At 63.0% G+C, this 94,409-nt stretch carries 89 protein-coding genes (1 of these 89 running past the window's edge); 51 read left to right on the top strand and 38 right to left on the bottom strand.

Annotation, left to right across the window (positions count from 1 at the left end; genetic code table 11):
* Window positions 1–214 precede the first annotated feature (214 nt).
* A complete protein-coding gene (aceK, locus tag CAY82_RS20220) occupies window positions 215–1,930 on the top strand; it encodes a bifunctional isocitrate dehydrogenase kinase/phosphatase (RefSeq protein WP_087502776.1) in 1,716 nt (571 codons plus the stop codon).
* A 126-nt stretch (window positions 1,931–2,056) separates the two neighbouring features.
* Here the strand turns inward: aceK and CAY82_RS20215 are convergent, their stop codons facing one another.
* Complete coding sequence (locus CAY82_RS20215; RefSeq protein ID WP_087502775.1) at window positions 2,057–2,917, bottom strand: DUF6279 family lipoprotein; 861 nt, start codon at window positions 2,915–2,917, stop codon at window positions 2,057–2,059.
* Window positions 2,918–3,048: 131 nt separating this feature from the next.
* Here CAY82_RS20215 and CAY82_RS20210 point away from each other — a divergent pair, with 131 nt between their 5' ends.
* The gene (locus CAY82_RS20210) at window positions 3,049–3,885 is read left to right on the top strand and encodes a S1 RNA-binding domain-containing protein (RefSeq protein WP_013973728.1); all 837 of its coding nucleotides are present in this window, start codon (window positions 3,049–3,051) and stop codon (window positions 3,883–3,885) included.
* On the opposite strand, the gene CAY82_RS20205 is transcribed toward CAY82_RS20210, so the two are convergent.
* A complete protein-coding gene (locus CAY82_RS20205) occupies window positions 3,886–4,266 on the bottom strand; it encodes a hypothetical protein (protein WP_013973727.1) in 381 nt (126 codons plus the stop codon).
* Window positions 4,267–4,560: 294 nt separating this feature from the next.
* Here CAY82_RS20205 and CAY82_RS20195 point away from each other — a divergent pair, with 294 nt between their 5' ends.
* Window positions 4,561–5,520 (top strand): YihY/virulence factor BrkB family protein, encoded by a 960-nt coding sequence (locus CAY82_RS20195; RefSeq protein ID WP_087502773.1) that lies wholly within the window; start codon window positions 4,561–4,563, stop codon window positions 5,518–5,520.
* On the top strand, window positions 5,517–6,053 hold the full coding sequence (def, locus tag CAY82_RS20190) for a peptide deformylase (protein WP_087502772.1): 537 nt from the start codon (window positions 5,517–5,519) through the stop codon (window positions 6,051–6,053). Before CAY82_RS20195 ends, def begins: the two co-directional genes overlap by 4 nt.
* On the opposite strand, the gene CAY82_RS20185 is transcribed toward def, so the two are convergent.
* A complete protein-coding gene (locus CAY82_RS20185; RefSeq protein ID WP_087502771.1) occupies window positions 6,008–6,376 on the bottom strand; it encodes a GNAT family N-acetyltransferase in 369 nt (122 codons plus the stop codon). The two genes, def and CAY82_RS20185, sit on opposite strands and share 46 nt — an antisense overlap.
* Before the next feature lie 353 nt (window positions 6,377–6,729).
* Here CAY82_RS20185 and CAY82_RS20180 point away from each other — a divergent pair, with 353 nt between their 5' ends.
* From CAY82_RS20180 to CAY82_RS20155, 6 genes are all read left to right on the top strand, one after another.
* The gene (locus CAY82_RS20180) at window positions 6,730–6,987 is read left to right on the top strand and encodes a DUF2790 domain-containing protein (protein WP_003254632.1); all 258 of its coding nucleotides are present in this window, start codon (window positions 6,730–6,732) and stop codon (window positions 6,985–6,987) included.
* A gap of 229 nt (window positions 6,988–7,216) precedes the next feature.
* Window positions 7,217–7,549, top strand: coding sequence for a type II toxin-antitoxin system HicB family antitoxin (locus CAY82_RS20175; RefSeq protein WP_015271315.1), 333 nt, complete (start codon window positions 7,217–7,219; stop codon window positions 7,547–7,549).
* A 157-nt stretch (window positions 7,550–7,706) separates the two neighbouring features.
* Window positions 7,707–8,132 (top strand): nuclear transport factor 2 family protein, encoded by a 426-nt coding sequence (locus CAY82_RS20170; RefSeq protein ID WP_087502770.1) that lies wholly within the window; start codon window positions 7,707–7,709, stop codon window positions 8,130–8,132.
* Window positions 8,133–8,175: 43 nt separating this feature from the next.
* Window positions 8,176–8,520 (top strand): YciI family protein, encoded by a 345-nt coding sequence (locus CAY82_RS20165; protein WP_087502769.1) that lies wholly within the window; start codon window positions 8,176–8,178, stop codon window positions 8,518–8,520.
* A 21-nt stretch (window positions 8,521–8,541) separates the two neighbouring features.
* On the top strand, window positions 8,542–9,027 hold the full coding sequence (locus tag CAY82_RS20160; RefSeq protein WP_087502768.1) for an SRPBCC family protein: 486 nt from the start codon (window positions 8,542–8,544) through the stop codon (window positions 9,025–9,027).
* The gene (locus CAY82_RS20155; protein WP_087502767.1) at window positions 9,027–10,265 is read left to right on the top strand and encodes an RNA polymerase sigma factor; all 1,239 of its coding nucleotides are present in this window, start codon (window positions 9,027–9,029) and stop codon (window positions 10,263–10,265) included. The genes CAY82_RS20160 and CAY82_RS20155 overlap by 1 nt, the downstream gene beginning before the upstream one ends.
* Window positions 10,266–10,391: 126 nt before the next feature.
* Here the strand turns inward: CAY82_RS20155 and CAY82_RS20150 are convergent, their stop codons facing one another.
* Together CAY82_RS20150 and CAY82_RS20145 are read right to left on the bottom strand one after the other, a co-directional pair.
* Window positions 10,392–10,862 carry a MaoC family dehydratase gene (locus tag CAY82_RS20150; protein WP_087502766.1) on the bottom strand — a complete coding sequence of 157 codons (471 nt, stop codon included), beginning with the start codon at window positions 10,860–10,862 and terminating at the stop codon, window positions 10,392–10,394.
* Between the two features lie 34 nt (window positions 10,863–10,896).
* Window positions 10,897–11,841 carry an alpha/beta hydrolase gene (locus CAY82_RS20145; RefSeq protein ID WP_087502765.1) on the bottom strand — a complete coding sequence of 315 codons (945 nt, stop codon included), beginning with the start codon at window positions 11,839–11,841 and terminating at the stop codon, window positions 10,897–10,899.
* A gap of 220 nt (window positions 11,842–12,061) precedes the next feature.
* Between CAY82_RS20145 and fadD2 the strand changes: the two genes are divergently transcribed.
* On the top strand, window positions 12,062–13,750 hold the full coding sequence (gene fadD2 / locus CAY82_RS20140; protein ID WP_087502764.1) for a long-chain-fatty-acid--CoA ligase FadD2: 1,689 nt from the start codon (window positions 12,062–12,064) through the stop codon (window positions 13,748–13,750).
* A gap of 533 nt (window positions 13,751–14,283) precedes the next feature.
* Window positions 14,284–15,981: a long-chain-fatty-acid--CoA ligase FadD1 gene (gene fadD1 / locus CAY82_RS20135; protein ID WP_087502763.1), complete on the top strand. Its 1,698-nt coding sequence runs from the start codon at window positions 14,284–14,286 to the stop codon at window positions 15,979–15,981.
* 72 nt (window positions 15,982–16,053) lie between these two features.
* Here the strand turns inward: fadD1 and CAY82_RS20130 are convergent, their stop codons facing one another.
* The 3 genes from CAY82_RS20130 to CAY82_RS27250 all read right to left on the bottom strand — a co-directional run bounded on the left by CAY82_RS20130 (window position 16,054) and on the right by CAY82_RS27250 (window position 19,015).
* Window positions 16,054–17,361, bottom strand: coding sequence for an FAD-binding oxidoreductase (locus CAY82_RS20130; protein ID WP_087502762.1), 1,308 nt, complete (start codon window positions 17,359–17,361; stop codon window positions 16,054–16,056).
* A 24-nt stretch (window positions 17,362–17,385) separates the two neighbouring features.
* Window positions 17,386–18,750: a glutamine synthetase family protein gene (locus tag CAY82_RS20125; protein WP_087502780.1), complete on the bottom strand. Its 1,365-nt coding sequence runs from the start codon at window positions 18,748–18,750 to the stop codon at window positions 17,386–17,388.
* 85 nt (window positions 18,751–18,835) lie between these two features.
* Window positions 18,836–19,015, bottom strand: a complete 180-nt coding sequence (locus CAY82_RS27250) for a hypothetical protein (RefSeq protein ID WP_306460815.1) — start codon at window positions 19,013–19,015, stop codon at window positions 18,836–18,838.
* A 270-nt stretch (window positions 19,016–19,285) separates the two neighbouring features.
* Between CAY82_RS27250 and hrpA the strand changes: the two genes are divergently transcribed.
* Both hrpA and CAY82_RS20115 read left to right on the top strand, forming a co-directional pair.
* Window positions 19,286–23,191 carry an ATP-dependent RNA helicase HrpA gene (gene hrpA, locus CAY82_RS20120; protein WP_087502761.1) on the top strand — a complete coding sequence of 1,302 codons (3,906 nt, stop codon included), beginning with the start codon at window positions 19,286–19,288 and terminating at the stop codon, window positions 23,189–23,191.
* Between the two features lie 236 nt (window positions 23,192–23,427).
* A complete protein-coding gene (locus CAY82_RS20115) occupies window positions 23,428–24,549 on the top strand; it encodes a beta-ketoacyl-ACP synthase III (RefSeq protein WP_087502760.1) in 1,122 nt (373 codons plus the stop codon).
* Between the two features lie 198 nt (window positions 24,550–24,747).
* Here CAY82_RS20115 and CAY82_RS20110 read toward each other — a convergent pair whose 3' ends face one another.
* Window positions 24,748–25,992: a putative porin gene (locus CAY82_RS20110; protein ID WP_025340175.1), complete on the bottom strand. Its 1,245-nt coding sequence runs from the start codon at window positions 25,990–25,992 to the stop codon at window positions 24,748–24,750.
* Window positions 25,993–26,255: 263 nt separating this feature from the next.
* Here CAY82_RS20110 and CAY82_RS20105 point away from each other — a divergent pair, with 263 nt between their 5' ends.
* A complete protein-coding gene (locus CAY82_RS20105; protein WP_087502759.1) occupies window positions 26,256–27,383 on the top strand; it encodes a GNAT family N-acetyltransferase in 1,128 nt (375 codons plus the stop codon).
* A 125-nt stretch (window positions 27,384–27,508) separates the two neighbouring features.
* Here CAY82_RS20105 and CAY82_RS20100 read toward each other — a convergent pair whose 3' ends face one another.
* The 4 genes from CAY82_RS20100 to CAY82_RS20085 all read right to left on the bottom strand — a co-directional run bounded on the left by CAY82_RS20100 (window position 27,509) and on the right by CAY82_RS20085 (window position 31,705).
* Window positions 27,509–29,341: an ABC transporter ATP-binding protein gene (locus CAY82_RS20100; protein ID WP_087502758.1), complete on the bottom strand. Its 1,833-nt coding sequence runs from the start codon at window positions 29,339–29,341 to the stop codon at window positions 27,509–27,511.
* Between the two features lie 63 nt (window positions 29,342–29,404).
* Entirely contained in the window at window positions 29,405–29,962 is a 558-nt protein-coding gene (locus CAY82_RS20095; protein WP_087502757.1) for a peptidylprolyl isomerase, read from the bottom strand.
* A complete protein-coding gene (locus tag CAY82_RS20090) occupies window positions 29,956–30,768 on the bottom strand; it encodes an alpha/beta fold hydrolase (protein ID WP_087502756.1) in 813 nt (270 codons plus the stop codon). The genes CAY82_RS20095 and CAY82_RS20090 overlap by 7 nt, the downstream gene beginning before the upstream one ends.
* Window positions 30,769–30,781: 13 nt before the next feature.
* On the bottom strand, window positions 30,782–31,705 hold the full coding sequence (locus CAY82_RS20085; protein WP_012273620.1) for a LysR family transcriptional regulator: 924 nt from the start codon (window positions 31,703–31,705) through the stop codon (window positions 30,782–30,784).
* Between the two features lie 48 nt (window positions 31,706–31,753).
* Between CAY82_RS20085 and CAY82_RS20080 the strand changes: the two genes are divergently transcribed.
* The 4 genes from CAY82_RS20080 (at window position 31,754) to CAY82_RS20065 (ending at window position 35,392) form a co-directional block, all read left to right on the top strand.
* Window positions 31,754–32,068: a hypothetical protein gene (locus CAY82_RS20080; RefSeq protein ID WP_012051530.1), complete on the top strand. Its 315-nt coding sequence runs from the start codon at window positions 31,754–31,756 to the stop codon at window positions 32,066–32,068.
* Between the two features lie 109 nt (window positions 32,069–32,177).
* Window positions 32,178–32,777 (top strand): FMN-dependent NADH-azoreductase, encoded by a 600-nt coding sequence (locus CAY82_RS20075; RefSeq protein ID WP_087502755.1) that lies wholly within the window; start codon window positions 32,178–32,180, stop codon window positions 32,775–32,777.
* A gap of 284 nt (window positions 32,778–33,061) precedes the next feature.
* On the top strand, window positions 33,062–33,943 hold the full coding sequence (locus tag CAY82_RS20070; protein WP_087502754.1) for a carboxylate/amino acid/amine transporter: 882 nt from the start codon (window positions 33,062–33,064) through the stop codon (window positions 33,941–33,943).
* A gap of 72 nt (window positions 33,944–34,015) precedes the next feature.
* A complete protein-coding gene (locus CAY82_RS20065; protein ID WP_087502753.1) occupies window positions 34,016–35,392 on the top strand; it encodes a cytosine permease in 1,377 nt (458 codons plus the stop codon).
* Between the two features lie 338 nt (window positions 35,393–35,730).
* Here CAY82_RS20065 and CAY82_RS20060 read toward each other — a convergent pair whose 3' ends face one another.
* Window positions 35,731–37,032 (bottom strand): mechanosensitive ion channel family protein, encoded by a 1,302-nt coding sequence (locus CAY82_RS20060; RefSeq protein WP_087502752.1) that lies wholly within the window; start codon window positions 37,030–37,032, stop codon window positions 35,731–35,733.
* Between the two features lie 103 nt (window positions 37,033–37,135).
* Between CAY82_RS20060 and CAY82_RS20055 the strand changes: the two genes are divergently transcribed.
* Window positions 37,136–38,497, top strand: coding sequence for a DEAD/DEAH box helicase (locus tag CAY82_RS20055; RefSeq protein ID WP_046614669.1), 1,362 nt, complete (start codon window positions 37,136–37,138; stop codon window positions 38,495–38,497).
* A 63-nt stretch (window positions 38,498–38,560) separates the two neighbouring features.
* Here CAY82_RS20055 and CAY82_RS20050 read toward each other — a convergent pair whose 3' ends face one another.
* Window positions 38,561–38,833: a hypothetical protein gene (locus CAY82_RS20050; RefSeq protein ID WP_025340165.1), complete on the bottom strand. Its 273-nt coding sequence runs from the start codon at window positions 38,831–38,833 to the stop codon at window positions 38,561–38,563.
* A 98-nt stretch (window positions 38,834–38,931) separates the two neighbouring features.
* On the opposite strand from CAY82_RS20050, the gene CAY82_RS20045 reads away from it, so the two are divergent.
* Window positions 38,932–39,186 (top strand): BrnA antitoxin family protein, encoded by a 255-nt coding sequence (locus CAY82_RS20045; protein WP_087502751.1) that lies wholly within the window; start codon window positions 38,932–38,934, stop codon window positions 39,184–39,186.
* Between the two features lie 67 nt (window positions 39,187–39,253).
* On the opposite strand, the gene CAY82_RS20040 is transcribed toward CAY82_RS20045, so the two are convergent.
* The gene (locus CAY82_RS20040; protein WP_087502750.1) at window positions 39,254–39,550 is read right to left on the bottom strand and encodes an addiction module antidote protein; all 297 of its coding nucleotides are present in this window, start codon (window positions 39,548–39,550) and stop codon (window positions 39,254–39,256) included.
* Window positions 39,543–39,845, bottom strand: a complete 303-nt coding sequence (locus CAY82_RS20035; RefSeq protein WP_087502749.1) for a type II toxin-antitoxin system RelE/ParE family toxin — start codon at window positions 39,843–39,845, stop codon at window positions 39,543–39,545. Before CAY82_RS20035 ends, CAY82_RS20040 begins: the two co-directional genes overlap by 8 nt.
* Before the next feature lie 177 nt (window positions 39,846–40,022).
* On the opposite strand from CAY82_RS20035, the gene CAY82_RS20030 reads away from it, so the two are divergent.
* Entirely contained in the window at window positions 40,023–40,418 is a 396-nt protein-coding gene (locus CAY82_RS20030) for a hypothetical protein (RefSeq protein ID WP_013973698.1), read from the top strand.
* 106 nt (window positions 40,419–40,524) lie between these two features.
* Window positions 40,525–41,451 carry a DMT family transporter gene (locus CAY82_RS20025; protein ID WP_087502748.1) on the top strand — a complete coding sequence of 309 codons (927 nt, stop codon included), beginning with the start codon at window positions 40,525–40,527 and terminating at the stop codon, window positions 41,449–41,451.
* Window positions 41,452–41,578: 127 nt separating this feature from the next.
* Here the strand turns inward: CAY82_RS20025 and CAY82_RS20020 are convergent, their stop codons facing one another.
* On the bottom strand, window positions 41,579–42,751 hold the full coding sequence (locus tag CAY82_RS20020) for an MFS transporter (protein ID WP_087502747.1): 1,173 nt from the start codon (window positions 42,749–42,751) through the stop codon (window positions 41,579–41,581).
* Window positions 42,752–42,857: 106 nt separating this feature from the next.
* Here CAY82_RS20020 and CAY82_RS20015 point away from each other — a divergent pair, with 106 nt between their 5' ends.
* A complete protein-coding gene (locus CAY82_RS20015) occupies window positions 42,858–43,751 on the top strand; it encodes a LysR family transcriptional regulator (RefSeq protein ID WP_087502746.1) in 894 nt (297 codons plus the stop codon).
* Window positions 43,752–43,875: 124 nt separating this feature from the next.
* A complete protein-coding gene (locus tag CAY82_RS27125; RefSeq protein WP_256576318.1) occupies window positions 43,876–44,004 on the top strand; it encodes a PA1414 family protein in 129 nt (42 codons plus the stop codon).
* 189 nt (window positions 44,005–44,193) lie between these two features.
* On the opposite strand, the gene CAY82_RS20010 is transcribed toward CAY82_RS27125, so the two are convergent.
* Window positions 44,194–45,573, bottom strand: coding sequence for a sodium:solute symporter (locus CAY82_RS20010; RefSeq protein ID WP_087502745.1), 1,380 nt, complete (start codon window positions 45,571–45,573; stop codon window positions 44,194–44,196).
* Between the two features lie 164 nt (window positions 45,574–45,737).
* On the bottom strand, window positions 45,738–46,688 hold the full coding sequence (speB, locus tag CAY82_RS20005) for an agmatinase (protein WP_087502744.1): 951 nt from the start codon (window positions 46,686–46,688) through the stop codon (window positions 45,738–45,740).
* A gap of 225 nt (window positions 46,689–46,913) precedes the next feature.
* On the opposite strand from speB, the gene CAY82_RS20000 reads away from it, so the two are divergent.
* The 3 genes from CAY82_RS20000 (at window position 46,914) to CAY82_RS19990 (ending at window position 50,263) form a co-directional block, all read left to right on the top strand.
* Window positions 46,914–47,807: a LysR family transcriptional regulator gene (locus tag CAY82_RS20000; RefSeq protein ID WP_013973692.1), complete on the top strand. Its 894-nt coding sequence runs from the start codon at window positions 46,914–46,916 to the stop codon at window positions 47,805–47,807.
* 140 nt (window positions 47,808–47,947) lie between these two features.
* Window positions 47,948–49,513, top strand: a complete 1,566-nt coding sequence (locus CAY82_RS19995; RefSeq protein WP_087502743.1) for a PAS domain-containing methyl-accepting chemotaxis protein — start codon at window positions 47,948–47,950, stop codon at window positions 49,511–49,513.
* Window positions 49,514–49,663: 150 nt separating this feature from the next.
* Window positions 49,664–50,263 carry a tRNA-uridine aminocarboxypropyltransferase gene (locus CAY82_RS19990; protein ID WP_087502742.1) on the top strand — a complete coding sequence of 200 codons (600 nt, stop codon included), beginning with the start codon at window positions 49,664–49,666 and terminating at the stop codon, window positions 50,261–50,263.
* Between the two features lie 131 nt (window positions 50,264–50,394).
* Here the strand turns inward: CAY82_RS19990 and CAY82_RS19985 are convergent, their stop codons facing one another.
* The 3 genes from CAY82_RS19985 to CAY82_RS19975 all read right to left on the bottom strand — a co-directional run bounded on the left by CAY82_RS19985 (window position 50,395) and on the right by CAY82_RS19975 (window position 53,026).
* Entirely contained in the window at window positions 50,395–51,753 is a 1,359-nt protein-coding gene (locus CAY82_RS19985; RefSeq protein WP_087502741.1) for a TolC family outer membrane protein, read from the bottom strand.
* 312 nt (window positions 51,754–52,065) lie between these two features.
* A complete protein-coding gene (locus tag CAY82_RS19980) occupies window positions 52,066–52,431 on the bottom strand; it encodes a YbaN family protein (RefSeq protein WP_025340149.1) in 366 nt (121 codons plus the stop codon).
* A 7-nt stretch (window positions 52,432–52,438) separates the two neighbouring features.
* The gene (locus CAY82_RS19975) at window positions 52,439–53,026 is read right to left on the bottom strand and encodes a YecA family protein (protein ID WP_025340148.1); all 588 of its coding nucleotides are present in this window, start codon (window positions 53,024–53,026) and stop codon (window positions 52,439–52,441) included.
* Window positions 53,027–53,272: 246 nt separating this feature from the next.
* Here CAY82_RS19975 and recQ point away from each other — a divergent pair, with 246 nt between their 5' ends.
* Window positions 53,273–55,420, top strand: a complete 2,148-nt coding sequence (recQ, locus tag CAY82_RS19965) for a DNA helicase RecQ (protein WP_087502740.1) — start codon at window positions 53,273–53,275, stop codon at window positions 55,418–55,420.
* Between the two features lie 150 nt (window positions 55,421–55,570).
* Window positions 55,571–56,008, top strand: a complete 438-nt coding sequence (locus CAY82_RS19960) for a MarR family transcriptional regulator (RefSeq protein ID WP_087502739.1) — start codon at window positions 55,571–55,573, stop codon at window positions 56,006–56,008.
* Window positions 56,009–56,137: 129 nt separating this feature from the next.
* Here the strand turns inward: CAY82_RS19960 and CAY82_RS19955 are convergent, their stop codons facing one another.
* Window positions 56,138–58,324, bottom strand: coding sequence for a patatin-like phospholipase family protein (locus CAY82_RS19955; RefSeq protein ID WP_087502738.1), 2,187 nt, complete (start codon window positions 58,322–58,324; stop codon window positions 56,138–56,140).
* A gap of 68 nt (window positions 58,325–58,392) precedes the next feature.
* On the opposite strand from CAY82_RS19955, the gene CAY82_RS19950 reads away from it, so the two are divergent.
* Window positions 58,393–58,674 (top strand): SelT/SelW/SelH family protein, encoded by a 282-nt coding sequence (locus CAY82_RS19950; protein WP_003259082.1) that lies wholly within the window; start codon window positions 58,393–58,395, stop codon window positions 58,672–58,674.
* A gap of 1 nt (window position 58,675) precedes the next feature.
* Here CAY82_RS19950 and CAY82_RS19945 read toward each other — a convergent pair whose 3' ends face one another.
* Entirely contained in the window at window positions 58,676–59,566 is an 891-nt protein-coding gene (locus CAY82_RS19945) for a DMT family transporter (RefSeq protein WP_087502737.1), read from the bottom strand.
* A 495-nt stretch (window positions 59,567–60,061) separates the two neighbouring features.
* Between CAY82_RS19945 and CAY82_RS19940 the strand changes: the two genes are divergently transcribed.
* Window positions 60,062–60,865 carry a UDP-2,3-diacylglucosamine diphosphatase gene (locus CAY82_RS19940; protein ID WP_087502736.1) on the top strand — a complete coding sequence of 268 codons (804 nt, stop codon included), beginning with the start codon at window positions 60,062–60,064 and terminating at the stop codon, window positions 60,863–60,865.
* Between the two features lie 27 nt (window positions 60,866–60,892).
* Here the strand turns inward: CAY82_RS19940 and CAY82_RS19935 are convergent, their stop codons facing one another.
* Entirely contained in the window at window positions 60,893–61,204 is a 312-nt protein-coding gene (locus CAY82_RS19935) for a DUF962 domain-containing protein (protein ID WP_087502735.1), read from the bottom strand.
* A gap of 153 nt (window positions 61,205–61,357) precedes the next feature.
* Here CAY82_RS19935 and CAY82_RS19930 point away from each other — a divergent pair, with 153 nt between their 5' ends.
* Complete coding sequence (locus tag CAY82_RS19930; protein ID WP_087502734.1) at window positions 61,358–62,419, top strand: AraC family transcriptional regulator; 1,062 nt, start codon at window positions 61,358–61,360, stop codon at window positions 62,417–62,419.
* Here CAY82_RS19930 and CAY82_RS19925 read toward each other — a convergent pair.
* On the bottom strand, window positions 62,376–63,830 hold the full coding sequence (locus CAY82_RS19925) for a TrkH family potassium uptake protein (protein WP_087502733.1): 1,455 nt from the start codon (window positions 63,828–63,830) through the stop codon (window positions 62,376–62,378). The two genes, CAY82_RS19930 and CAY82_RS19925, sit on opposite strands and share 44 nt — an antisense overlap.
* 102 nt (window positions 63,831–63,932) lie before the next feature.
* Here CAY82_RS19925 and CAY82_RS19920 point away from each other — a divergent pair, with 102 nt between their 5' ends.
* Window positions 63,933–64,490 carry an NAD(P)H nitroreductase gene (locus CAY82_RS19920; protein ID WP_087502732.1) on the top strand — a complete coding sequence of 186 codons (558 nt, stop codon included), beginning with the start codon at window positions 63,933–63,935 and terminating at the stop codon, window positions 64,488–64,490.
* A gap of 147 nt (window positions 64,491–64,637) precedes the next feature.
* On the opposite strand, the gene CAY82_RS19915 is transcribed toward CAY82_RS19920, so the two are convergent.
* From CAY82_RS19915 to CAY82_RS19895, 5 genes are all read right to left on the bottom strand, one after another.
* Complete coding sequence (locus CAY82_RS19915; protein ID WP_087502731.1) at window positions 64,638–65,978, bottom strand: HAMP domain-containing sensor histidine kinase; 1,341 nt, start codon at window positions 65,976–65,978, stop codon at window positions 64,638–64,640.
* A 60-nt stretch (window positions 65,979–66,038) separates the two neighbouring features.
* Window positions 66,039–66,455 (bottom strand): Spy/CpxP family protein refolding chaperone, encoded by a 417-nt coding sequence (locus tag CAY82_RS19910; RefSeq protein WP_025340137.1) that lies wholly within the window; start codon window positions 66,453–66,455, stop codon window positions 66,039–66,041.
* A gap of 130 nt (window positions 66,456–66,585) precedes the next feature.
* Window positions 66,586–67,263, bottom strand: coding sequence for a response regulator transcription factor (locus CAY82_RS19905; protein ID WP_087502730.1), 678 nt, complete (start codon window positions 67,261–67,263; stop codon window positions 66,586–66,588).
* 204 nt (window positions 67,264–67,467) lie between these two features.
* Entirely contained in the window at window positions 67,468–67,767 is a 300-nt protein-coding gene (locus CAY82_RS19900; RefSeq protein WP_015271283.1) for a YciI family protein, read from the bottom strand.
* Window position 67,768: 1 nt separating this feature from the next.
* Window positions 67,769–68,362 (bottom strand): septation protein A, encoded by a 594-nt coding sequence (locus tag CAY82_RS19895; protein WP_218190840.1) that lies wholly within the window; start codon window positions 68,360–68,362, stop codon window positions 67,769–67,771.
* A 67-nt stretch (window positions 68,363–68,429) separates the two neighbouring features.
* On the opposite strand from CAY82_RS19895, the gene CAY82_RS19890 reads away from it, so the two are divergent.
* The 6 genes from CAY82_RS19890 to CAY82_RS19865 all read left to right on the top strand — a co-directional run bounded on the left by CAY82_RS19890 (window position 68,430) and on the right by CAY82_RS19865 (window position 75,030).
* The gene (locus CAY82_RS19890; protein WP_087502728.1) at window positions 68,430–69,290 is read left to right on the top strand and encodes a PHP domain-containing protein; all 861 of its coding nucleotides are present in this window, start codon (window positions 68,430–68,432) and stop codon (window positions 69,288–69,290) included.
* Between the two features lie 13 nt (window positions 69,291–69,303).
* Window positions 69,304–69,933 (top strand): L-threonylcarbamoyladenylate synthase, encoded by a 630-nt coding sequence (locus CAY82_RS19885; RefSeq protein ID WP_087502779.1) that lies wholly within the window; start codon window positions 69,304–69,306, stop codon window positions 69,931–69,933.
* A gap of 125 nt (window positions 69,934–70,058) precedes the next feature.
* Window positions 70,059–70,784 carry a ScpA family protein gene (locus CAY82_RS19880; RefSeq protein ID WP_162276787.1) on the top strand — a complete coding sequence of 242 codons (726 nt, stop codon included), beginning with the start codon at window positions 70,059–70,061 and terminating at the stop codon, window positions 70,782–70,784.
* On the top strand, window positions 70,771–71,541 hold the full coding sequence (gene scpB, locus CAY82_RS19875; protein ID WP_087502727.1) for an SMC-Scp complex subunit ScpB: 771 nt from the start codon (window positions 70,771–70,773) through the stop codon (window positions 71,539–71,541). Before CAY82_RS19880 ends, scpB begins: the two co-directional genes overlap by 14 nt.
* A gap of 273 nt (window positions 71,542–71,814) precedes the next feature.
* Entirely contained in the window at window positions 71,815–72,882 is a 1,068-nt protein-coding gene (rluB, locus tag CAY82_RS19870; protein ID WP_087502726.1) for a 23S rRNA pseudouridine(2605) synthase RluB, read from the top strand.
* Between the two features lie 729 nt (window positions 72,883–73,611).
* Complete coding sequence (locus CAY82_RS19865; RefSeq protein WP_170931107.1) at window positions 73,612–75,030, top strand: amino acid permease; 1,419 nt, start codon at window positions 73,612–73,614, stop codon at window positions 75,028–75,030.
* 175 nt (window positions 75,031–75,205) lie between these two features.
* Here the strand turns inward: CAY82_RS19865 and CAY82_RS19860 are convergent, their stop codons facing one another.
* Window positions 75,206–76,090, bottom strand: coding sequence for a LysR substrate-binding domain-containing protein (locus tag CAY82_RS19860; protein ID WP_087502724.1), 885 nt, complete (start codon window positions 76,088–76,090; stop codon window positions 75,206–75,208).
* Window positions 76,091–76,242: 152 nt separating this feature from the next.
* Here CAY82_RS19860 and CAY82_RS19855 point away from each other — a divergent pair, with 152 nt between their 5' ends.
* Complete coding sequence (locus CAY82_RS19855) at window positions 76,243–79,263, top strand: FAD-binding and (Fe-S)-binding domain-containing protein (RefSeq protein WP_087502723.1); 3,021 nt, start codon at window positions 76,243–76,245, stop codon at window positions 79,261–79,263.
* Window positions 79,264–79,411: 148 nt separating this feature from the next.
* On the opposite strand, the gene CAY82_RS19850 is transcribed toward CAY82_RS19855, so the two are convergent.
* From CAY82_RS19850 to phhA, 4 genes are all read right to left on the bottom strand, one after another.
* On the bottom strand, window positions 79,412–79,612 hold the full coding sequence (locus tag CAY82_RS19850; RefSeq protein ID WP_087502722.1) for a hypothetical protein: 201 nt from the start codon (window positions 79,610–79,612) through the stop codon (window positions 79,412–79,414).
* A gap of 91 nt (window positions 79,613–79,703) precedes the next feature.
* Window positions 79,704–79,832, bottom strand: coding sequence for a hypothetical protein (locus tag CAY82_RS27120; protein WP_256202935.1), 129 nt, complete (start codon window positions 79,830–79,832; stop codon window positions 79,704–79,706).
* Window positions 79,833–80,022: 190 nt separating this feature from the next.
* Complete coding sequence (locus tag CAY82_RS19845; protein WP_003254532.1) at window positions 80,023–80,379, bottom strand: 4a-hydroxytetrahydrobiopterin dehydratase; 357 nt, start codon at window positions 80,377–80,379, stop codon at window positions 80,023–80,025.
* 39 nt (window positions 80,380–80,418) lie between these two features.
* A complete protein-coding gene (gene phhA / locus CAY82_RS19840) occupies window positions 80,419–81,207 on the bottom strand; it encodes a phenylalanine 4-monooxygenase (protein ID WP_003260109.1) in 789 nt (262 codons plus the stop codon).
* 256 nt (window positions 81,208–81,463) lie between these two features.
* Between phhA and CAY82_RS19830 the strand changes: the two genes are divergently transcribed.
* Window positions 81,464–83,023, top strand: a complete 1,560-nt coding sequence (locus CAY82_RS19830) for a sigma-54-dependent transcriptional regulator (protein WP_087502721.1) — start codon at window positions 81,464–81,466, stop codon at window positions 83,021–83,023.
* Between the two features lie 155 nt (window positions 83,024–83,178).
* Here the strand turns inward: CAY82_RS19830 and CAY82_RS19825 are convergent, their stop codons facing one another.
* On the bottom strand, window positions 83,179–83,433 hold the full coding sequence (locus tag CAY82_RS19825) for a DUF2790 domain-containing protein (protein ID WP_003260110.1): 255 nt from the start codon (window positions 83,431–83,433) through the stop codon (window positions 83,179–83,181).
* A 398-nt stretch (window positions 83,434–83,831) separates the two neighbouring features.
* Here CAY82_RS19825 and acs point away from each other — a divergent pair, with 398 nt between their 5' ends.
* The 9 genes from acs to astA all read left to right on the top strand — a co-directional run.
* The gene (gene acs, locus CAY82_RS19820; protein ID WP_087502720.1) at window positions 83,832–85,793 is read left to right on the top strand and encodes an acetate--CoA ligase; all 1,962 of its coding nucleotides are present in this window, start codon (window positions 83,832–83,834) and stop codon (window positions 85,791–85,793) included.
* 535 nt (window positions 85,794–86,328) lie between these two features.
* On the top strand, window positions 86,329–87,114 hold the full coding sequence (locus CAY82_RS19815) for an ABC transporter substrate-binding protein (protein WP_075045965.1): 786 nt from the start codon (window positions 86,329–86,331) through the stop codon (window positions 87,112–87,114).
* An 88-nt stretch (window positions 87,115–87,202) separates the two neighbouring features.
* The gene (locus tag CAY82_RS19810; protein ID WP_087502719.1) at window positions 87,203–87,892 is read left to right on the top strand and encodes an ABC transporter permease; all 690 of its coding nucleotides are present in this window, start codon (window positions 87,203–87,205) and stop codon (window positions 87,890–87,892) included.
* Entirely contained in the window at window positions 87,889–88,587 is a 699-nt protein-coding gene (locus CAY82_RS19805; protein ID WP_087502718.1) for an ABC transporter permease, read from the top strand. Before CAY82_RS19810 ends, CAY82_RS19805 begins: the two co-directional genes overlap by 4 nt.
* A gap of 22 nt (window positions 88,588–88,609) precedes the next feature.
* Complete coding sequence (locus CAY82_RS19800; protein WP_025340127.1) at window positions 88,610–89,374, top strand: ABC transporter ATP-binding protein; 765 nt, start codon at window positions 88,610–88,612, stop codon at window positions 89,372–89,374.
* 98 nt (window positions 89,375–89,472) lie between these two features.
* On the top strand, window positions 89,473–90,453 hold the full coding sequence (gene argR / locus CAY82_RS19795; protein ID WP_087502717.1) for a transcriptional regulator ArgR: 981 nt from the start codon (window positions 89,473–89,475) through the stop codon (window positions 90,451–90,453).
* Window positions 90,454–91,063: 610 nt separating this feature from the next.
* Window positions 91,064–92,284, top strand: a complete 1,221-nt coding sequence (locus CAY82_RS19790; protein WP_087502716.1) for an aspartate aminotransferase family protein — start codon at window positions 91,064–91,066, stop codon at window positions 92,282–92,284.
* A gap of 147 nt (window positions 92,285–92,431) precedes the next feature.
* Window positions 92,432–93,451, top strand: a complete 1,020-nt coding sequence (gene aruF, locus CAY82_RS19785; protein WP_087502715.1) for an arginine/ornithine succinyltransferase subunit alpha — start codon at window positions 92,432–92,434, stop codon at window positions 93,449–93,451.
* Window positions 93,452–93,529: 78 nt separating this feature from the next.
* Window positions 93,530–94,409, top strand: the 5' portion of a protein-coding gene (gene astA / locus CAY82_RS19780; protein WP_087502714.1) for an arginine N-succinyltransferase. Its footprint extends 149 nt past the window's final position; the window shows 880 of its 1,029 coding nt (coding positions 1–880); its start codon is at window positions 93,530–93,532; the stop codon falls past the right edge of the window.

Genomic DNA, 94,409 nt, shown 5'->3' with positions numbered 1-94,409 from the left:
TCAAGAACCATGCTGGCAGCACGTTGCTTGAACTCGCGGGTGTAGGTCTTTCGTTCTTGCATGGAACCTCCTGATTGGGCGAATCATATCGCCCTTAAGAGGTGTCCGGGATCATTAGGCCAGTTCAGTTTACCCGCGAAGAGGCCGGTACAGGCGCCGTATTCCGGACAGGCAGACTAAGCTCTGTATCTCACCCTTGCACCGAGGTCTTCGCATGTCCCAGCCCTGGCCCGCTGTCGAAATCGCCCGGATGATCCTCGCCGGCTTCGACGACTACCGCGACCACTTCCAGCGCATCACCCTCGGTGCCCGCAAACGCTTCGAGCAGGCGCGCTGGCAGGACATCCAGCACGCCGCCGCCGCCCGCATCAACCTCTATGAAGAGAAGGTCGCCGAGGTCAACGGCTGGCTGCACCAGGGCTTTGCCGAGGACGTGCTGCTGGATGTGGAACAATGGCCACTGGTGAAGAACGCCTACATCCACCTGATCGACCCACGGCTGGACGACGAACTGTCCGAGACCTGGTACAACTCGCTGTTCTGCAGCCTGTTCAGCCACGACCTGATCAGCGACGGCTGCATGTTCATCCACACCACTCGACCGTCCATGCGCAGCCGTGAGCGCGCCGCGCAAACCCGTACCTATCGGCCTGACGGTGGGCTCAAGGGCCTGCTGCGGGCGGTGTTCACCGATTACCCGTTCGATGTGCCGTACGGCGACCTGGAGGGCGACCTGCTGCGCCTGGAGGATCAACTGCGCGAGTGCCTGCCAGACTGGGTATGCAAGGACCCCACCCTGGCGGTGGAGCTGTTTGTGCCGGTGCTTTACCGCAACAAGGGTGCATACCTGGTCGGCCGGCTGTTCAACAGCGATGAGCAATGGCCGCTGGTAATCCCGCTGCTGCACCGCGAAGGGCATGGTATCGAGGCCGATGCGCTGATCACCGACGAGGCCGAGGTGTCGATCATCTTTTCCTTCACCCGCTCGTACTTCATGGTCGATGTGCCGGTGCCGGCGGAGTTCGTCAACTTCCTCAAACGCATCTTGCCGGGCAAGCACATTGCCGAGCTGTATACCTCCATCGGTTTCTACAAGCATGGCAAGTCGGAGTTCTACCGGGCGCTGATCAACCACCTGGCCAGCAGCGACGACCGCTTCGTCATGGCGCCTGGGGTGCGCGGCATGGTCATGAGTGTGTTCACCCTGCCGGGCTTCAACACCGTGTTCAAGGTCATCAAGGACCGCTTTTCGCCGTCGAAGACGGTCGACCGCGCCACGGTGATCGACAAGTACCGGCTGGTGAAAAGCGTCGACCGCGTCGGGCGCATGGCCGATACCCAGGAGTTCGCCGATTTTCGCTTCCCGCGCAGCAAGTTCGAGCCGGAGTGCCTGGCTGAACTGCTGGAGGTGGCGCCATCGACCGTGGCGCTGGAGGGGGACACGGTGCTGATCCGCCACTGCTGGACCGAGCGGCGCATGACGCCGCTGAACCTGTACCTGGAGCACGCCAGCGAGGGCCAGGTGCTGGAGGCGCTGGAGGATTACGGCCTGGCCATCAAGCAGCTGGCGGCGGCGAATATCTTCCCTGGCGACATGCTGCTGAAGAACTTTGGCGTTACTCGCCATGGCCGGGTGGTGTTTTATGACTATGACGAGATCAGCTTCCTGACCGAGGTGAACTTCCGCCATATTCCGCCGCCGCGTTACCCGGAAGACGAGATGTCGGGCGAGCCTTGGTACTCGATCGGGCCGCATGACGTGTTCCCCGAGGAGTTTCCGCCGTTCCTGTTTGCCGATATCGGCCAGCGGCGATTGTTCAGCCGCTTGCATGGGGAGTTGTATGACGCGGAGTACTGGAAGGGGCTGCAGGCAGCGATCCGTGAGGGGAAGGTGATCGATGTGTTTCCGTATCGGCGCAAGGTGCGGTGATCATGCTTTATCAGGCCCGGCCATTTCGCGGGTAAACCCGCTCCCACAGGGCCCCCACTGGTTTCGAGCCCTGTGCCGTACCTGTGGGGGGGGGACCCGCGAAAAGGCCAGGCCTGCTTTTCACCGTCACCCCTTCAAGCACTTCAATTCACTGAAATCGGTACGCACCTTGCCCAAACGCTCCTGCAGGAACCGCCGTTGCTGCGGGGTACTCTGGTGCACCAGATCCACCAGCAAGCTGCGCGCCTGCTGCTCGGTATTCTGATACGCCGCCCGGTACTCCGGCGTCCACAAACTCTCCTTGCGCTGCAACAACGTCGCCAGGCGCGGTTCGAAGCTGGCGTCGTTGCGCTGGTTCATCGCCAGCAACAACTGCTGCTGCCAGTGCGCGCGGTTGGCGATCCATTCTCGGTTCTGGTCGCCCAGTGCCTGGGACCAGGCCTGTATGCGCTGCTTCTGCACCGGGGTCAGCTCGCCAAACCATGGCGTCAGGCGTTTCTCCATGCGTTCGGTACGGCGGGCGATCTGCCTGGACAACGGCGTGTCTACATACTGCTTTTGCCGCTCGCTGATGTCCTCGCGGAACGCCTCGCGCATCTCCGCCACCTGGCTATCGCTCATGCCACGCAGCAACTCAGTGGCCGAAGGGGTGATTTCCTCAGCCACCCGGCCAATCGCCTCGCGGGCTTCGCGGGTACGCTGCTGCAGGGCCTGGTCGGTCACCTGGTCGTCGGCGACCATGCCGCGTACCCGGTCCAGCCAGTCGAGGTAGCCGGGCAGCTGGGTCTTGCAATGCCAGGCCAGGTGCTCCCGCAGCCGTTCGTCAAGCATGGCCTTCTGCTCACGGTTCATGGCCAGGTAGTCGCCCAGCGACCACGGCACCAGGCGGTCGAGATTGCGGTAGGCCAGGTCGATACGGCTGCAGGCGGCCAGGGCCAGGGCGAAACCGATGGTGATGAGCAGGGCTTTGGACAGGCGTAGCGGCATGTGCTGTTCCTTGCAGGGACCGGCCAGACGGTAGACGCAAGGGGGGGACTGACGGTTCCCCTGCATCAGCGGTCGGGCGGCGCGCTGGCTTCAGGTGTAGAATAGCCGCCTTGTCTTGAGGAACATCGGAAATGGCTCTGCTTGGGCGTTACAACAGTTTGCAAATCGTGAAACACGTGGACTTCGGCCTGTACCTGGACGGCGGCGCCGACGGCGAGATCCTGCTGCCCGGGCGCTACATCCCGAAAAACGCCGAAACCGAAGTGGATGACTGGCTGAACGTGTTCATCTACCTGGACAGCGAAGATCAGCTGATCGCCACCACCGAAAAGCCCAAGGTGCAGGTCGGCGAGTTTGCCAGCCTCAAGGTCAAGGACATCAACGGTGCCGGCATCTTCCTCGACTGGGGCCTGTCCAAGGACCTGCTGATGCCGTACTCGGAAGAGGCGCGGCCGCTGAAGATCGGCGACTACTGCGTGGTGCACGTGTACCTCGACAAGCGCACCCGTCGCATCACTGCCACTTCACGCCTGGACCGCTACCTGGACCGCACCCCGGCAGACTACCAGGTGGGCCAGCCGGTCGAGCTGCTGGTGGCCGGCGAGACGCCGATGGGCTTCAAGGCGATCATCAACAACCGCCACTGGGGCCTGATCCACAAGAACGAGGTGTTCAAGTTCCTGCGCTCGGGCATGCACGAGAAGGGCTTCATCAAGGAAGTGCGTGCGGACGGCAAGATCGCCTTGAGCCTGCAACCGGTGGGCGCTGCCCTGGCCGACAGCCTGCAGGAGCAGATCATGGCGCGCCTGGAGGCCGAAGGCGGGGTGCTGGGGGTGTGCGACAAGAGCGACCCGGCGCTGATCAGCAAGCTGTTCAACGTCAGCAAGGGCAACTTCAAGAAGGCCATTGGCGGGTTGTTCAAGCAGGGGCGCATCGTCATCCATGACGATCGCATCGAGAAGGCCTGATCAGGCCTGCACGAAGGTACGGAAGTCCAGCTGCTCGCCACCTGGGCGGGTGTCGCGCAGCAGCGAGTCGCGGTCGGCGCTGAGGGCCAGGCTGATAGTCGAACGGCGCTTGCCGGGGTTGCGCACTTCCATTTGTTCCTGGTGAGCACGCAGGAAGTTGGTCGGCACCTTCAGGTGCTGCAGCTCGTCGCTTTCCGGGGTGTGCAGCAGCAGGTTGACCCAGTCGGGCTGGCCCTTGCGCAGCAGCGCCACCGGCACCTCGAACCACCACAGGTTGCGCTTGCGGTCGAGGATGGCGAACAGGGTGTTGCTGCTGGTCAGCACCGGGCGGGCCAGTGCTTCGTTGCGCCGGGCGATGGCGGCGGGTTTGTCGAGTTTCATGCAGGTTCCTGCGGGTTGACGCTATGAAGGCCTGCATTGTGAGGGGTGGCGGGTAGCGGGGCAAGGTTTGCCATCTGTTCTGCCTGTAGCGGCCTCTTCGCGGGTAAACCCGCTCCCACAGGTACACCACAGGCCTCAAGGGCAGTGGAAGACCTGTGGGAGCGGGTTTACCCGCGAAGAGGCCAGTACAGGCGTAAGCAAATTCTTGCAGCATGGCCGGGATCAGCACGGCAACGGCATGGTCTATTAGACTTACCCGTGGTACTCACGAATCAAGCGGCGAAAGGAGACGCTATGATTTTCCCCGACCTGCGCGGCCTGCCCCTGCACCGCGTGCTGGTACGCACCGTCAAGGAATTCCTCGACGATGAGATGTCGACCTACGCCTCCGCGCTGGCTTACCAGATGCTGTTTTCGCTGTTCCCGTTCCTGCTGTTCCTTATCGCCCTGATCGGTTTCCTGCACCTGCCGGACTTCTTCTCCTGGCTGCGCATGCAATCGGAACTGGTGCTGCCACCCCAGGCGCTGGAGCAGGTGAACCCGGTGATCGATCAATTGCAGCAGTCCAAGGGCGGGCTGTTGTCGGTGGGTATCGTGATTGCCTTGTGGACCGCATCGGCCGGTGTGCGCCTGATGATGAGCGCGATGAATGCCGCCTACGATGTACCCGAGGGCCGCCCGGTGTGGAAGCGCATTCCGTTGTCGATCATCTACACTGTGGGCATCGCCGGCATGTTGCTGGTGGCTGCGGCGCTGATGGTGCTGGGGCCACAGGTGATGGAGTGGATCGCCGCCCAGGTCGGCATGCAAGAGGTGATCGTCACGGTGTGGACCATCCTGCGCTGGCCGGCGATCATCATCCTGATGATGGTGGCGGTGGCGCTGATCTACTACGTGATGCCCGATGTGAAGCAACAGTTCCGCTTCATCACCCCGGGCTCGGTGTTGGCGGTGGTGGTGTGGATCGTGGCGTCGCTGGGCTTTGCCTACTACGTGAAAACCTTTGCCGACTACAACGCCATGTACGGCAGTATCGGTGCAATCATCGTGCTATTGCTGTATTTCTATATTTCCGCTGCCGTGTTGCTGCTGGGTGCGGAGATGAACGCAGTGATCGAGCACATGTCGAGCGAGGGCAAGAACCCTGGCGAAAAGAACTTCGATGAGCACAAGCCCCGCGAAACCATTACCGTGCTGGGCCACGAACACCCGATATCGAGCGAGCACCAATCTTCCGAGCCGAACCCCAGATGATCCGTGACATTCTCAAGATGGGTGACGAACGCCTGCTGCGCATCGCCACGCCAGTGCCCGAACATTTGCTCGACAGTGCCGAACTGCAGCAACTGATCGATGACATGTTCGAAACCATGCGCCATGCGGGTGGAGTGGGCCTGGCCGCGCCACAGATCGGCATCGACCTGCAACTGGTGATCTTCGGCTTCGAGCGCAGCGAGCGTTACCCGAATGCCGAACCGGTGCCGCAGACTATCCTGCTCAACCCGGTCATCACGCCGATGTCCAGCGAGCTGGAGGACGGATGGGAGGGCTGCCTGTCGGTGCCCGGCCTGCGCGGCGTGGTGCCGCGATTCAAGCACATCTGCTACGAAGGCATCGATCCCCAGGGCAACCCGATCAACCGCTTTGCCGACGGCTTCCATGCGCGGGTGGTGCAACATGAATGCGACCACCTGATCGGTCGGCTGTACCCGTCACGCATCCAGGACTTTTCCCGGTTCGGCTACACCGAGGTGCTGTTCCCCGGGCTCGACGCCAGCGACGATTGACCCCGTTGCAGTGCCACCAGGCGTTTGCTGCGTTGGTAGCGCTGCAGGCGGCCAGCCAGGGCTTGCGGCAGTTGCCGGGCCATGTCGAAGGCCAGGCGCCGGTAGAAGGGCAGAAGGTCCGGGTGGCAGAACAGCCAGGTGGGCCCGCCAGCCTGTGCCAGCGCGGCTTCGACCAACCGCGCGGCTACCCCTTGACTGCGCCGCTGCGGGTCGACGAACAGCCCGGTCAACCAGAAGCCATCGCCCACCGGGCTCAGGCTCAAGCCCGCGATGATGCCCGGGCCCCGCGCTACCCACAACTGAGCGTCGCCCGCTGCACGCATGCGTGAGCCGTGTTGACGGTAGAAGTGGTCCAGCAGACGGCGTTCCGGGGCCGCAAGTTGCGAACAGTACAAATTTTCAGAAATTGCGCGTCCTACCCTGAAAGGCGGCCAGCGGCTCTGGCCCGATGTTTTGCGGTCAACTTGTCGCAGATTGTTGCATATCTGGCAAGGGTGAATGTCCGAGTTCGGGGTTCAACTATTCCAGGCCGGGAGTAGACTTTTACCCATCCCCACTGGAAGTACGAAGCGGGATCGGTACTTCGTGCCATCTTCACCGTAGATGGCAACTTCTCCGCGCCGGCTACGGCAATAGAAGTCAATCGATCAGCTTGAATGCTCAAAAGGCAACTCACATGAAACCATTACTGATTCTTGCATTGGTCGGTATGTCCTCGTTCGCCCTCGCCGATGAGGCCAAGCCCGTCTCCAGCGAGCCCGTAGCCCAGCAGTACGACTACTCCATGAACCTGGACATCAAGCGGGTGATCAACCTGTCGACCATCCCCAACGTCTGCGAAGTGGTCCCTGCGACCATGACCTACGAAGACCATCAAGGCCAGGTGCACACCATCCAGTACCGGGCCATGGGTGAGGGGTGCCAGCAGGGTTGAGCGGGCGCTTGCCCGGTGTTGATGGCCCTTTCGCCGGCCTGCTGGTGACGGGGCCATCAACCGTCTTGCAGTTCGAGCCACAGAAAAATCCTGAATGAATATCGAGGAAAAAGTGCTATCTTAATTTGATAGCATTTTTCGATGAACACTCGATACCGCAAAATCCTCGACGCAATTTTCCGAACGCTGAAGAAGCCCGTGAATTCCTCTTGCGGGCAGGAGTCAGGATATGAGTTGCATGCGCTACAAAGGCTACGCCGCCCGTATCGAGTACGACGCGCGTGACGATATCTTCGTCGGCCGTGTGCTTGGTATGCGTGACATCATCAGTTTTCACGCAAGCTCGGTGCCCGAGCTGCATGAGGCGTTTCGCGATGCGCTGGAAGATTACCTGGCCGACTGTGCAGAGCAGGGCATTGCGCCGGAAAAGCCTGCCTCGGGCAAAGTAATGCTGCGTATCCGGCCCGAAGTTCATGCAGCCGCGAGTGTTGCTGCCCGTGCTGCCGGCAAAAGCCTCAACCAGTGGGCCGACGAGGTCTTCGAACAAGCCGCAATGGCCTGAACAAGCCTGCTTTCGTTGTTTCTCGCGGGTATTCTGCAATTACTCATGCAGAATAGTTTCCGTTGCCTGTCGATTCCTCCGGTTCCCGTTCGACCAATAGGTGAGAGCACGTTGCACCCCGTGCCCAATCACCCATGACCTGTCGGAGGAACCCCCGATGAGCACCGCAGCCGAAACCGAGATCCGCCAGTTGATCGAGCGCTGGATGCAGGCCGTGCGCGACCGCGACATCCCCAACATCATCGCTCCCTATGCCGACGACATCGTCGCCTTCGATGCCATCCAGGCCCTGCAATTCAAAGGTAAGGCAACCTACCAGGCGCACTGGGAAATGTGCATGGGCATGTGCCCCGGCCCGATGGTTTTCGAATTCGCCGAACTTACCGTGCATGCCGCTGGCGACCTGGCCCTGGCCCACTGGCTGAACCGCTGTGGCCCGGCGGACAACGAAAGCCAGTGCGGCTTCATGCGCGCCACCGTGGGCTATCGTCGTCAAGGCGGCCAGTGGCAGGTAATCCACGAACACTGGTCGGCGCCGTTCGACATGCAAACCCAAAAAGCCCTGTTCGATCTCAAGCCCTGAAGCGTTATCGCCAAATGCACTTTGCCAATGCCTGGAGGTGACCATGAAATACCTGTGCCTGGTCTATTGTGACGAGGGGCTGCTACACAGCCTGCCTGACAGCCCGGAAGACGCCGAATGCATGGCGTACGCCGAATCCATCCAAAGCTCTGGGCGAATGCTGGCGGCCGAGGCGCTGAAGCCGGTGCAGACCGCTACCACAGTGCGCGTGCGCAACGGGCACATGAGCCTGACCGACGGCCCGTTCGCCGAGACCAAGGAGCAACTGGCGGGCTTCTACCTGGTGGAGGCCCGCGACCTGAACGAGGCGCTGAACATCGCCAAGGGCATCCCCGCCGCGCGGGTCGGCAGTGTCGAGGTGCGGCCGGTGCGCGAACTGCAACCCTGACAGCAATGGAGACCTACCAGCATGAGCCTTGCACACTCAGCGCAAGTGCAACACGAGTTGTCCATCAGCCGCCTGATCGACGCGCCACCGGCAAAGGTATTCCGCGCCTGGACCGACCCCCAGTGGCTGATGCAGTGGTGGGGGCCGCACGGCATGACCACCCCGGAGTGCGAGATGCAGTTGTGGACTGGCGGCCTGTTCCGCACCCTGATGCGGGCGCCGGATGGCAGCGAGTACCCGAACCAGGGCGTTTTCCTGGAGATCGCCGCGCCGCGGCGGCTGGTGTTCACCGATGCCTTCGGCCCAGGCTGGGTACCTTCGGACAAGGCCTTCATGACTGCCGTGATCAGTTTTGACGAGGAGCAGGGCAAAACCCGCTACACCGCTCGCGCCTGGCACTGGAATGCCGCGGACTGTCGCGCTCATGAGGAAATGGGCTTCCACCAGGGCTGGGGGGAAAGCCTGGACCGCCTGGTGGAGGTGGTGACCCAGCGGATGCCTGACTGATGATGGCGCTGGCGCAGGTACGTGCCGAGGTCGAGGCAGTCTACCGGCGCGAGTCGCGGCGCATCCTGGCGACGCTGATCCGCCTGCTGGGTGATTTCGACCTGGCCGAGGAGGCCATGCACGATGCCTTCTTCATCGCCGTCGAGCGCTGGCAGCGTGACGGTATTCCCGATAACCCGCGGGCGTGGCTGGTCTCCACCGGCCGCTTCAAGGCGATCGATGCGCTGCGCCGACGTGCCCGTTTCGAGCATTCTCGGGCGGACCTGAGCATGCTGCTCGACGGGCAGGTGCAGGACCCCAGCGAAGAAGAGTTGCTGGCGGATGACCGCCTGCGGCTGATCTTCACCTGCTGCCATCCGGCCTTGTCCGCCGATGCCCAGGTGCCGCTGACCCTGCGCGAAGTCTGCGACCTGACCACCGAGCAGATCGCCCGCGCGTTCCTGCAAAGCCCGGCCACCATCGCCCAGCGCATCGTGCGCGCCAAGGCCAAGATCCGCGATGCCGGCATCCCTTACCAGGTGCCGGAGCTGAACGAGCTGCCCGAGCGCCTGGAGAGCGTGTTACGGGTGATCTACCTGGTGTTCAACGAAGGTTATTCGGCATCCTCAGGCGAGGCGCTGTTGCGGCAGGAGCTGAGCGATGAAGCCATTCGCCTGGCGCGGCTGCTGGTACAGTTGCTGCCAGACCCGGAGGCAGTCGGCCTGCTGGCCTTGATGTTGCTGCAGGCGTCCCGACAGCGGGCGCGTACCGATGGCCAAGGCAACCTGGTCCTGCTGGAGCAGCAGGACCGTAGTCTGTGGGACCGGCAACGCATTGCCGAAGGCTGCGAACTGGTGCGCCAGGCCCTGCAAAGCCGGGCGTTCGGTGCCTATACCGTGCAGGCGGCGATTGCGGCGGTGCATGCCGAAGCGGCGACCGCCGAGGAGACTGACTGGGTCGAGATCGTCGGGCTGTATGACGTGCTGCAGCGGCATTGGCCGTCAGCAGTGGTAGAACTGAACAGGGCCGTGGCGCTGGCGAAGCGGGATGGGCCGGAGGTTGGCCTGCGGGAGGTCGAAGGGATTCTGGCGCGGGGGGAGTTGCTGGACTATCACCTGGCCCATGCGGCGCGGGCCGAGCTGTATTACCAGCTGGGGCGCGTGCAGGAGGCCCGTGCGGCCTGGCGTCAGGCGCTGGCGCTGACCCGGCAGGAGCCGGAGCGCAGGCATATCGAGCGGCGGTTGCAGGCTATCGATTGATGTTTGCAGCACCGGCCTCTTCGCGGGTAAACCCGCTCCCACAGGATTGCGTCACGGCTTGATGCTGTGGGGTCCATGTGGGAGCGGGTTTACCCGCGAAAGAGCCGGTACTGCCTGCATCAATCTTCAGCTAGCCACAAAATTCGGCGGCGACACCAGCTCGACGGTCTGCTGCTTGCGCGGTGCCAGGATTTCGGCCTCACCGGCGACCACCAGCTCTTCGTTCTGGTTGTATACATTGGTGGCGATGCGCACCTTGAACTTGGGCAGCTTCTCCAGGATTTCCAGGCGCACGGTCAGGGTATCGCCAATTTTCACCGGCTTCTGGAAGCTCATTTGCTGGCCCAGGTAGATGGTCCCAGGGCCAGGCAGGGTGCAGGCCACTGCAGCACTGATCAGCGCGCCGCTGAACATGCCGTGGGCAATGCGCTCGCGGAACATGCTCTTGGCAGCGAACTCGGCGTCCAGGTGCACCGGGTTGTGGTCACCGGACATTGCGGCGAATAGCTGGATGTCGCGTTCTTCGACAGATTTCTTGTACTCGGCCTTATCGCCGACTTCGAGGGCTTCATAAGGCGTGTTGGTGACCTGGGACATCGGGGCTTCCTTAAGCGGTGGGCGAGGTTGGCTATCATTCACTGCGCACCGGTCGGCCTAGGGCCAGTGCCTGTTCGAGCCAGCCGAGGATATCGGCGGTGACCTCGTCACGGTTGGTTTCGTTGAGTACTTCATGCCGCGCTTCAGGATAGACGCGCAGTTGCACATGTCGATTGCCGGTCGCGCGCAGGGCGTTGGCCAGGTGAGTGAGACGCTTGCCGGCACTGACCGGATCACATTCTCCACCTATCACCAGCAGCGGCAGGTTCGGATCGATCTGCGCGAGGTTACTCGGCTGGCTGATCTGCGCCAAGCCTTGCAACAGGTCAAGCCACAACTGGTTGCTGCAGCGAAAGCCGCACAGCGGGTCGTTGACGTACAGGTCGACCTGCGTAGGGTCGCGGCTGAGCCAGTCGAACGCCGTGCGGTTGGGCTTGAAGGCCTTGTTGAACGAGCCGAACGACAACCACTCGATCAGTGCGCTCTTGCCCAGCGGCCCCTGGCGCCAGGCCTCCAGCCGGGCAATCAGCCGCGCCACGCGGTACAGCGCTGCCGGCTGGTAGTTGGAGCCGCTGAGGATCGCCCCATGCAGGCTGCCACTGTGGTGCAGCAGGTAAGCCTGGGCGATGTAGCTGCCCATGCTGTGGCCGAACAGGAACAGCGGTGTGCACGGGTACTGCTGGCCGATGTGCTGGGCCAGCAGTCCGAGGTCGTTGACCACGGCATTCCAGCCATTATGGCGGGCGAACAGGCCTAGGCTACCCAGTTCGGCGGTGCGTCCATGGCCGCGCTGGTCGGCGGCGAACAGGGCAAAGCCGGCCTCGCTCAGGGCATGGCCCAGGTGCTGGTAGCGCCCGGCATGCTCGGCCATGCCGTGGGCCAGCAGCACCACGGCTTTGATCGGCGTGGCCGGTAGCCATTGGTGCACGTACAGGCTGCAGTGCTCGCTGGCGGGCAGCCAGAAGGCGTCGTGAGGCATGGCGGGTCCTTGTGCTCACAGGTACCCGAACAGTGTATGCACAACCGGCCGGATTGCAGGAAGGGCACAAATAAGATTCACAATGTTAATGGCGGCACTTGGCGTATATGCCACCTTGGGCTTACCTGCTAACGTCGGATCAACGCCTTTTCGCTTTCGGGCGAGCAGGTAAAAGGACTACAGGACACACAGCAGGTCCAGGCAGAGGAACAACAATAAAATGCAAGCCGACTTCTGGAATGACAAGCGCCCGGCGGGCGTGCCTTCCACCATCGACATCAATGCCTACACCTCGGTTGTCGAGGTGTTCGAGCGCTCCTGCAAGCGCTTTGCCGACCGCCCGGCCTTCAGCAACCTGGGCGTGACCCTGACCTATGCGGAACTTGAACGCCATTCGGCGGCCTTCGCCGCCTGGTTGCAGCAGCATACCGACCTCAAGCCGGGTGACCGCATCGCGGTGCAGATGCCCAACGTGCTGCAATACCCCATCGCCGTGTTCGGTGCCCTGCGCGCAGGTCTGATCGTGGTCAACACCAACCCGCTGTACACCGAGCGCGAGATGCGCCATCAGTTCAAGGACAGCGGTGCGCGTGCGCTGGTGTACCTGAACATGTTCGGCAAGCGCGTGCAGGAGGTACTGCCCGATACCGGCATCGAGTACCTGATCGAGGCCAGGATGGGCGACCTGCTGCCCACCGCCAAGGGCTGGCTGGTCAATACCGTGGTCGACAAGCTGAAGAAAATGGTGCCGGCCTATCAGCTGCCCCAGGCGGTGTCGTTCAAGCAGGTGCTGCGCCAGGGCCGCGAGCTGTCGCACAAGCCGGTGCCGCTCGGCCTGGATGACATTGCCGTGCTGCAGTACACCGGCGGTACCACCGGCCTGGCCAAGGGCGCCATGCTCACCCACGGTAACCTGGTGGCCAACATGCTGCAGGTGCTGGCCTGCTTCTCGCAGCACGGGCCGGACGGGCAGAAGCTGATCAAGGACGGCCAGGAGGTGATGATCGCGCCGCTGCCGCTGTACCATATCTATGCCTTTACCGCGAACTGCATGTGCATGATGGTCACCGGCAACCATAACGTGCTGATCACCAACCCGCGGGATATCCCCGGCTTCATCAAGGAGCTAGGCAAATGGCGTTTCTCCGCCTTGCTGGGCCTGAACACACTGTTCGTCGCGCTGATGGACCACCCGGGCTTTCGTCAGCTCGATTTTTCGGCGCTGAAGGTCACCAACTCCGGCGGCACCGCGCTGGTCAAGGCCACGGCCGAGCGCTGGGAGGCACTTACCGGTTGCCGCATCGTCGAAGGCTACGGCCTGACCGAAACCTCGCCGGTGGCCAGCACCAACCCCTATGGCCAGCTGGCGCGCCTGGGCACGGTGGGTATCCCGGTGGCGGGTACCGCTTTCAAGGTGATCGACGATGACGGCAACGAGCTGCCGCTGGGCGAGCGGGGCGAGTTGTGCATCAAGGGCCCGCAGGTGATGAAGGGCTACTGGCAGCAGCCCGAGGCCACGGCCCAGGCCCTGGATGCGGAAGGCTGGTTCAAGACCGGCGACATCGCGGTGATCGACCCGGACGGCTTCACCCGCATCGTCGACCGCAAGAAGGACATGATCATCGTCTCGGGTTTCAACGTGTACCCCAACGAGATCGAGGACGTGGTGATGGGCCACCCCAAGGTTGCCAACTGCGCGGCCATCGGCGTGCCGGACGAGCGCTCCGGCGAGGCGGTGAAGCTGTTCGTGGTACCGCGAGAGGGCGGGCTGAGCGTGGATGAGCTGAAGGCCTACTGCAAGGCCAACTTCACCGGTTACAAGGTGCCCAAGCACATCGTGCTGCGCGAGTCGTTGCCGATGACGCCGGTGGGCAAGATCCTGCGGCGGGAGCTGCGGGACATCGCTTGAAGGGTACGGCTTTGGTTTTGAGGTGATTTCGAGATCGCGCGCCGCCCGCGCGGCGCTTCGCGGGGCAAGCCCGCTCCCACATTTGTTGCAACGTGGCCATGCCTGTTGGAGGGGCGTTCTCAGCCTTGGTGCAAGGCTTGAGACGGGTGGGGCGGCAGCAGCGTTGACCCAGAAATCCGGCCAGCCTCACAAAGCTGGCAACCATGGCCTGTCAGGTTCGGCACGTTGCAACAAATGTGGGAGCGGGCTTGCCCCGCGAAGCGCCGCGCGGGCGGCGCCCGATTTCGGCTACCCCACCTAAATCAAGGCATTCGCGACATTTTGGATAATTACTCTAAAAATGACCTGTATTGTTCATTGAGTCATTTTTGTGACCGTGAGGCCGGTTCTGGCCTCTAGGCGACCCCAGGCAAAGCTGTTACTCTCGGCGCGCTTTCAGATGATCCGGTTTGCAACGAGCCGTCATCTCATATCAATAATAAGCGCATCGACGCGTGAATCGAACTTCGCTGTTGCTGAAGGAGTGGGCTTCCATGATCGAACATTTTTGGAAGGATAAGTACCCAGCCGGGATTACGGCGGAAATCAATCCTGACGAATTCCCCAATATCCAGGCGGTACTCAAGCAATCCTGCCAACGCTTTGCCGACAAACCGGCCTTTAGCAACCTGGGCAAGACTATCACTTATGGCGAGCTGTATGCGCTGTCGGGGGCGTTTGCCGCCTGGCTGCAGCAGCATACCGACCTCAAACCGGGTGATCGCATTGCCGTGCAACTGCCTAACGTACTGCAATACCCGGTGGCGGTATTCGGTGCCATGCGTGCCGGGCTGATCGTGGTCAACACCAACCCGCTGTACACCGCGCGGGAAATGGAACACCAGTTCAACGATTCTGGTGCCAAGGCCCTGGTGTGCCTGGCCAACATGGCCCACCTGGCCGAGAAGGTGGTGCCCAAGACCCAGGTCAGGCACGTCATTGTCACCGAAGTGGCCGACCTGCTGCCGCCGCTCAAGCGCCTGCTGATCAACAGCGTGATAAAGTACGTGAAGAAGATGGTGCCGGCCTACAACCTGCCGCGTGCCGTGCGCTTCAACGACGCACTGGCGCTGGGCACGGGCCAGCCGGTAACCGAGGCCAACCCGCAGGCCAACGACGTGGCGGTGCTGCAGTACACCGGTGGTACCACCGGCGTGGCCAAGGGCGCGATGCTGACCCACCGCAACCTGGTGGCCAACATGCTGCAGTGTCGGGCACTGATGGGCGCCAACCTGCACGAAGGCTGCGAAATCCTCATCACCCCGCTGCCGCTGTATCACATCTACGCCTTTACCTTCCATTGCATGGCCATGATGCTGATCGGCAACCACAACGTGCTGATCAGCAACCCGCGTGACCTGCCGGCCATGGTCAAGGAGCTGGGCAAGTGGAAGTTCAGCGGATTCGTCGGCCTCAATACCCTGTTCGTTGCCTTGTGCAACAACGAAGCCTTCCGCGCCCTGGACTTCTCCGCGCTGAAGATCACCCTGTCTGGCGGCATGGCCCTGCAACTGAGCGTGGCCGAGCGCTGGAAGGCCGTGACCGGCTGCGCCATCTGCGAAGGCTATGGCATGACCGAGACCAGCCCGGTGGCCGCGGTGAACCCGGCGGAGGCCAACCAGGTCGGCACCATCGGCATTCCGGTGCCGTCCACCCTGTGCAAGGTCATCGACGACAACGGCAACGAGCTGCCGCTGGGCGAGGTGGGCGAGTTGTGCGTCAAGGGCCCGCAGGTGATGAAGGGCTACTGGCAGCGCGAGGACGCCACTGCTGAGATCCTCGACAGCAATGGCTGGCTGAAGACCGGTGACATCGCCGTGATCCAGCCGGACGGCTACATGCGCATTGTCGACCGCAAGAAGGACATGATCCTGGTCTCGGGCTTCAACGTGTATCCCAACGAGCTGGAAGATGTGCTGGCGGCCCTGCCGGGCGTGCTGCAGTGCGCGGCCATCGGCGTGCCGGACGAGAAGTCCGGTGAAGTGATCAAGGTGTTCATCGTGGTCAAGCCGGGCATGACCGTGACCAAGGAACAGGTGATGGAGCACATGCGCGCCAATGTCACCGGCTACAAGGTTCCGCGCCAGATCGAGTTCCGCGATGCGCTGCCGACCACCAACGTGGGCAAGATCCTGCGCCGCGAACTGCGTGATGAAGAGCTGAAGAAGCAGGGCTTGAAGAAGATCGCCTGATCAGAGCCCTGCACGCTCAATGTGGGAGCGGCCTTGTGTCGCGAAAGGGCCGCTCCCACAGTTACCGCGTAATCAGCGCAGTTTCTCCAGCATCTGGTAGTACCACATCCCCGCCGCCAACAGCGGATTGCCCAGCAAATCCCCCATCGGCACCCGCACATGCTTGCACTGGGCAAAGGTGTCGAACTTCTCCAGCGTCCCGGTCAGCGCCTCGGCCATGATCTCGCCCATGATGTGGCTGGTGGCAATCCCGTGCCCCGAATAGCCCTGGCAATACCACACGTTGTCCGACAGCTTGCCCAGCTGCGGGATGCGGTTGACCACGATGCCCATGGCGCAGCTCCACTGGAACTCGATCGGCACGCCTTTCAATGCCGGGAAGGTGCGCTCGATGCACGGGCGCAGTTCACCTTCGATATCCCGTGAGTCACGGCCGGAATAGTTGGCGCCACCGCCGAACAGCAGGCGCTTGTCGGCGGTCAGGCGGTAGTAGTCGAGCACGAAGCGGCAGTCGTACACCGCCAGGTCCTGCGGGTTGATCTGCTCGGCCAGTTCCCCCAGCGGTGCGGTGGTGACGATGCCGCCCATGGCCGGGAAGATCTTGCCCTTGAGCTGGCGCTTTTCCAGCTTGTGGTACACATCGCCAGCCAGCATCACCTGGCGCGCCTCGACCCGGCCGTGGGCGGTGACCACCGCCGGGCGTGGGCCGTGGACGATGTCCAGCACTTCGGAGTTTTCGAAAATCAGCGCCCCCAGGCCATGGGCAGCACGGGCCTCGCCCAGGCACAGGTTGAGCGGGTGCAGGTGCAGGTTGCGCAGGTTCTTCAGCGCGCCCAGGTACAGCGGGCTTTGCAGGTGCTCAGCCACGCCATTGCGGTCCAGCAGTTGCACCTGCTCGCCCATGCCGCGCCGCCGGGCCTCGGCTTCGAATGCGCGCAGCTCGTCCATGTGCGAGGGTTTCATCGCCGCATGCAGGTGGCCGCGCTTGAGGTCGCAGTCAATGCCGTAACGCGCCACGCGCTGCTCGATCACCTGGTGGCCGCGCCAGCGCAGGTGCCAGATGAAGTCATCGACCTCGGCACCCAAGCGGTTGCGCATCTGCGAGCGCATGGCTTCGTCGCCCGACAGGCTGCCGGTGACCTGGCCGCCGTTGCGCCCGCTGGCACCCCAGCCGATGCGGTTGGTTTCGACGATGGCCACCTTAAGGCCACGCTCGACCAGTTCCACTGCGGTGGCCACGCCGGTGAAGCCGCCACCGATAATCGCCACATCCACTTGTACCGTGCCCTTGAGCTGCGGGTACTCGGTGTGGTCGTTGAGGGTGGCGCTGTAGTAGGACGGCGCGCGCTGCGCCGGGCCCTTGTTCAATGCTGCGTTCATGGGTGTTCCTTGTTATCTGGGGGCTCAGGCCTGGTGCAGGTACCAGCGCCAGTCCTGCTCGCTGACTTCGGCCATGAACTGGCGGTACTCGGCGCGCTTGACCTTCAGGTATACGCCCAGGAAGTCCTCGCCCAGTGCTTCGCGAGCCCAGCTGGAATGCTGCAGGGCGTCGAGGGCGGTCAGCCAGTCGGTGGGCAGGTGTTCGGTGGCCTGGGCATAGCCGTTGCCTTCCACTGGTGCTCCGGGGTCCAGCTGTTCGCGGATGCCCCGGTGGCTGGCGGCAAGGATCGCCGCAGCGGCCAGGTAGGGGTTGGCGTCGGCGCCGCAGATGCGGTGTTCCACATGCCGGCTGTTGGCCGGGCCGCCCGGTATGCGCAGGCTCACGGTGCGGTTGTCCACGCCCCAGGTTGGCGCCAGTGGCGCATAGCTGTTGGCCTGGAAGCGGCGGAACGAGTTGGCGTTGGGGCAGAACAGCAGCAGCGAGTCGCGCAGGTGGCGCAGCATGCCGGCCACGGCCTGACGCAGCAGCGGGGTGCCGGCCTTGTCCTCGCTGGCGAACAGGTTGTTGCCGGCACTGTCGGCCAGGCTCAGGTGCATGTGCATGCCGGTGCCGGCCAGTTGCGCGAACGGCTTGGCCATGAAGCAGGCCTGCATGCCGTGGGCATGGGCTACGCCTTTGACCAGGCGCTTGTAGCGTACGGCCTGGTCCATCGCTTGCAGGGCGTCGCCGTGTTCGAGGGTGATTTCCACCTGGCCAGGGGCGTATTCCGAAATCGCCGTGCGGGCCGGGATGCCCTGGGCCTTGCAGGCTGCGTAGAGGTCAGCGAGGAAGGGCTCGATTTGCTCCAGTTCGCGCAAGCCATACACCTGGGTGGTGCGTGGGCGACCGCCGTCGTTGTCCAGCGCCGGTTGCGGTCGGCCCTGGGCATCACGTTGCTGGTCGAGCAGGTAGAACTCCAGCTCGCAGGCCATCACCGGATGGTAACCGTCGGCCTTCAACGCTTCGATGGTTCGCAGCAGCACATGGCGCGGGTCGGCGATGCTGGCCGGCAGCCCCTCGCTCGGGTGCATGCTTACCTGTACTGCGGCGGTCGGCACCCGGCGCCAGGGCAGGCGTACCAGGCTGCCTTCAAGCGGGTAGGCGCGGCAGTCGATATCGCCTACATCCCACACCAGGCCGGAGTTTTCCACATCGTCGCCGTTCAGGGTCAGGCCGAGGATGGTGCTGGGAAGCGGCCGGCCAGTCTGGTACACGGCCAGCAGTTCCTCGCGGTGCAGCAGCTTGCCGCGCGGTACGCCGTTGGCGTCGAGGATGAACAGTTCGAACAGCTCGATATCGGGGTTGTCGGCCAGGAACTGGCTGGCGTGCTCTATGGGTGCAAAGTGCATGATGGATTCGCTCATGGGCGCACCGGGCCACCGCGCAGGCAGGCGGCCCAGCTGGGTCAAACGGCCAGATGACGGCCGGGTTTGGTCACAAAGGCGCGAGCGAGAAATCCGGTGGGCGTGCGTGACGGCAGTGCCACAGGGCCCAAAAGGCGAGGATGATGTGGACCAGCGGATTTTCACCGGCAAGGCGCCGGGCCTTCGCTAGCGAAGGGCGGGACGACGGTGGGGCGATGGGCTGGACGGGAGTCATGCCTTTGATACTCACATGCGGCGTAAGGTTGATTAAAGCAGTGAATGGCAACCTTTACATCGCACTTGGCTAAACATTTGTGCCGTTGCACCTGGCCTCTTCGCGGGTAAACCCGCTCCTACAGGATTGCATCAAGGCTGGGTGTTGTGCGGTCCCTGTGGGAGCGGGTTTACCCGCGAAGAGGCCGGCACAGGCAGCAGAGAACCTGCAAATCTGCGACAATCGCCCAACTTTCCGAATGCCGATCATGAAAAAGCAGGCCCACCTGCATCACTAAAAAGCCCCATGACTGACCACGCCATCGACAAACTGCTGCAAAACCTCGACCACGCCATGATCGCCGACCGCCATCGCCTGCGCCGGCAATTGCACGAACTGCGCAAGCGCCCCGACGAGGCGAAGCTGGCGCAGTGGGTAGAAAAGGTCCAGGCCTCCTGCGCCCAGGTCACTGCGCGCCAGCAGAGCGTGCCGACCGTGCGCTACGACGACAGCCTGCCAATCGCTGCCAAGCGTGACGAAATCAAGAAGGCCCTGGCCGAAAACCAGGTGCTGGTGATCGCTGGCGAAACCGGCTCGGGCAAGACCACCCAGTTACCGAAGATCTGCCTGGAGCTAGGCCGTGGCAGCCATGGCCTGATTGCCCACACCCAGCCACGCCGGATCGCTGCCCGCAGCGTTGCTGCGCGGGTTGCCGAAGAACTGGGCACGCCGCTGGGCGGGTTGGTCGGCTACCAGGTACGTTTCGAGGACCAGAGCGACGCCAACACCTTGGTCAAGCTGATGACCGACGGCATCCTGCTGGCCGAAACCCAGCACGATCGCTTCCTCGAGCGCTACGACACGATCATCGTCGACGAAGCCCACGAACGCAGCCTGAACATCGACTTCCTGCTCGGCTACCTGAAGACCCTGCTGCACCGCCGCCCGGACCTGAAGCTGATCATCACCTCGGCGACCATCGATCTGGAACGCTTCTCCAAACACTTCGACGGCGCGCCGATCATCGAGGTGTCGGGGCGTACCTTCCCGGTGGAAACCTGGTACCGCCCGCTGACCAGCGAGCAGGACGAGGAGGGTAACCAGATCGAGGATGACCTCACTGTCGACCAGGCCATCCTCGCCACGCTGGATGAGCTGGCGCACCATGAGCGGAGTGAGGGCAAGGGGCCCGGCGATGTGCTGATCTTCCTGCCGGGCGAGCGGGAGATCCGCGATGCTGCCGAGATTTTGCGCAAGGCGCAGCTGCGCCATACCGAGATCCTGCCGCTGTATGCGCGCCTTTCGCCGGCCGAGCAGCAGCGCATCTTCCAGCCGCACACCGGGCGCCGTGTGGTGCTGGCCACCAACGTCGCGGAAACCTCGCTGACCGTGCCTGGCATCCGCTATGTGATCGACACTGGTACCGCGCGCATCAGCCGCTACAGCTACCGCGCCAAGGTCCAGCGCCTGCCCATCGAGGCCGTGTCGCAGGCCAGTGCCAACCAGCGCAAGGGCCGCTGTGGCCGGGTCGAGCCGGGCATCTGCGTGCGCCTGTACAGTGAAGAGGATTTCAACAGCCGGCCAGCGTTCACCGACCCGGAGATCCTGCGCACCAACCTGGCGGCGGTGATCCTGCAGATGCTGCACCTGCGCCTGGGCGCGATCGATGCCTTCCCGTTCATCGAGCCGCCGGATGGCAAGGCCATCAGCGACGGCTTCAACCTGCTGCAGGAGCTGTCGGCGGTCAATCGCGATAACCAGCTGACGCCGATCGGCCGCCAGCTGGCGCGCCTGCCAATCGACCCGCGGTTGGGCCGCATGCTGCTCGAAGGCGCACGCCTGGGCAGCCTGCAGGAAGTGCTGATCGTCACCAGTGCACTGTCGGTGCAAGACCCGCGCGAACGCCCGCCGGAGCGCCAGCAGGCCGCCGACCAGGCGCACGCGCAATGGAAGGACGTGGACTCCGACTTCGCCGCGCTGGTCAACCTGTGGCGTGGTTTCGAAGAGCAGCGCCAGGCGCTGACCGCCAACCCGCTGCGCAACTGGTGCCGCAAGAACTTCCTGAATTACCTGCGCCTGCGCGAATGGCGCGATGCCCATCGCCAGCTGGCACTGATCTGCCGTGATTTGCAGCTGACAGTGAACAAGGACCCGTCCGACTACCCGAAAATGCACAAGGCCATTCTCAGCGGCCTGCTTAGCCAGATCGGCCAGAAGACCGAGGAGGGTGACTATCAGGGCGCCCGCCAACGGCGCTTCTGGGTGCACCCGTCGTCGGGCCTGGGGCGCAAGCGCCCGCAGTGGGTGATGGCTGCCGAACTGGTCGAAACCACCAAGCTGTATGCACGCATGGTGGCCAGGATCGAGCCGGACTGGATCGAGCCGCTGGCCGGCCACCTGGTCAAGAAGAACCACTTCGAACCGCACTGGGAGAAGAAGCGCGGGCAGGTGGTGGCCTACGAGCAGATCACCCTGTACGGCCTGATCCTGGTCGGCCGTCGGCCGGTACATTTTGGCCCGATCGACCCGGTCACCTCGCGCGAGCTGTTCATCCGCGAAGGCCTGGTGAGGGGCGAAATCCAGTCGCGGGCCAAGTGCCTGGCGGCCAACAAGCGTCTGCTGGAAGAACTCGATGAGCTGGAGGCCAAGGCCCGCCGCCGTGACATCCTGGCCGACGAAGAGACACTGTACGCCTTCTACGAAGCGCGCCTGCCGGCGGAAATCCACCAGACTGCGACCTTCGACAGCTGGTACCGCATGGGCAGCCAGAAGGACGCCAACCTGCTGATCATGCGCGAGGAAGACGTGCTGGCCCGCGAAGCCAGCGAAGTCACCGCCGCGCAATACCCCGACAGCATGCAGGTGGGCGAGCTGCGCCTGCCGCTGAGTTACCACTTCGAGCCCGGCCACCCCCGCGATGGCGTGACCGTGCGGGTACCGGCACCGTTGCTGCCGAACCTGCCGGGCGAGCGCCTGGAATGGCTGGTGCCGGGCTTGCTGGAAGCCAAGTGCGTGGCGCTGGTGCGCAACCTGCCCAAGGCCCTGCGCAAGAACTTCGTGCCGGTGCCGGACTTCGTCAAGGCCTCGCTGGCGCGCATGACCTTCGGCCAGGGCGCATTGCCCCAGGCCCTGGGCCAGGAGCTGCTGCGCATGACCGGCGCCCGTGTGCCTGACGAAGCCTGGGACGAGTCGGTCAACCTGGTTGAAGGCCACCTGCGCATGAACATCGAGGTAGTCGATGGCCAAGGCAAGTTCCTGGGTGAAGGCCGCGATCTGGCCGAGCTGACCGCGCGCTTTGCCGCCGCCAGCCAGGCAGCGCTGGCCGTGCCGCGTGACGCCAAGAGCGAACAGCCGGTGCAGGCCAAGGCCTTCAGCGAAGTGAAGCAGACCGCCCAGCAGAAGATCGCCGGCCTGTCGATGACCGTGTATCCGGCGCTGGTGGAAGATAACGGCACCGTGCGCGAAGGGCGTTTCTCGACCCAGGCCGAAGCCGAGTTCCAGCACCGCCGCGCCTTGCAGCGCCTGTTGCTGCAGCAGCTGGCCGAGCCGGCCAAGTACCTGCGCGGCAAGCTGCCGGGGCTGACCGAGCTGGGCCTGCTGTACCGTGAAATGGGCCGGGTCGAGGCGCTGGTGGAAGACATCCTGCTGGCCAGCCTGGACAGCTGCATCCTCGAAGGCGAACAGCCGATGCCACGCGATGGTGCGGCGTTGGCCGGGCTGGCTGAACGCAAGCGCGGCAGCTGGGCCGAGCATGCCGAGCGCCTGGCACGTCAGACCCTGGAGGTGCTGAAGCTGTGGCATGGGCTGCAGAAGCGCTTCAAGGGCAAGATCGACCTGAGCCAGGCGGTGGCGCTGAACGATATCAAGCAACAGCTGGGCAATCTGGTTTACCCGGGTTTCGTGCGCGAAACGCCTGGGGCGTGGTTCAAGGAACTGCCGCGTTACCTCAAGGCTGTGGAGCTGCGCCTGGAGAAGCTGGGTTCGCAGGTGCAGAAGGACCGGGTGTGGAGCGGTGAGCTGGCCAACCTGTGGGCGCAGTACAAGGCCCGTGCCGACAAGCATGCCCAGGAAGGCAAGCGCGATGAGCAGTTGACCCTGTACCGCTGGTGGCTGGAGGAATATCGGGTGTCGCTGTTTGCCCAGCAGTTGGGGACCAAGGTGCCGATTTCCGACAAGCGATTGAGCAAGCAATGGAGCCAGGTGGAGGGCTAAACTTCCGCAGATGTGGCAATATTGATGCAATTTGGGGCCGCCTGGCGGCCCCTTCGCGGGTAAACCCGCTCCCACAGGTGCAGCAGTGTCCTCGGGAGCGGCGCAATCCCTGTGGGAGCGGGTTTACCCGCGAACGAGGGCGCAGCCCTCGCCTATAAATTGGCACTAAAGTGCCATTAACCTGCCATGTTTCCAGCCAGCGCCCCGTGGCGATGGCCTTGACCAGAGGAACGACCGTGCATAACGTCGTGATCAGCGGCACCGGCCTGTACACCCCGGCCCAGAGCATTTCCAACGAAGAACTGGTGGCCTCCTTCAATGCCTGGTCGCAGCAGTTCAACCAGGACAACGCCGCCGCCATCGAGCGCGGTGAAATCGAGGCAGCGCCGCTGTCCGATGCGGCCTTCATTGAAAAGGCCTCGGGTATCAAGAGCCGCTTCGTCATGGACAAGGCCGGCATCCTCGACCCGCAGCGCATGAAACCGCGCCTGCCCGAGCGCTCCAACGACGAACCGTCGGTGCTCTGCGAAATGGCCGTGGCCGCTGCCCGCCAGGCCCTGGAGCGCGCCGGTCGCACGGCAGCCGATGTCGACGGGGTGATCGTCGCCTGCTCCAACCTGCAGCGCCCGTACCCGGCCATCGCCATCGAAGTGCAGCAGGCGCTGGGCATCCAGGGCTTTGCCTTCGACATGAACGTGGCCTGCTCGTCGGCCACTTTCGGCATCCAGACCGCCGCCAACAGCGTGGCCCTGGGGCAGGCGCGCGCGGTGCTGATGGTCAACCCGGAGGTGTGCACCGGCCACCTGAACTTCCGTGACCGCGACAGCCACTTCATCTTTGGTGATGCTGCCACTGCGGTGCTGCTCGAGCGTGCCGACAAGGCCACCTCGGCGCACCAGTTCGACATCGTCAGCAGCAAGCTGTGGACTGAGTTCTCCAACAACATCCGCAACAACTTCGGCTTCCTCAACCGTGCGGCGGAAGAGGGCGAGGGCGCGGCGGACAAGCTGTTCATCCAGGAAGGCCGCAAGGTGTTCCGCGAAGTGTGCCCGAAGGTGGCCGAGCTGATCGGTGAGCACCTGCAGGAAAACGGGCTGCAGCCAAGCGATGTGAAACGCTTCTGGCTGCACCAGGCCAACCTCAGCATGAACCACCTGATCGTCAAGAAACTGCTGGGGCGTGAAGTGGCCGAGGAAGATGCACCGGTGATTCTCGACCGTTATGCCAATACCAGTTCGGCGGGGTCGGTGATTGCTTTCCACCTGTACCAGGACGACCTGGCCAAGGGCTCGCTGGGGGTGTTGAGCTCGTTTGGTGCGGGGTATTCGATTGGTAGCGTGATCCTGCGCAAGCGCTGATTGAGCGCAAGCCAGTACCGGCCTCTTCGCGGGTGAACCCGCTCCCACAGGGACACCACAGCATTCGATACTGTGATATCCCTGTGGGAGCGGGTTTACCCGCGAAGAGGCCGGTGCATTTTTCACCGGCAACAAAAACGGGAAACGCCGGATGGGGTCGGCATTTCCCGCTTCAGGTGAAGCAGTGCAGGGTGTCGCTTAGAACTTGGCTTCCAGGTCTACCTGCAGCGTGTCTACGTCAGCATCGCTGTTAGGCAGGTTGGAGAAGTCGGTCTTGGCCATCATGTAGGCCGCACCGAGGGCGAAGTTCTTGTCGATTTCGTAACCCACCTTGAACTTGTGGCCACGTGAACCGGTGAAGCCGTTACCGAAGTCGGAGTCTGTGAACAGGCTGACTACACCGTTACGCTGCACGTCGCGGTAGTTGTAGTCCAGGCTCCAGGCACCGATCTTGCTCTTCAGGCCAGCCAGCCAGGCCTTGTCCTTGCCATCGGTGCTTTCGGTGTTCTTGACGAACTGGCCGTACGCCGACAGCGGGATGGCGAAGCCGGTGAAGTCGACCTGGCCGAAACCTTCCACCAGTTGGAACTCGTTGGTGGTGTTGCCCAGCGAACGCAGGGCAGCAGATTCCTTGTCGTTGTCGTAGCCGTAGATACTGCCACCGACGGTGACCTTGACGGTGTCAGCCGCGTTGAACTTGGTACCCAGCTGGGCCGCGTACAGCTGTGCATCGTGCTTGAACTGCACGCCGTCGCCGTCGACATTGTCCTTCAGGTTGTAGTGGCCGATGCTGCCGAACACTTCGGCCGGGCCGAGGTTGGTCTTGTAGGTAGCGGCCAGGCCTTCCGGGTTGATGTCGCTGTCCCAGATGATGTCGCCCATGCTCACCCACGGCTGCAACATCTTGCCGCCGATCAGGTGCAGGTTCGGGACGGCAGTCGGGTGCCAGTCGAGGTAGGCCAGGTCGACCCACAGCGATTTCTTCTCGAAGTAGTTGTCCAGGCTCTGGTTGGTCGAGCGGGCATCGGCGCTGCTGCCGGTGGCTACGCGCACGCCGGCGTCGACCTGCGGGTTGATTTCGCTGTAGAAGCCGACACGGGCACGTACACGTTCACGGTCCTGGTTGCCGCTGCGGGCGATCGGGTCGTCGACGTTGACGTCTTCGTAACGCAGGCGCACATCACCCTTGATCTGGGTCTTCGCGGCCCATGCCACTTTCTGTTCAAAGGAGCTCATCCGTTCGGACTGAGCTTTCTGAGCGGCCTTTTCCTTGGTTTCTTGAGCCAGGTCCGCCTGCAGTTCGTTGTACTGCGCCTGGTTGATCGAGCCATTGGCGCGGAGCATTTCGAGCAGCTTGGCGTCGACAGCTGCACTGGCCGGAGTACTCAGAGCCAGCATCATGCCGGTGAGGCTCACTCCGGTAAGTGTAGAAACAAGACGCATAAGGTTCTCCCTGTTGAATAAGATGGGGGAGGCTCAAGCGCCCGCCCCTGCGTTGGCATGTCTTCGGAAAGGGCCTGAATAGACAGGTTCTGGGGTTCCGGAAAACAGGCGCAAGTATTGCGGGGGCGAATGACAGATTAATGTCGAATTAGTGGCACTGCTGTTAAGTAATTGAGAATAAAAGGATCTGGCCTGGCGCTCATGATTTGAGTGGCGGGCCGTCCTTGGGGATACTGGGTACCTTGAGACAGCGAGCCGAAACCGTGACCAGCCTGTATAGCCTTGCTCATTTGCGTGATCTTCCGGCGGCCACCTGGGATGCCCTGGTGCCGGCCGGCCAACCGTTTCTGCGTCATGCGTTTCTCAGTGCCATGGAGGACAGCGGCAGCGTCGCGCGCAACACCGGCTGGGCTGCCGAGCACCTGGTGCTGGAGCGTGACGGGCAGGTGCGGGCGCTGCTGCCGGCTTACCGCAAATGGCACTCGTTTGGTGAGTACGTGTTCGACCATGGTTGGGCCGATGCCTGTGAACGGGCCGGCATTGCCTACTACCCCAAGCTGCTCGGCGCCGTGCCGTTCAGCCCGGTCAGCGGCCCGCGCCTGCTCGCCGCCGACCCAGCCGATGGCTTGCTGGTGCTGCAGGCGTTGCCGGAGTACCTGGGCAAGGGTGGGCTGTCTGGCGCGCACATCAATTTCACTGAGCCGGCGCTGGACGAACAGCTTGCCAGCCAGCCGGGCTGGATGGAGCGCCTGGGTTGCCAGTTCCATTGGCGCAACCACGGCTACCGTGACTTCCAGGATTTTCTCGACAGCCTGAGTTCGCGCAAGCGCAAGCAGATGCGCAAGGAGCGTGAACAGGTGGCCGGGCACGGTATTGAATTCCGCTGGTGCCGTGGGGGTGAGCTGGATGAGGTGCAGTGGGATTTCGTCTACCGCTGCTACGCCAATACCTACGCGGTGCGCCGCCGTGCGCCTTACCTGACGCGCGAGTTCTTCAGCCTGTTGGCCGAACGCATGCCCGAGGCGTTGCGCGTGGTGATGGCGCGGCAGGGTGGTCGTGACGTGGCCATGGCCCTGAGCCTGGTGGGGGGCGACAGCCTGTTTGGCCGCTACTGGGGGTGCCTGGATGAATTTGACCGGCTGCATTTCGAAACGTGTTTCTATCAGGGCATGGACTTTGCCATTGCCGAAGGGCTGCAGCGTTTCGATGCCGGGGCGCAGGGAGAGCACAAGCTGATTCGCGGGTTCGAGCCGGTGCTGACGCGGTCGTGGCACTACCTGCTGCACCCGGGGTTGCGACGGGCGGTGGAGGATTTTCTGGTGCAGGAGCGGGAAGGGGTGCGGGCCTATGCCGAGGAGGCCCGGGGGATGTTGCCCTATCGCCGGGACTGATCCATTTATATTGGCTGTGCCGGCCCTTTCGCGGGTGAACCCGCTCCCACAGGTACTGCACAGACCGTGAAATTTGTGCGGTCCCTGTGGGAGCGGGTTCACCCGCGAAGAGGCCAGTACAGGAATCAGTCGACCCCGACAAACCCCCCCGTCTGGTGATGCCACAACCGGGCATACAACCCTTGCTGCTCCAGCAACTCACTGTGGCTGCCACTCTCGACAATCCGCCCCTTGTCCAGCACCACCAGCCGGTCCATCCGCGCAATGGTGGACAGCCGGTGGGCAATGGCGATCACTGTCTTGCCCTGCATCAGCGTCTCCAGGCTTTCCTGGATCGCTGCCTCCACCTCCGAGTCCAGCGCCGAGGTGGCCTCGTCCATGATCAGGATCGGCGCATTCTTCAACAGCACCCGGGCAATGGCGATGCGTTGGCGCTGGCCGCCCGACAGCTTGACCCCGCGCTCGCCCACATGGGCATCGAAACCGGTGCGCCCCTGGGCGTCCGACAGCTGCGGGATGAACTCGTCGGCGCGGGCGCGGCGCACCGCTTCATGCAGCGCCGCCTCGCTGGCACCGGGACGGCCATACAGCAGGTTGTCGCGGATCGAGCGGTGCAGCAGCGAGGTGTCCTGGGTGATCATGCCGATCTGTGCGCGCAGGCTGGCCTGGCTCACCTCGGCAATGTCCTGGCCGTCGATGAGAATGCGCCCACCCTGCACGTCGTACAGCCGTAGCAGCAGGTTGACCAGCGTCGACTTGCCCGCCCCTGAAGGGCCGATCAGGCCGATCTTCTCGCCCGGGCGGATGTCCAGGTTGAGCCCTTCGATCACGTTGGCAGCCTTGCCATAGTGGAAGTCCACGTCATCGAAGCGCACCGCGCCGCGGCTGACCTTGAGCGCCGGTGCGTTGGGCCGGTCGGTGACGGTGACCGGCTGGGCGATGGTCTGCAGGCCGTCCTGGACCATGCCGATGTTCTCGAAGATGCCGTTGACCACCCACATGATCCAGCCCGACATGTTGACGATGCGGATCACCAGGCCGGTGGCCAGGGCGATGGCGCCGACGGTGATCAGCGACTGGCTCCACAGCCACAGTGCCAGGCCGGTGGTGGCGACCACCAGCAGGCCATTGAGGCTGGTGATGACCACGTCCATGCTGGTGACCACGCGCGCGGCCAGCTGGGTTTTTTCTGTCTGTTCGCGGATTGCTTCGCGGGCGTACTGCTGCTCGAAGTCGGTGTGGGCGAACAGCTTGAGGGTTGCGATGTTGGTGTAGCCATCGACGATGCGCCCCATCAGCTTGGAGCGGGCGTCGGAGGAAATCACCGAACGCTCCTTTACCCGGGGGACGAAGTAGAACAGCGCGGCAATGTAGCCAGCGATCCACAGCAACAGCGGTAGCATCAGGCGCCAGTCGGCTTCGGCGAACAGCACCAGCGAGGTGATGGCGTAGATCAGCACATGCCATAGCGCATCCACCGCCTGCACGGCGGAGTCGCGCAGAGAGTTGCCGGTCTGCATGATGCGCTGGGCGATGCGCCCGGCGAAGTCGCTCTGGAAGAAATTCAGGCTCTGCTTGAGCACATAGGTGTGGTTCTGCCAGCGGATCAGGCTGGTCATGCCGGGGTTGATGGTCTGGTGCACGAGCAAGTCGTGCAGGCCGAAGAATACCGGCCGTAGCAGCAGGATCACCACCAGCATCCAGATCAGCTCGCCGCTGTGCTCACTGAAGAAACTGGCATTGGGCGTGCCCTGGGCCAGGTCGATGATGCGGCTGAGGTAGCTGAACATGGCCACCTCGATCAACGAGGCGACCAGGCCGACTACCAGCAGGGCCAGAAAGCTCGGCCACACCTGACGCAGGTAATACAGGTAGAACGGCCACACCTGGCTGGGTGGCGATTCGCTGGGGGCTTCGCGAAAGATGTCGATCAGTTGCTCGAAACGGCGGTACAGCATGGGTAAAGACACTCCTGTTCCAGCCGACCCTCAGGTGGTTTCACGTCCCTGTGAAGCCTGCGGTCAGTCGATGCGTTTGGCCGACTTGATGTAGACCGGGTCGGCCGGTACATCGCGCATGCCTTTCTTGATGGTGGTCGGTGAATTGACGATCTGGTCGACCACCTCCATGCCCTTGGTCACCTTGCCGAACACGGCATAGCCACGGTCACGCCCCGGGTTGAGGAAGTCGTTGTCGGCCACGTTGATGAAGAACTGGCTGGTGGCCGAGTTCGGGTCCTGGGTACGGGCCATGGACAGCGTGCCACGGGTGTTCTGCAGGCCGTTGCCGGCTTCGTTGGTGATCGGGGCGCGGGTGTTCTTTTGCACCATCTGGTCGGTGAAGCCGCCGCCCTGGACCATGAAGCCCGGAATTACCCGGTGGAAGATGGTGTTGTTGTAGAAGCCGCTGTCGACGTAATCGAGGAAGTTCTTGGTACTGATCGGCGCCTTCTCGGCATTCAGTTCGATTTCGACCTGGCCGAAGCTGGTGTCCAGCAATACGTGCGGGGTCTTGTCGGAGGCCATGACGCTGGTGGCGAAGGCGACCGAGCAGGCGGTGAGCAGGAGTTTTTTCAGCATGGGCTCAAAGATCCTTGAGAGGTGGAAGCGGCTGCAAGGAACTGCAGCAGGGTCTGGTTGAAGACCTCGGGTTGGTCGAGGGGTGTAGCGTGCCGGGAATCGTCGATGACCACCAGCCTGGCGTGGGGCATCAGGGCGACGTAGCGTTGTTTGAGTTGTATCGGGGTGTAATCGTGGTCGGCGGCGATCACCAGGGTAGGGCAATGGATCTGCCCGATGCGTTCCTGTACGCCCCAGTCGACGATTGCGTCGAAGCTCTTGAGATAGGCGCGCTTGTCGTTGCGTGCCCAGCGCTGGGCCATCTTCTGTCGCAGTTCGGCCTGCTGCGGTTTGGGAAACAGGCGCTCGGCCAGGCCCTTGCCGACGGTTTCGACGCTGAGCAGGCGTGCCAGGCCCCAGCGCTTGAGCCACCATACCCAGTCACTGCGGGTGCGGCGCTTGACTTCGGGAGCGCTGTTGACGATGCACAGGCTGCGCAGCCACTGCGGGTGGTCGACGGCGAACTGGAAGCCGACCATGCCACCCATGGACAGGCCGACAACGTGCACGGGGCCGGTGTGCAGGTGTTCGAGCAACGCCAGCAGGTCGGCACTAAAGGTGGCGATCTGGTAACCGTCGCGTGGCTTGTCGGAGCGACCGTGGCCGCGGATGTCCATCAGGATTACCCGGTAGTGACGGCTGAGCACCGGCACCTGCAGCTCCCAGTCCTGGCAGCTGGAGCCCAGGCCATGCAGTAATACCAGGGGGGCGCCCTGGCCATATTCCTCGTAATGCAGTGCGCATCCTTCGTGTTCGAAATAGGCCATGGGCGCGGTCCTCTCAGGCTTGTGGGGGGGCTGCGAAGGGCACGTCCAGTGGCGCGGTGTCGAAATTGCGCAGCAGGTCGATGAGAATCTGCGTAGCCGGGCCCAAGGTCTTCTCTTTGCTCGAATAAAGGTAGAACAGTGGGTGACGGCTGCCACCCTGATCCAGCGGCAACGGCTTGAGCACGCCTTCGCGCAGCTCGCGCTCGATCATGTGCCGGGGCAACCAGGCAAAGCCCAGGCCACTGCTGACGAAGGTAGCAGCGGTACCCAGGCTGCCGACGGTCCAGCGTTGCTCGGCGCCCAGCCAGCCGACATCGCGCGGCTGGGCGCGGCCGGAATCGCGGATTACCACCTGCAACTGGCTTTCCAGGTCCTGGAAGGTCAGTTCGCGGCCCAGGCGGTGCAGGCTGTGTTCGGGGTGGGCGACGGCGACGAATTCCACCGCGCTCAGTTCGGCGCCCAGGTAGCCGCCGATGCTGTAGCTGCTGATGGCCAGGTCGGCGATGCCTTCGTGCATCACTTCCTCGACGCCAGACAGCACTTCTTCACGCAGGCGCACCCGGCAGCCGCGGCTCTGCGGCATGAACGCGGCCAGGGCGCGCACCAGGCGGGCACTGGGGTAGGCCGCATCGACCACGAGGCGTACCTCGGCCTCCCAGCCCTGTTCCATGTGGTGGGCGAGGTCTTCGAGCTGGCTGGCCTGTTTGACCAGGTGACGCGAGCGGCGCAGCAGGACATTGCCGGCTTCGGTGAGCACCGCCTTGCGGCCGTCGATGCGCAGCAGCGGCACGCCCAGTTGCTCCTGCATGCGGGCCACGGTGTAGCTTACCGATGACTGCGAGCGGTGCAGTGCCTCGGCGGCCTGGGCAAACCCGCCGTGATCGACCACTGCTTGCAGGGTTCGCCACTGGTCAAGGGTTACGCGCGGCGCTTTCATCTTTCGCTCCTGTTGTCCTAAGCTGCCCTCTTTCAAGGAGAGCGGCCCATGAAGAAATGTTGTGCGGCAATACTGATGTGCCTGCCCCTCGGGGCCATGGCTTATCCCATCGATGTGGAGAAGGAGCTGACCGGGGTCAAGCTCGATTACACCGCCTATGACACGGCCTACGATATTGGTGCCATCACCCTCAACAACTATGGGCAGGTGCCGGCGGCGTGCAAGGTGACCTTCCGCAACGGCCCGGAGGCACCACGGGTGCGCCGGGTGAACGTACCGGCCGGTAAAAGCGTCGATGTCACCGCCAAGTTCAACCGGCAGATCATCAAACTACGGATCGCCTTGAACTGCAGTGCAGAATAAACTGATAAATCGATAGATTGAACCCACTTTTTACGCTTTTTTATCGATAGGTCAAGCCGTAATCTCACCTCCATCGAATCGCAACCCTTTTTGCCGATGGAGGCCCCCCATGTCCCGCGTACTGATCATTGAAAGCAGCGCCCGCCAGCAGGATTCCGTTTCCCGTCAGCTGACCCGTGATTTCATCCAGCAGTGGCAGGCCGCCCATCCGGCCGATCAGATCAGTGTGCGCGACCTGGCCGTGAACCCGGTGCCGCACCTGGACGCCAACCTGCTGGGTGGCTGGATGAAGCCCGAAGAACAGCGCAGTGCTGCCGAACTGGACGCCTTGGCCCGCTCCAACGAACTGACCGATGAACTGCTCGTCGCCGACGTGCTGGTGATGGCTGCGCCGATGTACAACTTCACCATCCCCAGCACCCTCAAGGCCTGGCTGGACCATGTGCTGCGTGCCGGCATCACCTTCAAGTACACCCCCACCGGCCCGCAGGGCTTGCTGACTGGCAAGCGCGCCATCGTCCTGACTGCCCGTGGCGGCATCCATGCCGGTGCCACCAGCGACCACCAGGAACCGTACCTGCGCCAGGTAATGGCCTTCATCGGCATTCACGATGTCGACTTCATCCATGCCGAAGGCCTGAACATGAGCGGCGAGTTCCACGAGAAGGGCGTCAACCAGGCCAAGGCCAAGCTGGCGGCGGTGGCCTGAGGCTTAGCGAATTCCCAACCCTGACACCTGTTGTTGCTCCTTTGGGTGTACCTGCCCGGCCTGCATGGCCGGGCTTTTTTATGCCTGTGAATTTTGTGGGGGGCTGTGCCGGCCTCTTCGCGGGTAAACCCGCTCCCACAGGACACCACAGGCCTCAGGTGCCGTGATATTCCTGTGGGAGCGGGTTTACCCGCGAAGAGGCCGGCACAGCCCCACATTCCTCATGGTTGAACTCATTCATCGCAACCCGCTAAGGTCGCGGCCTTGATCCACGAGAGGCAACCATGGGCTACCTGATAATCGTCGCGCTGATCCAGGCGTTTTCCTTCAGCCTGATCGGCGAGTACCTGGCCGGGCACGTCGACAGCTACTTTGCCGTGCTCGCGCGCGTGGTGCTGGCTGGCCTGGTGTTCCTGCCGCTGACCCGCTGGCGCCAGGTCGAGCCGCGCTTCATGCGCTCGATGCTGCTGATCGGCGCGCTGCAGTACGGTATCACCTACGTCTGCCTGTACCTGAGCTTTCGCGTGCTCACCGTGCCGGAGGTGCTGCTGTTCACCATCCTGACGCCGCTGCACGTGACGCTGATCGAAGATGCCATGAACCGGCGCTTCAACCCGTGGGCCCTGGTGGCAGCGCTGGTGGCGGTGGCCGGTGCTGCGGTGATCCGCTTCGACACCATCAGCGGCGAGTTCTTCATCGGCTTCCTGCTGCTGCAACTGGCCAACTTCACCTACGCCGCCGGCCAGGTGCTGTACCGCCACCTGGTCGCACGCCACCCCAGCGACCTGCCGCACTACAAGCGCTTTGGCTACTTCTACCTGGGCGCGTTGATCGTGGTGTTGCCGGCCTTCCTGCTGTTTGGCAACGCCCAGCACCTGCCGACCACCAACGTGCAGTGGCTGGTGTTGCTGTTCCTGGGCCTGTGCCCGACGGCGCTGGGGCTGTACTGGTGGAACAAGGGCGCCTGCCTGGTTTCGGGCGGGACGCTGGCGGTGATGAACAACCTGCATGTACCGGTAGGGCTGCTGCTCAATCTTCTGATCTGGAACCAGGACGAGCCATTGGGCAGGCTGTTCATCGGCGGGGCGGTGATCCTGGCGTCGGTGTGGATGAGCCGCCTGGGTACACTGACGTTATCAAGCAAGCCATGGCGCAGTCAGCTATGACGCGTTCGTTACTGAACTCAAGTCCCGCCAATACCTACCCGATAATCATGAAAATAAAATCGGGAGACCGGCGTGAAGCTAGAAACGCGAAGTATCGAATTTGTCCCACACGCTGAGCGTTATGGCACGCCTAAACGATTGTTCACCATCTGGTTCAGCTCCAACTTCCAGATAACCGCCCTGATGGTCGGCACCCTGGGCGTGGCCTCGGGGCTGAGCCTGGGCTGGACCTTGCTGGGTCTGTTGGTCGGCAACCTGATCGGCACCGTGTTCATGGCCGCGCACTCTGCCCAGGGGCCTCACCTGGGCGTACCACAGATGATCCAGAGCCGGGCCCAGTTCGGAGTCCATGGTGCCGCGCTCCCTCTGCTGGTGATGGTCACGGCCGCAGTCCTGTTCCTCGCCGCCAGCGGCGTGCTGATGCGCAATGCCGTGCAGGCCCTGGTGCCCATGAGCGATGACCAGGCCATCGTGGTGGTCGGCTTGCTGACCTTTGTCATCGGCTTTGTCGGCTACGAACTCATCCACCGCCTGGGCGCGTGGATGAGCCTGTTGTCCACGCTGGTTTTTGCTGGCGCCCTGGTGCTGATTCTGCTGCACCCCGGCGACATGGCAACCACAACGGCGGTGAGTACCGGCTTTTCGTTCACCGCGTTCAACCTGATCGTTGCCCAGTCGGCCTCGTGGACGCTGGGGTATGGCCCCTATGTGGCCGATTACTCGCGCTACCTCCCGGCCAACGTCAACCCGCGCGCGACGTTCTGGGCCACCTATTGCGGTTGTGCGCTGGGCTCCTTCGCCATGATGGCGTTGGGCGCGTTGGTGGCAGTGGAACTGCCCTCGGCACTGGGGCATGACCCGGCGACAGCCATTGCTGCGTTGTTTGGCCCGTGGGCGCCGTTGGCGCTGGCAGTGATTGCGCTGGGGGTGATCCAGTACAACGTCCTGTGCCTGTACAGCGCCTACATGTCGTCGGTCACGATCTTTGGCGCCTTCAAGACCATCCGGCGCGTGACCGCCACTGCCAAGGCCTTGGTAATGGCTGGCCTGACCGCAGCGGCAACGGTGATCGCCATCGCCACCCAGTACAATTTCGATACGTTCTTTGCCGACATCCTGATCGGCCAGCTGTACCTGTTGATCCCATGGAGCGCGATCAACCTGGTGGATTACTACTGGGTATGCCGCGGCCACTATGACGTGGGGGCGCTGTATGACGCCAAGGGGCGTTACGGCTGCTTCAATCGTCGAAGCCTGGCGGTGTACGCCGTGTCGATCATCGGTACCATCCCGTTCATGAAGCTGTCGTTCTATACGGGCTTCGTGGCCGAGTGGCTGGGGGCGGACATCAGTTGGGCGATGGGGTTGATCCTGGCTGGCGCGCTGTATTGCATGGTCCATGGGCGCGAGAGCAACCGCCTTTCGACAACCATGAATGTGCACCCCTGACTCGGCCCTGACACGGAAAGGGGCCGCTTTGCGGCCCATCGCCGGCAAGCCAGCTTCCACGGGTGCAGCGTTGATTTCGAGGCTGTCGCTGTACCTGTGGGAGCGGCCTTGTGTCGCGAAAGGGCCGCAACGCGGCCCCAGGATTGATGCGCGATAGTTGAAATTGCTGGGGCTGCTTTGCAGCCCTTTCGCGACACGAGGCCGCTCCCACAGGGGATCGCGCCAACTTTTAGAATTTGAGCAAGACAGTTGCTCCCAGAGGTACAACGAAGATCTCACGATCTGCGTGACCTCTGTGTGGATTGCTGGCGATAGGCTGCGAAGCAGCCCCGGCAATCTCAAGCCTCGCTCATTTCTTCCAGCCGACGCGGCACAGGCTCTTGCGATACACGCCCGCTCAACCCCACCCGCATGTCATTGCCACTCGGCTGCTGATACAGGCTCAAGCCAAACTCCGGCAACACCGCCAGCAGATAATCGAAGATATCCCCCTGAATCCGCTCGTAATCCGCCCACACCGTGGTGGTGGTAAAGCAGTAGATCTCCAGCGGCACGCCCTCGGCGGCGGTCTGCATCTGCCGCACCATGCAGGTCATGTTCGGGTGCACGTTGGGGTGGTTCTTCAGGTAGGCCAGGGCAAACGCGCGGAAGGTGCCGATGTTGGTGAGCTTGCGGCGGTTGGCCGACAGGTCGGCCACCGGCCCCAAGGCCTCGTTCCAGCGCTGCAACTCCTGGCGCTTGCCGGCCAGGTAGTCGGCAAGCAGGTGCACCTGGCTCAGGCGGTGTTCCTCTTCGCGGGTGAGAAAGCGCACCCCGGCCGCGTCGATGAACAGGCTGCGTTTGATCCGCCGGCCACCGGACTGCTGCATGCCGCGGTAGTTGCGGAACGATTCGCTCATCAGGCGCCAGGTGGGGATGGAGACGATGGTCTTGTCGAAGTTCTGCACCTTTACGGTGTGCAGGGTGATGTCCACCACGTCGCCATCGGCGCCCACCTGGGGCATTTCGATCCAGTCGCCCACGTGCAGCATGTCGTTGCTGGTCAGCTGCACGCTGGCGACGAACGACAGCAGGGTGTCCTTGTACACCAACAGCAGCACCGCCGACATGGCACCCAGGCCCGACAGCAGCAACAGCGGTGAGCGATCGATCAGGGTGGCGACGATGACGATGGAGGCGAAGATCCACAGCATCATCTTGGCCAGCTGCACATAGCCCTTGATCGAGCGGGTGCGGGCGTGTTCGGTGCGGGCATAGATGTCGAGCAGGGCATCCAGCAGGCACGACAGCGCCATGGTCATGAACAGCAGGGTAAAGGCCAGGGCGACATTGCCGAGGAAGTGCTGGGCGGTGTCGGACAGCTCGGGCACCAGTTTCAGGCCGAACTGCAGCACCAGTGACGGTGTGGTCTGCGCCAGGCGGTGGAACACCTTGTTGTTGCGCAGGTCGTCCAGCCACTTCAGCGCTGGCTGGCGGGCCAGCAGGCGGGCGCCATGCAGCACCAGGAAGCGCGCCAGGCGGCCGATGACCAGCGAAACCAGCAGCAGCACCGCCAGGCCGATGGCCGCGTGCAGCATCGGATGTTGGTCAAGGGTGCCCCACAGGTCGAGGGAGTCACGCCAGATTCGTTGGATATCCATGGGCTTGCGTACGGTCTTGTTGCCAAACGAAGCGCCATTAGAACGCGGATGGCGACAAAGTTGCCAAAAGAAATTCGGCTAAGGCGGCAGAAAACGTTACCCTATGCAACTGAATTTTCCGCACTTGCCTGAGGTTACCTCCGTGTTCTCCCAATTCGCCCTGCACGAACGCCTGCTTAAAGCCGTGGCCGAGCTTAACTTTGTCGAGCCAACCCCGGTGCAGGCCGCGGCCATCCCCCTGGCCCTGCAAGGGCGTGACCTGCGCGTGACCGCGCAGACCGGCAGCGGCAAGACCGCGGCCTTCGTGCTGCCGCTGCTCAACCGCCTGGTCGACCTGCGCGAGCGCCGCGTGGAGATCCGTGCGCTGATCCTGCTGCCGACCCGTGAACTGGCCCAGCAGACCCTCAAGCAGGTGCAGCTGTTCTCGCAGTTCACCTACATCAAGTCGGGCCTGGTCACCGGTGGTGAAGACTTCAAGGAACAGGCCGCCATGCTGCGCAAGGTGCCGGACGTGCTGATCGGTACACCGGGCCGCCTGCTGGAGCAACTGAACGCCGGCAACCTCGACCTGTCCCACGTGCAGGTGCTGATCCTCGACGAAGCCGACCGCATGCTCGACATGGGCTTCGCCGAAGACATGGAGCGCCTGTGCAAGGAGTGCGAGAACCGCCAGCAGACCCTGCTGTTCTCCGCCACCACCGGTGGTGCGGCCCTGCGCGACATCATCGGCAAGGTGCTGAAAGACCCTGAGCACCTGATGCTCAACAGCGTCTCGCAGCTGGCCGAAGGCACCCGCCAGCAGATCATCACCGCTGACCACGACCAGCACAAAGAGCAGATCGTGCAGTGGCTGCTGGCCAACGAAACCTTCGACAAGGCGATCATCTTCACCAATACCCGCGCCCTGGCCGACCGCATCTACGGCCACCTGGTGGCCAAGGACGTGAAGGCCTTCGTGCTGCATGGCGAGAAGGACCAGAAGGACCGCAAGCTGGCCCTGGACCGCTTCAAGCAAGGTAGTTCCAAGGTGCTGGTGGCTACCGACGTGGCGGCCCGTGGCCTGGACATCGACGGCCTGGACCTGGTGATCAACTTCGACATGCCGCGCAGCGGTGACGAGTACGTGCACCGCGTAGGCCGTACCGGCCGTGCCGGTGGCGAAGGCCTGGCGATCTCGCTGATCACCCACAACGACTGGAACCTGATGTCGAGCATCGAGCGCTACCTCAAGCAGCAGTTCGAGCGCCGGGTGATCAAGGAAGTGAAGGGCACCTACAGCGGGCCGAAGAAGGTCAAGGCCTCGGGCAAGGCGGCAGGTAGCAAGAAGAAAAAGGTCGAGAAGAAGACCGGTGACAAGAAGGCGGCCGCCAAGCGCAAGCCAACCGCAAAGCCGAAGGCCAACGCACCGCTGGCCAGCGCTGACGGCCTGGCGCCGCTGAAGAAGCGCAAGCCTGCGGCTGAGTAACGCTCGGTAACGGTGTTAGCCTCTTCGCGGGTTTACCCGCGAAGAGGCCAGCACAGGCGACAACTATTCAGCCTTTTTCTCCGCCTCTTTCAACTCCTTGATCCGCTTGTCGATCAACTGGCACTTGTCGGGCAAATCCTTGCTCGCCGTGCCCAGCTCCATCCCTTGAAGCTCGTCATTGATCTCCTTGGCCTTCTGCGGGTTCTGCTCGGTCAACTGGGTGACCAACCCGGCCAGCTCTTCGCGTTTCTGCGTCGCTTCTTCCGGTGTGCAGGCCCAGGCGGGCAGGGCGCAGAACAGGGCAGTGGCGCAGGCAATGGGCAGCAGCAGTTTCATCCTTCCTACCTCCGGCGGTGGTGATGCGCGGTGGAGGCATGCGCCTGGCCGTTAGTTCAGCGCCTTCGACTGGTGGCACTTCTTGGAAGGCCAAAATTATGACCAAAGCATCGAAAACTGACTGGAGTCGCCTGGCTCGACAGGACGACCAGGCTATTGATACCTCGGATATTCCTGAACTGGATGAAAATTTCTTCCGCAAGGCCGAGCTGCGAGTTCCAGCCAAGCAGACGGTGACCATTCGCCTGGATTCCGATGTGCTCGCCTGGTTCAAAGAGCAGGGTAGCGGCTACCAGACCCGGATCAATCAGTTTCTGCGCCAGTACATGCAAGCTCGGCAGAGACAGCGCTGACATCTTCAGATGGGCTGCACAGCAGCCCCAGTGGCGCCAATTGAAGGCATCGAACGGGCTTGCCCGTTTATCCGCCAGCGAGGTGAGGGCGCGCCGTCATGTCTATTCCCAGCGCCTTCATCACGGTCAGGAACGACTTCAGAGTCGGGTTGCCATGCTCACTGAAAGACCGATAGAGCTGCTCGCGCGATAGACCGGTTTCTTTAGCCAGCTCGCTCATGCCTTTTGCGCGCGCCACCACGCCTACAGCCTTGGCGACATAGCCGGCATCCCCGGTTTCGAGTGCGTCGGTCATGAACTGCGCGATCGCTTCAGGGGTTGTGAGGTACTGGGCGGGGTCGAATTCAGAGAAGGTTTCAGTCATTTTGCATCCTCCACGAACGCAGAATCTGGTGGGCAGCCTTGATGTCGCGCTGTTGGGTGCCTTTGTCGCCGCCGCAAAGCAGAATGACAAATGTGCTTCCAGCCTGATGGAAGTACACCCGGTAGCCAGGCCCATAGTGAACCCTGAGCTCACTGACGCCGTGGCCAACCGGTGATACGTCGCCAGGCAGGCCCTCCATCAACCGGTTGATCCGAGAAATGATTCGGGCTCTGGCACTAACGTCTCGGAGACCGGTCACCCAATGTCTGAAACTGCTGGATTCGATTTTTTTCATCGAGTGAATGTAGTTTATAAACTACAGGTAGCTAGACAGCAAATGGTTTCTGCCTGTTGCCGTCCCAGCGGCTTCAGAGCGTGGCATATCACCGTGCCAAGATCTTTCGGAACACCACGGCTAACCGACAGGTCCCAACCTGTGTACCCCTTCCGTCCACAGCAGGAGCCCGTAGCCATGAGCATCGCCTACGACTGGGACCTGATCGAGCGTTTGCTGCACGAGGTGCAGAACGGCGCCGGTCACAGCTTTACGCCACGCCCCTATGCCGAGCAGCACGCTGCGGCACTGGCTGCCAAGGGGGAGCCGGTGGGCGACCTGGACCACCTGAAAACCCGTGCCTGCGAGTACGAAAGGCTGCTGTTCGAGCGTGGTTTCATTGAAACCCGGCCCGAAGAAGATGGCGGCAATGGCGAGAATTTCGTGCTGACCGAACGTGGCTCGCGGTTGATGAGCCTGATCGACAGCAGCATCCCCGGCTTCGAACACCCGCGCCAGGTGCTGGACGAGCAGGAGGATGCGCTGGATGAAACCACCTTCGAGCAGGTGTCGGCGAAGGCACAGATCGCCTGAGGTCGTTTTGAGGCTGGCAAGGGCGGCCATGGACACCCGATAATCGGTAGTTCCTGAACACTGCCGAGCCCTTGCCCATGCCAATGACCACCGCAGAGGCCCGCTCATGAGCGCGGTCCGCAAGAACCCTGATGCCTTTGCCTTCCAGGTAATGCTAGGGCTGTGCCTGATCTGGGGCTGCCAGCAGGTCTTGATCAAGACAGCCGCCATCGATATCGCGCCGGTGATGCAGGCAGCCTTGCGCAATGGCATCGCCGCCGTGCTGGTGGGCCTGATGCTGTGCTGGCGCGGGGGCTGGGAGCAGGTCGGCAGCACCTGGCGTGCCGGGGTGGTGGCGGGCGGGTTGTTCGGCCTGGAGTTCCTGTTCATTGCCGAGGGGCTGAAGCTGACCTCGGCAGCGCACATGTCGGTGTTCCTCTATACCGCGCCGGTGTTCACCGCGTTGGGCCTGCATTTCAGGTTGCCTAGCGAACGCCTGCGGCTGCTGCAATGGCTGGGGATTCTGCTGGCCTTCGGCGGCATTGCCATGGCATTTGCCGGCGGCATGTCGTTCGAGCACATGGATGGCCGCACCTTGTTGGGGGATGCCTTTGGCGTGATCGCCGGGCTGGCCTGGGGCGCGACCACAGTGGTGGTACGTTGCTCGCGGCTGTCGGAAGCACCCGCGACCTTGACCCTGTTCTATCAACTGGCGGTGGGCTTTGCCGGGTTGCTGCTGATTGCCTTGCTCAGCGGGCAGATCGGTGCGGTGTCGTTTACATCGTTGGCGATGGGTAGCGTGCTGTTCCAGGGGATTGTGGTGTCGTTCATCAGCTACCTGACCTGGTTCTGGTTGTTGCGCAAATACCTGGCATCGAACCTGGCAGTGTTCTCGTTCATCACCCCGCTGTTCGGGGTGACCTTTGGCGTTTTGTTGCTGGATGAGCCGCTGAGCCTGAACTTTGTGGTTGGCGCGTTGATGGTGCTGCTGGGGGTGATCCTGGTGAGTGCCGAGCCTTGGGTGAAGCAGCAGTTGCGTAAAGTTGTAGGGTAATGTGTAGCCTGTGCCGGCCTCTTCGCGGGTAAACCCGCTCCCACAGGGGCCGCACAGACTTCAAGACCTGTGTAATACCTGTGGGAGCGGGTTTACCCGCGAAGAGGCCGGCACAGGCAACCACAATTCAGGATGTGGCTTTGGCCTGGCAGGCGCTACCCTGCTGTACCGTGCCGGCAATCAGCACCAACCCCCCAGCCACCACCAACCCTCCCGCCGCCACCATCAGCGCCGGCTGCAGCCCGCCGCTGTAATGGCTGCTGAGCGCCGCCAGCAACGGCCCGCTCAACTGCCCCAGGGCAAAGCACGCCGTCAGCAGCCCGGCATTGCGCTGCGTGGCATGCGGCGCCAGCTCCCGCGAGCGCTGCATCACCAGCTGCATGCAAGCCAGGAACGGCCCGCCACACAGCACCACGCCCAACGCCAGCCCGATACCCCCGCCCATCAGGCAGGCCAGCACGCCCAGCCCCTGCAACCACAGGGTGGCGGTCAACCAGGTCGAGGTGCGGCCACCACGCCGCAGGCTCACCAGCAGTACCCCCAGCGCCGACGCCAGGCCGAACGCCGGCCAGAACAGGTCGGCCAGCCACTGCCCGCGGAATTGTTGGTTGGCCATCTGCGACAGGAAGGTGGCCGGCAGGATGTAACCCACGCCATACAGCGCATAAACCAGCCCCAGGCGGCCGATGCCGACACTGCGCGTCGGGCCCTGGCCTGCAGCCGACGGCACCGGCGCGGCTTGCAGCGCCCTGGGCAGCCAAGGCCGCACCGCCAGCAGCATCACCAGCGCGGCCACGGCATAGATCAGCCACAGTGCTGCCGAGCCCAGTCCCCACAAATGCGCCACCAGTGCCAGCAAACCGGTCAGCGCAATGCCCAGGCCGGGCCCCGCGAACACCAGGGCACCCAGGCGCTGGCGGTTGTTGGCATTGGCTACCTGTTGGCTGAGGCTGGTGATCATCACCAGCACCCAGGCGCTGGCCACGCCGGTGCCGAAGCGCAGCAACAGGTGGCTCCAGAACCCGTCGGCGGCCCATGAGGCCAGGGTCAGCAGCACGCACAGCCACAGCCCGCCATGCAGGCGCAGGCGCACCTGGCCCGGTGCACGGGCGAACATGGCGTCGACCGCGCCGATGAAGTAACCCAGGTAGTTGGCCGCCGCCACCAGCCCGGCGACCGTCAGGTCGAACTGGCCTTCGGCGATCAATTGCGGCAGCTGCGGGGTCAGGGCGAAACGGCCGATGCCCATGGCCATCATCAGCGCCACGGCGCTGGCCAGCAGTTGAATGAGTGGCGACATGAGAAGTCTCCTGCACGGATGTAAGCGATGGCTGGCAGGTTAGGACGGTTTTCTTTTCAATAAAATTGAATAATGATGATCAAGTTGTTCTGTTTTGGAGAATGCCGTGGAATTCAGCCAACTGCGTATCTTCCAGGCCGTGGCCGAGGAGGGTTCGGTCACCCGCGCCGCAGAGCGCCTGCATCGGGTGCCGTCGAACCTGTCGACGCGCTTGCGCCAGCTCGAAGAGCAGCTGGGTGTCGAGCTGTTCCTGCGCGAGCGCCAGCGCCTGCAGCTGTCGCCGGCGGGCAAGGTGCTGCTGGACTACGCCAACCGCATGTCAGCCTTGCGCGACGAGGCGCTGGCCGCCGTGCGCGGCGGCCAGCCGGCCGGGGACTTCGTGCTGGGGACCATGTACAGCACGGCGGCGACCCATTTGCCGGGGTTGCTGGCGCGTTATCACCAGGCCTACCCGGCGGTAAACCTGCAGGTGCGCGCAGCGCCCAGTGGCGAACTGCTGGAAGGCCTGCTCAACCACAGCCTGGACGCGGCCCTGGTGGACGGGCCGCCGAGCCTGGCCGGGCTGGATGGCGTGCCGTTGTGCGATGAGCAGCTGGTGCTGATCACCAGCCCCGAGCACCCTGCGGTGCACACTGCCAAGGATGTGGCGGGCAAGGCGGTGTTCACCTTCCGCCAGGGCTGCTCGTACCGCATGCGCCTGGAGGCCTGGTATGCCCATGCCCATACGCCCATGGGCCGGGTGATGGAGATCGAGTCGTACCAGAGCATGCTGGCCTGCGTGATCGCTGGCGCGGGCGTGGCGATGATGGCCAGGTCGATGCTCGACAGCCTGCCCGGGCGCGACCGGGTGCGGGTGCACCAGATGCAGGCGCCGTTCGATCAGGCGGTCACCTGGTTGATGTGGCGCCAGGGCATGCGCGGGGCGAATTTGCAGGCCTGGATCGACCTGCAACAAAGCGAAACGATTAACCAGTCGTCGGAATGCACCGCTACGGCTTGATCCGTATCAAAATGGCCCGTATCTGTAGGTGTAGATGCATGCGTAATACAGGACATAGGGCTATGATCTGTATGAAACATCGCAGGATTGAATTGCCGTGAGGCTGACCCGTCAAGGGGGCATTATGAATAGACCACTGTCCAACTGGCTCCACGACCTGGCTGTCGCCTTGGGGCTGATTCCACCACCCTTGCAGCCGGTGCCGATCCCGACTGATGAAGAGCAGCGCAAACGCCAATCGCGTCGTCGCTGATACAGACAAAGGCCGCTGCACCTGGGTGGGTGCAGCGGCCTTTTTGTGTCTGTCAGTTGTGTGTTGCCTGTACCGGCCTCTTCGCGGGTAAACCCGCTCCCACAGGAATATCACAGGCCTCAAGTGCTGTGGGGTACCTGTGGGAGCGGGTTTACCCGCGAAAGGGCCAGTACAGGCAGCCGGGATCTATCAGGCCAGCTTCACCGCCGCCACCGATTTACGCGACATCAGGCTAACGACCACAAAACTCACCAGGCCAACCGCCAGGCTGTAATAGATCGGCGTATTGGCCTCCAGCCCATCCTTGAACATGAACAGCAGCGCCGTAGCAAAGCCCAGCGACATGCTGGCGATCGCCCCGGAAGTGGTTGCACGCTTCCAGAAGATGGCGCCAATCAGCGGAATCAGCATGCCGCCGACCAGCAGGTTGTAGGCCAAAGTCAGGGCGTTGATCACATCGTTCACCATCAGGGCGATGCCCAGCACCACCAGCCCGGTGAGCAGGGTGAACAGGCGGCTGACGCCCAGGCTCGATTGCTTGCCGCCACGCAGCTTGGGCAGCAGGTCTTCGGTCAGGGTGGTCGACGCAGCCAGCAGACCGGCGCTGGCGGTAGACATCATGGCAGCCAGCGCCGCCGCCATCAGCAAGCCACGGATGCCATCGGGCAGGGTGGTCTTGATCATCTCGGCAAAGGCATTGTTCGGGTTGGCCAGGTCGGGCATCAGCACGTGCGCAGCCATGCCGATCGTGGCGCAGGCCAGGCCGTACAGTACGCAGTAAACACCGGCAGTGGTGCCGGCACGCTGGCAGACCTTCTCGTCACGGGCAGTGAACACCCGCTGCCAGATGTCCTGGCCGATGAGGATGCCGAAGAAGTAAATCAGGAAGTAGGTGATGATGGTGTCCCAGCCAATGGTGGTCAGCTGGAAGCTGGCTGCCGGCAGCTTGGCTACCAGAGTGTCCCAGCCACCGGCCTTGTACAGGCACACGGGCAGCAGGATGAACATCAGGCCGACGGTCTTGATCACGAACTGTACGATGTCGGTCAGGGTCAGCGACCACATGCCGCCGATGGTGGAGTACAGCACCACCACACCGCCGCCGAGCAGTAGCGAGGCCCAGAACGGCAGGTCCAGCAGCACCTGCAATACGGTGGCCATGGCCAAGGTCGAGGTCACGCCGATCATCAGCGCATAAGCCAGCATGATCACCGCGCTGGCCTGGCGTGCGGTGGGGTTGTAGCGCTGTTCCAGCACCTGGGTCACGGTGAAGATGCGCAGGCGCAGCAGGGGTTTGGCCAGGAACAGGTTCAGCGCGATGATGCCCAGGCCCAGGGCTGCACACAGCCAGAAGCCGGAGATGCCGTGGACGTAGCCCAGGCGCACGGTGCCAACGGTGGAAGCGCCACCGAGCACGGTGGTGGCCATGGTGCCCATGTACAGGACCGGGCCGAGGTTGCGCCCGGCTACCAGGTAGTCTTCATGGGTTTTCGCACGCCGCATGCCATACCAGCCAAGCCCGAGCATGCCGACGGTGTAGATCATTACAACAATGATGTCCAAGGCCATTGGGGGTCTCCCGATTATCTTTATTATGGCGAGATCGACCACGCGGGCGGGGTTCACGGCGCCCGGCGGTCTTGTCGTGTTGTTGGCGGGCCTCTGTGGCCCTCCCTCATGGCTCCTGCCGGGGTGTAGCAAGTACTGCGGCCGCTCCTACAAAGGGCCGTCGTTTACCGACGCACTACGCCCGGTAGCACGCAAAGCATCTCGAACAGCAGGTTGGCACCGAGCAGCGAGGTGTTGCCGGTGGTGTCGTAAGGCGGGGAGACTTCGACGAGGTCACAGCCGATCAGGTCCAGGCCGTGGCAGCCGCGAATGATCTCCATCGCCTGGATGGTGGTCAAGCCGCCGATTTCCGGGGTACCAGTACCAGGCGCCCAGGCTGGGTCGATGCCGTCGATGTCGAACGACAGGTACACCGGGCCGCCGCCGACCTTTTCCCGTACTTCGGCCATCAACGGTTCCAGCGACTTGTGCCAGCACTCTTCGGCCTGGACCACGCGGAAGCCCTGGCGGCGGCTCCAGTTGAAGTCATCGGCGGTATAGCCTTGGGCACGCAGGCCGATCTGCACCACGCGCTCGCAATCGAGCAGGCCTTCTTCAACGGCGCGGCGGAAGGTGGTGCCGTGGGCGATCTTCTCGCCGAACATGTGGTCGTTGACGTCGGCATGGGCATCGATGTGCACCAGGCCGATCTTGCCGTGCTTCTTGTGCAGGGCGCGCAGGATGGGCAGGGTAATGGTGTGGTCGCCACCCAGGGTCAGCGGGATGATGTTGTGCTCGAGGATCTCGTCATACGCTTCTTCGATGATGCGCACGGCGTCCAGCAGGTTGAAAGTGTTGATCGCCACGTCACCGATATCGGCCACCGACAGCGAGTCGAACGGTGCAGCTCCGGTGGCCATGTTGTACGGGCGGATCATCACCGATTCGGCGCGGATCTGCCGTGGGCCAAAGCGGGTGCCGGAGCGCAGCGAGGTGCCGATGTCCAGTGGCACGCCGATGAAGGCGGCGTCCAGGCCCTCGGCACTTTGCAGGTGGGGGAGGCGGAGCATGGTGGCGATGCCGCCGAAACGCGGCATTTCGTTGCCGCCCAGTGGTTGGTGGAGGATCTTGTCCACGGTGGGCCTCATCAGTCGGTCGATTGTTCTGTTTGTTCGAACCTGTGCCGCCGCGCGCCTTTCAGGTGTGGTCTTGCCGGCGGGCAGGGACATTTCGGCCAAGTCTGCTGAAGGTAGCGCCGGGGAAGAATCGCTACCGGCAAATACTTAGTTCAGGAATTTCTGAACTAAAGGCCGGCAGAGCGGTTAGACTGCGGGCAAATACCCTTGCGGAACCGTTGCACCATGGCCTCGACCCTGCCCGACCTGAAACTGCTGCGCATCTTCGTCAGCGTGGTGCGCCACCAGGGCTTCGCCAACGCCCAGCGTGAGCTGAACCTGTCGACCTCGGCTATCAGTACCTACATGAGCCAACTGGAAGGCGCCTTGGGGATCGTGCTGTGCCACCGCGGCCGTGGCGGTTTCAGCCTGACCAGCAAGGGCGAGCTGTTTCACCAGGAAACCCTGCGTCTGCTGGCCGAGCTGGACGGTTTCGAACAATACGCGGCTGCCCTCAAGGGCGAGTTGCGCGGTACCCTCAACCTCGGCGTGATCGACTCTACGGTCGGCGACCGGGCCTTGCCGCTGGCTGAAGCCATCGGCGCCTATAGCCAGGAACACCCGGCGGTACACCTGCACCTGTCGGTGTCCAGCCCTTACGAGCTGCAACTGGGCGTGCAGGACAACCGCCTGGACCTGGCCATTGGGGCGTTTTCCTCGCGCATGAGCGGGCTGCTCTACCAGCCGCTGTACCGTGAGCAGCATTGGCTGTACTGCAGCAGCCGCCACCCGTTGTATGCCGAACGGCGCATCCCCGAGCAAGTGGTGACCCAGCAGCGCATGGTCGGGCGTGGCTACTGGAGCCAGGCCGAGCTGGCCCGGCATGGCTTCAAGCACAGCGCGGCGACAGTGGAGAGCATGGAGGCGCAGTTGATCCTGATTCTCTCCGGGGCCTACATCGGCTACCTGCCCGAGCACTATGCCCAGGCCTGGGTCGACAAGGGCGACTTGCGCGTGCTGTCGCCGTCGACCTTCGGTTACCAGGCGCCGTTTTCGCTGATCATTCGCCGCGGGCGCAGTCGTGAGCCGTTGATCCAGACCTTTCGCGACTTGCTCAAAAGCCAGCTCAACGTGGGCTGAGGTATAGCGCAGACCTGTATTTCGTCGGCGTGCGCTAAATTATTGGCGCTGTTGACCGACAACATAATGGCGTACTGCTATATATCACATCAGTGTGTGCTGATGACTATCTCCCTTTAATCCTGCAAGGATTGCCCAAGATGCGCATGAATTTGCCCGTCACTGAGCGCGAAAGAACCTTTCCCAACGATCAACGCCTGATTTCCACCACTGACCTCAACAGCCGCATCACCTACTGCAACGACGCGTTCGTGGCGATCAGCGGGTTCACCTACGACGAGCTGGTCGGCCAGCCTCACAACCTGGTGCGCCATCCGGACATGCCGCCGGCGGTGTTCGGCCACATGTGGGAAACCATCAAACAGGGCAAACCGTGGATGGGTGTGGTCAAGAACCGGGCGAAGAACGGTGACTACTACTGGGTCAGTGCCTATGTCACGGCCATCTACGAGCAGGGCCGCATCAGTGGCTACGAGTCTGTGCGCTCGGTGCCCACGCGCGAGCAGATCCGCCGCGCCGAGGCGTTGTACACGCGTTTGCGGGCCGGCCGCGCGCCGGTGCCGTGGGCGGCCCGCCTGGGGCGTGGCTTGGGCCACGGCTGGCCATTGATCGGCGCAGGCCTGCTGTCGGCTGTGGGCTATCTGTGGCTGCCGCCTTACGCGGCGCTCGGGGTATTGATGGCCAGCCTGCTGCTGGCCTGGTACCTGGTCGAGCACCGGCAGAACCAGGCTGTCCGGCGCACCCTTGCAGAGCACCCCAAGGCCTTCACCAGCCCGCTGGTGGCGCTGACCTACAGCGACAACCCGGGCCTGCAAGGCCAGCTCGACCTGGCCATCATCAGTGAGGAAGCACGCCTGCAAACGGCCTTGACCCGCCTGGTGGATGCCGGGGTCGGCGTGAAGTCACGGGCGGCGCAGTCGTCCGAGTTGTCCGATGCCCAGGCACAGATGCTCGACCGCCAGCGCAACGAGACCGATCAGTCCGCTACCGCCATTGCGCAGATGGCGGCGACCATCCAGGAGGTTACCCACAACGTGCAGAGCACGGCGCACGCAGCGGGCGATGCCGACCAGCTGGCGCAGCAGGGCAGCGAGCTGGCCCTGCAGAGCCTGAAAGCCATGGGTAGCATGAGCGATGCAGTCAATGACATTGGCCAGGCGGTGAACGCGTTGGCCGAGCAGACCCAGTCGATCGGCAGCGTGGTCGATGTGATCACCTCGATCGCCGAGCAGACCAACCTGCTGGCGCTTAATGCCGCCATTGAAGCGGCACGCGCCGGCGAACAGGGGCGCGGGTTTGCCGTGGTGGCGGATGAAGTGCGTTCGTTGGCCCAGCGCACTCGCGCCTCTACCGACGAAATCCATCACATCATCGCCTCGTTGCGCGCCGGGGCAGAGCGTGCGGTCAGTACGGCGAACCGTGGTGAGCAGATCTCGCGGGACAGCGTGCACAGTGTCGAGGCGGTGCAGGCGGCGTTGAGCGGGATTGCCCAGGCGGTCAGCCGCATCACCGGCATGAGCCAGCAGATGGCGACGGCGTCGGAGCAGCAGAGCCATGTGGCCGAGGACATCAACCAGCAGATCGTGAGGATTGCCCATCTGTGCGATCAGAGTGCCGGGCAGGCCAGGCAGGGCGCGGAAATCAGCCAGGACCTGGAGCGCATGGCCGAGTACCTGCATAGCCTGGCGGAGCGGTTCAACCGTTGAGATTGCCGGGGCCGCCTTGCGCCCCTTTCGCAGCGCAAGGCTGCTCCTGCAAAGGCAACCCGATCCCGTGTAGGAGCAGCCTTGTGCTGCGAATGGCCCGCAAAGCGGGCCCCGGTTCTGTGGCAAACTGTTCCCGCCAAGGAGAACCCCATGCCCAGACCCCGCTGCGCGCGCTGCCAGCGCCCGCTCGACCATTGCCTATGCTCACTGATCCCCGCGCTCGACAGCCGCACCCGCGTCATCCTGCTGCAGCACCCCAGTGAAACCGCCCATGCCCTGAACACCGCCCGCCTGGCCGCTCTTGGCCTGAATAATGCCGAGTTGCGGGTAGGCGAGGTATTCGATGACCTGAACGAATTGCTGGCCATCCCCGGCTACCGTCCGGCGCTGCTGTTTCCGGGCGACGATGCCCAGGTGTTGGCGGCTTATGACGAGGCTGAAGACAAACCCTTGTTGCTGATCGTGCCTGACGGCACCTGGCGCAAGGCGCGCAAGCTGCTGTACCTGAACCCGTTGCTGGAGACGTTGCCGCGGGTGACGCTGGGGGCTGTCGCGCCTTCACGCTACCGGTTACGCAAGGCGCCGGAGGCGGGGGCGTTATCGACTATCGAGGCGGTGGTGGGAGCGCTTAATGCGCTTGAGCAACCGGCCTGCTTCGATGCGTTGCTGGCGCCGTTCGAGGCGTTGATCGAAGGGCAGATCAGGGCCATGGGCGTGGAGACGTTTCAGCGTAATCATGGTAGCGAGTGAGGGCAGGGGGCTGCTTTGCAGCCCATTCGCAGCACAAGGCTGCTCCTACAGTTTGAACTGCGCGCTTACCTGTGGGAGCGGCCTTGTGTCGCGAAAGGGCCGCAAAGCGGCCCCGGCTACCTCGAACCCGATCAACGCATCTCAGGCAAACGCGCCTCGGTGCGTACTTCGGTGGTCGCCAGCGCTTCCGGCGGCAGCGAAATACGTTGCTTGCTCAGCAGCTCGCCCATGGTCGCCAGCACGCGGTAACGCGAGAACTCCTCGGTGTAACGCACTTCGGTGTAGCGGCGGTCGGCGTTGTACAGCTCGTTCTCACTGTCCAGCACGTCCAGCAGGGTACGCTGGCCCAGGCCGAACTGGTCCTGGTAGGCGGCACGCACGCGCTTGGTGGTCTCGGCGTATTCACGCGCAGTTGGCAGCTGCTTGCTGGCGTTGTTCATGGCGTTCCACGCCAGGCTCAGGTTTTCGGTCAGTTCACGCAGGGCATTGTTGCGGATGTCCAGGGCCTGGTTGATCTTGTGCGCGTCGGACTGCAGGCGAGCCTTGTCGCTGCCGCCGCGGAACAGGTTGTAGTTCATCTCCACGCCGGCTTGCCAGTCGTTGTTGTTGTGGCCTTTCTCGCCGCCGGTGTTGTTGTTGGCACCTGTGGCCAGAATGGCGTCGAAGCGTGGGTAGAAGGTCGATTTGGCCACTTCGTACTGCTGCTCGGCAGCATTCACGTCAGCCTGGGCAGACTTGATGTACGGGTTGTTCTGGCGCATGCCGTCACGGGCCTCATCTAGGGTGCCAGGCACCTCGCCCTTGATGGTCTGCGGGCTTTCCAGCTCGTCCGGCATACGGCCGACGACGCTGAAGAAGTTGGCCTCGGCATCGGCCAGGTCGACTTCGGCGGTGTCCAGGTTGTTTTCCGCCAGGGCGCGACGTGCGCGGGACTGGTCAAGGTCGGCGGTGCTGCCGACGCCGCGCTCGTTGCGCAGGCCGATCTGGTCGTTGACCCGCAGGTGGGCTTGCAGGTTGTTCCTGGCCAGGGTCACCAGTTCACGGCGCTTGAGCACTTCCAGATACACCTCGACTGCACGCAGGGCGACATCCTGGGCAACGGCCTGGGTGTAGTAGGCGCGGGAAGTGGAGACCGCTTCGGTGCGGCCCACTTCATTCGAGGTGTTGAAACCGTCGAAGATCATCTGCCGCAGGCGCAGCTCGGACTGGGTGTAATTGAGGGTTTCCTTGTTATGGTTGCCCTCGGCACGAGTAGTGGTGTTGTCCGAACGCTGGCGGCCATAGCCAGCGACCAAATCCACGGAAGGGTAGTAGCCACCACGCGCAAACTTCACATCTTCATCGGCCGACAGCTTGCTGTTGCGGTTGGAGCTGACTTGCGGATGGTAGTCCACGGCGCTCTGGACCGCCTCGGTGATCGACATCGCCTGTACGTTGGCACTCGCCAGGGCCAACAGTAATGCACTGGTGATGGGGTTCAAAACGCGCATGGTACATCTCCCTGATCCTGGAATTGATCCTGCTGCTCGCCAAAAAAATGACGATAAAGTTATCGCGTATAGTGTTGCAGGTTTTTAACAACACAGCTAAGTACATTCAACGCGATAGATAAGAAGATTTCTTCATATCAAATTGCCATATAAGACATAAAATGTCTAATGTGACAGCGGAAAAAGCATGGAAAAGAGCACCTCGAAAAGCCTTTAAAGCTAATGAATACAAGGCTTACGAACGGTTCCAGAATTATTTCGGCTAAGGGAGATGTCAGTTAGGCGAAATTGATATCTGGCGACAAAATATTGTCACTTTGGCTTGTGCAGGGTTTTCTGACTGAGAATGTACAGGCTCACCAGTACGGCGCTGGTCAACATGAAGGTGCGTGCCCAGAACAGGGGCACCAGATAGCACGACAGGCCGATGCTGGCCCACATCAGGCCGATGGCGTAGACCTTGCCTTTGAGGGGGATGCCTTCACCACTGAGGTAGTCACGGATCCATGGCCCGAGCTTGGGGTGATGGACCAGCCAGTGGTGAAAGCGCGGCGAGCTGCGGGCAAAGCAAGCTGCCGCCAATAGCAGGAACGGGGTGGTGGGCAATACCGGCAGGAAAATCCCCAACACCCCCAACGCGACGCTGAGCCAGCCGGTGGCCAGCAGCAGGTAGCGCACAGGCGACTTAGTGGTGGCGTGGCTTTAGCAGCGCCGGCTTTTCGTCAGGGGCGTGCAGCAGCAGGAACAGCGCAGTCAGCGCTTCGGGGATCTGTACGATCATGTCGTCCTGCAGGTTGGCATTGCTGGCGATGTCGGCGAACTCTGGCTGCTCGTCGAACAGGCCCGAGCCGACCATGATCGGCAACAGCATCTCGCTGACTTCTTCCTCGGCGTTCTCGAACCAGGCCTCTTCACGCAGGAATACGCCTTCCATGAAGCCGATGCACCAGCCGCGCAAGTCGGAATCGTCCGGCTCGTCGGTCAGGTCGAGATCGCATGGCAGCTCGAACTCGTCGTCGCTGGCCAGCTGGCGTGCGATGTGCGCCTTGAGCGCCACCAGGGTGGCCTCGATCTCGGTGCGCTGAGCGTCGCTGGCGTAGTGCGGCTCTTCGGCGAACAGGGCGTCGATCCACTCGCGTTCGGGCACTTCCTCGGCATTGATCGACAGAGCGGTGAGGTAGCCGTGGGCGGCGACATAGTCCAGCGCTTCTTCGTGCAGCTCGTCGGCGTCGAGGAAGGCTTGCAGGCGGGTCAGTTGCTCGGCGAAGGACATTACAGGGCTACCTTGGGGAATAAACGATAACGAATTCTAGCACCTTGCGACGGCAGCGGGGCAAAGGGAACGTCTATCGCTGTGGTGCCCTGCGCTGGGCGGTGCTGCGGTATACTCCGCGATTTTTCATCCAGGGGCAGGTTTTGCCGGCTGCCTGGCAAAAACCGCTTACGCATTTGGCGTGTGCGGGGCGGGTTTTTCGTCCAGCCTGTATCCAGGATGGTACGGCGATTTGTGGAGTTGCACATGCTCGAACAGGCTCAGCGCGTTCTCAAGGACGTCTTCGGCTACGACAGTTTCCGCGGGCGCCAGGCAGCGATCATCGACTGCGTGGCCAATGGCGGCGATGCCCTGGTGCTGATGCCCACCGGCGGCGGCAAGTCGTTGTGTTTCCAGGTGCCGGGGCTGTTGCGCCCGGGCCTGACGGTGGTGGTCTCGCCACTGATCGCGCTGATGGACGACCAGGTCGCCACGCTCGACGAACTGGGCGTGCCGGCCGCCGCGCTGAACTCCACGCTGACGCCGGAGCAGCAGCGTGACCTGGCCGGGCGCCTGCGCCGTGGCGAAGTGAAGATGCTGTACCTGGCGCCGGAGCGCCTGGTGCAGCCGCGCATGCTCGACTTCCTGCGCGATCTGGATATCTCGCTGTTCGCCATCGACGAGGCCCATTGCGTGTCGCAATGGGGCCACGATTTCCGTCCCGAATACCTGCAACTGGGCCAGCTGGCCGAGCTGTTCCCGCATGTGCCGCGCATCGCGCTGACCGCCACCGCCGACATGCGCACCCGCGAAGAGATCGTCCAGCGTCTGCACCTGCAAGGCGCCGAGCGCTTCCTGTCGAGCTTCGACCGGCCCAACATCTTCTATCGCATCGTGCCCAAGGAGGCGCCGCGCAAGCAGCTGATGGCCTTCCTCGGCGAGCGCCGCGGCAACGCCGGCATCGTCTATTGCCTGTCACGCAAGAAGGTCGACGAAACCGCCGCCTTCCTCTGTGACCAGGGCTTCCCGGCGCTGCCGTATCACGCTGGCCTGGCTGCCGAGACGCGCGCGGCCAACCAGCACCGCTTCCTCAATGAGGAAGGGCTGATCATGGTCGCCACCATCGCCTTCGGCATGGGAATCGACAAGCCCAACGTACGCTTTGTCGCCCACCTCGACCTGCCCAAGTCGCTCGAGGCGTACTACCAGGAGACCGGCCGTGCCGGCCGTGACGGCCTGCCGTCCGATGCCTGGATGGCCTACGGCCTGCAGGATATGGTGATGCTCAAGCAGATGCTGCAGAACTCCGAAGGTGACGAGCGCCACAAGCGCATCGAGCAGCACAAGCTCGACGCCATGCTGGCCCTGTGCGAAGAAACCCGCTGCCGCCGCCAGTCGCTGCTGGCCTATTTCGACGAAATCCTCGAGCAGCCATGCGGGCACTGCGACAACTGTGTCGACCAGGTGCAGACCTGGGACGCCACCGAGCCGGCCCGTCAGGCGCTTTCGGCGGTGTTTCGCACCGGCCAGCGCTACGGCGTCGGTCACCTGGTCGACGTGCTGCTGGGCAAGGACACCGAGAAGGTGCGCAATTTCGGCCACGAGAAGCTCTCGGTGTTTGGCGTCGGCAAGGGCCTGACCGAGGTCGAGTGGCGTTCGCTGTTCCGCCAGCTGGTGGCGCGCGGCCTGGTCGACATCGACCTGGAGGGTTACGGCGGCCTGCGCCTGTCCGACAGCTGCCGGCCGCTGCTGCGTGGCGAGGTGACCTTGCAGCTGCGCCGTGACCTCAAGCCACAGACCACCGCCAAGGCCTCGTCGTCCGGTGGTGGCAGCCCGGCCAGCCAACTGGTGCGTGCCGAAGAGCGCGAGCTGTGGGAAGCACTGCGAACCCTGCGACGCAAGTTGGCCGAGGAGCACAGTGTGCCGCCCTACGTCATCTTCCCCGACTCGACGCTGCTGGAGATGCTGCGCAGCCAGCCAGTCAGCCTCAGCGACATGGCCCAGGTCAGTGGCGTGGGCGCGCGCAAGCTGGAGCGTTATGGCCAGGCCTTCCTCGAAGTGCTGAACAATAGCGGCGGCACCGACGAGGCGCCGAAAGTGGTGCTCGACCTGCGCCACGAACTGGTCAGCCTGGCTCGCGCCGGCATGACCCCGGCGCAGATCGCCGGGCAACTTAACTGCAGCGAGAAAAACGTTTACAGCCTGCTGGCCGAGGCGCTGGGGCGCCAGGAACTGAGCCTGGAGCAGGCCTTGGACCTTCCGGAAGACCTTTTGATGGAAGTGCAGGATGCCTTCCTCGATGGCGAGGGCGAGCTGCCACCGGTGTCGGCGATTGCGCCGCTGTTCGGGGGCCGGGTGCCAGAGGGCGTGCTGTATTGCGTGCGTGCGGCGCTGGCGGCCGAGTTTGAACTGTGAGTGGCGACAGGATCGAAGGCAGAACTGCCATCTGCTGACCTTCGTCATGTTTTTTGACGATTATCGAGCATTCCAGAGGGCCCGAGCCTTGCCTAGCGGGACGGGGCATGGTTAGCTGCCTAATAATTAGATCTGTTCAATGAGTTGCTTATGCCCCTGACCGACAACCAACACCGCTTCGGCATGCAGCTGGCCCAGATGTCCCGGGGGTGGCGTGCTGAGCTGGACCGCCGCCTGGCCGGGCTCAATCTGTCCCAGGCGCGCTGGCTGGTGTTGCTGCACCTGGCCCGCTTCGAAGATGCCCCGACCCAGCGTGAACTGGCCCAGAGCGTGGGCGTCGAAGGCCCGACCCTGGCACGTCTGCTCGACAGCCTCGAAGCGCAGGGGCTGGTACGCCGGCAGGCGGTGCTGGAGGACCGGCGGGCGAAGAAGATAGTGCTGTGCCCACCGGCCAAGCCGCTGATCGACCAGATCGAGACCATTGCCAATCAACTGCGGGTGGAGCTGTTCACCGGGGTGGACGAGGCGGACCTGCAGGTGTGCATGCGGGTGCATGCCAGGATCCTGGCCAACCTGGAGAAATCCTGATCAACCTGCACCCGCGATCGTTGTAGGAGCAGCCTTGTGCTGCGAAGAGGTCATTCCAGGCACAGAACATCTTCTGTCAAACCAGCCTCTTCGCAGCACAAGGCTGCTCCTACAGGTTCAGTGCAGGCCCTAGAAGGTATGCCCCAGGTTCAGGTACACCGCCTGCTCATGCGCACTGTTGGCCCCGTAACTCAGGTTCAATGGCCCCAGCGGCGTCTCCAGCCCCAGGAAGATGCTCGCCGCATTGATGTACCCGCTGTCGAACTCGTTGTCGTTGTTCCACGCCCGCCCACGCTCCAGCGACCCGCCGATGTACAGCGGGAAGTCCAGCGGCACGTAGGCCCGTGGCGTCAGGCGGCGGTAGTAGACCATGCGCATCAGGCTCACGTTCTGCCCAGAAACCGAGTCCTGGCGGAAGCCTGACAGCTCCCGAGCCCCGCCCAGCACGAAGCTCGAGGTCACCACTTCGGTTTCATCCAGCGTGCGCCCGTAGCGCCCGCCCAGCACGAAGGTGTTCGGCCCACTGCTGATGGCCTTGTCCAGGTTGAACATCCACTGCCGGTAATCCTGGTCCGAATCCAGCGACTGGTCATATTTGCGCAAGGTCAGGCCGATATCCTCGCCGCGGTGCGGGAAGTACACATTGTCGAGGGTGTCGAACGAGTACTTCAGCTCGTAGAACCCTTCGTTGAAACTGACCTTGGGCAGGTCCTGATCGCCGATGCGCACCTCGGCCTCGCCCCAGGCCTTGCCCACGCCCAGGCGCACTTCACCGTTGGTACCGATCTGCCGCCCCACGTTAAGGCCAAAGCCGTAACGCTCCAGGCGGTACTCGGCCACCGGGTCGTTGTCCAGGGTGGCTTCGATGTTCTGCGAGCCGAAGTCCAGGTACGGCGCGATGAAATAGCGCGAGCCCACGTCCAGCGGCTGGTAGAACTCGCTGTACAACTCCTGCTGGTCGCCGATCTGGCCACGGGTCAGCCATTCGGCGCCGAGGCTGTTGATGCCGTTGACCCGGTAGCTGGCGCCCAGGTTGAAGGCGCTGTCGCCGCGCAGGTCGTCCGACAGGTTCAGGCCCAGGCGCAGGTAGTCGGTGCCCCCGCGTCGGCCACGGGCATTGATCACCAGGGTGTTGTCGTCGCCCTTGTGCACCACTCGGTACTGCACCCGGTCGAAATAGTCCAGGCCATACAGCGTGCCCATGTCGGTCTGCAGGCGGCCCAGTTCCAGCGGCGCATCGATTGGCTGGCGGATGTACGAGCGGATGACCTCGTCGCTGACCTTGGAGTCGTTCTCGATCCTGATCGCGGTGATCGTCGGCGTGCGCTGGCGCGGCGAGCGGGCCACGGCCAGGCTGCTGTCGCCTTCGGGCCGGCGCAGGGCGGCCAGGCGCGGGTCGAGCAGGCGGGTGGCGCGGTAGCCGGCCTCGATCATTTCCCGGGCGCGGCCAAAGTCGGTGACGCCGAAGGCGGTCAGCGGCGGCTGGATGAGGATGTCGTCGCGGTGCAGGCTGGCCAGTTGTTCTTCCGAGTTGCGCCGGGTCATCAGGGTGATCGACTGGTTGAGCACGTCGACCACCGTGGCCAGCTGTTTGCGGTCACGCAACGGGGTGCCGATGTCGACCACGATAGCCAGGTCCACACCCATTTCGCGGGCGACGTCCACCGGGATGTTGTCGACCATGCCGCCATCCACCAGCAGCCGGCCGTCCAGCTCGACCGGGGCGAACACCGCCGGGATCGACATGCTGGCGCGGATCACCTGGGGCAGGTGGCCACGGCGGAACACCACTTTTTCGCCACTGGCAATGTCGGTGGCTACTGCTCGAAATGGGATGGGCAGCTTGTCGAAGTCACGGGTGTCGGCGGTGTGCGCCAGCTTGCTTTCCAGCAGCAGCGCCAGGTTCTGACCCTGGATCACCCCCAGTGGCAGGCCCAGGCTGCCGTCATCGCGAAAGCTGAGCTTCTGCTTGACCAGGAAGTCGCGGTCATCCTGCTTGCGCCGGAACGGCACGTCCTTGCGCGGCGGGGCATCGGACAGTGCCTGTTGCCAGTCGAGGGTGGTGGCGAGCTTTTCCAGCTCTTCGACACTGTAGCCCGAGGCGTACAGGCCGCCGACCACCGCGCCCATGCTGGTGCCGGCGATGGCGTCGATGCGCACGCCCTGTTCCTCCAGGGCCTTGAGCACACCGATGTGGGCCAGGCCACGGGCCGCGCCACCCGACAGCACCAGGCCAACCTTGGGCCTGGCCGGTTCGGCGGCGAATACCGTGAGGGAGGTGAGGGTGAGCAGGAAACAGAACAGCAAACGGCGCATCGTGAGTCTCAAACCGTGGGCTAAAGACCGCTAGTATAAGCGGCCCCCCACCCTGGAGATGCCTCACCATGGCCGACAGCAAACCGGAAATCGTCATCACATATTGCACCCAGTGCCAATGGCTGCTGCGTGCCGCCTGGCTGGCCCAGGAACTGCTCAGCACCTTTGCCGACGACCTTGGCCGAGTGGCCCTGGAGCCGGGTACCGGCGGTATCTTCCGCATTACCTGCAATGGCGTGCAGATCTGGGAGCGCAAGGCCGACGGTGGCTTCCCCGAGGCCAAGGTGCTGAAGCAGCGGGTGCGTGACCAGATCGACCCGCAGCGTGACCTGGGCCACAACGACCGCTGAATCAGGCGCCCTCGGCCAGCGGCCGCTGCCTGGGCGGTTGCTCGGTGGCCAGGCGGCTGGACAGCACGATGGCGAAGATGATCAGTGCGCCGCCCAGCAGCATGCGCAGGGTTGGGGTTTCGGCGAATACCACCCAGGCCACGGCAATGCCGTAGACCGGTTCCATGCCGAATACCACGGCGGCAGTGCGCGCCTTGATCACCGACAGGCTGGCGACGAACAGGCTGTGCGCCACGCCGGTGCAGAAGATGCCGAGCAGGGCGATCCACAACCAGTCTATTGTGGCTACCCCTGGCAGCTCCGGCGCCGCGAACGGCAGCAGGCACAGGCCTACCACCAGGTTCTGCCACAGTGCCGACTGTACCGCCGGCAGGCGGCCGGAGCCGGCGCGATTGGTGAGTGACAGCAGGGAGAACAGCAGCCCCGACAGCAATGACCAGAGCAGGCCGCCGGTGGCTTCGCTGGCCAGGTCGAATGCCGGGGTGACCAGCACAAGGCCAATGCTGACCAGCACTACCAGCACAGCCTCTTTGCGGCGGATGCGCTCGCGGAACAGCAGGCCCTCGAGGATTACGGTAAAGGCCGGGAAGCTGGCGAAGCCGAGGGTGGCGATGGCCACACCGGCCACCTTTACCGCGATGAAGAAGCTGACCCAGTGGCCGGCCAGCAGCACGCCGCCGAGCAGCAGGCGGCGGGCGTCCTGACCGCTCAGGCGTTGCCAGCCCGGCCCGGTCAGGCTGGCGAACAGGGCCAGGGCGAGCACGGCGAAGGCCGCGCGGCCGAAGACGATGATCGCCGGGCTGGCGCTGGCGGCCAGTTTGCCGAAGACGCCGGTGAGGCCGAAGAACAGCGCGCCGATGTGCAAGGCGCCGAGGGCGGTGCGGTGGTTCATGGGGGGCCTTTTGGACGAGGGGCGCAGTTTGCTGCGGTGGCTGGTTGAAAGGTTGGAAAGGTACATGCCTGGGGATTGTATAGGGGGCTACTGGGTGTTTGCCTTGGAAATTGTCGGACCTTCGAGATCGAGCGCCGCCCGCGCGGCGCTTCGCGGGACAAGCCCGCTCCCACATCTGTTTCGGGCCAATTGCTCCTGTGCCAGGTGGGTTGCAGCCTTGGTGCATGGCTAAAGATTGATGAAGAGCAGTCGCGCCTCCCCCTCGATATCGAATGGAACAAACAAGGCGGACACAGGTGCCCTCACAGGAGTGACTGGCCCGAAACAGATGTGGGAGCGGGCTTGTCCCGCGAAGCGCCGCGCGGGCGGTGCGCGATCTCAAGAGCGCTAGAAATCTATTGTCGTACACCTGGCAGCTCATCATCCGTAACCTACCTGCCACTGCGCTGTCATCCGCGCCTGCCAGTCTCCAGCAAACTGCGCCGGAGCCTGCCCATGACCCATGCCGAATTGTCCCGTCCCTCGCGCAAGCAACGCGTGCGTACCCTGTGGGTTTCCGATGTGCATCTGGGCACCCGCGACTGTCAGGCCGAACACCTGTCGCAGTTCCTCAAGGGCTACCAGGCCGACCGCATCTACCTGGTGGGCGATATCATCGATGGCTGGAAGCTGCGCGGCGGAATCTACTGGCCTCAAGCCCACACCAACGTGATCCGCCGCCTGCTGACCATGAGCAAGCGGGGCACCGAGGTGATCTACGTCACCGGCAACCATGACGAATTCCTGCGTCGTTACTCCAGGCTGATCCTCGGCAACATCCAGCTGGTGGACGAGGCCGAGCACCTGACCGCCGATGGCCGCCGCCTGCTGGTGATCCATGGCGACCAGTTCGACGTGATTACCCGTTACCACCGCTGGCTGGCGTTCCTCGGTGACCGTGCCTACGAGTTCACTCTGGTGCTCAACCGCTGGCTCAACCACTGGCGTGCTCGCTATGGATACGGCTATTGGTCACTGTCGGCGTACCTGAAGCACAAGGTCAAAGGCGCGGTTAACTTCATCAGCGACTTCGAGGATGCCATTGCCCACGAGTGCACCCGCCGTGGTTTTCATGGTGTGGTGTGTGGGCACATCCACCATGCCGAGATTCGCCAGGTGGGAGAGGTGGAGTACCTCAACTGCGGGGATTGGGTGGAGTCGTGCACGGCGCTGATCGAGCATTGGGATGGCACGATCGAGCTGTACCGGTTGGCCGAGGCGCAGGCGCAGGCAGCGGCGGCGATGCGCGAACCGGCGTAGGGCTTGAGGGCCCAGGGGCGGCAAAGTCTAAAGGCTGATCCTGCCCACCAGGATATCCCGAAACATTACGAAATCTCCCAGCAGGCTGTACAGCGGATGGGTAAAGGTCGCTGGCCGGTTCTTTTCGAAAAAGAAATGCCCGACCCAGGCAAAGCCGTAGCCGAACAGGGGCGTGGCCAGCAGTAGCACCCATTTGCCACTGCCGATGGTATAGGCCAGCAGGGCAATCACCAGGCTGGTGCCGACAAAGTGCAGGCGGCGACAGGTGGGGTTGCTGTGCTCCCCCAGGTAGTAAGGATAGAACTCGGCAAAACTACGAAACTGCGCTGTGCGGTTCATGGCAGTGCTCCGGGATTAATACTTCTGGACAAGATGCACGGCATGGAGCCTGATTCGAGTCTAGAGTGATTGGCGGCGCCTACCACTGACAATAGGCGCCAATTGAATATCCTTGGGGTTCACCGCAGGAGCGGTCAGCATAAGAAGCCTGTCATGAGCGAAAGAACCACGTCAGCCAGCTGGGCATCAGGGATCGTGAAGGCACTTGAACTGGAAGGGCTGGACTGCCGAGCCATGTTCAAGCAGCTGGGGCTGGATTTCGCTGCCCTCGATGATCCCGACGCGCGCTTCCCCCAGGACTCCATGACCCGGCTGTGGCAACTGGCGGTAGAACTGTCGGGCAACGAGGCCATAGGCCTGAACATGGCGAGGGTGGTGCGGCCGGCGTCGTTCCATGTGGTGGGTTATGCGTTGATGTCCAGCCGTACTCTGGCCGAAGGCTTCGAGCGCCTGGTGCGTTACCAGCGCATCATCGCCGAAAGCTCCGACCTCAGCTTCGTCCTCGGCCCCGAGGGTTATTCGCTGATCCTGACCGTGCACGGCGACCATCTGCCGCCGACCCGGCACAGTGCCGAAGCGTCGCTGGCCTGCGCGCTGGCACTGTGCAGCTGGCTCAGCGGTAGGCCGGTGCTACCGCGTCGGGTGCTGGTGCAAGGGCCGCAGCCAAAGAATATCGAGCCGTACAAGGCAGCGTTCCATTCGCCGCTGGTGTTCGGCGCTCCGCACGATGCGCTGGTGTTCGAGCGCGCCGACATGGAGGCACCGCTGCCCACCGCCAACGAAGCCATGGCCATCCTCCATGATCGCTTTGCCGGCGAATACCTGGCGCGTTTTTCGGAAACCCGGGTCACACACCGCGTGCGTCAGGTGCTGTGCCGTATCCTGCCACAGGGCGAGCCCAAGCGTGAAACCCTGGCCCAGGCCCTGCACCTGTCGCAGCGCACCTTGCAGCGGCGGCTGCAGGAGGAAGGCACCAGCTTCCAGACCCTGCTTGATGACACCCGACGCGAACTGGCCGAACAGTATCTGGCGCAGCCAGGCATGACCCTGCTGGAAACCGCCTACCTGCTGGGTTTTGCCGACCCCAGCAACTTCTACCGGGCGTTCCGCCGCTGGTTCGATGCCACGCCCGGTGAATACCGCGCCCGCCTGGGCACGGAGCCCGAGGCGGTCAGTGACGCCAGAACGCTGGCATGCACAACACTAGCACGGTGATGATTTCCAGGCGGCCGAGCAGCATGCCGCTGGCGAGAATCCACTTGGCAGCGTCCGGCAGCGTGGCGTAGTTACCCGACGGACCGATCACTTCACCCAGCCCCGGGCCTACACCCGAGACCGTGCCTGCAGCGCCGGTCAGGGCGGTCATCCAGTCCACGCCAAGCAACGACAGCAGCAGCGCCATGACACAGATGGTGATGGCGAAGAAGAACGAGAAGGTCAGGATCGAGCGCACGATTTCTTCGTCGAGACGGTGGCCGTTGTACTTCTGCTTGATCACCGCGCGCGGGTGAATCAGCTGGTTGAGGCTGGCCTTGAGCAGGATGTAGGCGACCTGGAAGCGAAAGATCTTGATGCCACCGGCAGTCGAGCCGGAGCAGCCGCCGACGAAGCCCAGGTAGAAGAACAGCATCAGTGAGAAGTTACCCCACAGGCTGTAGTCACCCAGGGCGAAGCCGGTGGTGGTGACAACCGAGGTCACGTTCAGTGCCACGTGGCGCAGGGCGTCGAGCCAGTGCAGGTTGGTGGTGGCCCAGTACCAGGTGCCAAGCACCAGCCAGGTGGCTACCAGCATGCCGAGCAGGCCCTGCACCTGCTGGTCGCGGATCAGTGCCTTGCGGTTGCCACGCAGGGTCGCCACGTAAAGCGTGAACGGCAGGCTGCCCATGATCATCACCACCACCGCGACCCAGTGCACGGCCGGGATATCCCACTTGGCCAGCGACTGGTCGGAGGTGGAAAACCCGCCGGTGGAAATCGCCGACATGGCGTGGTTGATTGCATCGAACGGGCTCATGCCGGCCCACCAGAAACCCAGCGCGCCCAGGATCGAGAAGCCGACGTATACCCCCACGATCGACTTGGCGACCATGTGCGAGCGCGGCATGACCTTCTCCGAGCGGTCGGACGACTCGGTCTGGAACAGGCGCATGCCACCGATGCGCAGCAGCGGCAGGATCGCCACGGCCATGCCGATGAAGCCGATGCCGCCGAGCCAGTGCAGCATCGAACGCCACATCAGGATGCCAGGGGACATGTTGTCGAGCCCGCTGAGCACGGTGGCGCCGGTGGCGGTGATGCCTGACATGCTTTCGAAGAAAGCGTCGGTGTAGCTGATGTGCTGGGTCAGCAGGAACGGCAGCGCGGCGAACACGCACACCACCAGCCAGCTGCTGACGGTCAGCAGGTACATGTCGCGCGGGCGCAGGTGCACATGTTCGGGGCGGCCCTGGAGCACCAGGGCCAGGCCGGCGATGAAAGTGATCAGGCTCGACCAGAGGAACGACGGCATGTCACGGGTGCGTTCGAAAATCACCAGGGTCGCCATGGGCACGGCCATGCTGACGGCGAGGGTAATCAGGAAGATGCCGATGATGAAACCAATGATCCTTAAGGTCGGCAACGCCATGTGATCTGCTCTGACTCGAAACGGAAGGGCGCCATTCTACCTATGGGTCTGGTGATGTAAACGCTAGAATGGCGGCACATTCACCTGCCAGGAGGGTAGCCGATGGAGGCTCTCGACGCATTGCTCAACCGTGTTTCCGTGCCACGCCTGACCGACCCGGCACCCAATGCCGCCCAGCGCGAGGCCCTGTTCCAGGCTGCCCTGCGCGCCCCGGACCACGGCCAGCTGCGGCCGTGGCGGTTCCTCACCATCGAAGGCCAGGGGCGCGAGAAACTGGGTGAGCTGTTCGCCGAGGCGCTGCAACGCAAGGGGGATGCCAGCCAGGCTGCCCTGGACAAGGCCCGCGCCATGCCACTGCGGGCACCGTTGCTGATCGTGGTGATCGCCAAACTGCAGGACCACTTCAAGGTGCCCAAGTCCGAGCAGCGGCTGGCGGCGGGCTGTGCCGCGCACGGTATCCTGATTGCGGCGCATGCGCAGGGGATCGGAGCGGTGTGGCGCACCGGCGACATGGCCGTCGATGCCCATGTGCACAAGGGCCTGGGGCTGGCCGAGCACGAGGAACTGATCGGGTATCTGTATGTGGGTACGCCGCTGACCGAGCCGCGCACCGCGCCGATTCTGGAAACCGCTGATTTCGTCAGTGCCTGGGGCGAGTAACGCAGCCTTGGGCTGATTGCAGTATCAAGGCATCTGGCCCTTTCGCGGGTAAACCCGCTCCCACAGGTGTGGCGCAAATTTCAGGCCTCGCACAGTACCTGTGGGAGCGGGTTTACCCGCGAAGAGGCCGGGAGCATTTACATCAAATCAACTGCCTGTCGATTCAGTCACAGGCAACTCCAGCCGCGCCACAAAGCCTCCCTGTGGATGGTTCTCCAGCACCAGGCTGCCACCATGCCGCTCTGCCGCCTTGCGTGCAATTGCCAGCCCCAGCCCATGCCCCGGCGTATCCTGCCCCGGCGCACGGAAGAACGGTTCCCCCAGCTGCGCCAGGTGTTCCGCCGCCGCCCCTGGCCCATGGTCACGCACGCTGATCAGGATACGGTTCTGCTCGCGCACGGCGCTGACTTCGATCGGCTGACCCTGCGGGTTGAAGCGCAGGGCGTTGCGCAGCAGGTTGTCCACGGCTCGCTCGATCAGCGTGGGCCAGCCTTGCAAGGTCAACCCCGGCTGCGCCTCCAGGCGCACGTCCTGCTCCGGTGCGCTGAGCTGGGCGTCCTTGCGTACGCTGCCAAGCAGGGCATTGAGGTCGACCGGCTCGGCATGGGCCTGTTCGGCATCGACCCGCGCCAGGGCGAGGATTTCGCTGATCAGGTCTTCCAGGCGGTCGCATTCGCGGGTCAGGCGTGGCCACAGGGCCTCGCGCTGCTCAGGCTCGGCGCGCTCGGCCAGGGCCAGGGCAATGCGCAGCCTGGCCAGCGGTGAGCGCAACTCATGGGACACATCGCGCAGCAACTGGCGCTGGCTGCCGATGGTGCTTTGCAGGCGCGCGCCCATCTTGTTGAAGTCCTTGGCCAGCACGCCGAACTCGTCACGCCGCGCAGCCAGCTGCGCCAAGCTGTTCTGCTGGTAGGTGGTCTGGCCCAGGTCATGCACGGCGCTGCGCAGGCGGCTGAGCGGGCGGGTGATGGACAGGGTCACCAACAGGCTGAACAGGGTCAGCACCACGAGGGCAATGCCTAGCGCACTGAGCGGCCACAACAGGCTTTCGCGGTGCCAGGCATCTAGCGCCGGGTGGGGGATGCGGTAGATCAGCAGGTACGTCTCGCCGGTGTCGGGGCTGGTGTATTCCTCGGTCAACCGGCGCCACGGCAGGCGCCGCTGGTCATTGTGCTGGCGTGCCTCGAAGGCCGCTGCACGGCGCGGGAAGGTGCCGGGCACAACGGCTTCGCCACTGTCGTCGAGCACTTGCACGTCGATCTTGTAGCGGTCTTTGCGCCGTTCCAGGAAGTGCTGTGCCGAAGCCAGGCCTTCCTGTTCGTAATGCTTGGCCCACTTGCTGGCCAAGGTATTGAGGCCCGGGTGGCGGCTGAGGATCCAGGCGTCCTGGTTGAGCATATGGCCCAGCAGGATCGACAGGCCCGCAACCAGGGTGATGGCCAACCAGAAACTGGCCAGGATGCGCCAGAACAGTGAACGCAAGTGCACCTCCTGCAAACGAGAAAAGCCCGGCTCGCACTGAGGCGGGCCGGGCATCGGGCAGACAGCTTACTGGGCCTTGTTGCCTTTTTCAGCTTTCCAGGCCTGGAACTCCTGCCACTCGGCTTTCTGTGCGGCGCGTTCCTTTTGCAGTTCGTCGAACTTCTTCTGCTGCTCAGGCTTGAGCAGGGCACGGACCGCGCTGTCGGTCTTGTCGCGGTTGGCCTGCAGCTCGTCTTTCATGGCCTTCTGGTCGGCGGCCGGCAGCTTGGACAGGTAGCGCTCGGTGATATCGCGGCGCTGTTTCATCTGTTCGCCCATCAGCTTGCCGATTTGCTGGCGCTGGTCACGGCTCAGGTCCAGTTGGTGGAAAGGCGCGTCACCGCGATGATGCGGGCCGTCGTGGCGCGGGCCGCCTTCAGGCATGGCCATGGCCACGGTCGGCAGTGCGGCGGCGAACATCAGGGCGATAAGGGTCTTGCGCATGGTGTCTCTCCTTTCATAGGCCGGTGGTTACCGGATGAACACAGTCTAGGGAGATCACCGTCAAGCGCCGTCAGCGGATGGTAAAGGCTCGGTAAAGATGCATGAGGGGCGCTTCGTGCCCCCCGCGTTCTTACAGGCAGTAGTAATAGCCACGGCTGCGCAGGGCCACGATGCGTGGCCGGCCATCGGCGTGCGGGCCGATCTTCTTGCGCAGGTTGCTGACGTGCATGTCCAGGCTGCGGTCGTACAGGGTCAGCTTGCGGCCCAGGCCGATCTGCGCCAGCTCCTGCTTGTCCAGCGGCTCGCCGGGCTGGCGCAGCAGGGCTTCGAGAATGCGGCTTTCGGACAGGGTCAGGGTCATTTCGCGGCCATCGATGCTGGCCACGCCACGAGCAGGGCTATAGACCAGGTCGCCCAGCTCCACCTGGCTGGTGGTAGCGGCGGGGTGGCTGCGGCGCAACACGGCACGCAGGCGAGCGGTGAGTTCACGTGGGTCGCAGGGTTTGGCCAGGTAGTCGTCGGCGCCCAGTTCCAGGCCGAGGATACGGTCCAGTGGCTCGCCGCGGGCCGAGAGCATCAGCACCGGCAGTTCGGCATGCTCGCTGCGCAACTGCTTGAGCAGTTCCAGGCCACTGCCGTCGGGCAGCATCACATCCAGCACCACGGCCGCCGGGGCGTGCTCGGCCAGTGCCTGGCGTGCGCTATGGCCATCATGGCAGGCACGCACGGTAAACCCTTCCTGGGTCAGCCAGCTGCCGAGCAGCTCGCACAGTTCCTGGTCATCATCAATCAGTAACAGCTCGCTCATGACTCACTCAATTCAACCATTGACGGCGGCTATTCGGCCCGCCAGTGGCAAAGATACCGCAGACTGATGGCAACAGTATAACTGCTGGTACTGCGTGGGCTTCTTCGCGGGTAAACCCGCTCCCACAGGGAAAGTGCAAGCTTGAAGCCTGCGCCGTCCCTGTGGGAGCGGGTTTACCCGCGAAGAAGCCCACGCAGTCTCAGATCAAGGCAGTACTTGCTTGAACGGCTTGACCACCACCTTGTCGTACACACCGGCCGCAATGTAAGGGTCGGCATCGGCCCAGGCCTGCGCTGCGGCCAGGGAGTCGAACTCGGCGACGATCAGGCTGCCGCTGAAACCCGCCTCACCCGGGTCGTTGCTGTCGATAGCCGGGTGCGGACCGGCCAGTACCACGCGGCCCTCGGCCTTCAGCTGCTGCAGGCGTTCGATGTGCGCAGGGCGGGCGGCCAGGCGCTTTTCCAGGGAGTTTGCGACGTCGCTGGCGATGATGGCGTAGAGCATGTCAATCCTTGGGTTTGGAGGTGGATGGGTCGTCGTGCAGGTGGCGCGACAGGTATACGCCCTGCGCCACCAGGAACATCACGGTCATGCCCAGGCTACCGAACACCTTGAAGTCGACCCAGAAGTCCTGGAAGGTGAAGGCGACGAACAGGTTGGCCGCGCCGCAGAACAGGAAGAAGCCGATCCAGGCCAGGTTCAGGCGGGTCCAGATGGCATCGGGCAGGCTCAGGGCGTGGCCCATGATGCGCTTGATCAGTACCCGGTCGCCGACGAAGTGGCTACCGGCGAAGCCCAGGGCGAACAGCCAGTTCACTACCGGCGCCTTCCACTTGAGGAAGGTTTCGCTGTGGAAGGTCAGGGTCAGGCCGCCGAACACCAGGCAGGCCACCAGGGTCAGCCACTGGCCCTTTTCCAGTTTGCGCTGGCGCAGGAACAGCGCGCCGTAGACCACCAGCGAGCTGATGATCAGCATGGCTGTGGCGCTGTAGATACCACCGAAATCGAAGCTGTGGCCCGCGACTTCCATCGGGCGCGGGTCGAGCTTGTAGACGATGAAGAACAGCAGCAGCGGGATGAAATCGATGAATTGTTTCACAATGGCAGCCAGAATCGGGATGTGACGGCATAATAACAAACATCGATTCCAGCGAAAGCGCTCCTCCATGAATGTTGATCTGCACTGTCACAGCACGGCCTCCGACGGCGCTCTGTCGCCCTCTACATTGGTCGCCCGGGCCCATGAGCACGGGGTGCAAACGCTGGCACTGACCGACCATGACACCATCGAAGGCTTGCCCGAGGCGCGCCAGGCGTGCCGCGAAAAGGGCATGCACTGGGTCAGCGGGGTGGAGCTGTCGTGCACCTGGGGTGGTGCGACCATCCATGTGCTGGGCTATGACTTCCCGCTCGACGCACCGCCCCTGCTGGCGGCGATCGACGCACTGCACCGTGGCCGCTGGCTGCGCGCCGAAGAAATCGACAAACGGCTGGCGGCCAAGGGCATGCCCGGAGCCCTCGAGGGTGCCCGCGCCGTGCAGCATGAGCTGGGCGATAGCGGCAACGCCCCGGCGCGCCCGCATTTTGCCGAGTACCTGGTGCGAGCCGGGCACGTCAAGGACCGCGGCGAGGCGTTTCGCAAATGGCTGGGCGCCGGCAAGCTGGGCGACGTCAAGCAGCACTGGCCGACCCTCGATGAAACCGTCGCCACCCTGCGCCAGTCCAATGCCTGGGTGAGCCTGGCGCATCCCATGCACTACGATCTGACCCGCAGCAAGCGCAGAAGGCTGATTGCCGACTATATTCAGGCAGGCGGGCAGGCACTTGAAGTGGTCAACGGGATGATGCCGGCCGAGCAGGTGGGCACGATGTCCATCCTCACCCGTGAGTTCGGCCTGCTGGCAAGCGCTGGCAGTGATTTCCACGGCCCCGGCACCTGGGGCGAGATCGGTGCCTACCGGCCTTTGCCCGAGGACTTGCCACCTCTGTGGCGCCGATTCAGCCATGAACAGCCTTTGGCGGTATGAACAGGACGACTACGTGAGCCAATTTTTCCAGATTCATGCGGAGAATCCGCAGGTGCGCCTGATCAAACAGGCCGTCGAGATCATCCGCAAGGGCGGCGTTGTTGTGTATCCAACCGACTCGGCTTACGCACTCGGCTGCCAGATCGGCGATAAGGGCGCCATCGAGAGAGTCCGGCGCTTGCGCCAGTTGGACAAGCAGCACAACTTCACCTTGCTATGCTGCGACCTTTCGCAAATGGGGTTGTTCGCCAAGATCGATACGTCCACCTTCCGCCTGCTCAAAGCGCATATTCCCGGGCCTTATACGTTCATCCTCAATGCCACCCGTGAAGTGCCACGGCTTTTGATGCACGAAAAGCGCCGCACTATCGGATTGCGCGTACCGTCCAACCCCATTGTTCTTGCACTACTGGAGGAGCTGGGCGAGCCGCTGATGAGTGTGAGCCTGATCTTGCCGCCCGAAGAAGAGCCGATGACCGACCCCTATGAGATACGTCAGCGTCTAGAACACCAGGTCGACCTGATCATCGATGGCGGCTACGGCGACCTCAAGGCTTCGACCATCATCGATCTGACTGGCGATGAGCCTGCGTTGGTCCGTGAAGGCTGCGGCGATCCCACGCCGTTTCTGGTCAACGCGTGAGCCAGGTGGAAACGCCCGAGGCACCGGCCGAGCAGGCCGAGGCGCCTCGGCAGCTGCAACTGGCCCTGGTCTATGGCGAAGCCCTGACCGAGCTGCCGCTGGACTTGTACATCCCGCCGGACGCCCTGGAAGTCATCCTCGAAGCCTTCGAAGGCCCGCTGGACCTGTTGCTGTACCTGATCCGCAAGCAGAACATCGACATCCTCGATATCCCGGTGGCGGAAATCACCCGCCAGTACATGGGCTACGTGGAGTTGATGAAGAGCGTGCGCCTGGAGCTGGCCGCCGAATACCTGGTGATGGCTGCCATGCTGGCCGAGATCAAGTCGCGCATGTTGCTGCCGCGCTCGGCCGACGTCGAGGAGGAGGAGGGTGACCCGCGCGCCGAACTGATCCGCCGCCTGCAGGAATATGAGCGCTTCAAGGCCGCCGCCGAAGGCATCGATGAGTTGCCACGGGTAGGCCGCGAGGTGGTGGTGCCGCGCCTGGAGGCGCCGCAGGCCAAGGTGCGCAAGCTGTTGCCCCAGGTCAGCCTGGAGGAGCTACTGGTGTCGATGGCCGAGGTGATGCGCCGCAACGACCTGTTCGAAAGCCACCAGATCACCCGTGAGACCTTGTCCACCCGCGAGCGCATGAGCCAGGTGCTGGAACGTCTGAAAGGTGGCGGTTTCGTGCCGTTCGTCGAGCTGTTTGCCGCCGAGGAGGGCAAGCTGGGCGTGGTCGTGACCTTCATGGCGATTCTCGAGCTGGTGAAGGAATCGCTGATCGAACTGGTGCAGAATGAACCCTTCGCCGCCATCCACGTGCGGCTTCGCCCGGCGCTTGTTGAAGAACCTGATGAACCTGAATGAACCCCGCGACCTGGCGTCGCTGATCGAAGCCTTCTTGCTGGCTTCGGGCAAGCCGCAATCCCTGGAGCGCCTGTACGAACTGTTCGAGGAAGCCGAGCGACCGGAGCCCAAGGTCTTCAAGCAGGCTCTGGAACTGCTGGGCAAGTCGTGTAATGGCCGCGCTTTCGAGTTGAAGGAGGTGGCCAGCGGCTACCGCCTGCAGATTCGCGAGGACTATGCCCCTTGGGTCGGGCGCCTGTGGGAAGAGCGGCCGCAACGTTATTCACGTGCGCTGCTCGAGACTCTGGCCCTGATCGCCTATCGCCAGCCCATCACCCGGGGCGAAATCGAGGATGTGCGTGGCGTGGCGGTGAACAGCAACATCATCAAGACCCTGATGGAGCGCGAGTGGATCCGTGTGGTCGGCTACCGCGAAGTGCCAGGGCGGCCGGCGATGTTTGCCACCACCAAGGCGTTTCTTGACCACTTCAACCTCAAGAGCCTGGATGAGCTGCCGGCCTTGGCCGAGCTGCGCGAAATGGAACCTGAGCCGCTGCTCGACCCGGACGATGCACCGGTGCCGGCCCACCTGCAGGCTTTGGCCGATGCGAGCCTTGGGGAGGAGGAAGAGGTTGTTGAGCCGAAGGAGGAAACCAGCTTCCGAAGCTTGCTGGTGGAGCTGGATGCCATGGAAGAAGGGCTGAAGACCGATTTTGATGATTTGCGTGAGGAAGAGCCTGAGGCCTCGGTGGAAGAAGAGGGCAAATTGCAGCCCTGATCTGCTGTTGCCTGTACCGGCCTCTTCGCGGGTGAACCCGCTCCCACAGGGATATCACAGGCCCTGAGAGTGATGCGGTACTTGTGGGAGCGGGTTTACCCGCGAAGAGGCCGGTACTGCCAATACATAACCATTAGGCAGAAACCCCTCGCAAAGCCCACAAAACCCTCTACCCTCCAGTGCGTTCCCCCGCCGAACCGCGTATGATGCGCGGCCTTTTGGCGCGTTCGTCGCCAGAACCCTTATTTCATTCCTACACCGGGAGGTGCCCAGATGAGTGAGCAAGACCTGCAAGATACCGAAATCACCCCGCCATCCGGCGAAAAGCTGCAGAAAGTGCTGGCGCGCATTGGCGTTGGCTCGCGCCGTGACGTCGAGGCCTGGATCAGCCAGGGCCGCATCAAGGTCAACGGCGTCGAGGCCACCCTCGGCCAGCGCGTCGACCTGCACGATGCCATTGCCGTGGATGGCAAGCTGATCAAGCGCGAAGAGGCCGCCGAGGCCACTCGCCGGGTGATCATGTACAACAAGCCCGATGGCGAAATTTGCACCCGTGACGACCCGGAAGGCCGCCCGACCGTGTTCGACCGCCTGCCACGGCCGAAAGAAGGCCGCTGGATCAACATCGGCCGTCTCGACATCAACACTACCGGCCTGCTGCTCTTCACCACCGATGGTGAACTGGCCAACCGCCTGATGCACCCGTCCTACGAGATGGACCGTGAGTACGCGGTACGTGTGCGGGGTGAGGTCGACGACGAGATGATCGAGCGCCTGAAGGCAGGCGTGATGCTGGAAGACGGCCCGGCCAAGTTCACCGATATTCAGAAGGCGCCAGGTGGCGAAGGCTTCAACCACTGGTACCACTGCGTGGTGATGGAAGGCCGTAACCGTGAAGTGCGTCGCTTGTGGGAGTCCCAGGGGATGGTGGTCAGCCGTCTGAAGCGCGTGCGTTTCGGCCCGGTGTTCCTCAACTCCGACCTGCCGATGGGCCGCTGGCGTGAAATGACCCAGGGCGAAATCGACATCCTCGCCGCTGAAGTGGGCCTGCAACCGGTGGCGCTGCCAGCCATGAAGCTCAAGGCCAAGGACAAGATGGAGCGCCTGCAGCGCAAATCGACCCGCCCGCTGGGCCGTGGCGAGCGTGTGCGCAGCCTGCGCCCGGCTCAAGAAGGTACTGCTGCCGATGCACGCCCGGCGCGCCAGCTGCGTGAAGAGGCCCCGCGCAAGACCAGCCGCGGCAGCACCGTGGCCGAGCGCCCGAGCGAGATGCGCAAGCGTCCGGGCAAGCCTGAAGGTGACAAGCCGGCAGGCCGTGGCCGCGGCAAGCCGCGTGGCTGATTGGCCTGTGCAGCAATGAGAAACCAGCCTTCGGGCTGGTTTTTTTATGCCTGTGAGAATTTGGGGGCTGCTGCGCAGCCCATCGCGACACAAGGCCGCTCCCACAATGAAACGCGTCACATGTGGGAGCGGCCTTGTGTCGCGAAAGGGCCGCAAAGCGGCCCCAAGATATTGAACAAAAAGAATTTTTCGGACGACTGGCAAGTTTTCGAACCGGTCTGTAAAGAAATTTATACAGATATGGCCGTATTCAGCACTGATTTCAGATTAAGCCCGGCTGTGTAAACAAACCTTGCCGCCGCCAATGCGCACAAGCCGCCGCCCGGTCTCCGCCCACCCTTGCCCAAACCCCCGCCCCACGGTGTTATAGCCACCATTGCCGTGTGCAAAAAGCCTGTCCTCAGAGCCAGGCTGACAAAACAACAAATGGAGGCGCCATGTACGCCGATCACTCCGCCTTTCAAGGCCCACACCACAGGATCGCTGCGTTTTTTCCCAAGGAAACGATGCAACGCGTTGACGCCTGCGCGTTTGCAGGGGTATACAATGCGCCGCGTTTTACCTGTGACTCCTTTGCGTACCGCGCACTCTTGATCACGCCTGGTTGACCCGCCGCGGCGGCACCTGAGGTCAAGAAACCCAAGGTAACCACCTTGCCCATTCCGCTGCGCCACGAGCGCGGTGGGTCCGATTCCGTCACAGATAAAAACAATGCAGGTGACTTCGTTCATGAGTGGACAAAACATGCATTCAGGCGAGCTCAAGCGGGGCCTGAAGAACCGCCATATCCAGTTGATCGCCCTCGGCGGTGCGATTGGTACCGGCCTGTTCCTCGGCTCGGCAGGCGTGATGAAATCCGCTGGCCCGTCGATGATCCTTGGCTACGCCATCTGCGGCTTCATCGCCTTCATGATCATGCGCCAGCTCGGCGAAATGATCGTCGAAGAGCCGGTGGCCGGCTCGTTCAGCCATTTCGCCCACACCTACTGGGGTGGCTTCGCCGGCTTCCTGTCAGGGTGGAACTGCTGGGTGCTGTACATCCTGGTGGGCATGTCGGAGCTTTCGGCGGTCGGTAAGTATGTTCACTACTGGTGGCCGGAGATCCCCACCTGGGTTACGGCGGCAGCGTTCTTCGTGCTGATCAACGCTATCAACCTCATGAACGTGAAGTTCTTCGGTGAGGCCGAATTCTGGTTTGCCATCATCAAGGTGGTGGCTATCGTCAGCATGATCGGCCTGGGTGCCTACCTGCTGACCAGCGGCAGCGGCGGCCCTGAAGCCACCGTGGCCAACCTGTGGTCGCACGGCGGCTTCTTCCCGAACGGTGTCAGCGGGCTGGTGATGGCCCTGGCCTTCATCATGTTCTCCTTCGGTGGCCTGGAAATGCTCGGCTTCACCGCTGCCGAGGCCGACAAGCCGAAGACCGTGATCCCCAAGGCGATCAACCAGGTCATCTACCGTATCCTGATCTTCTATGTCGGTGCCCTGGTGGTGCTGCTGTCGCTGACCCCGTGGGACAACCTGGTCGCCAGCATCGACGCATCCGGTGGCAGCTATGGCAGCAGCCCGTTCGTGCAGGTGTTCTCGCTGCTGGGCAGTGACGTGGCTGCGCACCTGTTGAACTTCGTGGTCCTGACTGCGGCACTGTCGGTGTACAACAGCGGTACCTACTGCAACGCCCGCATGCTGCTGGGCATGGCCGAACAAGGTGACGCCCCGGCGGCGCTGGCCAAGGTTGACAGTCGCGGTGTACCGGTGCGCTCGATCCTGGTGTCGGCAGCCGTGACCCTGATCGCGGTGCTGCTCAACTACCTGATGCCGTCCAACGCGCTGGAGCTGCTGATGTCGCTGGTGGTGGCCACCCTGGTGATCAACTGGGCGATGATCAGCTACTCGCACCTGAAGTTCCGTCAGCACCTGGATCGCACCGGCCAGAAGCCGCTGTTCAAGGCACTGTGGTACCCCTATGGCAACTACATCTGCCTGGCGTTCGTGGTGCTGATCCTCGGCATCATGCTGATGATCCCGGGTATCCAGGTGTCCGTGTATGCGATCCCGGTTTGGCTGCTCGCCATGTTCGTGGCCTACATGATCAAGCCGCGTCGCAAGGCGCAGGCCGTTGGGGCTGCTAGTAGTATGGCCAGATAAGGCGCTACAGGTGGTAGAAAAACCCGATGTCAGGTGACTGGCTTCGGGTTTTTTGTTGCCTGCTCGGGCCCTTTCGCGGGTGAACCCGCTCCCACAGGTATAGCGCTGCCCTCAGGTCCAGTGATATTCCTGTGGGAGCGGGTTCACCCGCGAAGAGGCCGGCACAGGCAACAGATCAGATCTGCTCCAGCAACCAGCTGCGAAATGCCCGCAGCGACGGCAGCGCCTCGTTCCTCGGCGGGTAGATAAGGTAATAACTGCGCTGGCTGGCAAATGCCCCTCCGGGGCTGTACAGCTCACCCTTGGCCAGTTCTTCCTCCACCAGTATGCGAGGCACCAGGCCGATGCCAATCCCGGCTCGTACCGCCTGGATCAGGTGCGAGGTCAGCTCGAAGCTCGGCCCCAGGCGCATCGCCCGATGCGCCAGGCCATGGTGCGAGAACCACTCGCCCCAGGCATGCGGGTTGTTGGCCACATTCAGCAGCACCTCTTCACTGATGCGTGCCGGGCTCCAGCCCTGGCTGTGCGCACCAGCCTCCGGCGGCAAGATCACCACCAGCTCCTCGGCATGCAGCCGGTGGCAGATCAGCCCTGGCAGGTCGTGGCTGGCCACGCCGATGGCGGCGTCGATTTCGCTGGTGTCGAAGTTGATGGCTTCGATGCGTGAATGTATGTGCACCAGCATGCCCGGGTGAGCGTTATAGAACGCATGCAGCCGTGGTAGTAGCCATTTCGAGCCGAATGTGGGCAGGGTCGCCAGGCGCAAGGTGCCTACCCCAGACTGGTAGGCCAGAGCTTGCAGGGTGGCGCTGCGGATGCGCCCCAGGGCCTCGCTGAGCTCGCGCTGGTACAGGCGACCGACATCGGTCAGTTGCACCTGGCGGCCTTCGCGGCGGAACAAGGTCAGGCCCAGTTGCTGTTCCAGTGCCTGCACCTGGCGGCTGACCGCACTCTGGGTCAGCGACAGTTCGGCGGCGGCGCGGGTGTAGCTTTCATGTCGGGCGGCGGCTTCGAATGCCAGCAGCAGCGACATGGACGGGGTCAGGTGGCGGTAATTCATTCATGGAAGTCATTGATAGCGGCAGGATTATCCGTTTGCCCCTGAGGCGAAACTACAGGAACATTGGCCTATACGTCATCCCCGCATGTGTTGATCCATGCCGGAACGACAGGAATCCCGTGAATTAGCCAATATCAAGAGGCCATCCTTCGATGATCGCCCAGCTGCCGACCGTTGCCCCGAGCGCCAACTACCCCGAATTCCTCGAAGCCCTGCGCAATAGCGGCTTCCGTGGCCAGATCAGTGCCGACTACGGTACCCGCACGGTGCTGGCCACCGACAACTCGATCTACCAGCGCTTGCCGCAGGCGGCGGTATTCCCGCTGGACGCCGACGATGTGGCGCGGGTCGCCACGCTGATGGCCGAGCAACGCTTCCAGCAGGTCAAGCTGACCCCGCGCGGCGGTGGTACCGGCACCAACGGCCAGTCGCTGACCGACGGTATCGTCGTCGACCTGTCGCGGCACATGAACAAGATCCTCGAAATCAACGTCGAGGAACGCTGGGTACGGGTGCAGGCCGGTACGGTCAAGGATCAGCTCAATGCCGCGCTCAAGCCGCACGGGCTGTTCTTTGCGCCCGAGCTGTCCACCTCCAACCGCGCCACTGTCGGCGGCATGATCAACACTGACGCCAGCGGCCAGGGTAGCTGCACCTATGGCAAGACCCGCGACCACGTACTGGAACTGCATAGCGTGCTGCTCGGTGGCGAACGTCTGCACAGCCTGCCGATCGACGATGCTGCGCTGGAACAGGCCTGTGCCTTGCCCGGCCGGGTCGGCGAGGTGTATCGCATGGCGCGGGAGATCCAGGAAACCCAGGCTGATCTCATTGAAACCACCTTCCCCAAGCTCAACCGTTGCCTGACCGGCTACGACCTGGCGCACCTGCGCGACGAGCAGGGCCGCTTCAACCTCAACAGCGTGCTGTGCGGTGCCGAGGGCTCGCTGGGCTATGTGGTCGAAGCCAAGCTCAATGTGCTGCCGATTCCCAAGTACGCCGTGCTGGTCAACGTGCGCTACACCAGCTTCATGGATGCCCTGCGGGACGCCAACGCATTGATGGCGCACAAGCCGCTGTCGATCGAGACCGTCGACTCCAAGGTGCTGATGCTGGCGATGAAGGACATCGTCTGGCACAGCGTCGCCGAATACTTCCCGGCCGACCCCGAGCGCCCGACCCTGGGCATCAACCTGGTGGAGTTCTGCGGCGACGAGCCGACCGAGGTCAATGCCAAGGTGCAGGCGTTCATCCAGCACCTGCAGAGCGACACCAGCGTCGAGCGCCTGGGCCACACCCTGGCCGAGGGCGCCGAGGCGGTGACCCGCGTCTATACCATGCGCAAGCGTTCGGTAGGCCTGCTGGGCAACGTCGAGGGCGAAGTGCGCCCGCAGCCGTTCGTGGAAGACACCGCGGTACCGCCGGAGCAACTGGCCGACTACATTGCCGACTTCCGTGCACTGCTCGATGGCTACGGCCTGGCCTATGGCATGTTCGGCCACGTCGATGCCGGCGTGCTGCACGTGCGCCCGGCGCTGGACATGAAGGACCCGGCCCAGGCCGCACTGGTCAAGCCGATTTCCGACGCCGTGGCGGCACTGACCAAAAGCTATGGCGGCCTGCTGTGGGGCGAGCATGGCAAGGGCCTGCGTTCGGAATACGTACCGGAGTACTTCGGCGAGCTGTACCCGGCGCTGCAGCGCCTGAAGGGCGCTTTCGACCCGCACAACCAGCTCAACCCGGGCAAGATCTGCACCCCGCCAGACAGCGCCGAGGGCCTGACCAGGGTCGATGGCGTGACCCTGCGCGGCGACCTCGACCGCACCATCGATGAGCGCGTTTGGCAGGACTTCGGCAGCGCCGTGCACTGCAACGGCAACGGCGCCTGCTACAACTACGACCCCAACGATGCCATGTGCCCGTCGTGGAAGGCCACCCGCGAGCGCCAGCATTCGCCCAAGGGCCGCGCCTCGCTGATGCGCGAGTGGCTGCGCCTGCAGGGCGAGGCCAACATTGATGTGCTGGCTGCAGCGCGCAACAAGGTATCGTGGCTCAAGGGCCTGCCGGAGCGCCTGCGCAACAACCGTGCGCGCAACCAGGGTCAGGAAGACTTCTCCCATGAGGTGTACGACGCCATGGCGGGCTGCCTGGCGTGCAAGTCGTGCGCCGGGCAGTGCCCGATCAAGGTCAATGTGCCGGACTTCCGCTCGCGTTTCCTGGAGCTGTACCACGGCCGCTACCAGCGCCCGCTGCGTGACTACCTGATCGGTTCGCTGGAATTCACCATCCCCTATCTGGCCCATGCGCCCGGGCTGTACAACGCGGTGATGGGTTCGAAATGGGTGAGCAAGCTGCTGGCCGACAAGGTCGGCATGGTCGACAGCCCGCTGATCAGCCGCTTCAACTTCCAGGCCACCCTGACCCGCTGCCGTGTCGGCGTGGCCAGCGTACCGGCCCTGCGTGAACTGACCCCGGCCCAGCGCGAGCGCAGCATCGTGCTGGTGCAGGATGCCTTTACCCGTTACTTCGAGACACCGCTGCTGTCGGCCTTTATCGACCTGGCGCACCGACTGGGCCACCGGGTGTTCCTGGCGCCGTACAGTGCCAACGGCAAGCCCCTGCACGTTCAGGGCTTCCTCGGTGCGTTCGCCAAGGCGGCGATCCGCAATGCCACCCAGCTCAAGGCGCTGGCTGACTGCGGCGTACCGCTGGTGGGCCTGGACCCGGCGATGACCCTGGTGTATCGCCAGGAGTACCAGAAAGTACCGGGCCTGGATGGTTGCCCGCAGGTGCTGTTGCCGCAGGAGTGGTTGATGGATGTGCTGCCGGAGCAGGCACCGACCGCGCCGGGCAATTTCCGCCTGATGGCGCACTGCACCGAGAAGACCAACGTGCCGGCCAGCACCAGGCAGTGGGAGCAGGTGTTCGCTCGCCTGGGCCTGAAGCTGGTAACCGAGGCGACTGGCTGCTGCGGTATGTCCGGTACTTATGGGCACGAGGCGCGCAACCAGGACACCTCGCGGACCATCTTCGAGCAATCGTGGGCGACCAAGCTGGACAAGGAGGGTGAGCCGCTGGCGACGGGCTACTCGTGCCGCAGCCAGGTCAAGCGCATGACCGAGCGACAGATGCGCCACCCGCTGGAAGTGGTGCTCCAGTACACCCGGCGCTGACCTTAAGGGCCCCGGGGGGGGGGGGGCTGCCTTGCAGCCCTCCTGGCTTACGCCGTCCCTGTAGGAGCAGCCTTGCGCTGCGAAGAGGCCGGTAGAGCCAATAGGTTTTCTTCGGCAGTAATGGCCTCTTCGCAGCACAAGGCTGCTCCTACAAGTCCCGTGCATGCTTTGAAGATGATGCCTGCCGATACAGATACAGGCCCAACACCAGCCAAAGCGCTTCCACCGACAGGCAGGCGATCGCCACCCGGAACCCGCCAAGCCGGTTGATCAGGTTGCCGATGAAGGTGAAGAGGACGATGGAGACGACTTGCAGGGTGACCGCGAGGGGGCGCGGTGAGTCGGGCATGAGGGCCTACGTGGGTTCTGGACGGTGTGAAAACGTGATGACGGGGGTGGCCCGCAGGTCAGCCGTTTTCACACAGCCGGGGGATGCGCGGTTATTCCTGGTCAGCGCTGGATTGATCGTCACCATCCTGCTCGACGGCAGTTGCCGGTTCGGCGTGAACGGTCACGGTTGGCTCTTCTGGGTTCAGGCTTGGGAAGGGAAGATTCGGGATTTCATGCATCTCGTCGTTCCTCGCAAGTGTGAGTGAAAAGTCTGCGCCAGGCGCGTTTGAAGCTTCGCTAAGCAGGGGCAGGATACACAAGTCTGGATGACAGTTTGGTTTTTTTGCCGATCGTTTGTCGGTTTTGCGGGCGAACAGCGGACATTTTTCCCATAAAAAATGGGGCCACCGGGCCCCATTTTCTCAGTGCTTACTTGCGGCCTTCAGCCGTCTCCGCCACCTTGTCGGTGCGCGCGCACATGATGAAGTCATTGCGGTGCAGGCCTTTGATCGAGTGGCTCCACCAGGTCACGGTGACCTTGCCCCACTCGGTCAGCAGGCCCGGGTGGTGGCCTTCGGCCTCGGCGATCTCGCCCACGGCATTGGTGAACGCCAGGGCGTGCTTGAAGTTCTTGAACAGAAACACGCGTTCCAGCTCCATGTGGCCGTCACGTACTTCGATGTTCCAGTCCGGGATTTCGCGAATCAGCTCGGCCAGCTCTTCGTCGGTGACCTTTGGTGCGTCGGCGCGGCAGGCTTCGCAATGGGCTTGGTTCAAGGCATTCATGTGGTGTTTTCCGGTTCGAGTTGTTATCGGCAAGGTCGCTCAGGCAGCGACCTTGGGTGGAAACTTCGGTGCGTGCAGGCCCAGCTGCATGGCTTTGTGAACCATGCCCATGATGTCTTCGTGGGCCAGGTCGAACAGGCGCTTCATGTTCGGCAGCACGAAATACAGCGGCTGCAGGATGTCGATGCGGTACGGTGTACGCATGGCCTCGATCGGGTCGAAGGCCTGGTGCTCAGGCTCGCCAGACAGGCTGTACACGGTCTCTTTTGGCGACGAGAGGATGCCACCGCCATAGATCTTGCGGCCTTGCGCTGTTTCCATCAGGCCGAACTCGATGGTCATCCAGTAAAGGCGCGCCAGGTACACGCGTTGTTCCTTGGTCGCGGCCAGGCCGAGCTTGCCGTAGGTATGGGTGAATTCGGCGAACCAGGGATTGGTCAGCAGCGGGCAGTGGCCGAAGATCTCGTGGAAGATATCGGGTTCTTGCAGGTAGTCCAGTTCTTCCGGGGTACGGATGAAGGTGGCCACCGGGAAGCGCTTGCTGGCCAGCAGTTCGAAGAAGGTCTGGAAAGGGATCAGTGCCGGTACCCGGGCAACCTGCCAACCGGTGGTGGCGCCTAGCACCTTGTTGATCTCGCCCAGTTGCGGAATACGGTCATGGGGCAGCTTGAGCTGGTCGATGCCGTCCAGGTATTCCTGGCATGCGCGGCCTTCGATCACTTTCAACTGGCGAGTGATCAAGGTGTTCCATACCGCGTGCTCTTGCTGCGGGTAGTCGATAAAACCATGCGCATCGGGCTCGCGTGCCACGTATTGCGTCTGTTTCATGTGGCTCTCCTGGTGAGGGCTTTTCTTGTTATGTGCAGGACATGCCTAAGGAATATCCCTTCGCTGGCCGCTTTGCACGAGGGTGGGCCAGTGGCGGGGCCGCCTTTTCGTGGTGTTTTTGTAACGATAATTTTACAAAAAGGCGCAAGTGTCGGAAAATCCGAGGCATCTGGCTGATGCCTCGGCTGTTTTTGTCAGCTTATCTTTACGACTTTTCCGCGCGATGTTGAAAAACATTGGCGCTTCGAGAGCCCTCATGCGTATCAAAGTGCATTGCCAGAACCGTATTGGCATCCTGCGCGACATCCTCAACCTGCTGGTGGAGTACGGCATCAACGTGCTGCGCGGCGAGGTGGGTGGTGACCATGGCAACGCCATCTACCTGCATTGCCCGAACCTGATCAATTTGCAGTTCCAGGCGCTGCGGCCGAAGTTCGAGGCGATTGCCGGGGTGTTCGGTGTCAAGCGCGTGGGGCTGATGCCTAGCGAGCGCCGGCACATGGAGCTGAATGCGCTGCTCGGGGCGCTGGACTTCCCGGTGCTGTCGATCGACATGGGGGGCAGCATCGTCGCCGCCAACCGTGCCGCTGCACAGTTGCTGGGAGTGCGGGTGGACGAGGTGCCAGGCATGCCCCTGGCTCGCTATGTGGAGGACTTTGACCTGCCTGAGCTGGTGCGGGCCAACAAGTCGCGCATCAACGGCCTGCGCATCAAGGTCAAGGGCGATGTGTTCCTGGCCGATATCGCGCCGCTGCAGTCCGAGCACGACGACAGCGAGGCGCTGGCCGGGGCGGTACTGACCCTGCACCGCGCCGACCGTATCGGTGAGCGCATCTACAACGTGCGCAAGCAGGAGTTGCGTGGTTTCGACAGTATCTTCCAGAGCTCGCGGGTGATGGCTGCGGTGGTACGCGAGGCGCGGCGCATGGCGCCGCTGGATGCGCCATTGCTGATCGAGGGCGAGACCGGCACCGGCAAGGAGTTGCTGGCGCGTGCCTGCCACTTGGCCAGCCCGCGCGGCCAGTCGCCGCTGATGGCGCTCAACTGCGCCGGGTTGCCCGAGTCGATGGCCGAGACCGAGCTGTTCGGTTACGGCCCCGGGGCATTCGAAGGGGCGCGGGCCGAGGGCAAGCTGGGGCTGCTGGAACTGACCGCCGGTGGCACGCTGTTCCTCGACGGTGTAGGGGAGATGAGCCCGCGCCTGCAAGTAAAGCTGCTGCGTTTTCTGCAGGATGGCTGCTTCCGTCGCGTAGGTAGTGATGAGGAGGTGTACCTGGATGTGCGGGTGATCTGCGCGACCCAGGTGGATTTGTCCGAATTGTGTGCCCGTGGCGAGTTTCGCCAGGACCTGTATCACCGGCTCAATGTGTTGTCGCTGCACATTCCGCCATTGCGCGAATGCATGGATGGCCTGGAAGGGCTGGTGCAGCACTTTCTTGACCAGGCCAGCCGGCAGATCGGCTGCGCCATGCCGCGCCTGGCGCCGGCAGCGATGGACAAACTCAGCCAGTACCATTGGCCGGGTAATGTAAGGCAGTTGGAAAACGTGTTGTTCCAGGCGGTTTCGTTATGCGAAGGCGGCGTCGTCAAAAGTGAACATATACGTTTGCCGGATTATGGCGTGCGTCAACCGCTGGGTGAGTTTTCGCTGGACGGGGATCTTTCGCAGATTGTCGGGCGCTTTGAAAAAGCGGTGCTGGAAAGTTTGATGGCGGAATTCCCGAGTAGTCGGGCTTTAGGGAAAAGACTGGGTGTTTCGCATACCACGATTGCCAACAAGTTGAGAGATTATTCGTTGGGCAAGTCAGCGGATTAAGTAGTCGTTAGTTAATAATCTGTTAATCAGGCGGTGGTTGCTTCGCGGGTAAACCCGCCCCCACAGGTATAGCGCTGGATTCAAGGCAGGTACTGTACTTGTGGGAGCGGGTTCACCCGCGAATGGGGCCCGCAGGGCCCCCAATTCACAAGGTATCAGCCGTTCGAGCAGCCGTTCCCCATCACGCGGTATTCGAGAATGTGCTTCTGGCCCTTGGAGTCCTCGTAGGTCATGCGGGCTGGCACGACTTCGCACACATTGGGCACTTCGCTCATGGAAATGACGCGGGCAATGTCCAGGTGCTGCGAGTAACTGTACTGTTCAACCGGAATCTGCTCGGCGTCTTTGGCTTCGCCGGCCATCGCCGCGCCGCAAAGACTGCCAAGTACCAATACCAGTAAAGCTTTCATTTTCTATTTACCTGTCTAAGGTCGTGAGGGGGCGCGCGGCGCTTGTGGCGCCGCGAGTATTGCTAGTTTGAACTATCGGGTTTGAATGGGGATTAACGTTTGCCTTCGTGGGGGCTGTTACCAGTTGTTAATCGCCTTGCCGTTGCTGGCGAGGTGAATTTTATGGCTGGGACCAGAGCCGAAACAGTGGCTCTTTTGATAAAGTGTTTTGACAGAATCTGTAATAATCCTCTGGCAGGCGGCCCCATTTTTTCTTCGTCAGAGCTGTAAGGTGCGTGCCAGAGCGCTTTGTCAGAACGGGCGTACCAAATTACTACCAACGTCGAATGGCTTTTGTTGCTCTGGTACAGTTACAAACGGTTCCATACAAAAACAACTATTACACCGAGGTAACACAGATGAGTGCGGCTCCACTGTATCCCGTTCGTCCCGAGGTTGCGGCCACCACCCTGACCGACGAGGCCACCTACAAGGCCATGTACCAGCAATCGGTGATCAACCCGGACGGCTTCTGGCGCGAACAGGCCCAGCGCATCGACTGGATCAAGCCGTTCACCAAGGTCAAGCAGACCTCCTTCGACGACCACCACGTCGATATCAAATGGTTCGCCGACGGCACTCTGAACGTTTCCTCCAACTGCCTGGACCGCCACCTCGAAGAGCGCGGCGACCAGCTGGCCATCATCTGGGAAGGCGACGACCCTTCCGAGCACCGCAACATCACCTACCGCGAACTGCACGAGCAGGTCTGCAAGTTCGCCAATGCCCTGCGTGGCCAGGATGTGCACCGGGGTGACGTGGTAACCATCTATATGCCGATGATCCCCGAGGCCGTGGTCGCCATGCTGGCCTGCGCCCGTATCGGTGCGATCCATTCGGTGGTATTCGGCGGCTTCTCGCCCGAGGCACTGGCCGGCCGTATCATCGACTGCAAGTCCAAGGTCGTGATTACCGCCGACGAAGGCGTGCGCGGCGGCCGACGTACCCCGCTCAAGGCCAACGTCGATCTGGCGCTGACCAACCCTGAAACCAACAGCGTGCAGAAGATCATCGTGTGCAAGCGCACCGGTGGCGACATTGCCTGGCACCAGCACCGCGACATCTGGTACGAAGACCTGATGAAAGTGGCTTCCAGCCACTGCGCACCGAAAGAGATGGGTGCCGAGGAAGCGCTGTTCATCCTTTATACCTCCGGTTCTACCGGCAAGCCGAAGGGTGTGTTGCACACCACTGGTGGCTACCTGGTATATGCCGCGCTGACCCATGAACGTGTGTTCGACTATCGCCCGGGTGAGGTGTACTGGTGCACCGCCGACGTGGGTTGGGTCACCGGCCATAGCTACATCGTCTATGGCCCGTTGGCCAACGGCGCCACCACCCTGCTGTTCGAGGGCGTGCCAAACTACCCGGACATCACCCGTGTGTCGAAGATCATCGACAAGCACAAGGTCAACATCCTGTACACCGCGCCAACCGCTATCCGCGCGATGATGGCCGAAGGCGAGGCCGCGGTTGCCGGTGCCGATGGCTCCAGCCTGCGTCTGCTTGGCTCGGTGGGTGAGCCGATCAACCCCGAAGCCTGGAACTGGTACTACAAGGCTGTGGGCAAGGAGCGTTGCCCGATCGTCGACACCTGGTGGCAGACCGAAACTGGCGGCATCCTGATCAGCCCGCTGCCGGGTGCTACCGGCCTCAAGCCAGGCTCGGCAACCCGTCCGTTCTTCGGCGTGGTGCCGGCGTTGGTGGACAACCTGGGCAACCTGATCGAAGGCGCCGCCGAGGGCAACCTGGTAATCCTCGATTCCTGGCCGGGGCAGTCGCGTTCGCTGTACGGCGACCACGACCGTTTCGTCGACACCTACTTCAAGACCTTCCGTGGCATGTACTTCACCGGCGACGGCGCTCGCCGCGACGAGGATGGCTACTACTGGATCACCGGTCGCGTGGATGACGTGCTGAACGTGTCCGGTCACCGCATGGGTACTGCCGAGATCGAAAGCGCCATGGTGGCGCATGCGAAAGTGGCCGAGGCGGCAGTGGTGGGTGTGCCGCACGACATCAAGGGGCAGGGCATCTATGTGTATGTCACCCTCAATGCCGGCATCGAGACCAGCGAACAGCTTCGCCTGGAGCTGAAGAACTGGGTGCGCAAGGAAATCGGCCCGATCGCGTCACCGGACGTGATCCAGTGGGCCCCGGGGCTGCCGAAGACCCGTTCGGGCAAGATCATGCGCCGCATCCTGCGCAAGATTGCCACCGGTGAGTACGATGCGCTGGGCGATATCTCGACCCTGGCCGACCCAAGTGTGGTGCAGCACCTGATCGATACCCACAAGGCCATGAGCCTGGCTTCGGCCTGATAGCGAAGCTGGCCGCACGCTGAAGGCTTTGTGCGCTCCCTCAGGGGTGTACCTGTGAGATCAGCCAATAAAAACCCCGCCCGGGCAACCGGCGGGGTTTTTGCTTTACTGTTACCCGACATTCATCGGTAACTGTTCTGTCACCGGTCTCGCACAATAGCGGGGCGTCAGGAAACAATTCCGGCCTGTTTCGGTGCATTTCTCTGGCCAATTTTTCCAACACAGCACGCTGCACTTGCCGTACTACAAGGCTTTGCCAATAATAGGCCCGGGAATTGCTAGGTCTATAGGTTCTATTTCTTGCGCTTTTGCATATTTTGCAATGGCTGTCAACATTGCCCGCTGCGGTTTCAAGCGCTTCTGTAAGTAGTTGTCGCTTTGAAGAAATATCGACTACCGGGCTGTCGTTAAAATGCCACTCACTCGCTCGTGGTCTGCGGCCTTGGTCGAACCCTGCGCGGCTCGCGTTGTACCCATTCGCATATCGGGCAGCCGTTACCTGCCTTGTATTGCCCCGTACCGATGGAGTTACCTGATGAAGAAGCTCGCACTGCTTGGCGCCCTGGCGCTGTCCGTGTTTTCCCTGGTGTCGCAGGCCGATGAAAAACCGCTGAAAATCGGCATCGAAGCCGCCTACCCACCGTTCGCTTTCAAGCAGCCCGACGGCAGCATTGCCGGTTTCGATTACGACATCGGCAACGCCCTGTGTGAGGAAATGAAAGCCAAGTGCACCTGGGTCGAGCAGGAGTTCGACGGTCTGATCCCGGCGCTGAAAGTGCGTAAGATCGACGCCATCCTGTCGTCCATGTCGATCACCGAAGACCGCAAGAAATCGGTCGACTTCACCAAGCGCTACTACCTGACCCCGGCGCGTCTGGTGATGAAGGAAGGCACCGCCGTCAGCGACAGCCTGGATGAACTCAAGGGCAAGAAGATTGGTGTGCAGCGCGGCTCGATCCACGACCGCTTCGCCAAGGAAGTGCTGGGCGCCAAAGGTGCCACCGTGGTTCCTTACGGCACCCAGAACGAAATCTACCTGGACGTGGCCGCCGGCCGCCTCGATGGTACCGTGGCTGACGCCACCCTGCTGGAAGACGGCTTCCTCAAGACCGACGCCGGCAAGGGCTTCGCCTTCGTAGGGCCGTCCTTCACCGACGCCAAGTACTTCGGTGACGGCATCGGCATTGCCGTGCGCAAGGGTGACAAGGCCAACGTCGACCGCATCAACGCGGCCATCGATGCCATCCGTGCCAACGGCAAGTACAAAGAAATCGAGAAGAAGTACTTCAACTTCGATATTTACGGTCCAGACTCGAACTAATACGTCGAGTTTCACCTGTGCAATGGTGCAAACAGCAGAGGCTCTGAGGTTTGCACCATTTTTCATTCTCTAGGTCGAGGACCTCATCATGTTGAAAGGCTACGGGGCAGTCATCCTCGACGGGGCGTGGCTGACGCTTCAGCTCGCCCTGTCGTCGATGGCCCTGGCCATCGTGCTCGGCCTGATCGGTGTGGCGCTGCGCTTGTCGCCGGTGCGCTGGCTGGCCTGGCTGGGCGATCTGTACTCCACGGTGATCCGTGGCATTCCGGACCTGGTCCTGATCCTGCTGATCTTTTACGGCGGGCAGGACATCATCAACCGGGTGGCGCCGCTGCTCGGCTATGAAGACTACATCGACCTGAATCCGCTGATCGCGGGTATCGGTACCCTGGGCTTCATTTTTGGCGCTTACCTGTCGGAAACCTTCCGCGGTGCCTTCCTTGGTATTCCGAAAGGCCAGGCCGAAGCGGGCGTGGCGTATGGCATGAGCAACCTCCAGGTATTCTTCCGCATCCAGGTGCCGCAAATGATTCGCCTGGCGATCCCGGGCTTCACCAACAACTGGCTGGTGCTGACCAAGGCCACTGCGCTGATTTCGGTGGTGGGCCTGCAGGACATGATGTTCAAGGCCAAGCAGGCGGCCGACGCCACCCGCGAGCCTTTCACCTTCTTCCTGGCGGTGGCGGCACTGTACCTGGTGCTGACCAGTATCTCGCTGCTGGCCCTGAAGTATCTCGAGCGCCGCTACTCGGTGGGCGTCAAGGTGGCTGAACTATGATCTTCGACTACAACGTCGTCTGGGAGGCATTGCCGATGTACTTCGGCGGCCTGCTGACCACCCTCAAGCTGCTGGCGATTTCGCTGTTCTTCGGGCTGCTGGCGGCCATTCCGCTGGGCCTGATGCGGGTGTCCAGGCAGCCTGCGGTCAATTTCGTGGCGTGGCTGTACACCTACGTGATCCGCGGCACGCCGATGCTGGTGCAGCTGTTCCTGATCTACTACGGCCTGGCGCAGTTCGAGACGGTGCGCGAAAGCTTCCTCTGGCCGCTGCTGTCCAGTGCTACCTTCTGCGCCTGCCTGGCGTTCGGCATCAATACCAGTGCCTACACTGCCGAAATCATTGCCGGCAGCCTCAAGGCCACGCCCCATGGCGAGATCGAGGCGGCCAAGGCGATGGGTATGTCGCGCATGAAGATGTACCGGCGCATCCTGCTGCCGTCGGCGCTGCGCCGCGCGCTGCCGCAGTACAGCAACGAAGTGATCATGATGCTGCAGACCACCAGCCTGGCGTCGATCGTCACCCTGATCGACATCACTGGTGCTGCGCGCACGGTCAATGCCCAGTACTACCTGCCTTTCGAGGCCTACATCACGGCGGGCGTGTTCTACCTGTGCCTGACCTTCATCCTGGTGCGCCTGTTCAAAATGGCCGAACGCCGCTGGCTCGGCTACCTGGCGCCGCGCAAGCACTGACCGCTTTGTGAGAATCGACAGCATGTACAAACTCGAAGTCCAAGACCTGCACAAGCGCTACGGCAGCCATGAAGTGCTCAAGGGCGTGTCCCTGTCGGCCAAGGCAGGCGATGTCATCAGCATCATCGGCTCCAGTGGTTCGGGCAAGTCGACCTTCCTGCGCTGCATCAACCTGCTGGAGCAGCCGCACGCCGGCAAGATCCTGCTCAACAACGAAGAGTTGAAGCTGGTACCGGGCAAGGATGGCGCACTCAAGGCTGCTGACCCGCGTCAGTTGCAGCGCATGCGCTCGCGCCTGTCGATGGTTTTCCAGCACTTCAACCTGTGGTCGCATATGACTGCGCTGGAGAACATCATCGAAGCGCCGGTACACGTGCTGGGCGTGAACCGCAAGGAGGCCCTGGAAAAGGCCGAGCACTACCTGGCCAAGGTCGGTGTCGCCCATCGTAAGGACGCCTTCCCGGGGCACATGTCCGGCGGCGAGCAACAGCGTGTGGCAATTGCCCGTGCATTGGCCATGGAGCCGGAGGTCATGCTGTTCGACGAGCCGACTTCGGCGCTGGACCCGGAACTGGTGGGTGATGTGCTCAAGGTGATGCAGGCGCTGGCCCAGGAAGGCCGCACCATGGTGGTAGTGACCCACGAAATGGGCTTTGCCCGTGAGGTGTCCAACCAGTTGGTGTTCCTGCACAAGGGCCTGGTGGAAGAAACCGGCTGCCCGCGCGAAGTGCTGGCCAACCCGCAGTCGGAGCGCCTGAAGCAGTTTCTCTCCGGCAGCCTGAAGTAAAAACTGCATATTTGCACCAGAATAGGGCATGCTGCGCGGCGAGCGCAGCCTGACCCGGCGCACAGACTCGAACGACCTCAGGTTTCGGACCGCACCCTATGACCACCCAGCGAATCGGTTTTCTCATCTGGCCCAGCACCAGGCCCTTGACCCTGGCGCTGGCCGAGGAAGTATTGCAGGTGGCGCAGCGGGTGCACCCGGAGGTGGTCTACGAGCTGGTCTTCTTGCAGGCGGAGCCGGCGCAAGAGGGGAGCTGGCGCCTGCCGGGCGAGCCGTGGAGCGGCCGCCTGGAGGGGTGTCAAAAGCTGTTCCTGGTGGCTGACGAGCAGCCGTCGGCGGTAGGTGCGGGGTTGTCGGCGGCGCTCAAGCAACTGGCGCGCAGTGGTTGCATGGTCGGCGGCCTGTCGGCCGGGGTTTACCCTCTGGCGATGCTGGGCCTGCTCGATGGTTACCGGGCTGCGGTGCATTGGCGCTGGCAGGATGATTTCGCCGAGCGCTTCCCCAAGGTCATCGCCACCAGTCACCTGTTCGACTGGGATCGAGATCGCCTGACTGCCTGTGGCGGCATGGCCGTGACCGACCTGCTGCTGGCGGTGCTGGCTCGTGACCACGGGGCGGAGCTGGCCGGGGCGGTGTCGGAAGAGCTGGTGGTCGAGCGCATCCGCGAGGGTGGCGAGCGCCAGCGCATTCCGCTGCAGAACCGCCTGGGCTCGAGCCATCCCAAGCTGACCCAGGCGGTGCTGCTGATGGAGGCCAACATCGAAGAGCCGCTGACCACCGACGAAATTGCCCAGCACGTGTGCGTGTCGCGCCGGCAACTGGAGCGCATCTTCAAGCAGTACCTGAACCGCGTGCCGAGCCAGTATTACCTGGAGCTGCGGCTGAACAAGGCGCGGCAGATGCTGATGCAGACCAGCAAGTCGATCATCCAGATCGGGTTGTCCTGCGGCTTCTCGTCGGGGCCGCATTTTTCCAGTGCGTATCGCAACTTCTTTGGTGCGACGCCGCGGGAGGATCGCAACCAGCGGCGCAGCAGCAGCCCGTTCGAGCTGAGTTCGGCGCCTGCCGAAAAAGGCTGATATTTCGGGTGGGTTCGGGGTGTATGCCTCGGGTTTGATGGTGCGGCGGAAATCGAGCGCCGCCCGCGCGGCGCTTCGCGGGACAAGCCCGCTCCCACATTTGTTGCAACGTACCGAACCTGCCAGGTCATGGTTGTCAGCCTTGTTGCCTTGACGCGATTTCCCGGCTGGCGCTACCGCCGCCTCGCCAGTCTCAAACTCTCCACCAAAGCGGGCAACGCCTCTCCCACAGGCATGGCCACGTTGCAACAAATGTGGGAGCGGGCTTGTCCCGCGAAGCGCCGCGCGGGCGGCGCTCGGTCTCACAGGCGCAGAAAGTGTCAAGACTAATACCCGCGAAGCGCCGCTCGGTCTCCCAGGCGCCGCCCCCGTTTCGCCGAACATCCCAGGCCCCTCACAAACCTTCGTGTACACCCGTTCACCCAGCCCCCTGTCTCCCGTACACTGCGCGATTGCGACAGTGTTTGTCGCATTGCCGAAAACCTTGTCAAAACTGGGTTTTGCGCTGTAACAAGTTGTCGCTTGGCCGCAAGGACAGGCGCGGATCAGTCCTTACAATCCCCCCATCGCTCGCCACTTCCAGGCCAGCGTTCCTCTTCAGGAGACTCAGATGTCCGTTGAGCAAGCCCCGGTGCAACGTGCCGATTTCGACCAGGTCATGGTTCCCAACTATTCTCCGGCGGCCTTCATTCCTGTGCGAGGCGAGGGTTCCCGCGTCTGGGACCAGTCGGGTCGCGAGCTGATCGACTTTGCCGGTGGCATCGCGGTCAACGCCCTGGGCCACTGCCATCCGGCACTGGTCAAGGCCCTGACCGAGCAGGCCAACACCCTCTGGCACGTATCCAACGTATTCACCAACGAGCCGGCCCTGCGCCTGGCCCACAAGCTGGTGGACGCTACCTTTGCCGACCGTGCGTTCTTCTGCAACTCCGGCGCCGAGTCCAACGAGGCCGCCTTCAAGCTGGCCCGTCGCGTTGCCCATGACCGCTTCGGCCCGGAAAAGCACGAAATCATCGCCACCGTGAACAGCTTCCACGGCCGTACCTTGTTCACCGTCAGCGTCGGTGGCCAGCCGAAGTACTCCGACGGCTTTGGCCCGAAGATCACTGGCATCAGCCATGTTCCGTACAACGACCTGGAAGCGCTGAAGGCACAGATTTCCGAAAAGACCTGCGCCGTGGTGATCGAGCCGATCCAGGGCGAGAGCGGCGTGGTGCCGGCCGACAAGGCCTACCTGGAAGGCGCGCGCAAACTGTGTGACGAACACAACGCCCTGCTGATCTTCGACGAAGTGCAGACTGGCGTGGGCCGTACCGGTTCGCTGTATGCCTACCAGCACTACGGCGTGACCCCGGACATCCTGACCAGCGCCAAGAGCCTGGGCGGCGGTTTCCCGATCGGTGCCATGCTGACCACCACCGAGCTGGCCAAGCACCTGGCCGTCGGCACCCACGGCACCACCTACGGCGGCAACCCGCTGGGCTGCGCCGTTGCCTGCGCTGTGCTGGATGTGGTCAACACCCCGGAAACCCTGGCCGGCATCAAGACCAAGCACACGCGCTTCAAGACCCGCCTGGAACAGATTGGCCAGAAGTACAACCTGTTTACCCAAGTGCGTGGCGTTGGCCTGCTGCTGGGCGGCGTGCTGGCCGAGGCCTGGAAAGGCAAGGCCAAGGACGTGCTCAACGCTGCCGAGAAAGAAGGCGTGATGGTGCTCCAGGCCGGCCCGGACGTGGTCCGCTTCGCGCCAAGCCTGGTGGTTGAAGACGCCGACATCGACGAAGGCCTCGACCGCTTCGAGCGCGCCGTGGCCACTTTGACCCAGGGCTGATCCGCCTGCGGTCCCTTCGCCGGCCCCGGCACAGGCTCAGCCCGAGTCTGGACCGGGCCGGCGATACCCGATTCCAGTGCAGGTGCCCGTGCACCTGCCGTTTTTTCGTGCCGCCGTGAGCGGCCGGTATTCCAAAGGAGTGACACCATGCTGGTGATGCGCCCCGCGCAAATGGCTGATCTGAACGAAGTGCAGCGCATGGCTGCAGACAGCCCCATTGGTGTCACCTCGCTGCCGGACGACGCTGCTCGCCTGGGCGACAAGATCGCCGCTTCCGAGACTTCCTTCGCCGCCGAGGTCAGCTTCAACGGTGAAGAAAGCTACTTCTTCGTCCTCGAGGACAGCGAAACCGGCAAGCTGGCCGGCTGCTCGGCCATTGTCGCTTCGGCCGGCTACTCCGAGCCGTTCTACAGCTTTCGTAACGAGACCTTCGTGCACGCCTCGCGCGAGCTGAAGATCCACAACAAGATCCACGTGCTGTCGCTGTGCCACGACCTGACCGGCAATAGCCTGCTGACCAGCTTCTATGTATTGCCGGAACTGGTGAACAGTGGTTGGGCCGAGCTCAATTCGCGTGGCCGTTTGTTGTTCATGGCTGCGCACCCGGAGCGTTTCGCCGACTCGGTGGTGACCGAGATCGTTGGTTACAGCGACGAGCAAGGTGAATCGCCGTTCTGGGATGCCATCGGGCGCAACTTCTTCGACCTCAACTACGCCGAAGCCGAGCGCCTGTGTGGCCTGAAGAGCCGCACCTTCCTTGCCGAGCTGATGCCGCATTATCCGATATACGTGCCGCTGCTGCCTGACCTGGCGCAGGAGGCCATGGGCCAGGTGCACCCGCGTGCGCAGATTACCTTCGACATCCTCATGCGCGAAGGCTTCGAGACCGAGCACTACATCGACATCTTCGACGGTGGCCCGACCCTGCATGCGCGTACCTCGGGTATCCGCTCGATCGCCCAGAGCCGGGTGGTGCCGGTGAAGATCGAGGACGCGCCGGTCAAGGGCGGGCGCCCGTACCTGGTGTGCAACGGCCAGTTGCAGGACTACCGCGCAGTGCTGCTGGACCTGGACTGGGTGCCTGGCAAGCCGGTCAGCCTGAACCTGGCTGCCGCCGAGGCGCTGGGGGTGGGCGAGGGTGCCAGCGTGCGCCTGGTCGCGGTCTGAGGTCTGGCAACAGACGTTTGCGGATTGATGCGTTAGAAGAGTTTCGCGCCGGCCGCCGCCGCCGCACAAGGAGATAGCATGATCGTTCGTCCTGTACGCAGCAGCGATTTGCCTGCGTTGATCGAATTGGCACGCAGCACCGGTACCACCGGGCTGACCACGCTGCCCGCCAACGAAGAGCGCCTGCGGCATCGCGTTGGCTGGGCGGAAAAAAGCTTCCGTGGCGAAGCCGAGCGTGGCGACACCGACTACCTGTTCGTGCTGGAAAACGACGAAGGCATGGTGGTGGGCATCAGTGCCATCGCCGGTGCCGTCGGCCTGCGCGAGCCTTGGTACAACTACCGGGTCGGCCTGACGGTCAGCGCCTCGCAGGAGCTGAACATCTACCGCGAAATCCCCACCCTGTTCCTGGCCAATGACCTGACCGGCAACTCCGAGCTGTGCTCACTGTTCCTGCGCAGCGACTACCGCTCCGGCCTCAACGGTCGCCTGCTGTCGCGGGCGCGCATGTTGTTCATCGCCGAGTTCCCCGAGTTGTTCGGCAAGAAGATCATCGCCGAAATGCGCGGCATGTCCGACGAGCAGGGCCGCTCACCGTTCTGGGAAAGCCTGGGCCGGCACTTCTTCAAGATGGAGTTCAGCCAGGCCGACTACCTCACCGGCGTGGGCAACAAGTCGTTCATTGCCGAGCTGATGCCGAAGTTCCCGCTGTACACCTGCTTCCTGTCCGAGGCGGCGCGCAACGTGATCGGCCGCGTGCACAAAGACACCGAGCCGGCGCTGGCCATGCTCAAGCAGGAAGGTTTCAACTATCAGGGCTACGTCGACATCTTCGATGCCGGCCCTGCCATCGAGTGCGACACCTCCAAGATCCGCGCCGTGCGCGAGAGCCAGACCCTGGTGCTGGCGGTGGGTACGCCGGGCGATGACGCCACGCCTTACATCATCCACAACCGCA

It is taken from the genome of Pseudomonas sp. SID14000, from assembly GCF_002165135.1.
GTDB lineage: Bacteria > Pseudomonadota > Gammaproteobacteria > Pseudomonadales > Pseudomonadaceae > Aquipseudomonas.
The sequence above is the reverse complement of the archived record's forward strand: the minus strand, read 5'-3'. Positions and strand labels throughout refer to the sequence as shown.

Bases quoted from the DNA above. Each gene is read 5' to 3' on its own strand.
- aceK (WP_087502776.1), top strand. From the start codon at position 215: ATGTCCCAGCCCTGGCCCGCTGTCGAAATCGCCCGGATGATCCTCGCC.
- CAY82_RS20215 (WP_087502775.1), bottom strand. From the start codon at position 2,917: ATGCCGCTACGCCTGTCCAAAGCCCTGCTCATCACCATCGGTTTCGCC.
- CAY82_RS20210 (WP_013973728.1), top strand. From the start codon at position 3,049: ATGGCTCTGCTTGGGCGTTACAACAGTTTGCAAATCGTGAAACACGTG.
- CAY82_RS20205 (WP_013973727.1), bottom strand. From the start codon at position 4,266: ATGAAACTCGACAAACCCGCCGCCATCGCCCGGCGCAACGAAGCACTG.
- CAY82_RS20195 (WP_087502773.1), top strand. From the start codon at position 4,561: ATGATTTTCCCCGACCTGCGCGGCCTGCCCCTGCACCGCGTGCTGGTA.
- def (WP_087502772.1), top strand. From the start codon at position 5,517: ATGATCCGTGACATTCTCAAGATGGGTGACGAACGCCTGCTGCGCATC.
- CAY82_RS20185 (WP_087502771.1), bottom strand. From the start codon at position 6,376: ATGCGTGCAGCGGGCGACGCTCAGTTGTGGGTAGCGCGGGGCCCGGGC.
- CAY82_RS20180 (WP_003254632.1), top strand. From the start codon at position 6,730: ATGAAACCATTACTGATTCTTGCATTGGTCGGTATGTCCTCGTTCGCC.
- CAY82_RS20175 (WP_015271315.1), top strand. From the start codon at position 7,217: ATGAGTTGCATGCGCTACAAAGGCTACGCCGCCCGTATCGAGTACGAC.
- CAY82_RS20170 (WP_087502770.1), top strand. From the start codon at position 7,707: ATGAGCACCGCAGCCGAAACCGAGATCCGCCAGTTGATCGAGCGCTGG.
- CAY82_RS20165 (WP_087502769.1), top strand. From the start codon at position 8,176: ATGAAATACCTGTGCCTGGTCTATTGTGACGAGGGGCTGCTACACAGC.
- CAY82_RS20160 (WP_087502768.1), top strand. From the start codon at position 8,542: ATGAGCCTTGCACACTCAGCGCAAGTGCAACACGAGTTGTCCATCAGC.
- CAY82_RS20155 (WP_087502767.1), top strand. From the start codon at position 9,027: ATGATGGCGCTGGCGCAGGTACGTGCCGAGGTCGAGGCAGTCTACCGG.
- CAY82_RS20150 (WP_087502766.1), bottom strand. From the start codon at position 10,862: ATGTCCCAGGTCACCAACACGCCTTATGAAGCCCTCGAAGTCGGCGAT.
- CAY82_RS20145 (WP_087502765.1), bottom strand. From the start codon at position 11,841: ATGCCTCACGACGCCTTCTGGCTGCCCGCCAGCGAGCACTGCAGCCTG.
- fadD2 (WP_087502764.1), top strand. From the start codon at position 12,062: ATGCAAGCCGACTTCTGGAATGACAAGCGCCCGGCGGGCGTGCCTTCC.
- fadD1 (WP_087502763.1), top strand. From the start codon at position 14,284: ATGATCGAACATTTTTGGAAGGATAAGTACCCAGCCGGGATTACGGCG.
- CAY82_RS20130 (WP_087502762.1), bottom strand. From the start codon at position 17,361: ATGAACGCAGCATTGAACAAGGGCCCGGCGCAGCGCGCGCCGTCCTAC.
- CAY82_RS20125 (WP_087502780.1), bottom strand. From the start codon at position 18,750: ATGCACTTTGCACCCATAGAGCACGCCAGCCAGTTCCTGGCCGACAAC.
- hrpA (WP_087502761.1), top strand. From the start codon at position 19,286: ATGACTGACCACGCCATCGACAAACTGCTGCAAAACCTCGACCACGCC.
- CAY82_RS20110 (WP_025340175.1), bottom strand. From the start codon at position 25,992: ATGCGTCTTGTTTCTACACTTACCGGAGTGAGCCTCACCGGCATGATG.
- CAY82_RS20100 (WP_087502758.1), bottom strand. From the start codon at position 29,341: ATGCTGTACCGCCGTTTCGAGCAACTGATCGACATCTTTCGCGAAGCC.
- CAY82_RS20095 (WP_087502757.1), bottom strand. From the start codon at position 29,962: ATGCTGAAAAAACTCCTGCTCACCGCCTGCTCGGTCGCCTTCGCCACC.
- CAY82_RS20090 (WP_087502756.1), bottom strand. From the start codon at position 30,768: ATGGCCTATTTCGAACACGAAGGATGCGCACTGCATTACGAGGAATAT.
- CAY82_RS20085 (WP_012273620.1), bottom strand. From the start codon at position 31,705: ATGAAAGCGCCGCGCGTAACCCTTGACCAGTGGCGAACCCTGCAAGCA.
- CAY82_RS20080 (WP_012051530.1), top strand. From the start codon at position 31,754: ATGAAGAAATGTTGTGCGGCAATACTGATGTGCCTGCCCCTCGGGGCC.
- CAY82_RS20075 (WP_087502755.1), top strand. From the start codon at position 32,178: ATGTCCCGCGTACTGATCATTGAAAGCAGCGCCCGCCAGCAGGATTCC.
- CAY82_RS20070 (WP_087502754.1), top strand. From the start codon at position 33,062: ATGGGCTACCTGATAATCGTCGCGCTGATCCAGGCGTTTTCCTTCAGC.
- CAY82_RS20060 (WP_087502752.1), bottom strand. From the start codon at position 37,032: ATGGATATCCAACGAATCTGGCGTGACTCCCTCGACCTGTGGGGCACC.
- CAY82_RS20055 (WP_046614669.1), top strand. From the start codon at position 37,136: ATGCAACTGAATTTTCCGCACTTGCCTGAGGTTACCTCCGTGTTCTCC.
- CAY82_RS20050 (WP_025340165.1), bottom strand. From the start codon at position 38,833: ATGAAACTGCTGCTGCCCATTGCCTGCGCCACTGCCCTGTTCTGCGCC.
- CAY82_RS20045 (WP_087502751.1), top strand. From the start codon at position 38,932: ATGACCAAAGCATCGAAAACTGACTGGAGTCGCCTGGCTCGACAGGAC.
- CAY82_RS20040 (WP_087502750.1), bottom strand. From the start codon at position 39,550: ATGACTGAAACCTTCTCTGAATTCGACCCCGCCCAGTACCTCACAACC.
- CAY82_RS20035 (WP_087502749.1), bottom strand. From the start codon at position 39,845: ATGAAAAAAATCGAATCCAGCAGTTTCAGACATTGGGTGACCGGTCTC.
- CAY82_RS20030 (WP_013973698.1), top strand. From the start codon at position 40,023: ATGAGCATCGCCTACGACTGGGACCTGATCGAGCGTTTGCTGCACGAG.
- CAY82_RS20025 (WP_087502748.1), top strand. From the start codon at position 40,525: ATGAGCGCGGTCCGCAAGAACCCTGATGCCTTTGCCTTCCAGGTAATG.
- CAY82_RS20020 (WP_087502747.1), bottom strand. From the start codon at position 42,751: ATGTCGCCACTCATTCAACTGCTGGCCAGCGCCGTGGCGCTGATGATG.
- CAY82_RS27125 (WP_256576318.1), top strand. From the start codon at position 43,876: ATGAATAGACCACTGTCCAACTGGCTCCACGACCTGGCTGTCGCCTTG.
- CAY82_RS20010 (WP_087502745.1), bottom strand. From the start codon at position 45,573: ATGGCCTTGGACATCATTGTTGTAATGATCTACACCGTCGGCATGCTC.
- CAY82_RS20000 (WP_013973692.1), top strand. From the start codon at position 46,914: ATGGCCTCGACCCTGCCCGACCTGAAACTGCTGCGCATCTTCGTCAGC.
- CAY82_RS19995 (WP_087502743.1), top strand. From the start codon at position 47,948: ATGCGCATGAATTTGCCCGTCACTGAGCGCGAAAGAACCTTTCCCAAC.
- CAY82_RS19990 (WP_087502742.1), top strand. From the start codon at position 49,664: ATGCCCAGACCCCGCTGCGCGCGCTGCCAGCGCCCGCTCGACCATTGC.
- CAY82_RS19985 (WP_087502741.1), bottom strand. From the start codon at position 51,753: ATGCGCGTTTTGAACCCCATCACCAGTGCATTACTGTTGGCCCTGGCG.
- CAY82_RS19975 (WP_025340148.1), bottom strand. From the start codon at position 53,026: ATGTCCTTCGCCGAGCAACTGACCCGCCTGCAAGCCTTCCTCGACGCC.
- recQ (WP_087502740.1), top strand. From the start codon at position 53,273: ATGCTCGAACAGGCTCAGCGCGTTCTCAAGGACGTCTTCGGCTACGAC.
- CAY82_RS19960 (WP_087502739.1), top strand. From the start codon at position 55,571: ATGCCCCTGACCGACAACCAACACCGCTTCGGCATGCAGCTGGCCCAG.
- CAY82_RS19955 (WP_087502738.1), bottom strand. From the start codon at position 58,324: ATGCGCCGTTTGCTGTTCTGTTTCCTGCTCACCCTCACCTCCCTCACG.
- CAY82_RS19950 (WP_003259082.1), top strand. From the start codon at position 58,393: ATGGCCGACAGCAAACCGGAAATCGTCATCACATATTGCACCCAGTGC.
- CAY82_RS19945 (WP_087502737.1), bottom strand. From the start codon at position 59,566: ATGAACCACCGCACCGCCCTCGGCGCCTTGCACATCGGCGCGCTGTTC.
- CAY82_RS19940 (WP_087502736.1), top strand. From the start codon at position 60,062: ATGACCCATGCCGAATTGTCCCGTCCCTCGCGCAAGCAACGCGTGCGT.
- CAY82_RS19935 (WP_087502735.1), bottom strand. From the start codon at position 61,204: ATGAACCGCACAGCGCAGTTTCGTAGTTTTGCCGAGTTCTATCCTTAC.
- CAY82_RS19930 (WP_087502734.1), top strand. From the start codon at position 61,358: ATGAGCGAAAGAACCACGTCAGCCAGCTGGGCATCAGGGATCGTGAAG.
- CAY82_RS19925 (WP_087502733.1), bottom strand. From the start codon at position 63,830: ATGGCGTTGCCGACCTTAAGGATCATTGGTTTCATCATCGGCATCTTC.
- CAY82_RS19920 (WP_087502732.1), top strand. From the start codon at position 63,933: ATGGAGGCTCTCGACGCATTGCTCAACCGTGTTTCCGTGCCACGCCTG.
- CAY82_RS19910 (WP_025340137.1), bottom strand. From the start codon at position 66,455: ATGCGCAAGACCCTTATCGCCCTGATGTTCGCCGCCGCACTGCCGACC.
- CAY82_RS19905 (WP_087502730.1), bottom strand. From the start codon at position 67,263: ATGAGCGAGCTGTTACTGATTGATGATGACCAGGAACTGTGCGAGCTG.
- CAY82_RS19900 (WP_015271283.1), bottom strand. From the start codon at position 67,767: ATGCTCTACGCCATCATCGCCAGCGACGTCGCAAACTCCCTGGAAAAG.
- CAY82_RS19890 (WP_087502728.1), top strand. From the start codon at position 68,430: ATGAATGTTGATCTGCACTGTCACAGCACGGCCTCCGACGGCGCTCTG.
- scpB (WP_087502727.1), top strand. From the start codon at position 70,771: ATGAACCTGAATGAACCCCGCGACCTGGCGTCGCTGATCGAAGCCTTC.
- rluB (WP_087502726.1), top strand. From the start codon at position 71,815: ATGAGTGAGCAAGACCTGCAAGATACCGAAATCACCCCGCCATCCGGC.
- CAY82_RS19865 (WP_170931107.1), top strand. From the start codon at position 73,612: ATGAGTGGACAAAACATGCATTCAGGCGAGCTCAAGCGGGGCCTGAAG.
- CAY82_RS19860 (WP_087502724.1), bottom strand. From the start codon at position 76,090: ATGAATTACCGCCACCTGACCCCGTCCATGTCGCTGCTGCTGGCATTC.
- CAY82_RS19855 (WP_087502723.1), top strand. From the start codon at position 76,243: ATGATCGCCCAGCTGCCGACCGTTGCCCCGAGCGCCAACTACCCCGAA.
- CAY82_RS19850 (WP_087502722.1), bottom strand. From the start codon at position 79,612: ATGCCCGACTCACCGCGCCCCCTCGCGGTCACCCTGCAAGTCGTCTCC.
- CAY82_RS27120 (WP_256202935.1), bottom strand. From the start codon at position 79,832: ATGCATGAAATCCCGAATCTTCCCTTCCCAAGCCTGAACCCAGAAGAG.
- CAY82_RS19845 (WP_003254532.1), bottom strand. From the start codon at position 80,379: ATGAATGCCTTGAACCAAGCCCATTGCGAAGCCTGCCGCGCCGACGCA.
- phhA (WP_003260109.1), bottom strand. From the start codon at position 81,207: ATGAAACAGACGCAATACGTGGCACGCGAGCCCGATGCGCATGGTTTT.
- CAY82_RS19830 (WP_087502721.1), top strand. From the start codon at position 81,464: ATGCGTATCAAAGTGCATTGCCAGAACCGTATTGGCATCCTGCGCGAC.
- CAY82_RS19825 (WP_003260110.1), bottom strand. From the start codon at position 83,433: ATGAAAGCTTTACTGGTATTGGTACTTGGCAGTCTTTGCGGCGCGGCG.
- acs (WP_087502720.1), top strand. From the start codon at position 83,832: ATGAGTGCGGCTCCACTGTATCCCGTTCGTCCCGAGGTTGCGGCCACC.
- CAY82_RS19815 (WP_075045965.1), top strand. From the start codon at position 86,329: ATGAAGAAGCTCGCACTGCTTGGCGCCCTGGCGCTGTCCGTGTTTTCC.
- CAY82_RS19810 (WP_087502719.1), top strand. From the start codon at position 87,203: ATGTTGAAAGGCTACGGGGCAGTCATCCTCGACGGGGCGTGGCTGACG.
- CAY82_RS19805 (WP_087502718.1), top strand. From the start codon at position 87,889: ATGATCTTCGACTACAACGTCGTCTGGGAGGCATTGCCGATGTACTTC.
- CAY82_RS19800 (WP_025340127.1), top strand. From the start codon at position 88,610: ATGTACAAACTCGAAGTCCAAGACCTGCACAAGCGCTACGGCAGCCAT.
- argR (WP_087502717.1), top strand. From the start codon at position 89,473: ATGACCACCCAGCGAATCGGTTTTCTCATCTGGCCCAGCACCAGGCCC.
- CAY82_RS19790 (WP_087502716.1), top strand. From the start codon at position 91,064: ATGTCCGTTGAGCAAGCCCCGGTGCAACGTGCCGATTTCGACCAGGTC.
- aruF (WP_087502715.1), top strand. From the start codon at position 92,432: ATGCTGGTGATGCGCCCCGCGCAAATGGCTGATCTGAACGAAGTGCAG.